At 70.6% G+C, this 110877-nt stretch carries 112 protein-coding genes, 1 tRNA gene and 1 pseudogene (2 of these 114 cut by a window edge); 69 read left to right on the plus strand and 45 right to left on the minus strand.

All coding sequences use genetic code 11. From position 1 onward, the window contains the following. From P5G59_RS15125 to P5G59_RS15155, 7 genes are all read right to left on the minus strand, one after another. Window positions 1-1174 carry the 5' portion of an AAA family ATPase gene (locus P5G59_RS15125; RefSeq protein WP_301219827.1) on the minus strand. It extends 65 nt beyond the left edge of the window, so 1174 of the gene's 1239 nt are visible here — the first part of the coding sequence; the start codon lies at window positions 1172-1174; the stop codon falls past the left edge of the window. A gap of 2 nt (window positions 1175-1176) precedes the next feature. Next, a complete protein-coding gene (locus P5G59_RS15130) occupies window positions 1177-1344 on the minus strand; it encodes a hypothetical protein (RefSeq protein WP_301219828.1) in 168 nt (55 codons plus the stop codon). After that, window positions 1341-1556 carry a hypothetical protein gene (locus P5G59_RS15135; RefSeq protein WP_301219829.1) on the minus strand — a complete coding sequence of 72 codons (216 nt, stop codon included), beginning with the start codon at window positions 1554-1556 and terminating at the stop codon, window positions 1341-1343. Before P5G59_RS15135 ends, P5G59_RS15130 begins: the two co-directional genes overlap by 4 nt. Further along, the gene (locus tag P5G59_RS15140; protein WP_301219830.1) at window positions 1547-1678 is read right to left on the minus strand and encodes a hypothetical protein; all 132 of its coding nucleotides are present in this window, start codon (window positions 1676-1678) and stop codon (window positions 1547-1549) included. Before P5G59_RS15140 ends, P5G59_RS15135 begins: the two co-directional genes overlap by 10 nt. Continuing rightward, window positions 1675-1815: a hypothetical protein gene (locus P5G59_RS15145; protein WP_301219831.1), complete on the minus strand. Its 141-nt coding sequence runs from the start codon at window positions 1813-1815 to the stop codon at window positions 1675-1677. Before P5G59_RS15145 ends, P5G59_RS15140 begins: the two co-directional genes overlap by 4 nt. Next, complete coding sequence (locus tag P5G59_RS15150; RefSeq protein ID WP_301219832.1) at window positions 1812-2591, minus strand: phage antirepressor KilAC domain-containing protein; 780 nt, start codon at window positions 2589-2591, stop codon at window positions 1812-1814. The genes P5G59_RS15145 and P5G59_RS15150 overlap by 4 nt, the downstream gene beginning before the upstream one ends. 162 nt (window positions 2592-2753) lie before the next feature. Further along, window positions 2754-2996: a hypothetical protein gene (locus P5G59_RS15155; RefSeq protein WP_301219833.1), complete on the minus strand. Its 243-nt coding sequence runs from the start codon at window positions 2994-2996 to the stop codon at window positions 2754-2756. A 164-nt stretch (window positions 2997-3160) separates the two neighbouring features. Between P5G59_RS15155 and P5G59_RS15160 the strand changes: the two genes are divergently transcribed. The 3 genes from P5G59_RS15160 to P5G59_RS15170 are packed head-to-tail and all read left to right on the plus strand — an operon-like array spanning window position 3161 to window position 5467. Then, the gene (locus P5G59_RS15160) at window positions 3161-3634 is read left to right on the plus strand and encodes a hypothetical protein (RefSeq protein WP_301219834.1); all 474 of its coding nucleotides are present in this window, start codon (window positions 3161-3163) and stop codon (window positions 3632-3634) included. Next, on the plus strand, window positions 3609-3989 hold the full coding sequence (locus P5G59_RS15165) for an ImmA/IrrE family metallo-endopeptidase (RefSeq protein WP_301219835.1): 381 nt from the start codon (window positions 3609-3611) through the stop codon (window positions 3987-3989). Before P5G59_RS15160 ends, P5G59_RS15165 begins: the two co-directional genes overlap by 26 nt. After that, a complete protein-coding gene (locus P5G59_RS15170; RefSeq protein ID WP_301219836.1) occupies window positions 3986-5467 on the plus strand; it encodes a recombinase family protein in 1482 nt (493 codons plus the stop codon). The genes P5G59_RS15165 and P5G59_RS15170 overlap by 4 nt, the downstream gene beginning before the upstream one ends. Here P5G59_RS15170 and P5G59_RS15175 read toward each other — a convergent pair. Then, complete coding sequence (locus P5G59_RS15175; RefSeq protein WP_301219837.1) at window positions 5430-5852, minus strand: Rv3235 family protein; 423 nt, start codon at window positions 5850-5852, stop codon at window positions 5430-5432. The two genes, P5G59_RS15170 and P5G59_RS15175, sit on opposite strands and share 38 nt — an antisense overlap. 160 nt (window positions 5853-6012) lie before the next feature. Here P5G59_RS15175 and P5G59_RS15180 point away from each other — a divergent pair, with 160 nt between their 5' ends. Beyond that, window positions 6013-7506, plus strand: coding sequence for a sensor histidine kinase (locus P5G59_RS15180; RefSeq protein ID WP_301219838.1), 1494 nt, complete (start codon window positions 6013-6015; stop codon window positions 7504-7506). A gap of 125 nt (window positions 7507-7631) precedes the next feature. Here P5G59_RS15180 and P5G59_RS15185 read toward each other — a convergent pair whose 3' ends face one another. After that, the gene (locus tag P5G59_RS15185; RefSeq protein ID WP_018190103.1) at window positions 7632-7880 is read right to left on the minus strand and encodes a WhiB family transcriptional regulator; all 249 of its coding nucleotides are present in this window, start codon (window positions 7878-7880) and stop codon (window positions 7632-7634) included. Window positions 7881-8105: 225 nt separating this feature from the next. Here P5G59_RS15185 and P5G59_RS15190 point away from each other — a divergent pair, with 225 nt between their 5' ends. The 7 genes from P5G59_RS15190 (at window position 8106) to P5G59_RS15220 (ending at window position 14389) form a co-directional block, all read left to right on the plus strand. After that, window positions 8106-8522, plus strand: a complete 417-nt coding sequence (locus P5G59_RS15190) for a hypothetical protein (protein WP_301219839.1) — start codon at window positions 8106-8108, stop codon at window positions 8520-8522. 35 nt (window positions 8523-8557) lie between these two features. Beyond that, entirely contained in the window at window positions 8558-9319 is a 762-nt protein-coding gene (locus tag P5G59_RS15195; protein WP_301219840.1) for a DUF1684 domain-containing protein, read from the plus strand. A 60-nt stretch (window positions 9320-9379) separates the two neighbouring features. Continuing rightward, window positions 9380-10879: an ABC transporter substrate-binding protein gene (locus P5G59_RS15200; protein WP_301219841.1), complete on the plus strand. Its 1500-nt coding sequence runs from the start codon at window positions 9380-9382 to the stop codon at window positions 10877-10879. Window positions 10880-10954: 75 nt separating this feature from the next. Then, window positions 10955-11917: an ABC transporter permease gene (locus tag P5G59_RS15205; protein WP_301219842.1), complete on the plus strand. Its 963-nt coding sequence runs from the start codon at window positions 10955-10957 to the stop codon at window positions 11915-11917. Beyond that, window positions 11914-12795 (plus strand): ABC transporter permease, encoded by an 882-nt coding sequence (locus P5G59_RS15210; RefSeq protein ID WP_301219843.1) that lies wholly within the window; start codon window positions 11914-11916, stop codon window positions 12793-12795. Before P5G59_RS15205 ends, P5G59_RS15210 begins: the two co-directional genes overlap by 4 nt. Further along, on the plus strand, window positions 12792-13628 hold the full coding sequence (locus P5G59_RS15215) for an ATP-binding cassette domain-containing protein (RefSeq protein ID WP_301219844.1): 837 nt from the start codon (window positions 12792-12794) through the stop codon (window positions 13626-13628). Before P5G59_RS15210 ends, P5G59_RS15215 begins: the two co-directional genes overlap by 4 nt. Then, window positions 13625-14389 (plus strand): ABC transporter ATP-binding protein, encoded by a 765-nt coding sequence (locus P5G59_RS15220; RefSeq protein ID WP_301219845.1) that lies wholly within the window; start codon window positions 13625-13627, stop codon window positions 14387-14389. The genes P5G59_RS15215 and P5G59_RS15220 overlap by 4 nt, the downstream gene beginning before the upstream one ends. 2 nt (window positions 14390-14391) lie before the next feature. Here P5G59_RS15220 and bcp read toward each other — a convergent pair whose 3' ends face one another. The 3 genes from bcp to aroA are packed head-to-tail and all read right to left on the minus strand — an operon-like array spanning window position 14392 to window position 17327. Then, the gene (gene bcp / locus P5G59_RS15225) at window positions 14392-14868 is read right to left on the minus strand and encodes a thioredoxin-dependent thiol peroxidase (RefSeq protein WP_301219846.1); all 477 of its coding nucleotides are present in this window, start codon (window positions 14866-14868) and stop codon (window positions 14392-14394) included. Between the two features lie 44 nt (window positions 14869-14912). Then, a complete protein-coding gene (gene rsgA / locus P5G59_RS15230) occupies window positions 14913-15965 on the minus strand; it encodes a ribosome small subunit-dependent GTPase A (RefSeq protein WP_301219847.1) in 1053 nt (350 codons plus the stop codon). Next, complete coding sequence (gene aroA, locus P5G59_RS15235; RefSeq protein WP_301220146.1) at window positions 15966-17327, minus strand: 3-phosphoshikimate 1-carboxyvinyltransferase; 1362 nt, start codon at window positions 17325-17327, stop codon at window positions 15966-15968. Window positions 17328-17487: 160 nt separating this feature from the next. Here aroA and P5G59_RS15240 point away from each other — a divergent pair, with 160 nt between their 5' ends. Beyond that, complete coding sequence (locus tag P5G59_RS15240; RefSeq protein ID WP_301219848.1) at window positions 17488-18099, plus strand: sigma-70 family RNA polymerase sigma factor; 612 nt, start codon at window positions 17488-17490, stop codon at window positions 18097-18099. Then, window positions 18096-18341 (plus strand): zf-HC2 domain-containing protein, encoded by a 246-nt coding sequence (locus P5G59_RS15245; protein WP_175336723.1) that lies wholly within the window; start codon window positions 18096-18098, stop codon window positions 18339-18341. The genes P5G59_RS15240 and P5G59_RS15245 overlap by 4 nt, the downstream gene beginning before the upstream one ends. Before the next feature lie 10 nt (window positions 18342-18351). Here P5G59_RS15245 and P5G59_RS15250 read toward each other — a convergent pair whose 3' ends face one another. After that, on the minus strand, window positions 18352-19128 hold the full coding sequence (locus tag P5G59_RS15250; RefSeq protein ID WP_301219849.1) for a VOC family protein: 777 nt from the start codon (window positions 19126-19128) through the stop codon (window positions 18352-18354). Window positions 19129-19226: 98 nt separating this feature from the next. Next, entirely contained in the window at window positions 19227-23063 is a 3837-nt protein-coding gene (locus P5G59_RS15255; protein WP_301219850.1) for a multifunctional oxoglutarate decarboxylase/oxoglutarate dehydrogenase thiamine pyrophosphate-binding subunit/dihydrolipoyllysine-residue succinyltransferase subunit, read from the minus strand. Between the two features lie 134 nt (window positions 23064-23197). On the opposite strand from P5G59_RS15255, the gene guaB1 reads away from it, so the two are divergent. Further along, window positions 23198-24637, plus strand: a complete 1440-nt coding sequence (guaB1, locus tag P5G59_RS15260; RefSeq protein ID WP_301219851.1) for a GMP reductase — start codon at window positions 23198-23200, stop codon at window positions 24635-24637. 85 nt (window positions 24638-24722) lie between these two features. Here guaB1 and P5G59_RS15265 read toward each other — a convergent pair whose 3' ends face one another. The 5 genes from P5G59_RS15265 to P5G59_RS15285 form a co-directional block, all read right to left on the minus strand. Beyond that, window positions 24723-26165, minus strand: a complete 1443-nt coding sequence (locus tag P5G59_RS15265; protein WP_301219852.1) for a DHA2 family efflux MFS transporter permease subunit — start codon at window positions 26163-26165, stop codon at window positions 24723-24725. A gap of 82 nt (window positions 26166-26247) precedes the next feature. Further along, on the minus strand, window positions 26248-26799 hold the full coding sequence (locus tag P5G59_RS15270; protein WP_301219853.1) for a TetR/AcrR family transcriptional regulator: 552 nt from the start codon (window positions 26797-26799) through the stop codon (window positions 26248-26250). Between the two features lie 56 nt (window positions 26800-26855). Next, a complete protein-coding gene (locus tag P5G59_RS15275; RefSeq protein WP_301219854.1) occupies window positions 26856-27470 on the minus strand; it encodes a hypothetical protein in 615 nt (204 codons plus the stop codon). A gap of 45 nt (window positions 27471-27515) precedes the next feature. After that, on the minus strand, window positions 27516-28553 hold the full coding sequence (locus P5G59_RS15280; protein ID WP_301219855.1) for a hemolysin family protein: 1038 nt from the start codon (window positions 28551-28553) through the stop codon (window positions 27516-27518). Then, entirely contained in the window at window positions 28546-29862 is a 1317-nt protein-coding gene (locus tag P5G59_RS15285; RefSeq protein ID WP_301220147.1) for a hemolysin family protein, read from the minus strand. Before P5G59_RS15285 ends, P5G59_RS15280 begins: the two co-directional genes overlap by 8 nt. A 237-nt stretch (window positions 29863-30099) precedes the next feature. Between P5G59_RS15285 and P5G59_RS15290 the strand changes: the two genes are divergently transcribed. Then, on the plus strand, window positions 30100-30477 hold the full coding sequence (locus P5G59_RS15290; RefSeq protein WP_301219856.1) for a VOC family protein: 378 nt from the start codon (window positions 30100-30102) through the stop codon (window positions 30475-30477). Between the two features lie 10 nt (window positions 30478-30487). Here P5G59_RS15290 and P5G59_RS15295 read toward each other — a convergent pair whose 3' ends face one another. Together P5G59_RS15295 and P5G59_RS15300 are read right to left on the minus strand one after the other, a co-directional pair. Next, window positions 30488-31567, minus strand: a complete 1080-nt coding sequence (locus P5G59_RS15295; RefSeq protein ID WP_301219857.1) for an NADH:flavin oxidoreductase/NADH oxidase — start codon at window positions 31565-31567, stop codon at window positions 30488-30490. Between the two features lie 559 nt (window positions 31568-32126). Continuing rightward, entirely contained in the window at window positions 32127-32744 is a 618-nt protein-coding gene (locus P5G59_RS15300; protein ID WP_301219858.1) for an HAD family hydrolase, read from the minus strand. Between the two features lie 64 nt (window positions 32745-32808). On the opposite strand from P5G59_RS15300, the gene P5G59_RS15305 reads away from it, so the two are divergent. From P5G59_RS15305 to P5G59_RS15330, 6 genes are all read left to right on the plus strand, one after another. Beyond that, on the plus strand, window positions 32809-33666 hold the full coding sequence (locus P5G59_RS15305; protein ID WP_301219859.1) for an ADP-dependent NAD(P)H-hydrate dehydratase: 858 nt from the start codon (window positions 32809-32811) through the stop codon (window positions 33664-33666). A gap of 55 nt (window positions 33667-33721) precedes the next feature. After that, entirely contained in the window at window positions 33722-35074 is a 1353-nt protein-coding gene (locus P5G59_RS15310; RefSeq protein ID WP_301219860.1) for a hypothetical protein, read from the plus strand. Between the two features lie 46 nt (window positions 35075-35120). After that, a complete protein-coding gene (locus P5G59_RS15315; protein WP_301219861.1) occupies window positions 35121-35429 on the plus strand; it encodes a thiamine-binding protein in 309 nt (102 codons plus the stop codon). Between the two features lies 1 nt (window position 35430). Continuing rightward, window positions 35431-35667: a hypothetical protein gene (locus P5G59_RS15320; protein ID WP_301219862.1), complete on the plus strand. Its 237-nt coding sequence runs from the start codon at window positions 35431-35433 to the stop codon at window positions 35665-35667. 9 nt (window positions 35668-35676) lie between these two features. After that, window positions 35677-36957, plus strand: a complete 1281-nt coding sequence (locus tag P5G59_RS15325) for an MFS transporter (RefSeq protein ID WP_301219863.1) — start codon at window positions 35677-35679, stop codon at window positions 36955-36957. Window positions 36958-37209: 252 nt separating this feature from the next. Next, a complete protein-coding gene (locus tag P5G59_RS15330) occupies window positions 37210-41556 on the plus strand; it encodes a DUF7507 domain-containing protein (protein ID WP_301219864.1) in 4347 nt (1448 codons plus the stop codon). A gap of 71 nt (window positions 41557-41627) precedes the next feature. Here the strand turns inward: P5G59_RS15330 and P5G59_RS15335 are convergent, their stop codons facing one another. The 6 genes from P5G59_RS15335 to P5G59_RS15360 all read right to left on the minus strand — a co-directional run bounded on the left by P5G59_RS15335 (window position 41628) and on the right by P5G59_RS15360 (window position 48209). Next, entirely contained in the window at window positions 41628-42281 is a 654-nt protein-coding gene (locus tag P5G59_RS15335) for a response regulator (protein ID WP_175336659.1), read from the minus strand. A gap of 33 nt (window positions 42282-42314) precedes the next feature. Next, on the minus strand, window positions 42315-43532 hold the full coding sequence (locus P5G59_RS15340; RefSeq protein WP_301219865.1) for a hypothetical protein: 1218 nt from the start codon (window positions 43530-43532) through the stop codon (window positions 42315-42317). After that, window positions 43529-44695 (minus strand): sensor histidine kinase, encoded by a 1167-nt coding sequence (locus P5G59_RS15345; RefSeq protein ID WP_301219866.1) that lies wholly within the window; start codon window positions 44693-44695, stop codon window positions 43529-43531. The genes P5G59_RS15340 and P5G59_RS15345 overlap by 4 nt, the downstream gene beginning before the upstream one ends. A gap of 15 nt (window positions 44696-44710) precedes the next feature. Next, on the minus strand, window positions 44711-45916 hold the full coding sequence (gene metX / locus P5G59_RS15350; RefSeq protein WP_301219867.1) for a homoserine O-acetyltransferase MetX: 1206 nt from the start codon (window positions 45914-45916) through the stop codon (window positions 44711-44713). Window positions 45917-45956: 40 nt separating this feature from the next. Beyond that, entirely contained in the window at window positions 45957-46766 is an 810-nt protein-coding gene (locus P5G59_RS15355) for a potassium channel family protein (RefSeq protein ID WP_301219868.1), read from the minus strand. Window positions 46767-46886: 120 nt separating this feature from the next. Continuing rightward, entirely contained in the window at window positions 46887-48209 is a 1323-nt protein-coding gene (locus P5G59_RS15360; protein WP_301219869.1) for a bifunctional o-acetylhomoserine/o-acetylserine sulfhydrylase, read from the minus strand. A 108-nt stretch (window positions 48210-48317) separates the two neighbouring features. On the opposite strand from P5G59_RS15360, the gene P5G59_RS15365 reads away from it, so the two are divergent. After that, window positions 48318-49097: an SDR family oxidoreductase gene (locus tag P5G59_RS15365; protein WP_301219870.1), complete on the plus strand. Its 780-nt coding sequence runs from the start codon at window positions 48318-48320 to the stop codon at window positions 49095-49097. A 4-nt stretch (window positions 49098-49101) separates the two neighbouring features. Then, window positions 49102-49803, plus strand: coding sequence for a potassium channel family protein (locus P5G59_RS15370; protein WP_301219871.1), 702 nt, complete (start codon window positions 49102-49104; stop codon window positions 49801-49803). 3 nt (window positions 49804-49806) lie between these two features. On the opposite strand, the gene P5G59_RS15375 is transcribed toward P5G59_RS15370, so the two are convergent. Both P5G59_RS15375 and P5G59_RS15380 read right to left on the minus strand, forming a co-directional pair. Next, on the minus strand, window positions 49807-50598 hold the full coding sequence (locus tag P5G59_RS15375) for an aminoglycoside adenylyltransferase domain-containing protein (protein WP_301219872.1): 792 nt from the start codon (window positions 50596-50598) through the stop codon (window positions 49807-49809). 2 nt (window positions 50599-50600) lie between these two features. Continuing rightward, window positions 50601-52079: an MFS transporter gene (locus P5G59_RS15380; protein WP_301219873.1), complete on the minus strand. Its 1479-nt coding sequence runs from the start codon at window positions 52077-52079 to the stop codon at window positions 50601-50603. A gap of 42 nt (window positions 52080-52121) precedes the next feature. Here P5G59_RS15380 and P5G59_RS15385 point away from each other — a divergent pair, with 42 nt between their 5' ends. The 5 genes from P5G59_RS15385 to P5G59_RS15405 are packed head-to-tail and all read left to right on the plus strand — an operon-like array spanning window position 52122 to window position 54764. Then, window positions 52122-52643 (plus strand): phosphoribosyltransferase, encoded by a 522-nt coding sequence (locus P5G59_RS15385; RefSeq protein WP_301219874.1) that lies wholly within the window; start codon window positions 52122-52124, stop codon window positions 52641-52643. 5 nt (window positions 52644-52648) lie between these two features. Then, window positions 52649-53341, plus strand: coding sequence for a uracil-DNA glycosylase (locus P5G59_RS15390; protein WP_301219875.1), 693 nt, complete (start codon window positions 52649-52651; stop codon window positions 53339-53341). A gap of 35 nt (window positions 53342-53376) precedes the next feature. Next, window positions 53377-53955, plus strand: a complete 579-nt coding sequence (locus P5G59_RS15395) for a GNAT family N-acetyltransferase (protein ID WP_301219876.1) — start codon at window positions 53377-53379, stop codon at window positions 53953-53955. 27 nt (window positions 53956-53982) lie between these two features. Further along, window positions 53983-54531, plus strand: a complete 549-nt coding sequence (locus P5G59_RS15400; protein WP_301219877.1) for a DUF2781 domain-containing protein — start codon at window positions 53983-53985, stop codon at window positions 54529-54531. A gap of 2 nt (window positions 54532-54533) precedes the next feature. After that, window positions 54534-54764 (plus strand): hypothetical protein, encoded by a 231-nt coding sequence (locus P5G59_RS15405; RefSeq protein ID WP_301219878.1) that lies wholly within the window; start codon window positions 54534-54536, stop codon window positions 54762-54764. A 109-nt stretch (window positions 54765-54873) separates the two neighbouring features. On the opposite strand, the pseudogene P5G59_RS15410 reads toward P5G59_RS15405, so the two are convergent. Continuing rightward, window positions 54874-55230, minus strand: a pseudogene (locus P5G59_RS15410) (DMT family transporter); the annotation flags it as partial. Window positions 55231-55463: 233 nt separating this feature from the next. Here P5G59_RS15410 and P5G59_RS15415 point away from each other — a divergent pair. Together P5G59_RS15415 and P5G59_RS20830 are read left to right on the plus strand one after the other, a co-directional pair. Further along, on the plus strand, window positions 55464-55910 hold the full coding sequence (locus tag P5G59_RS15415; RefSeq protein WP_301219879.1) for a helix-turn-helix domain-containing protein: 447 nt from the start codon (window positions 55464-55466) through the stop codon (window positions 55908-55910). A gap of 10 nt (window positions 55911-55920) precedes the next feature. After that, entirely contained in the window at window positions 55921-56796 is an 876-nt protein-coding gene (locus P5G59_RS20830; RefSeq protein WP_301220148.1) for an alpha/beta fold hydrolase, read from the plus strand. Between the two features lie 108 nt (window positions 56797-56904). On the opposite strand, the gene P5G59_RS15425 is transcribed toward P5G59_RS20830, so the two are convergent. The 3 genes from P5G59_RS15425 to P5G59_RS15435 are packed head-to-tail and all read right to left on the minus strand — an operon-like array spanning window position 56905 to window position 59011. After that, window positions 56905-57690 (minus strand): hypothetical protein, encoded by a 786-nt coding sequence (locus tag P5G59_RS15425; protein WP_301219880.1) that lies wholly within the window; start codon window positions 57688-57690, stop codon window positions 56905-56907. Beyond that, complete coding sequence (locus tag P5G59_RS15430; RefSeq protein ID WP_301219881.1) at window positions 57687-58619, minus strand: ABC transporter ATP-binding protein; 933 nt, start codon at window positions 58617-58619, stop codon at window positions 57687-57689. The genes P5G59_RS15425 and P5G59_RS15430 overlap by 4 nt, the downstream gene beginning before the upstream one ends. Further along, window positions 58616-59011, minus strand: coding sequence for a GntR family transcriptional regulator (locus P5G59_RS15435; protein ID WP_301219882.1), 396 nt, complete (start codon window positions 59009-59011; stop codon window positions 58616-58618). The genes P5G59_RS15430 and P5G59_RS15435 overlap by 4 nt, the downstream gene beginning before the upstream one ends. Window positions 59012-59163: 152 nt before the next feature. Here P5G59_RS15435 and P5G59_RS15440 point away from each other — a divergent pair, with 152 nt between their 5' ends. The 3 genes from P5G59_RS15440 to P5G59_RS15450 are packed head-to-tail and all read left to right on the plus strand — an operon-like array spanning window position 59164 to window position 63143. Continuing rightward, on the plus strand, window positions 59164-60273 hold the full coding sequence (locus P5G59_RS15440; RefSeq protein ID WP_301219883.1) for an alpha/beta hydrolase family protein: 1110 nt from the start codon (window positions 59164-59166) through the stop codon (window positions 60271-60273). 9 nt (window positions 60274-60282) lie between these two features. Beyond that, the gene (locus tag P5G59_RS15445) at window positions 60283-61713 is read left to right on the plus strand and encodes an amidase (RefSeq protein ID WP_301219884.1); all 1431 of its coding nucleotides are present in this window, start codon (window positions 60283-60285) and stop codon (window positions 61711-61713) included. A gap of 50 nt (window positions 61714-61763) precedes the next feature. Beyond that, on the plus strand, window positions 61764-63143 hold the full coding sequence (locus tag P5G59_RS15450; protein ID WP_301219885.1) for a pyridoxal phosphate-dependent decarboxylase family protein: 1380 nt from the start codon (window positions 61764-61766) through the stop codon (window positions 63141-63143). 86 nt (window positions 63144-63229) lie between these two features. Here P5G59_RS15450 and P5G59_RS15455 read toward each other — a convergent pair whose 3' ends face one another. After that, window positions 63230-65026: a gamma-glutamyltransferase family protein gene (locus P5G59_RS15455; protein ID WP_301219886.1), complete on the minus strand. Its 1797-nt coding sequence runs from the start codon at window positions 65024-65026 to the stop codon at window positions 63230-63232. Between the two features lies 1 nt (window position 65027). Continuing rightward, complete coding sequence (locus P5G59_RS15460) at window positions 65028-65402, minus strand: DUF1844 domain-containing protein (protein WP_301219887.1); 375 nt, start codon at window positions 65400-65402, stop codon at window positions 65028-65030. A 268-nt stretch (window positions 65403-65670) separates the two neighbouring features. On the opposite strand from P5G59_RS15460, the gene infC reads away from it, so the two are divergent. The 3 genes from infC to rplT are packed head-to-tail and all read left to right on the plus strand — an operon-like array spanning window position 65671 to window position 66947. After that, the gene (infC, locus tag P5G59_RS15465) at window positions 65671-66327 is read left to right on the plus strand and encodes a translation initiation factor IF-3 (protein ID WP_301220149.1); all 657 of its coding nucleotides are present in this window, start codon (window positions 65671-65673) and stop codon (window positions 66325-66327) included. Beyond that, a complete protein-coding gene (rpmI, locus tag P5G59_RS15470) occupies window positions 66327-66521 on the plus strand; it encodes a 50S ribosomal protein L35 (protein ID WP_175336637.1) in 195 nt (64 codons plus the stop codon). The genes infC and rpmI overlap by 1 nt, the downstream gene beginning before the upstream one ends. Before the next feature lie 33 nt (window positions 66522-66554). Further along, a complete protein-coding gene (gene rplT / locus P5G59_RS15475) occupies window positions 66555-66947 on the plus strand; it encodes a 50S ribosomal protein L20 (protein ID WP_301219888.1) in 393 nt (130 codons plus the stop codon). A 69-nt stretch (window positions 66948-67016) separates the two neighbouring features. On the opposite strand, the gene P5G59_RS15480 is transcribed toward rplT, so the two are convergent. Further along, the gene (locus P5G59_RS15480) at window positions 67017-67904 is read right to left on the minus strand and encodes an aldo/keto reductase (RefSeq protein ID WP_301219889.1); all 888 of its coding nucleotides are present in this window, start codon (window positions 67902-67904) and stop codon (window positions 67017-67019) included. A gap of 78 nt (window positions 67905-67982) precedes the next feature. Here P5G59_RS15480 and P5G59_RS15485 point away from each other — a divergent pair, with 78 nt between their 5' ends. Then, window positions 67983-68561 carry a TetR/AcrR family transcriptional regulator gene (locus P5G59_RS15485; RefSeq protein WP_301219890.1) on the plus strand — a complete coding sequence of 193 codons (579 nt, stop codon included), beginning with the start codon at window positions 67983-67985 and terminating at the stop codon, window positions 68559-68561. A gap of 3 nt (window positions 68562-68564) precedes the next feature. Here P5G59_RS15485 and P5G59_RS15490 read toward each other — a convergent pair whose 3' ends face one another. Further along, complete coding sequence (locus P5G59_RS15490; RefSeq protein WP_301219891.1) at window positions 68565-68918, minus strand: hypothetical protein; 354 nt, start codon at window positions 68916-68918, stop codon at window positions 68565-68567. Window positions 68919-69004: 86 nt separating this feature from the next. On the opposite strand from P5G59_RS15490, the gene P5G59_RS15495 reads away from it, so the two are divergent. The 11 genes from P5G59_RS15495 to P5G59_RS15545 all read left to right on the plus strand — a co-directional run bounded on the left by P5G59_RS15495 (window position 69005) and on the right by P5G59_RS15545 (window position 81359). After that, window positions 69005-69805: a TrmH family RNA methyltransferase gene (locus P5G59_RS15495; protein WP_301219892.1), complete on the plus strand. Its 801-nt coding sequence runs from the start codon at window positions 69005-69007 to the stop codon at window positions 69803-69805. Between the two features lie 121 nt (window positions 69806-69926). Continuing rightward, complete coding sequence (gene pheS / locus P5G59_RS15500) at window positions 69927-70967, plus strand: phenylalanine--tRNA ligase subunit alpha (protein ID WP_301219893.1); 1041 nt, start codon at window positions 69927-69929, stop codon at window positions 70965-70967. After that, entirely contained in the window at window positions 70967-73510 is a 2544-nt protein-coding gene (gene pheT / locus P5G59_RS15505) for a phenylalanine--tRNA ligase subunit beta (RefSeq protein ID WP_301219894.1), read from the plus strand. The genes pheS and pheT overlap by 1 nt, the downstream gene beginning before the upstream one ends. A gap of 310 nt (window positions 73511-73820) precedes the next feature. Further along, the gene (gene argC / locus P5G59_RS15510) at window positions 73821-74879 is read left to right on the plus strand and encodes an N-acetyl-gamma-glutamyl-phosphate reductase (RefSeq protein WP_301219895.1); all 1059 of its coding nucleotides are present in this window, start codon (window positions 73821-73823) and stop codon (window positions 74877-74879) included. Beyond that, window positions 74876-76030 carry a bifunctional glutamate N-acetyltransferase/amino-acid acetyltransferase ArgJ gene (gene argJ / locus P5G59_RS15515; RefSeq protein ID WP_301219896.1) on the plus strand — a complete coding sequence of 385 codons (1155 nt, stop codon included), beginning with the start codon at window positions 74876-74878 and terminating at the stop codon, window positions 76028-76030. The genes argC and argJ overlap by 4 nt, the downstream gene beginning before the upstream one ends. A gap of 5 nt (window positions 76031-76035) precedes the next feature. Beyond that, window positions 76036-76938: an acetylglutamate kinase gene (gene argB, locus P5G59_RS15520; protein ID WP_301219897.1), complete on the plus strand. Its 903-nt coding sequence runs from the start codon at window positions 76036-76038 to the stop codon at window positions 76936-76938. Then, a complete protein-coding gene (locus P5G59_RS15525; RefSeq protein ID WP_301219898.1) occupies window positions 76935-78176 on the plus strand; it encodes an acetylornithine transaminase in 1242 nt (413 codons plus the stop codon). The genes argB and P5G59_RS15525 overlap by 4 nt, the downstream gene beginning before the upstream one ends. A 43-nt stretch (window positions 78177-78219) precedes the next feature. Beyond that, window positions 78220-79155: an ornithine carbamoyltransferase gene (gene argF / locus P5G59_RS15530; protein ID WP_301219899.1), complete on the plus strand. Its 936-nt coding sequence runs from the start codon at window positions 78220-78222 to the stop codon at window positions 79153-79155. Continuing rightward, window positions 79152-80606 (plus strand): argininosuccinate lyase, encoded by a 1455-nt coding sequence (argH, locus tag P5G59_RS15535; protein WP_301219900.1) that lies wholly within the window; start codon window positions 79152-79154, stop codon window positions 80604-80606. Before argF ends, argH begins: the two co-directional genes overlap by 4 nt. Then, window positions 80606-80728: a hypothetical protein gene (locus P5G59_RS15540; protein ID WP_301219901.1), complete on the plus strand. Its 123-nt coding sequence runs from the start codon at window positions 80606-80608 to the stop codon at window positions 80726-80728. The genes argH and P5G59_RS15540 overlap by 1 nt, the downstream gene beginning before the upstream one ends. 1 nt (window position 80729) lies before the next feature. Next, on the plus strand, window positions 80730-81359 hold the full coding sequence (locus P5G59_RS15545; protein WP_301219902.1) for a DNA-3-methyladenine glycosylase: 630 nt from the start codon (window positions 80730-80732) through the stop codon (window positions 81357-81359). Window positions 81360-81374: 15 nt separating this feature from the next. Here P5G59_RS15545 and P5G59_RS15550 read toward each other — a convergent pair whose 3' ends face one another. Together P5G59_RS15550 and P5G59_RS15555 are read right to left on the minus strand one after the other, a co-directional pair. Continuing rightward, complete coding sequence (locus P5G59_RS15550) at window positions 81375-81977, minus strand: hypothetical protein (protein WP_301219903.1); 603 nt, start codon at window positions 81975-81977, stop codon at window positions 81375-81377. After that, window positions 81974-82603 carry a DNA-binding protein gene (locus tag P5G59_RS15555; RefSeq protein ID WP_301219904.1) on the minus strand — a complete coding sequence of 210 codons (630 nt, stop codon included), beginning with the start codon at window positions 82601-82603 and terminating at the stop codon, window positions 81974-81976. Before P5G59_RS15555 ends, P5G59_RS15550 begins: the two co-directional genes overlap by 4 nt. A gap of 132 nt (window positions 82604-82735) precedes the next feature. Here P5G59_RS15555 and tyrS point away from each other — a divergent pair, with 132 nt between their 5' ends. The 8 genes from tyrS (at window position 82736) to xerD (ending at window position 91110) form a co-directional block, all read left to right on the plus strand. After that, complete coding sequence (tyrS, locus tag P5G59_RS15560; protein WP_301219905.1) at window positions 82736-84055, plus strand: tyrosine--tRNA ligase; 1320 nt, start codon at window positions 82736-82738, stop codon at window positions 84053-84055. A gap of 22 nt (window positions 84056-84077) precedes the next feature. Beyond that, window positions 84078-84233 carry a hypothetical protein gene (locus P5G59_RS15565; RefSeq protein WP_301219906.1) on the plus strand — a complete coding sequence of 52 codons (156 nt, stop codon included), beginning with the start codon at window positions 84078-84080 and terminating at the stop codon, window positions 84231-84233. Beyond that, window positions 84220-85020 (plus strand): TlyA family RNA methyltransferase, encoded by an 801-nt coding sequence (locus P5G59_RS15570; protein ID WP_301219907.1) that lies wholly within the window; start codon window positions 84220-84222, stop codon window positions 85018-85020. Before P5G59_RS15565 ends, P5G59_RS15570 begins: the two co-directional genes overlap by 14 nt. A gap of 97 nt (window positions 85021-85117) precedes the next feature. Then, the gene (locus tag P5G59_RS15575; protein WP_301220150.1) at window positions 85118-86035 is read left to right on the plus strand and encodes an NAD kinase; all 918 of its coding nucleotides are present in this window, start codon (window positions 85118-85120) and stop codon (window positions 86033-86035) included. After that, entirely contained in the window at window positions 86028-87770 is a 1743-nt protein-coding gene (recN, locus tag P5G59_RS15580) for a DNA repair protein RecN (RefSeq protein ID WP_301219909.1), read from the plus strand. The genes P5G59_RS15575 and recN overlap by 8 nt, the downstream gene beginning before the upstream one ends. A gap of 72 nt (window positions 87771-87842) precedes the next feature. Next, window positions 87843-89582: a CTP synthase gene (pyrG, locus tag P5G59_RS15585; RefSeq protein WP_363324693.1), complete on the plus strand. Its 1740-nt coding sequence runs from the start codon at window positions 87843-87845 to the stop codon at window positions 89580-89582. Next, entirely contained in the window at window positions 89582-90208 is a 627-nt protein-coding gene (locus tag P5G59_RS15590) for an NUDIX domain-containing protein (RefSeq protein WP_301219910.1), read from the plus strand. The genes pyrG and P5G59_RS15590 overlap by 1 nt, the downstream gene beginning before the upstream one ends. Further along, entirely contained in the window at window positions 90205-91110 is a 906-nt protein-coding gene (gene xerD, locus P5G59_RS15595; RefSeq protein ID WP_301219911.1) for a site-specific tyrosine recombinase XerD, read from the plus strand. The genes P5G59_RS15590 and xerD overlap by 4 nt, the downstream gene beginning before the upstream one ends. A gap of 32 nt (window positions 91111-91142) precedes the next feature. On the opposite strand, the gene P5G59_RS15600 is transcribed toward xerD, so the two are convergent. After that, complete coding sequence (locus P5G59_RS15600) at window positions 91143-91661, minus strand: GNAT family N-acetyltransferase (protein ID WP_301220152.1); 519 nt, start codon at window positions 91659-91661, stop codon at window positions 91143-91145. Window positions 91662-91816: 155 nt separating this feature from the next. Here P5G59_RS15600 and P5G59_RS15605 point away from each other — a divergent pair, with 155 nt between their 5' ends. The 7 genes from P5G59_RS15605 to der all read left to right on the plus strand — a co-directional run bounded on the left by P5G59_RS15605 (window position 91817) and on the right by der (window position 98263). Further along, entirely contained in the window at window positions 91817-92677 is an 861-nt protein-coding gene (locus P5G59_RS15605; protein WP_301220153.1) for a ParA family protein, read from the plus strand. Then, complete coding sequence (locus P5G59_RS15610; protein ID WP_301219912.1) at window positions 92661-93503, plus strand: segregation and condensation protein A; 843 nt, start codon at window positions 92661-92663, stop codon at window positions 93501-93503. Before P5G59_RS15605 ends, P5G59_RS15610 begins: the two co-directional genes overlap by 17 nt. Continuing rightward, window positions 93493-94143, plus strand: coding sequence for an SMC-Scp complex subunit ScpB (scpB, locus tag P5G59_RS15615; protein WP_301219913.1), 651 nt, complete (start codon window positions 93493-93495; stop codon window positions 94141-94143). The genes P5G59_RS15610 and scpB overlap by 11 nt, the downstream gene beginning before the upstream one ends. Beyond that, on the plus strand, window positions 94133-94897 hold the full coding sequence (locus P5G59_RS15620; RefSeq protein WP_301219914.1) for a pseudouridine synthase: 765 nt from the start codon (window positions 94133-94135) through the stop codon (window positions 94895-94897). The genes scpB and P5G59_RS15620 overlap by 11 nt, the downstream gene beginning before the upstream one ends. Window positions 94898-95008: 111 nt before the next feature. Next, window positions 95009-96097 (plus strand): prephenate dehydrogenase, encoded by a 1089-nt coding sequence (locus tag P5G59_RS15625; protein WP_301219915.1) that lies wholly within the window; start codon window positions 95009-95011, stop codon window positions 96095-96097. Next, complete coding sequence (cmk, locus tag P5G59_RS15630) at window positions 96094-96765, plus strand: (d)CMP kinase (RefSeq protein ID WP_301219916.1); 672 nt, start codon at window positions 96094-96096, stop codon at window positions 96763-96765. Before P5G59_RS15625 ends, cmk begins: the two co-directional genes overlap by 4 nt. Next, window positions 96758-98263, plus strand: a complete 1506-nt coding sequence (der, locus tag P5G59_RS15635; RefSeq protein ID WP_301219917.1) for a ribosome biogenesis GTPase Der — start codon at window positions 96758-96760, stop codon at window positions 98261-98263. Before cmk ends, der begins: the two co-directional genes overlap by 8 nt. A gap of 5 nt (window positions 98264-98268) precedes the next feature. Here der and P5G59_RS15640 read toward each other — a convergent pair whose 3' ends face one another. Continuing rightward, window positions 98269-98982, minus strand: coding sequence for a TIGR02391 family protein (locus tag P5G59_RS15640; protein WP_301219918.1), 714 nt, complete (start codon window positions 98980-98982; stop codon window positions 98269-98271). A gap of 304 nt (window positions 98983-99286) precedes the next feature. Between P5G59_RS15640 and P5G59_RS15645 the strand changes: the two genes are divergently transcribed. The 4 genes from P5G59_RS15645 to P5G59_RS15660 all read left to right on the plus strand — a co-directional run bounded on the left by P5G59_RS15645 (window position 99287) and on the right by P5G59_RS15660 (window position 104104). Then, window positions 99287-101650 carry a glycosyltransferase family 2 protein gene (locus tag P5G59_RS15645; protein WP_301219919.1) on the plus strand — a complete coding sequence of 788 codons (2364 nt, stop codon included), beginning with the start codon at window positions 99287-99289 and terminating at the stop codon, window positions 101648-101650. Next, window positions 101650-103257 (plus strand): chitinase, encoded by a 1608-nt coding sequence (locus tag P5G59_RS15650; protein ID WP_301219920.1) that lies wholly within the window; start codon window positions 101650-101652, stop codon window positions 103255-103257. The genes P5G59_RS15645 and P5G59_RS15650 overlap by 1 nt, the downstream gene beginning before the upstream one ends. Before the next feature lie 300 nt (window positions 103258-103557). Beyond that, complete coding sequence (locus P5G59_RS15655) at window positions 103558-103959, plus strand: hypothetical protein (protein WP_301219921.1); 402 nt, start codon at window positions 103558-103560, stop codon at window positions 103957-103959. 71 nt (window positions 103960-104030) lie between these two features. Further along, a tRNA-Pro gene (locus P5G59_RS15660) sits at window positions 104031-104104 on the plus strand. 356 nt (window positions 104105-104460) lie between these two features. Here the strand turns inward: P5G59_RS15660 and P5G59_RS15665 are convergent. The 4 genes from P5G59_RS15665 to P5G59_RS15680 all read right to left on the minus strand — a co-directional run bounded on the left by P5G59_RS15665 (window position 104461) and on the right by P5G59_RS15680 (window position 109117). Next, the gene (locus P5G59_RS15665) at window positions 104461-105078 is read right to left on the minus strand and encodes a hypothetical protein (RefSeq protein ID WP_301219922.1); all 618 of its coding nucleotides are present in this window, start codon (window positions 105076-105078) and stop codon (window positions 104461-104463) included. Next, a complete protein-coding gene (locus P5G59_RS15670; protein ID WP_301219924.1) occupies window positions 105075-106715 on the minus strand; it encodes a NucA/NucB deoxyribonuclease domain-containing protein in 1641 nt (546 codons plus the stop codon). The genes P5G59_RS15665 and P5G59_RS15670 overlap by 4 nt, the downstream gene beginning before the upstream one ends. A 465-nt stretch (window positions 106716-107180) precedes the next feature. Next, complete coding sequence (locus P5G59_RS15675) at window positions 107181-108554, minus strand: MFS transporter (protein WP_301219925.1); 1374 nt, start codon at window positions 108552-108554, stop codon at window positions 107181-107183. Beyond that, window positions 108551-109117, minus strand: a complete 567-nt coding sequence (locus tag P5G59_RS15680) for a TetR/AcrR family transcriptional regulator (RefSeq protein WP_301219926.1) — start codon at window positions 109115-109117, stop codon at window positions 108551-108553. Before P5G59_RS15680 ends, P5G59_RS15675 begins: the two co-directional genes overlap by 4 nt. A 110-nt stretch (window positions 109118-109227) precedes the next feature. Here P5G59_RS15680 and P5G59_RS15685 point away from each other — a divergent pair, with 110 nt between their 5' ends. Together P5G59_RS15685 and P5G59_RS15690 are read left to right on the plus strand one after the other, a co-directional pair. Then, on the plus strand, window positions 109228-109560 hold the full coding sequence (locus tag P5G59_RS15685) for a hypothetical protein (protein ID WP_301219927.1): 333 nt from the start codon (window positions 109228-109230) through the stop codon (window positions 109558-109560). Further along, window positions 109560-110877: the 5' portion of an APC family permease gene (locus P5G59_RS15690; protein ID WP_301219928.1), read on the plus strand. The gene runs 449 nt beyond the window's last position; the window shows 1318 of its 1767 coding nt (coding positions 1-1318); it begins with the start codon at window positions 109560-109562; the stop codon falls past the right edge of the window. Before P5G59_RS15685 ends, P5G59_RS15690 begins: the two co-directional genes overlap by 1 nt.

The following is a 110877-nucleotide window of genomic DNA, read 5'->3' on the forward strand; positions in this document are numbered from 1 at the left end:
CCCACACCTGGTAGTCGTTCTCGGCCGCCAGGTCCGCGATGATCTGCATCGACTCGGAGTCGAGGAGCGAGCCCTCCATGATGCGGAGGACGCGGAGCCTCGGGTTCGCGGCCATCGCGAGCGCGACCGAGACCCGGAGCTGCTCTGCGGCCGACGCCTGGGAGAGCGGTATGCCTTTGAGCGTCACCCCGGACTCGTCGAACGACAGCCCCGACACGGGAAACTCGACGGCGGCGAGGGCGTCCGCCTTCGTGTTCTCGATCGAGGTGAGCATCAGCGTGTGCTGCGCCCGCTTCTCCTTCGCATTGGCCAGCTGGGCGGCGACGGCGTTCCGCTCGCGCTGGGCACGGATGCGGCGGTTGCGCGCTTCGAGGCCGTCCAGACGCTCAGCGAAGCCGGAGACGTCGACCCGCTCGGGCATCGCGAGCAGCGCCTTCTGAGCGTCGGCGTACTGCTCGCGCGCCGTGTCGAGGGCCTTCTGCGCCTCTCGGAGAGCCTCTTCGGCCCACTCGACGGTGTGAGCCTGCCGGTTCGCCTCGGCGATCGCCTGGTCGATGCTTGCGTTCTGCGCGCGGGCAGCATCCGCCTCGGCGAGCAGCACGCCGGCCGACTCCTCCTCGTCTGGCAGGCTCGGGTCGTGGTCCGGGTAAGAGGCAAGCTGCGCCTCCAGCTTCGCGACGTCGCGGCCGACCTCGGTGCGCTGGTCGTACACCGCCTTGCGGCGACGCTCCAGCTCCTCGGGATCGAACGGCAGCTCGACCGTCGAGACGAGCGTCGCGACCTGGTCCTTCGGCGACTGCCGCACGAAGGCCAGCGGGTCGAACGCGCGCCGGCCAAGCATCTCGTCCAAAAGCTTCTGCGGGGACGAGAACCGGGCGCCGTCGGCAGACTCCACAGTCAGGGTGCCGGCGTCGTCCTTCGTCCACCGGCGGGTGACGATGATCTCGCCGAGGTCGAGGCGCACGACTGCGGTGTCCTGACCCTCCCGGATCGGCTGCTGTGTGGCCCGGGATGCCTCGCCGCCGGCCAGCGCCGCCCAGAGTGCGTCGAGCACGCTCGTCTTGCCCTGCGCGTTGCGGCCGGCGATCGTGACGACGTTGCCGGTGGGGGAGATGTCGACCGCGACGAGGCGCTTGTAGTTTTCGGCGTGGAGGTTGGTGACTTTCAGGGACATGGCTACCTTTCGAGGTTGTGGACGTCGGTGCAGATGCACGCGACGAAGTAGGTGAGGATCGCGCCAGCAGCGCCGGTGAGGTACACGGGGACGCTGCTCAGCAGCGCGCCGACGACGACCACCAGCAGGAAGGCGATGAGGATGAGCACGAGCACGGCCTTGGCGTTCACGAGTCGTCACCGTCCTCGACGCGCATCCGGTTGAGGTGGCCCTCGGGGCACTCGAACTCGTACGTCACCGCGCTCGCCGACCAAGTGCGCTCGTCCTCGACCACCGAGGCGGTGACCTCGCCGTCGAACGAGCACGAGTCGCACGAGGCGACGATCACCGCGGGGGCGAAGTCCGGCGCCGGGATGGGCGTGCGGATGTCGGTCATCGCCATACGAGCACCCCCGCCAGCAGGAGCACCCACGACGAGACGACGGCGACCGCGAGGAGTGCGAGCACGATGAGGACTGCGCCGAGCACGGGGATCCCGGCGGGCCGGTCGTTCCGCGGCTTCACGAGCACACCTCCAAATCGAGGTCGTCCTCCTCGGACGCGATCTCGTCGAGCGCGGCGACAGCCGGGCGGGCGAGATCAGCGTTCTCCGGGTGCCGGAACGAACGGCGGGCACGGGGAGGGGTGATGAAGTCACTCACGACGCCGTCACCGCCTGCAGCGCGCCGACATGGAGTCGCTGGCGCAGCTTCTCGATGCCCTTGATCGTGACGCGGACCTGCGGAGCATCCAGCACGAGCTCCCCGGTGGCCGGGTGGTGGTGGAACTGGGGCTTCTCGGCGAGGAATCCTTTCTCGACTCGCTCCGCGAACGGGCGCCACTTGCCGTCACCGCCGCGGTAGATCCAGCGGATCTCCTCGAGCTGCGCGAACAGGCGCTGGGGCCCGGTCGGGATGCCACTGCGGTTCAGGATCTTCGCGGCGTCGCCGACGGCGTAGTCGCCCTCGGCCGAAGCGATCGCGTTCCATGCGTCCGCTCGGGGCTGCGCCTCGGCGAGCTGCGCGCGGGTCTCGTCGTGCGCTTCGACCTCTGCCAGCAGCTCGCGGAGCGCGGAAGCGAAGTCGTGCGGCAGGGCTCGCTGCGTCTCGACCGCGTAGGCGCCGGTGCGATGGATCGATGGGAGGACGTCGTGCGTGACCCACCGCTTGAAGGCGCGCGCCTGGGGAACGCGAGAGCGAAGGATGCCCGAGAAGAGGCCGGCCTCCGAGATGATGCTCACGGTCTGCTCGCCGCCAGGGGTCCGCAGATTGTGCGGAGCCTTCTCGTCGTTGTCGAGGTTGCGGGTGAGGTCGCGCGCCTCTCGGTAGCCGAGCGCACGGGCGACGTCCGAGGCGACGAACCAGGGTTCATCGTCGATGACGATCACGCGGAGATCCACCCCCTCGCGACGGAAGATGCTAATGTCGGTGCTGCTCAAGGACTTGGTTCCTTTCTCTGATTCGCCCCGGTTGCCTCCGGGGCGTTTCGGTTTGCGGCTACGCCGCCTGACGCTCTGACGCGATGCGGTCGGTCTCGATCCGGACAGCAATCCGGACGAGCACGCGCGCCGCTGCTCGCAGGCACTCCTCGCGGGTCGGCTTCATGCCGCGACCCTCTGCTCCGCCGTCTCGGGCACGACCTCGAATGCCTCGCCGAGCCCGAGTCCGAACGCCTCGCACAGCCCGGCCATGAATGACCCCGACGGCTGCGATCCCGCGTCGACACGGCGCAGCGTGCCGCGGTCGACGCCGATGAGCCGCGCCTGCGCCTCTTCGGAGGGGATCATGCGCGTCTCGCGCAGACGAGCGAGGAGTCCGGGGCGGATACGAATCACACTTGCCACTTCGCCTCCCTTGGTGTCACTTCGCAACGTGATGTAGCGAATCTACACCACAACTGGGGACAGTGGTGCAGAATCTTGCCACTTGTTGCGAAATCGCCCGCATGCTAGCCGGAGGCGGTTCAGATTCTTTACAGCAGTGTTGCAAAAGTGCTACAGTCCGATGCATGACCGATGCGCTCGTAAGCCATGTCCGACAGGCCACCGGGGGGAAAAGCATTCGCGCCATCGCCGCCGACATCGGCATGACGCACACCACCCTCGGCGCGCACCTGAAGGCGGACGTGCCCGACATCTCCACCGTGCTGCGCGTCGCACGCCACTACGGGATGCCGCTCGTGCCTGTCTTCCTCGCCGCGGGCTACATCACAGAGGACGAGGCGCGCCAGTTCTCGGGGCCGTTCCGCATCGAGGAGATCAGCGACCTCGAGCTGTCGAAGGAGATGCTGAGGCGGGTCGCGGCGGGCAGCGCGAGCGCGGTCATCACGCAGCCGCCCTCGGAGGAGCTCATCGACGATGTCCTACGTTCCGTGGAGGATGCACGAGTGCAAGGAACGAAGAGCGATTACGACGTGGCGGCCGATGCACGGGCCGACCGCACCCCGGGGGTAGATGGTGACGACGACCGGACTGGATTATGACCCGTACGAGCACGCGCGCCGGCTCGGCATCCACGTGGTCTACCGCCAACTCCGCACAGGCAACGGGCTCTGGGTGCCGGAGATCCGGACGATCTTCCTGCAGACGAGGATGCGTCTCATCCACGAGCGCTCCGTGCTCGCACACGAGCTGGGCCACGCGCTCATGGGCCACCGCGACTCCACGCCACGGCAGGAAATCCAGGCCGACCGTTGGGCGGCCCGCCACCTCATCAACCCCGACGAGCTGCGCAGCGCCGCCGCGGCGTCGCCGGACCCGGGCGTCTGGTGTCACGAGCTCAACGTCAGCGCCGACATCCTGGAGCGCTACCTTCGCGACGACAGGCGCATAGCGTGAGAGCCGTACCCGCCGCCGCGACACCGCTCCGCGCCGTGCTCTACCTGCGGCAATCCGTCTCGAAAGAGGAGTCCATCTCGCTCGAGCTGCAGGAAGCGGCCGGGCGCGAGTACTGCGCGCGAATGGGCTACCTCGTCGTCGGTGTCGAGGAAGATCCGGGCATCAGCGGCCGGACATGGAATCGGCCCGGCGTGCGCAAGGTCATCGACATGGTCGAGACGGGCGCCGCCGAGGTCATCGTGCTCTGGAAGTGGTCACGCCTCTCTCGCGCACGACTTGACTGGGCCGTCGCCGTCGACAAGGTCGAATCCGCCGGCGGCCGCATCGAGTCAGCCACCGAGTCCGTCGACACGAGCACGGCGACCGGGCGTCTGGCGCGCGGCATGCTCGCCGAGTTCGCTGCGTTCGAGTCAGAGCGCATCGGGGACGTCTGGAAGGAAACCCACGCCCGGCGGCTCGGCCGCGGCGTCCCCCACTCCGGAACGAAGCGATTCGGCTACGAGCGCGTAGCGAAGGACACCTACGAGCCCGACCCGGTGACAGGGCCCATTCTGGCGGAGGCGTATCGGCTCTACGTCGAGGAGAGCTGGGGGTGGACGAAGCTCGTCCGCTGGCTCAACGAGGCGGGCATCCCGACGATCACCGGAGCGCAATGGGATGCTGCGAAGATCCGCTCGGTCATGGACGCCGGGTTCGCCGCCGGTGTCCTCGCGATCGGATATCGCTCGGCCGAGGTACGCTACGTCCCCGGAATCCATCCGCCCCTCATCGACTCGGAACTCTGGAGCGCCTACCGGCGCCGACGGACCGAACGACACAGCTCGAATCGCGCCGCGCCTCAGGCCCGCGCGCTTCTGATCGGCATGATCAAGTGCGGCGACTGCGGGTCCGGCATGCGCTCGCACGCGCGCGGGCGACGCAACGGGCTACCGCCGACCCCTGGCTACTTCTGCAACGCGGCGCTCCGCTACAAGGACGGCCGCCGTGGCGTCGGATGCACGCAGCACGGCGCGCACGCTGCCGTCCGCGAGTGGATCGAATCGCTCGCCGACGACATCGACGCCCTCGCGGCCGCGGAGCAGCGCGTCGCCGAGCGGAAGGTCGCGCGCATCGTTGATGCCGACGCGGTTCGGCGGCGCATCGACAAAGCTCGCGGGAGCCTCGGCGCGCTGACCGTGAAGCTGGTCGAGGGAAAGATCAGCGACGTTGCCTACGAGGCGGCGGCCGTGCGCCTCCAGGAGGAGATCGACAGGCTGAGTGCAGTGTCGACGCACCACCAGCCGAACCCGATCGAAGAGGTAGACGTCCGACGACTCGCCATTCACGTCCGGGACGTTTGGGACGTCGCCACCAATGAGGAGCTGCGCGAGCTGCTCCGCACGGTGATCAGCGAGGTGCGGGTGATCCCTCCCGCCGAACGGGCCTCAGGCAAGGGCGTGACTACCTACGAGATAGTGCCCGCCTGGGAGCGCAGTTAACTACCCCCTTCGTGTATACGACGTCGGACACCCAGCGGGCGACCTGATCGAGCGAGCGTGCGCCGGCCAGGATCTCCACGACGCACCGGGCCAGGGCTGCGCACAGGATGGACGGGCTCGGGTCGACCGCATCGGCGAGGTCGGGACCGGGCCGCGGCGGCGCGACACCGTCCGGCCCGAGGGGCGGCACGGGGACGAGCGGAGCCGGCGAGAGCGAGCGGACGGTCGTTGCGTGGGCGAGGTCGAACTCGGCCTCCGGATGCCCGAGGCGGGGGAGGGCCGCCGCGTCGCGGCCACCGCCTGCTCGGGGTGTCATCGGGCGTTCGCCGCGCAGCGGGCGGTGGAGGTGGGCGGGGCGGACGGGTGCGGGGGCCAGGTGGTGCATGTTCTTTCCTAACGTGGAGCGTGTCGGTCGATCGATGTTCCTCGACCGTGTGGTAGTGCGAGTTCACAGCCAAGCAGTGCGGCCGACGGAAGGTCCAGGGCACGAACGCGTTGTGGATAACTCGCGTCATCGAGAGCCGGGTCGCGTTTAGGATGGTCAGGTGTCGACGCTCAGTGATCTCGTCCAGGCCCACGGCCGTTCCTCGGAGGCCGACGTCGAGTGGCTGCACGGGCTGGTGGGCGACTGGCAGCTGCTGGCCGATCTCGCCTTCGCCGACATCGTGCTCTGGGTGCCGACGGTCGACGACGACTTCGTCGCGGTCGCCCACGCGCGGCCGTCCTCGGCTGCGACGCTCTTCTACCGCGACTTCGTCGGCCAGCGCATCAAGCCGGAGTGGCGGCAGCAGGTGACCGACGCCTACCGGTCCAAGCAGATCATCGACACGTCCGCGCCCGACTGGTACGAGGAGACGCCGACGCGCGTGCGGGCGGTCCCGGTCATCCGGCGCCTCTCCGTCCACTCGCCCGAGACCGCCGACGAGCCGGTGGCGGTCATCACGCGGCACACGAACCTCAGCGAGGCGCGCACTCCCAGCCGCCAGGAGCTGACCTTCAACGAGTGCGCGAACGACCTCTTCAACATGATCGCGACCGGCGACTTCCCCGACCTCGGCGCTCCTGCCGCTCCGCGTCGCGGCGCCCCGCGCGCGGCCGACGGACTGATCCGCCTCGACGTCGACGGCGTCACCACCTTCGCGAGCCCCAACGCCCTGAGCGCCTTCAACCGGATGGGCTTCACCGGCGAACTGGAGGGGGAGTCGCTCGCGAACGTGACGACCGGCCTGCTCGCCGGCACCATCACGGTGGACGAGTCCCTTCCGCTGGTCGTGACCGGTCGCGCCCCCTGGCGCACCGACATCGAGGCCCGGGGCGTCACGGTGTCGCTGCGCGCCATCCCGATCCGCAACCGGGGCGAGCGCGTCGGGGCGATCGTGCTCTGCCGCGACGTCTCCGAGCAGCGCCACCAGGAGCGCGAGCTGATCACCAAGGATGCGACGATCCGCGAGATCCACCACCGGGTGAAGAACAACCTGCAGACCGTGGCGTCGCTGCTGCGCATCCAGGCCAGGCGCACGCACTCCGAGGAGGCTCGGGAGGCGCTCAGCCAGGCGATGCGGCGCGTGGCGGCCATCGCGGTCGTGCACGACACGCTCTCGACCGGTCTCGCCCAGATCGTCGACTTCGACGACGTCTTCGACCGCGTGCTGCTGCTCGTCGCCGAGGTCGCGGCGAGCCACACGACGACGGTGCACCCGAAGAAGTCGGGCACGTTCGGGCAGCTGCCGTCCGAGTACGCGACACCGCTCGCGCTCGCGCTCACCGAGTTGGTCACGAACGCCGTCGAGCACGGTCTCGCCGGCCGCGAGGGCGAGGTGGAGATCGTCGCCCGCCGCTCGGACGACTCCCTGACGGTCAAGGTCGTCGACAACGGCTCCGGCCTGCCGGAGGGGAAGGTCGGCAGCGGGCTCGGCACGCAGATCGTGCGCACCCTCATCCAGGGAGAGCTGGGCGGTGCGATCGACTGGCACACGATGATGGGACAGGGCACCGAGGTGACCATCGAGGTCCCGCTGCGCTACCTCACCAAGATCTGATCGTCCGAGGCCGCGCCGGGAACGAAGAAGCCGAGGGGCGCTCGGATGCTAGGTGTGTGAGCGCCGCCTCGGCGATGTCGTGCGCGCAGAATTCGGTCCGCGCCGACGGTGGTGCAGCGGGTGGGTCAGGAGGCCCGGCGTGCGCGGGCGGCTCGGCGCTTGAGCGCGCGACGCTCGTCCTCGGACAGGCCGCCCCAGACGCCCGAGTCCTGACCGGTCTCGAGGGCGTACTGCAGGCAGATCTCGGTGACGGTGCAGCGGGCGCAGACAGCCTTCGCCTTGTCGATCTGGTCGACCGCCGGGCCGGTGTTGCCGACCGGGAAGAACAGCTCGGGGTCTGCGGTGAGGCAGGCGGCTTTGTCGCGCCAATCCATGAAGATGTGCTCCTTGTTTACTGGGTTTCCTGACCCGAGGGGGCCATAGAATGCAGGTAAGCAGCCGGGTTGCAGGGTGCATAGATCCGTGGGGAATCAGACCTGCCCACGACCCTGTGAGCGTTAACTCGACCGCTGAATATGCTCCCATAGCGGTTATCCCGAATCAATAGTTTTGTATGGGATAACGCTGAGAACACGAGCCAGAAACGTCAGGATGCTATAGTGCCCGACCCCCAGAGCGCCCCCGCGCGCCCCGCCCTCCTCCTCGTGCTGTCCGTCATCGTCGCGCTCGAGGCGGCTCTGGCCACGGGCCTCGCGCTGTGGCTGATCTACGAGCTGCTGACGCAGCGGCCCGAGTCCTACCCGTCCGCTGTGGCGCTGACCGTCCTCGTCGTGCTGGGTGCCGCGTGGGTTGTCGCCACGGTCGTCGGCCTGCTGCGCCGCCGTAGCTGGGCGCGGGCGTCGGCTCTGACGATCCAGATCCTGCAACTGGCCGTGGCCGTCGGCTGCTTCCAGGGCCTGTTCGCGCGTCCGGACCTCGGCTGGGCGCTGCTCGTCCCGGCCGTCGTGGCCGCTGTGCTGGCCGTTTCCCGTCCGGTCGTGCGGGCGACCGCGCGCAACACGGAGCAACACGAATAGGACGGATCGGGAAGAAGTCGGAGACTCGGATGGTTATGTCCGACATCGTGACTGATCTCCCCACCCTCATCGCATCCGCATCCGCTGAGACCATCGAGCGTGCCCGGGAGGGATGGGACGCCTGGCGCTCCTCCCGTCTCGCCGGCGTCACCGCGCCGACCGGCAACCTCGCGCTGATCGAGACCCGCTGGCTGCAGCCGGGCGACGAGACGACACCGGAGCAGGCGCTCGCGGGTCACCCGGAGACGGTGACCGCGACCGAGCTGACGCGGCGCAACCTCGAGACGGGAGAGCCGGAGCGCGGCATCAGGCTGTGGGACGCCCAGTCGCCCGCCATCCGCGATTTCGAGAGCATCGACGTCTTCCCCTTCGACCCCAGCTGGGTCGTGGAGGCCACCTTCACGCCGGTCGCCGACGACCGCACCATCCCGTTCGAGCACATCCGGGACAACGGCCTCACCCGCGACCTGGTGGTCCCGGGCGACATCGCCTTCGAGCGCGACGGCATCGAGTACACGCTGAGCGCGTTCGACGACGACGGGACGCTGCTGCTCGTCTTCGGCGACCCCAGCAACGGCGCCGACGGCGAGGACGGGACGTACGCGTCCGGCCGTTTCCTGTTCGTGCAGCGCGGAGACGACGACCGTGTGGTCCTCGACTTCAACCGCGCGTTCGTCCCGCCGTGCGGTTTCTCGGACCAGTACAACTGTCCGCTGCCGCCGCGTAACAACCGCTTCCCCGTCGCGGTCACTGCGGGGGAGAAGCGCGTACGGTTCGCCGGCGGCGCCCAGCACTGAGCGGAGCGCGCGCACCCGCGCCCGCCGCATCCCATCCCCCCACAGCACTGGAGAACCACGTTGAGAAAGACTTCCCTGCTCGCCACGCTCGCGATCGGCCTGGCCTCGGCCCTGACGCTCGCCGGCTGCGCGGGTGCGTCGTCGTCGTCCTCGGGCGGCACCGACGCGTCCATCGCCATCGGCTCGCTCTATGAGCCCGTGAACCTCGACAACACGGCCGGCGGCGGCCAGGGCGTCACCGAGGCGCTCAACGGCAACGTCTACGAGGGCCTGTTCAAGCTGACCGACGACGGGAAGGTCGAGCCGCTGCTCGCGACGAAGTACACGACCAGCGAGGACGGTCTGACGTACACGTTCACGCTGCGCGACGGAGTGAAGTTCCACTCGGGCAAGGCGCTCACCAGCGCCGACGTGAAGCGCAGCATCGAGCGGGTGACCGCGCAGGACTCGCAGTCGGCGCGCAAGTCGCAGCTGGCCGTCATCAAGGGCATCGACACCCCGGACGACAAGACCGTCACGATCACTCTGTCGTCGCGGTCCATCTCGCTGCCGTACAACCTCAGCTACGTCTGGATCTACGGCCCGGGCAAGACGAACTACAAGACCGCTGAGGACGGCACCGGCCCCTACACCCTCGGCACCTGGAAGCGCGGCAGCTCGCTGAGCCTCGAGCGGTGGAACGGCTACTGGGGCGACAAGGCTAGAAGCAAGGAAGTGGAGTTCGACTACTTCACCGACGCCTCCGCCCTGTCGAACGCGCTGCAGACCAAGCAGGTCGACATCGTGACGAGCATCCAGAGCCCCGACGCGCTGAGCACGTTCAAGGGTAACAAGGACTACACCATCTCCAACGGCAAGTCGACGACCAAGGAGCTGCTGGCCTTCAACGACAAGGTCGCGCCGTTCAACAACGTCGAGGTCCGGAAGGCGGTCTACTCGGCCATCGACACGAAGAAGCTGCTGAACTCGATCTGGGGCGACTACGGCACGCTCATCGGATCGATGGTGCCGCCGAGCGACCCCTGGTACGAGGACCTCACCAAGGTGAACCCGTACGACGTGAACCTGGCGAAGAAGGAGCTGGCCGAGGCCGGCTTCGCGAACGGGTTCAGCTTCACGCTCGACACCCCGACCTACGACCCGCACCCGGCGGTGGCGGAGTTCCTGAAGAGCGAGCTGGCGAAGGTCGGCGTGACGGTGAACATCAACTCCATCTCGGCCGACGAGTGGTACACCAAGGTCTTCAAGAACCACGACTTCACCGCGACCCTGCAGGAGCACGTGAACGACCGCGACGTGGTCTGGTACGGCAACCCCGACTTCTACTGGGGCTACGACAACCCGCAGGTGACCGCGTGGGTGAACGAGGCGGAGCAGGCCAAGACGACGGCCGAGCAGACCGCGAAGCTGAAGCAGGTCAATGAGCAGATCGCGAAGGATGCGGCCAGCGCCTGGCTGTACCTGTACCCGCAGATCGTCGTGTCGGACAGCTCGGTGACCGGCTACCCGGTGAACGGCCTGAACTCGCAGTTCTTCGTCTACGACATCGTGAAGAAGTAACGCCCGGCACGAGTTGTCCACAGATGCTCGGGGAGCCGCGGACGCGGTTCCCCGAGCATCTACGCTGAGAAGACCATGGCTCTCTACCTCCTCCGTCGCACCGCGTTCCTCGTGGTGTCGCTGCTGCTGGCCATGGTCGTGCTGTTCTTCCTGCTGCGCGTCCTCCCGGGCGACCCGTCGAACGCGCTGCTGTCGGTGGGCGCGACGAAGGAGCAGATCGCGGCGGCGCAGCGCCAGGTGGGCAGCGATCAGCCGCTGCTGCAGCAGTTCGTCACCTGGTTCGGCAGCCTGCTCACGTTCGATCTGGGGCAGTCGTTCATCAGCTCTCTGCCGGTCGGCCCCGAGATCGCGGCCCGGCTGTCCGTGACCGTGCCGCTCACGCTGCTCTCCTTCGTCCTCGCCCTGGTGCTCGCGCTGCCGATCGGCTTCGTCGCGGCATGGAAGGCCGACCGGTGGTACGGCGTCGTGCTGTCCGTCTTCTCGCAGCTCGGCATCGCGGTCCCGGTGTTCTGGGTGGGCATCCTGCTGGTGGATGTGTTCGCCATCACCCTCGGCTGGTTCCCGTCCGGCGGGTTCCCTCGGGACGACTGGGCCGATCCGAACGCGGCGCTCACCTCGCTCGCACTTCCGGTCGTGACCATCGCGATCGTGATGAGCGCCTCCATCTCCCGCTACGTGCGCAGTGCGACGCTGGATGTGATCGGCAGCGAGTACCTGCGCAACGCCCGCGCGCTCGGCGCCGGTTTCGGACGCGCGATGCGGCGGCACGGACTCCGCAACGGGGCCGTTCCGGTGATCTCGGTGCTCGGCATCGAGCTCGCGACCACCTTCCTCGGCGCGGTCGTGGTCGAGAGCGTCTTCACGCTCCCGGGGCTCGGCAGCATGCTGCTCAAGGCGATCGAGCAGCACGACTACCCGAACATCCAGGGCATCCTGTTCGTCTCCACGCTGCTCGTGCTGATCGTCGGCTTCCTCGCCGACATCGCCCAGCGCATCGTCGACCCGCGGTTGCGCCGCAGCATCTCGGGGAACGTATGAGCGCCATCGTGGAGCAGGCGACGGAGTCCGCGTCGCCCGGGCCGGCCGGGCGCCCGCGGAGGCGCGTGCGCCGTTCGGTGTCCTTGGGGCTCGGGCTGACGCTGGTGGGCCTCGTCGTGATCGTGGCCGTCGTCTCCTTCGTCTGGCTGCCCTACGCGCAGGGCGACACCTCCGGCACCCGGCTGGAGCAGCCGAGCGCGGCGCACTGGCTCGGCACCGACCGCTTCGGCCGCGACCTGCTCACCCAGCTGATGATCGGCGCGCGCATCGCTCTCGCCGTCGGTCTCGGGTCGGTGCTGATCGGCGCGGTGGTGGGTGTGACGCTCGGCCTGCTCGCCGCGTTCGCCACCAAGTGGCTCGACGACACTCTGTCGGCCGTCCTCGACATCCTCATCGCCTTCCCGACGTTGCTGCTCGCCATGCTGATCGTGGCGGCGCAGGGTGCGTCGCTCGGCACGGCCATCGTGGCGATCGGGCTCGCCATGTCGGCGGTCGTCGCACGGCTCACCCGCGTGCTGGCGAAGCGGGTGCTCGCGCAGCAGTACGTGACCGCGGCGCGCACCTCCGGCACGTCGTGGCCCGGTATCATCGGCCGGCACATCCTGCCCAACATCTGGCCGACGCTCAGCGTCAACCTCGCGCTGCAGTTCGGCGTCGCGGTGCTGGCGGAGGCGAGCCTCTCGTACCTGGGGCTCGGCGCTCCGCCCCCGAACGCGTCGTGGGGGCGGCTGCTCCAGGAGGCGCAGGGCACCGTGTCCACGGCCCCCGTCGGTGCGATCGCGCCCGGGGTCGCCCTGGTGGTGCTCGTGGTCGGGGTGAACCTGGTCGCCGACGGTCTGCGGGATGTCGCGGACCCGACACGGAGGAGGTCGCGATGAGCGCCGAGGTCATCGGCGACGGCGGCGCTGTGCGCGCCGAGGCTCCGATCCTCGAGGTCGAGGGGCTGTCGGTGGCGACCCGCGACGGGTCCGCCCTGGTCCACGACGTCTCGTTCTCGCTGGCCCCGGGGGAGCGGCTGAGTCTGATCGGGGAGTCGGGGTCGGGTAAGTCCCTCACGTCGTTCGCGCTCACCGGCCTGCTGCCGGAGGGGCTGTCATCGTCGGGCAGCGTCGTGCTCGACGGCGTGCAGGTCGTCGGCGCTCGCGAACGCGACCTGGTGCCGCTGCGCGGACGGGTCGCCTCCACGGTCTTCCAGGAGCCGATGACCGCGCTCGACCCGCTGATGCGTCTCGGACGGCAGGTCGCCGAGCCGCTGCGCCTCCATCTCGGGCTGCGGGGCGACGCTCTCCGCTCGGCGGTGCTGGAGGCGCTGGCCGAGGTCGGGCTTCCGGAGCCGGAGCGCATCGCGCGCGCGTACTCGTGGGAGATCTCCGGCGGCCAGCGGCAGCGTGTGGCGATCGCCGCGGCGCTGGCGTGCCGCCCCCGGCTCCTGATCGCCGACGAGCCGACCACCGCGCTCGACGTGACGGTGCAGGCCGAGGTGCTCGCCCTGATCGAGCGGCTCGTGGCCGAGCGCGGCATGGCGCTCCTCTTCGTCAGCCACGACCTGGCCGTGGTGTCCCGGATGGCGCAGCGGGCCCTCGTGCTGCGCGACGGCCGCGTGATCGAGGAGGGGCCGGTGCAGACGCTCCTGCGCGCGCCTCAGGCGCCCTACACGGCCGAACTCGTGCGCAGCGCGCGCGAACTCGACGCCGCCCTGGAGGTGCGATGACGGCCATCCTCGAGCTGCAGGAGGCGGGCTTGCGCTACCGCCGCGCCTCCACGCCGGCCCTCGACGACGTCTCCTTCGCCGTCGAGGAGGGCCGGAGTCTCGGCATCGTCGGCGAGTCGGGCGCGGGCAAGACGACCGCCCTCTCGCTCCTGCTCGGGCTCGCCCGTCCGACCAGCGGAGCGGTCCTGTTCGACGGTCGGCCGCTCGACGCACGGGACCGGCAGGGGATGCGCGCGTTCCGCCGGAGCGTGCAGCCCGTCTTCCAGGACCCGTACTCGTCGCTCGACCCGCGGCAGAGCGTCGGCCGCATCGTGGGCGAGCCGCTGGCCTCGCTCGGGATCGCCCGGGGAGCGGACGCCAAGGGCCGGGTCGCGGCGGCGCTGGAGGCGGTGGCGCTCCCCGCGGACGCCGCAGGGCGCTACCCGCACGAGTTCTCCGGCGGTCAGCGGCAGCGCATCGCGATCGCCCGCGCGATCGTCTCCCGGCCGCGGGTGCTGCTCGCGGACGAGCCGGTGAGCGCGCTCGACGTGACGACGCGCATCCAGATCATCGAGCTCCTCGGGGAACTCGCCCGCAGCGAGGGCATGACCGTCGTCATGGTGTCGCACGACCTCAGCGTCGTCGCGTCGCTGTGCGCCGACACCGTCGTGCTGCGCGCGGGCCGGGTGGTCGAGCACGGTCCGACCGCCGACGTGCTCGGCGCACCCCGAGACCCGTACACGCGCCGCCTGCTGGCGTCGGTCCCGCGCCTCCCCGCCTGACCCTACGCGTCGATGCCGAGCTTCTTGCGCAGCGACGCGACGTGCCCGGTGGCCTTCACGTTGTAGAGCGGCAGGCGAAGCGAGCCGTCCGGGTCGACCACGAACGTCGAGCGGATGACGCCCTCGACCGTCTTGCCGTAGAGCTTCTTCTCGCCGTACGCGCCGTACGCCTTGTGCACCGCGAGGTCTTCATCCGAGAGCAACGGGAAGTTGAGGCCCTCCTGCTCCTGGAACTCCTTGTTCTTGGCGGGCTTGTCCTTGGAGATCCCGATCACCTGGTAGCCCGCCGACTTCAGCGAGTTGAGGTTGTCGCGAAAGTCGCACGCCTCCTTCGTGCAGCCCGGCGTCATCGCCGCCGGGTAGAAGTACACGATCACGTTCTCGCCGGCGAAATCGCCGAGCGAGACCGAGTCGCCGTCCTGGTCGGTCAGGCTGAACGCGGGAGCCTGCTCACCCGCCTCGAGTCGCACATCCGTCATGCGTCCATTCTCGCAGGGAACGGGCCGCTCCGGTCAGCCGCCGGTCAGCGCGCGAAGGTCGCGAGCAGGCGCTGCAGCGAGTCGAGCCTGGCGCGTCCGGCCTCGCCGAGCCGGCCCTCCTCGACCGCCTCGATGATGGCGCAGTCCGGGGCGTCCGGCAGGTGGGTGCAGCCCCGCGGGCAGTCCTCCGCGATCTGCGCCAGGTCGGTGAAGGCCTTCAGGATGCTGTCGGTGTTCACGTGGCCGAGCCCGAACGAGCGCACCCCCGGCGTGTCGATGACCCAGCCGTGGTGGCCGGCGCCGTCCTCCACCCGCAGCGAGACCGTCGACGACGACGTGTGGCGGCCGCGACCGGTCACCTCGTTGACGTGCCCGGTCGCGCGCTTCGCGCCCGGCACCAGGGCATTCACGAGCGTCGACTTGCCCACGCCGGAGTGGCCGACCACCACCGTGTCGTGGCCCACCAGGGCGGCGGTGATGTCGTGCAGCGGGATGTCGTCCTGCCGGCTGGTGAAGACCGGCAGGTCGAGCCCCGCGAAGTTCGCCAGGAACGGCTCGGGGTCGGCGAGGTCGGTCTTGGTGACGCAGAGCATCGGCTCGATCCCGGCGTCGTAGGCCGCGACGAGGTAGCGGTCGACGAGGCGCGTGCGCGGCTCCGGGTTGGCGGCGGCGACCACGATCAGCATCTGGTCGGCGTTGGCGACGATGACGCGCTCCACCTCGTCGGTGTCGTCGGCGCTGCGCCGCAGCAGGGTCGTGCGCGGCTCGATGCGGACGATGCGGGCGAGGGTGCCCTCCTCGCCTGTGGTGTCACCCACAACGGCGACGCGGTCGCCGTTGACGATCGGGTTCCTGCGCAGCTCGCTCGCCCGTGCGGCGGTCACCTGGCGCTCGTCCGGGGTGTCCTCGTCCAGCAGCACGGTGTAGCGGCCGCGGTCGACGCCGAGCACCCGCGCGATCCGGGCGTCCGCATGCTCCGGCCGGGTCTTCGTGCGCGGGCGGTTGCCCTTCGGGTTCGGGCGCGAGCGGACGGTGGACTCGTCGTACAGGTCGAGGTCGTCGTCGTCCTCGTCGTCGTCATCCGTCCACCACGACATCTAGCGGGAACCGCCCTGGAGCATCCTGCCCCACAGCTCGGTGAACTGCGGCAGCGTCTTGGCCGTGGTCGCGACGTTCTCGATCTCGACGCCCGGCACGACCAGCCCGACGATCGCGCCGGCCGTGGCCATGCGGTGGTCCTCGTAGCTGCGCCAGACCCCGCCGTGGAGCGGCTGCGGCTCGATGCGCAGGCCGTCCTCAAGCTCGGTGACGCGCCCCCCGAGGCCGTTGATCTCCGCCGCCAGCGCCGCCAGACGGTCGGTCTCGTGGTGGCGGATGTGGCCGATCCCGGTGATCTCGCTCGGGCCGTCGGCGAGGGCGGCGATCGCGACGAGAGCCGGGGCCAGCTCGCCGCCGGTGCTGAGATCGACGGTGACGCCGTCCGGGCGGTCCGGGCCGGTGACCGTCAGGCGGTCGCCGTCTCGCGTCACGGTCGCGCCGAACAGGGGGAGCAGGTCGGCGAGGTCGGCGCCGACCTGCGTGGTCGACTCCGGCCAGCCCGTGATCGTGACGCTGCCGCCGGTGACGACGGCGGCCGCCAGGAACGGGGCCGCATTGGACAGGTCGGGCTCGATGTCGACGTCGCGTGCGGCGATGGCGCCGGGGGAGACGATCCAGTGTCCGGTCTCCGGCGATTCGACGGTCATCCCGCGGGCCTCGAGGGCGGCGATCGTCATCTCGATGTGCGGCAGGCTGGGAAGGCGCTCGCCGGAGTGGGTCAGGTCGAGTCCGTTCTCGAAACGGCTGGCCGAGAGCAGGAGGGCGCTGACGAACTGGCTGGAGCTGGACGCATCCACCTCGACCGCTCCGCCTGCGACGCTTCCGGTGCCGTGCACCGTGAACGGCAGCGATCCGCGGCCGTCGTCGTTCACGTCGACGCCGAGCGAGCGGAGGGCGCCGATGATCGCGCCCATCGGCCGGCCGCGTGCCGAGTCGTCGGCGTCGAACATCGTCGGTCCGAGCGCGAGCCCGGCGATCGGCGGGACGAACCGCATGACCGTGCCGGCCTGCCCGCACTCGATCGTCGTGCTGCCGAGCAGCTCCTCCGCGGGCGTGACCACAAGGTCGGCGCCGAACTCGCCCGAGCCCGCCCGCTCCTCGATGCCGACGCCGAGCGCCCGCAGCGCCTCCACCATGTTGGCGCTGTCGCGCGAGTGCAGGGGGGAGCGCAGCAGCGAAGGGCCGTCGGCGAGAGCGGCGAGCACCAGCTCTCGCGCGGTCAGCGACTTGGAGCCGGGGAGAGACACGGTCGCGCGCACCGGACCGGATGCGACGGGCGCCGGCCACAGCGTGTTCGGCTCGTCGGCACGATTGTCGCCGTACGGGTCGAAGTCGGGAGCGGAATATTTCGAGATCAGCATTGTTGTCAAGATTATCCGTGTTCGCACGCCCAGGAAGGATCAGCTCGTGGCCGCTACCGCCGTGCTCGACGCTCCCCGCGTCCGTACACGTCGGCCTGCTGTCCGCGCCGCATCCGTCGCCGGGGGCGCAGAACGGGCGCCGGAACTAGACTGGGCGCTGATGAGCACCGAAACCGAGGACGTGGGCAGCCTCTTCGAGGAGCAGGCCCTCCCCTTCATGGATCAGCTGTACGCGGCCGCCCTGCGCATGACCAGGAACCCCTCCGACGCGCAGGACCTCGTGCAGGAGACCTTCGTGAAGGCGTACGCCGCCTTCGGGCAGTTCCAGCAGGGCACCAACCTGAAGGCGTGGCTGTACCGCATCCTCACGAACACGTTCATCAACACCTACCGCAAGAAGCAGCGCGAGCCCTATCAGGGGACGATCGACGAGCTCGAGGACTGGCAGCTGGGGGGCGCGGAGTCCATGTCCTCGTCGTCGAGCCGCTCGGCCGAGGCCGAGGCGATCGACCACCTGCCGGACAGCGCCGTCAAGGACGCGCTGCAGGCCATCCCGGAGGACTTCCGGCTGGCCGTCTACCTCGCCGATGTCGAGGGGTTCTCCTACCAGGAGATCGCCGACATCATGAAGACCCCGATCGGCACCGTGATGAGCCGCCTCCACCGCGGCCGTCGCATGCTCCGGGAGCTTCTGACCGACTACGCGCACGAGCGCGGTCTCTCCGCCGTCCAGGGGGACCGGGCTGTGCAGACCACCAGGAGTAAGAAATGACGGACTGCGGCTGCGAGAAGGCGAAGGCCGAGCTCGAGGAGTACCTGCGCAACGAGCTGTGCAGCGAGGATGCTGCGGACGTGCGCGAGCACCTGGCGAACTGCGCGGGATGCTCCGACGAGGCTCACCTGAACGTGGTGCTCACCGAGGTGGTGCAGCGGGCGTGCAAGGAGACCGCGCCCGAGACGCTGCGCACCGAGGTGCTGCTGCGCATCCGGTCGTTCCAGGCGACCGTCCACTGAGCCGCTACCGCTAGGCGGCGCTGCCCGACCCGGTCTCGTGCAGGAAGAAGAGGCCGCCGAGTGGATCGGTGACCTGCGCGAAGCGGCCGAACTCACTGTCCCACGGGTCGCGGACGACGGTTCCACCGAGGTCGGTGACGCGCTGCGATGCGGCGGCCGCGTCGGCCACCCCGAAGTAGACGACCCAGTGCGAGGGGACGCCCGGCGGCAGCATCCCGCCGGCGTCGAAGACACCGCCTGCGGGCGCCTCGGGGTCGCCGAAGGTGACGTACCGGAAGTCCGCCGTGTCGCCGAGCACGTGGGTGCCCCAGCCGAAGACCCTCGTGTAGAAGTCGACCTGCGCCGGGTAGCTGCGCGCGTAGAGCTCGTGCCAGGAGGCCGCGCCGATCTCGGCGACGAGGTCGAAGCCGCGGTGGTCGACCGGATCCCACATCCCGACCACGGCACCGCCCGGGTCTGCGATCACGGCCAGGGTGCCCTCCGAGCCGACCGGTTCGGCCGGGACGAGCACGTGGGCGCCCGCGGCGGTCGCGGCGCGCAGCGACTGCTCCGCGTCGTCGACCAGCAGGTAGGTGAGCCAGGCGTCGGCCCCCACATCGCCGAGCCGCGGGCCGAGGCCGGCGACCGCCCGGCCGTCACGCCGGAACGTGACGTACTCTCCGCTGCGGGACTCCTCCGCCGTCCAGCCGAACAGCTCGGAGTAGAAGGCGCGGGCGCGCGGGACATCGGAGGTGAGATAGTCCACCCAGCAGGGCTCGCCGAGGCGGTGACTCGTGACGACCGTCATGGCCCCAACCTACGCCGCTGCGGTGCGGGCGCACCAGCACCGACGGCGAGAGCCCCGGCCCGCGACGGCGGACCGGGGCTCTCGCGACGACGGACGACCTACAGCGTGAGCGCGCGCTGGATGAGCACCTGCTGCTCCTGCGCGTGACGCTTCGCCGAACCGGCGGCGGGCGACGCCGACGGCGGGCGGGACACGACGCCCAGCGGGCGCGGGCCGAGCTTCGAGGTCTCCAGGATCATGTACGGCCAGGCGCCCTGGTTCTCCGGCTCGTCCTGAACCCAGACGAGTTCCGCGTTCGGGTAGGAGTCGACCACGGCCTTCAGCTCGGCGCCGGGCAGCGGGTAGTACTGCTCCACCCGCACCAGCGCGATCTCCGGGTTGGGGTTCTTCTCCAGCTCGTTCAGCAGGTCGTAGTAGAGCTTGCCGGCCATGAGGAGCACGCGCTTCACGGCCGACTTGTCCTCGATCCGGGCGTCGTCGATGACCGGCTCGAAGCGGCCGTTGGTGAAGTCCTCCACGTTGCTCGACGCACCGCGTAGCCGGAGCATCGCCTTCGGGGTGAAGACGATGAGCGGGCGGCGCGGGCGGGCGTACGCCTGGCGGCGCAGCAGGTGGAAGTACGACGCGGGGGTGGACGGACGTGCGACGGTCATGTTGTTCTCGGCGCACAGCTGCAGGTACCGCTCGATGCGGGCGCTGGAGTGGTCCGGTCCCTGGCCCTCGTAGCCGTGGGGGAGGAGCAGCACCAGCGACGAGCGCTGGCCCCACTTCTGCTCGGCCGCGGAGATGAACTCGTCGATGATGATCTGGGCGCCGTCGGCGAAGTCGCCGAACTGGGCCTCCCACAGCACGAGCGCGTCCGGGCGCTCCACCGAGTAGCCGTACTCGAAGCCCATCGCGGCGTACTCGCTGAGCAGCGAGTCGTAGATCCAGAACTTCGCCTGGTTGTCGCTCAGGTTCGCGAGGGGCAGCCACTCCTGGCCGTTGACGCGGTCGTGCAGCACGGCGTGGCGCTGCACGAAGGTGCCGCGGCGCGCGTCCTGGCCGGCGAGGCGCACCGGGGTGCCCTCGACCAGCAGCGTGCCGAGCGCGAGCAGCTCGCCGAAGCCCCAGTCGATGGTGCCGTTGCGGCTCATCTCGCGGCGCTTGGTGAGCAGCTGCTGCAGCTTCGGGTGCACCGTGAAGCCCGCGGGCGGGTTGTCGAACGCGTCGCCGATCATGTGGATGACCTGCTCGCTCACGGCGGTCGTGTCCGGCTCGCCGACATTGTCGTCCTGCGGGGTCGCGTCGAGGTCGCCCGCGCCCTGCGTGGGGATCGGCGTCGAGTGGGTCTGCGCCGCGTGCGTCTCCATGAACGCGCGCTCCAGGCGGTCCTGGAAGTCGCGGTGCGCCTGCTCGTACTCCTCCTCGGTGATGTCGCCGCGGCCGACCAGTGCCTCGGTGTAGAGGCGGCGGACGGAGCGCTTCGCCTCGATGAGGCTGTACATCAGCGGCTGGGTCATCGACGGGTCGTCGCCCTCGTTGTGACCGCGGCGGCGGTAGCAGACGAGGTCGATCACGACGTCGCGCTTGAACTCCTGGCGGTACGCGAAGGCCAGCTCCGCGACGCGGACCACGGCCTCCGGGTCGTCGCCGTTCACGTGGAAGATCGGCGCCTGGATGGTCTTGGCCACGTCGGTCGAGTACACCGACGTGCGGCCCTCGCCGGGAGGCGTGGTGAAGCCGACCTGGTTGTTGATGTTGACGTGGATGGTGCCGCCGGTGCGGTACGCCCGCAGCTGCGACATCTGCATCGTCTCGACGACGACGCCCTGGCCGGCCATGGCCGCGTCGCCGTGGATGAGGATCGGCAGCGTGAGGAACGAGCCGGCCGGGCGGCGGTCCTGCTTGGCGCGCACGATGCCCTCCAGCACGCCGTCGACCGCCTCCAGGTGCGAGGGGTTCGCCGCGAGGTAGACCGGGATCTCCTCGCCGCCCGCGCCCTTGAAGGTGCCCTCGGTGCCGAGGTGGTACTTCACGTCGCCGGAGCCCTGGACCGTCTTCGGGTCCTGCGTGCCCTCGAACTCGCGGAAGATCTGCCCGTACGTCTTGCCTGCGATGTTCGTCAGCACGTTGAGGCGGCCGCGGTGGGCCATGCCGATCGCGACCTCGTCGAGACCGGACTCCGCCGCGCCCTGGATGATCGCGTCGAGCAGCGGGATGGTGGACTCGCCGCCCTCCAGGCTGAACCGCTTCTGGCCGACGTACTTGGTCTGCAGGAAGGTCTCGAACGCCTCGGCCTCGTTGAGCTTGCCGAGGATGCGCAGCTGCTCGTCGTGGGTCGGCTTCTCGTAGGGGCGCTCCAGCTTGTCCTGGAACCACTTGCGCTGGGCCGGGTCCTGGATGTGCATGTACTCGATGCCGACCGTGCGGCAGTACGAGTCGCGCAGCACGCCGAGGATGTCGCGCAGCTTCATCTTGCGCCGGTCGCCGCCGAACTGGCCGGTGACGAACTCGCGGTCGAGGTCCCAGAAGGTGAGGCCGTGGCTCTCGATCTCGAGGTCGGGGTGGGTGCGCTGCTTGTACTCGAGCGGGTCGATGTCGGCCATCAGGTGCCCGCGGACCCGGTACGAGTTGATGAGCTCCTGGACGCGGGCGGTCTTGTCGACGGCGCTGGCCAGGTCGACCGAGATGTCCGGGTTCCAGTGGATCGGCATGTACGGGATGCGCAGCTCGGCGAAGATGTCCTCGTAGAAGTTGCGCTTGCCGATCAGCATCTCGTGCACGATCTTCAGGAACTCGCCGGAGCCAGCGCCCTGGATGACGCGGTGGTCGTAGGTGCTGGTGAGCGTGATGGTCTTGCCGATGGCGAGCCCGGCGAGCGTCTTCTCGCTGGAGCCCTGGAACTCGGCCGGGTACTCGAGCGCACCGGCGCCGATGATGGCGCCCTGGCCCTTCATCAGGCGCGGGACCGAGTGCACGGTCCCGATGCCGCCCGGGTTGGTGAGGGAGATCGTGGTGCCGGCGAAGTCGCCCGCGGCCAGCTTGTTGGTGCGGGCCTTGCCGACGAGCTCCTCGTACGCGGCGAGGTACTCGCCGAAGCGCATGGTGTCGGCGCGCTTGATGCTCGGGACGAGGAGGGCGCGCGTCCCGTCGGGCTTCGGCACGTCGATCGCGATGCCGAGGTTGATGTGCGCGGGGGCCACGACGGACGGCTTGCCGTCGACTTCGTCGTAGTAGACGTTCTGGCTCGGGAACTCCTTGAGCGCCTGGATGAGCGCCCAGCCGATGAGGTGCGTGAAGGAGACCTTGCCGCCGCGGGCGCGCTTCAGGTGGTTGTTGATGACGATGCGGTTGTCGATCATCAGCTTCGCCGGGATGGTGCGGACGCTCGTCGCGGTCGGGACCGTCAGCGACGCATCCATGTTCGTGGCGAGGGTCTTGGACATGCCGCGCAGCGGGGTGACCTTGTCCTCCTCGGCGGCGTCGAGCGTCGCGTTGGGGGCGGTCACCGGCGCGTCGGCCGGGACCGGCTGGGGCTTCGGCGCGACGGAGGTCGTGCGTGCGACGGGCTGCTGGCCGATCACCGGGATGGGGGTGGTGACGGGCTTCGGCTCGTTCGGGTGCGGGGCGGGCGCGCCGCCCGCCGGCGCGGCCGGTGTCGTCGGCTCGGACGGCGTCGGGGCGGTGGGCTCCGCGGGGCTCGGGGCCGTCGGCTCCGCCGGGGTCGGCACGGTCGGCTCGGCGGGGCTCGGAGCGGGCGTCTCATCCGGCGACGGGATCGACTGGTCCTTCACCGCCGGGTGGTAGTTCTCCAGGATCGGCCACCACGACTTGTCGACCGAGTTCTTGTCCTGGACGAACTGCTCGTACAGTTCGTCCACCAGCCACTCGTTGGCTCCGAATTCTCCCGAGGACCCGTCTTCGGTCCCCACTCCGGTCAATTGGCTCGACACAGCCGATCGCCCACTCTCTCCGTTGATTTCTCATGACCGAGCGGCTTCGACCGCCCGCTTCCATCCGAGCATCAAGCCTAATCCCTCAGGCGGCCGGGTGCGGGCTCGGAGCTTCGCGGGATAGCGTTATTCCCATGCAGTTCTATGGAACATCGCCGCGCCACGACCTCACCTACTCCGACGTGTTCCTCGTGCCGTCGCGCTCCAACGTCACCAGCCGCCTCGACGTGTCCCTCGCTCCCAACGACGGCACCGGCGCGACCATCCCGATCGTGTCCGCAAACATGAACTCGGTGACCGGCAAGCGGCTGGCCGCGACCCTGGCCCGGCGCGGAGGCCTCGGCGTGCTTCCGCAGGACATGCGCCTGCAGGACCTCGACGAGGCGATCCGCTGGGTGAAGGCCCAGCCGGTCGCCTTCGACACCCCGTACGAGGCCGGCCCGGAGGAGACGGTGGCCGACGTGCTCCGCCGCATCCCGGCGGTCGAGGGGCACGGCATCGTCGTGAACGACACCGACGGGCGGTACCTCGGCTGTCTCGCCGCCATCCAGCTCGGCTCCGCCCTTCCCGACGCGCGCGTCGGCGACCTGCTGCACGGTGCGCTCACCTCCCTCGACGCGGAGGACCTCACCGACGGGCGTGCCGCGTTCCAGGTGATGGATGCAGCAGGCCTCGACTTCGCGCCCGTGCTCGACCACGGCCGGGTCGTGGGCACGCTGTCGAAGCGCAGCGCCCTCCGCTCCACCATCTACACGCCCGCGCTCGACGCGCACGGCCGCCTCCGGGTCGCCGCCGCCGTCGGCATCAACGGCGACGTCGCGGGCAAGGCCAAGGCGCTCGCCGCCGCCGGCGTCGACGTGCTGGTCATCGACACGGCGCACGGCGACCAGGACGGCATGATCCGCGCCATCCACACGGTGAAGGGCCTGAATCTCGGTCTCCCGATCGTCGCAGGCAACGTCGTGACGGAGCAGGCCGTGCGCGACCTGGTGTCCGTCGGCGCCGACATCCTGAAGGTGGGCGTCGGCCCCGGCGCGATGTGCACGACCCGCATGATGACGGCGGTCGGCCGGCCGCAGTTCTCCGCGGTGCTCGAGACGAGCGCGGCCGCGCGCGAGCTGGGCGCGCACGTCTGGGCCGACGGCGGCGTCCGCTACCCCCGGGATGTCGCGCTCGCGCTCGCCGCGGGCGGTGCGTCCGTGATGATCGGCTCCTGGTTCGCCGGGACCATCGAGGCGCCGGGCACCCTCGACAGGGACGCGAACGGCGCGCTCTACAAGGAGAGCTGGGGCATGGCCTCCACCAAGGCGGTCAAGGGACGCTTCGAGCGCCTCGACGCCTACGAGCTGGCCCGCAAGGAGCTCTTCGCCGAGGGCATCTCGAGCTCGCGCATCTACCTCGACCCGCTGCGGCCGTCGGTGGAGGACCTGCTCGACATGATCACGACCGGTGTGCGCAGCTCGTTCACCTACGCAGGCGCCCGCACTCTGGCGGAGTTCCACGAGCGCGCGCTGGTCGGCATCCAGTCGGCCGCGGGCTACGAGGAGGGCAAGGCGCTCCCCGTCAGCTGGTAGCGGTCGCGCGACTGCGCCGCCCCGGAACGTGTGCGGCGCGGCGCGCGCACGCAGTCGTTCCGGGACGGCGCAGTGGGTGGGGGCGTCAGCGGGATCGGACCAGGGCGGTCACGCCCGCGCCGATCACGGCGAGCACCGCGACGCCGAGGAAGAGCAACAGGAACCCGCCCGAGGTCGCAGCGGTCCGGTCGCTTCCGGCCGCCAGCATGGCCGCCGTCTGCGCGGAGGCGATGCCGCCGAGCACGGCGAGCCCGAGCGCCCCGCCGATCTGCTGCGCCGTGTTCACCAGCCCGCTCGCGAGCCCGGACTCCTCCTCGTCGACGCCGCGGACGGCCAGCTGCGTGGCGGTGACGAACGTGGCGCCGAGTCCCAGGCCGATCACGACGCTCGGCAGGACGAAGCCGGCGACGAACCCGGTCGAGCCGCCCAGGGCGAACCAGACCACGCCCGCGGCCAGCACCACGAGGGCGCCGGTCAGCGTCCCCCGCAGCCCAGCGCGGGAGACGATCGCCGGGACGGCTCCCGCGATGCCGACGAGGGCGATGGCGAGCGGGACCTGGCTGAGGCCGGCCGAGAGCGCACCCAGGTGCAGGACTTCCTGCAGGTAGACCGACAGGGCGAAGAACAGCGCGACCGTGGCGCCGCCCACGACGAGCATCACCAGGTCGCCGGCCAGGGCGTCGCGGTTGCGGAAGAACGAGAAGGGGACGAGCGGCGAAGCGGTGCGGCGTTCGATGACCACGAAGCCGGCGAGCAGTGCGACCGCGGCGACGGCGAGACCGAGGACGATCGGGTTGGTCCAGCCGAGGGTCCCGCCCTCGCTGAGCGCCGCGACGGCGGCGGCGAGACCGAGGGTCACCGTGGCGGCGCCCGCGGTGTCCATGCGCAGGCCGCGGGTGAGGCGGTCCCGGGTGACGAGCAGCGGGATGACGATGAGCACGATGATGCCGACCGGCACGTTCACGAAGAAGACGGCGGGCCAGCCGAAGCTCGCGGTCAGCACGCCGCCGAGCAGGACGCCGGCGGCGCTCCCCATCCCGGCGACGGCTCCCCAGAGCCCGAGCGCCTTTCCGCGTGCCGCCGCATCCGGGAAGAGCTGGGTCAGCAGCGCGAGGGAGGCGGGGGCGAGGAGGGCCGCGAACGCGCCCTGGACGGCCCGGGCAGCGAGGAGCATCGTCCCGTCGACCGACAGTCCGGCGGCGAGGGAGGCGGCCGCGAAGCCGGCGACGCCGATCAGGAAGACGCGGCGGTGACCGAAGCGGTCGGCGAGCCGGCCGCCGAGGAGGAGCAGTCCGCCGAACGGCAGCACGTAGGCGGTGACGACCCACGCCAGCGCGGAGGTGTCGAGGCCGAGGGCGGTGCCGACGCTCGGGAGGGCGATGTTGACGATCGAGGCGTCCAGCACGACGAGGAACTGGGCGAGGGCGAGCACCGCCAGCGCCCACCAGCGGTGGCGGCTGCGGGCTTGCGTGGGGATCGGTGCGGTGGTGCTCGGGGCGGCGGTGGCCGCCTGTGGCGTGGTGTTCATGGTGGTCCTTTCGTGAATCGGTGAGTGACTAATCAATCACTCTTGAGGGCAGATGTAGCGAGGGAGGGACAGGGAATGGGGTTTAGGGGTGGCGGATGCCGTCGGTGAGCGCTCGGGCCCACGCCTCCGGCACCTCGTCGAGGCCGGTGGTGACGATCAGGTGGCAGAGCTGCCCGTAGGCGATGAAGCGCTGGACGGCCGCCGGCCCCGCGCCCGACCGCACCGTGGCGAAGCGGGTGATGCGGGCGAGGCCGCGACGCAGCTCGTCGCGGATCTCCGGGATGTCGGACGCGGACTGTGCATGCACCTGCAGCATGAGCAGCGAGCGGTCGCCGATGAGCTCCGCGTACGCGTCGCCCATGGCCTCGAGCACCTCGTCCGGCGTTCCGCCGTCCGCGGTGCGCGCGCCGCGCTCCAGCGCCTGCTCGATCTGCGTGAAGCAGCGGTCGAGCGCGGCGACGAAAAGGCTCTCCTTGCGGGGGAAGAGCTTGAAGACGTACGCCGTGGAGATCTCGGCGCGCGCCGCGATGGCCGAGGTGGGGGTGCCGAGGTAACCGCGCTCGGCGAAGACCGCGATCGCGCTGTCGAGGACCACCTCGCGGCGGTCGTCGGCGGTGGAGAGCATTCGTGCCATGTGAGTGACTGTACACTCACTCTTTTGTCGCGGTCAAGGATGACTCGCGAATCGCCTCAGGGCTGCGCCAACGCGCTGCCCGTCAGCTCGTGACGCGAGTACGTGAAGACGAAGCAGTAGTACGTTCGATCGCCGGTCGCCCACTTCGCCGCGGTGTCCGGGTACCGGAGGTCGGTGAAGACGTCCTCGCCCCAGATGGCCACCCAGTGCCAGTCCAGGTGAGGGGAGCACAGGTCGGTGACCTGCGCGTCCAGAGCGTCGGTGCCGGGGAACGCGGCGCCGGCGGACTGGGGGAGCGCGCCGGTGGCCAGCAGCTGCGCGATGTGCGGCGCGGAGCAGTCGACCACCGGGAAGGCGTCCGCCCACTTCGAGTCGTATGTCTGCAGGCAGGCGCCGGGCTTCAGGCTGGTCAGCGGCTGGGCGGGCTCGGTGGCGACGTGGGTGGCGGTGGGGCGTGGAGGCAGCCCGAGTGGGGTCGGTCCCGGCTCCCAGCGCGGAGCGGCCGGCGAGCCGGGGTCGGAGGTCGCCGCGGCGGCCTCCCGCGCGTTCCCTCCGTGAGGCAGGACCGTCGCGATGCCGATCACCAGGAGCAGGACCGCGATGGCCGCGGTGACGCCGACGAGCAGCATCCATCCCCGCCTCGACAGCCCCTCGCGCTCACGTGTACCCACCGCTTCCGAACTGTAGTCCTCGGGCGGTCTTGCCCGCTGCGCCGGTCAGGAGCGCCGGGTGGCGTCCTGCACCTCGCCGACGAGCTCCTCGATGATGTCCTCCAGGAACAGCACGCCGGCAGTGGCGCCCTCGCCGTCAACCACGCGCGCCAGGTGACTGCCCGAGCGGCGCATGGTCGCCAGTGCATCCTCCAGGTCGCTTCCCGAGAACACCGTGACCAGGCGGCGGATGCGCTTGGCCGGCACCGGCAGTTCGAAGCCGGTCTCCTCCAGGTCGAGCACGTCCTTCAGGTGCAGGTACCCGGTGGGCTCGCCGTCGGCGTCCGGCACGACGTAGCGCGAGAAGCCGTGCTTGGACACGGCCTTCTCGACGTCGGCGGGCGTCGGGGACGGAGGTAGGGTGACGAGCGCGTCGAGCGCGACCGCCACATCCCGGACCTTCTTTTCGGTGAACTCGAACGCGGCGGTCAGTGCGCCGGTGCGGTCGGTGAGCACGCCCTCACGGGTCGACTGGGACACGATGGTCGCCACCTCGTCGAGTGTGAAGGTGCTCGCCGCCTCGTCCTTGGGCTCCACCCGGAACAGGCGCAGCACCGCGTTCGCGCTGGCGTTCAGCGCGACGATGATCGGCCGCACGGCACGGCCGATCCCGACCAGCGGGGGAGCGAGCAGCAGGGCCGCACGGTCCGGCATCGAGAACGAGATGTTCTTCGGCACCATCTCGCCGAACACGACGTGCAGGAACGACACGACGATCAGCGCGACGATGAAGGCGATCGTGCCGATGACCTCCTCCGACCAGCCGGTCGCGTGCAGCGGAACCTCCAGCAGGTGGTGGATGGCCGGCTCCGACACGTTCAGGATCAGCAGCGAGCACACGGTGATTCCGAGCTGCGTGGTCGCGAGCATGAGCGTCGCGTGCTCCATCGCGTAGAGCGCGGTCTTGGCGCTGCGCTTGCCGCGCTCCGCCAGCGGCTCGATCTGCGAGCGGCGGGCCGAGATGACGGCGAACTCGGCGCCGACGAAGAAGGCGTTGACGATCAGCAGAACGACAAGCCAGGCGATTCCGGCCCAGTCACTCATGGGCGGCCTCCTCGCGATCCGCCGTGACCGCGACCGGGTCAGGGGTGTAGCGGATGCGGTCGACACGGCGGCCGTCGAGGCGCTCGACCCTCAGGGTGCCGCCCTCGATCGCGACCTCGTCGCCGACCTTCGGCAGCCTCCCGAGCTCGTTCATCACGAACCCGGCCACCGTCTCGTACGGCCCCTCCTCCGGGACTGTGACACCGGCGCGCTCCTCCAGCTCGTCGGGCCGCAGGATGCCGGGGAAAGTGATCGAGTCGCGGCCGCGGATGACGCCCGCGCGGGTGCGGTCGTGCTCGTCGGCGACCTCGCCGACGATCTCCTCCACCAGGTCCTCCAGGGTCGCGATGCCGGACGTGCCGCCGTACTCGTCGACGACCACCGCCAGCTGGTAGCCGCGGGCGCGCAGCTCGCCGAGCAGAGTGTCCAGCCCCATCGTCTCCGGCACACGCAGCGGCTCGGTCATCAGAGCGGAGGCGGGGACGCGGGCGCGGCGCTGCCGCGGGACGGCGACCGCCTGTTTAACGTGCACCACCCCGAGGACATCGTCGATGTCGTCGCCGATCACCGGGAACCGGGAGTACCCGGTCTTGCGCGCCAGCTCGGCGACGGCCTGGGCGGGCTCGGTGCGCTGGACCGCCTCGATGCGCGGACGCGGCGTCATCACGTCGGACGCGGTGCGGCTCGAGAAGGCGAGGGTGCGGCTCAGCAGAGTGGCCGTGTCCTCCTCCAGCACGCCGGCGCTCGCGGAGCGGCGCACCAGCGAGGACAGCTCGTCGGCCGTGCGCGCTCCGGAGAGCTCCTCCTTCGGCTCGATCCCGAGAAGCCGGAGGAAGCCGTTGGCGGTGCCGTTCAGCAGCGCGACGAACGGGCGGAACACCGTGGTGAAGACCGTCTGGAACGGGATCACCAGTCTCGCGGTGGCAAGCGGCAGCGCCAGCGCGAAGTTCTTCGGGACCAGCTCGCCGAGGATCATCGAGAGCAGGGTGGCCACCGCGATCGCCACGATCGAGGCGATCGGTGTCACGGCGCCCTCGGGGAGGCCGGTCGCAGTGAGGGGACCGCGCAGCAGCGAACTGATCGCCGGCTCCATCGTGTAACCGGTGAGGAGCGTCGTCAGCGTGATGCCCAGCTGGGCGCTCGACAGGTGCGTCGAGGTGATCTTCAGAGCGGCGATCGTCATGGTCAGCCGCGACTCGCCCCGCTCGCGCCGTGCCTCCAGGTCGCCGCGGTCGAGGTTGACCAGGGCGAACTCGCTCGCGACGAACAGGCCGGTGCCGACCGTCAGCAGCAGGCCGACGGCGAGCATGATCCACTCATAGAGCACGGCGACCACCCCGCTCGCTCGAAGGCGGGCTCACCAGACCGAATGGGCTACTAGAGGGAGGGTCGTCCATTTGCCCGTCAGTATATCGAGGCGGGATGGGGAGGCTGCGGGAGTTCTCAGGCGGATTCCCAGCCGGGCGCCTGCTAGACCGCCGATTCCAGGTGGCCCCTCACGGCCTTCACCGGCGTAGCATCCCGCGCGGATGAAGGAGGAATCACCATGTTGGAGTCATGTGTCACATACTCCGTCCTTCCTGCCTCCGACCTGCGGCGGGCCACCGAGTGGTACCGCGACAAGCTGGAGCTCGAACCGGAGCGCACGACGGAGGGCGGAGTGCTCTACGGCACCGGGTCCGCGTCGAAGATCTACCTGTACGAGACCGCGAACGCCGGGACCGCCCAGAACACCGCGATGTGCTGGCTCGTGTCCGACATCGAGGCGACGATGTCGCACCTCAGGGAACGCGGCGTCGCGTTCGCCGACTACGACTTCCCTGGCCTCAAGACGGAGAACGGCATCGCGACCGACGAGATGGGGCGGTCGTGCTGGTTCCAGGACAGCGAGGGCAACTACCTGTGCCTCACCGAGCCCACCTGAGCCAGGCGGATCAGCGCCAGCGTGCGCGGAGGTACTGCGGCGGCCAGTAGTCGATCTCGACGCCCAGCTCGTGCGCGGCCCGCAGCGGGAAGTGCGGGTCGCGCAGGAGTTCGCGTGCCAGCATGACCGCGTCCGCGCGACCGCTCTCCACGATCTCGGCCGCCTGCTGGGGTGTGGTGATGAGGCCGACGGCGCTCACATCCACCTCGGACGCGCTGCGCACGTGCTGCGCGAACGGCACCTGGTAGCCCGGTCCGGTCGGGATGCGGATGCCCGCCTGGATGCCGCCGCTCGAGATGTCGAAGAAGTCGGCGCCCGCCTCCTCGGCCCACGCCGCCACGGTCGCGGTCTGGTCCTCGTCCCAGCCGCCCTCGGTCCAGTCGCTCGCCGAGAAGCGGACGAACAGGGGCGCCTCCGGCGCCTCCTCGCGGACGGCTGCGACCACGCGCAGCAGCAGCCGGGCGCGGTTCTCCAGCGACCCGCCGTACTCGTCGGTGCGCCGGTTGGCGATCGGCGAGAGGAACTGGTGCAGCAGGTAGCCGTGCGCCGCATGCAGCTCGAGCGCGCGGAACCCGGCCTCGAGGGAGCGGCGGGCGGCCGCCCGGAAGTCCTCGACGATGCGGTCGATGCCGGCGGAGTCGAGTTCCTGCGGAACGTCCAGCCCCTCGAACGCGATCGCCGAGGGCGCGACGGTCCGCCAGCCGCCCTCCGACGCAGGCACGGTCCCGGTGCGGCCCTCGAAGCCCCACGCAGGCCAGGTCGACGCCTTGCGGCCGGCGTGCCCCAGCTGGATGCCCGGAACGGCGCCCTGCTCCTCGATGAACGCGGTGATCGGCTTCCAGGCGTCACGCTGCTCGTCCGTCCAGATGCCCGTGTCGCGCGGGCTGATCCGCGCCTCCGGGCTGACGGCCGTCGCCTCCGTGAAGACGATGCCGCTGCCGCCGGTCGCGAACCCGCCCAGGTGCACGAGGTGCCAGGTGTTCGGGACGCCGGAGTGGTCGAGAACGGAGTACTGGCACATCGGCGAGGTCCAGATGCGGTTGCGGACGGTGACGCCGCGCAGGGTCAGCGGATCGAAGAGAGAGGGCATACCTCCATCTAAGCCCTGCGGCCTTCCAGATATGCCCAGCTCGCGACACAGTCGTCGGGCCCGGCCGGCGTCATGGTTGGCTCAGATGTCTCGTCATAGGGGATGACAGGCAATCGGTCTGTCGCTTTCTCACAGGCCCAAACCTGCTCGTACTACTCCTACTCGGTGGTCTGATCATGAGTCTCCGCGTCGTCTCCGCGACAGGAAAGGCCGCCTATTTCGTGGTCGCGGTCGCCTCGGTCATCGTTGCCGCAATCCCCGTCGGGTTTCTTTCACCGGCAATCGGGGCTGCAACGGGGACTATCGCGACCGCGGCTGCCGTCGTCGTGGCTGCGCGGTGCTTTCGCGGTGCGGACGAGCCTGTCGCCCCTCCCCGGCACTGGTGGCGGATGACTGGCACGCCGGCGGCGGGATACCTCGGCGCAGTGCTCTTCGCGGTCGGGGGACTCTGCAACATCGGCGCGCAAGGCCCTGGAGTCGCCACGGGATGTGTCAGCCTTGTGATCGCCGGCGCCTTCGCGCTGTCCGCGATCCGGTTGGGGTTCTGGCGGCGCCGCCGCTAAGCCCCGAGGCCCTCCAGATATGCCCGGAGGTCCTTCGCGGACGTGAAGACGTGGCCGGCGATGCCCAGGGCCTCGGCTCCGCGGACGTTGGCCTCCTTGTTGTCGATGAAGACCGTCTCGGCGGGCGTCACGCCGAGTTCGGCCATCACGTGCTCGAAGATCTCCGCGCTCGGCTTGATGGTGCCGAGCTCTCCGCTCACGAACACCTGCTCGAACAGGTCGCCGAGCGTACCGTGGCGGAAGTAGGAGCCGAAGTCGCGGCCGGCGTTCGAGAGCAGCGCCAGGCGTGTACCGCCGGCCTTGAGGTCGAGGAGCACCTCGAGGGTATCGTGGTCGATGCTGAGCCAGCTGCGGAAGTCGGCCAGCCAGAGGCGGTGGATGGTCGCGTCGCCCCAGCTCTCGCCGAGCTCCCGCTCGATGCCGCGCCAGTACTCCTGGATGCCGAGGGTGCCCTGGTCCAGCGCATCCCGATGCCGCCAGTAGGCCGGCCAGAACACCTCGGCGTCGCCGCCGGCGAGCTCGGTGAGGGCCGCCCTGTCCTCCTCCGTCGGGGTCACCGAGATGACCTCGCCGTAGTCGAACACGATCACCTTTCCGGGGATGCTGATCGCCATGCTCACAACCTATCGTGAGGTCGATAGGGGTTCGATGGGGCGACGACGACTTCGGAGGTGGCCGATGACCGGATGGCAGGACTGGCGCGAGCGGGATGCCGCGGCGTGGATCGCCGTGCCGACCGACGGGAGCGACAAGTACTCCCGCGGGGTGCTGGGAGTGGTGACCGGCTCCGACCGCTACCCCGGGGCGGCGGTGCTCGGCGTCGAGGGCGCCGCGCGCACGGGGGTCGGCATGATCCGCTACCTCGGGGCCGACAGGCCGGCCGACCTGGTCATGCGCAAGCGGCCGGAGATCGTGACAGCGCCGGGCCGGGTGCAGGGCTGGCTGATCGGGTCGGGGATGGATGCGGCGTCGCGTCCGGAGGACGACGCCCAGCGCCTCCGCAGCGCGCTGCGCGACGGAACGCCCCTCGTGATCGACGCCGGTGCGCTCGACCTCGTCGGGAGGGCGTCGGCGCCCGTCATCGTCACCCCGCACTTCCGGGAGCTTGCGACCGTGCTGGCCGCCGCGGCGGACGACGACTCGGACGCCGTGACCGCCGACGACATCGCCGCTGACGCGGCCGGGTGGGCGGCGCGCGCGGCGGACAGCCTCGGGGTCACCGTGCTGCTGAAGGGGCACACGACCTACGTCGCCGCACCGCACGGCCCCCGCTACGCCGTCACCGCCGGACCGGCGTGGCTCGCCACGGCGGGGAGCGGCGACGTGCTCGGCGGCGTGCTCGGGGCGCTCGTGGCGACCCACGCCCGCGAGATCGACGAGGACGGCCACGACGCGCTCGCGGCCCTAGGCGCCACCGCCGCATGGGTGCACGGCCGGGCGGGCGAGCGGGCCTCCGGCGGGGGTCCGATCGTCGCGCTCGACATCGCCGAGGCGCTCCCCGGGGTGGTCCGCGACCTCGTCCGCGCTGCCGGCTGACCGCATCCCGGCGCGTTCAGAGAGGCGACCGACGCATCCCCTAGGATGTGGCCTCATGGGGATGGAAGCGGTGCCGGCCGGCGCGAGCGCGACCGGTGCCGCGGAACCCGGCACACTGCGCAGGATCGCGTACAGCCCGCTGACACTGTGGATCGCGTTCCTCGTCGTTCACCTGATCATCAGCGGCCTCGCCCTCGACCAGGGCAAGGGTCTCGGCGACGTGTTCCTGGTCTACAAGCCGTGGGCGCAGCTGGCGGCGCAGGGCACGCAGATCGTCGGCGTCGACTCCGACTGGGTGTACCCGTTCGGCGCGATCGTCCCGGTGATGCTGCCCCTGCTGTTCGGCGCGGACGGCTACGTCTGGGCCTGGCTCAACATGGTGCTGCTGCTCAACGCCGCCGCCTTCGCGGTGCTCATCGTCGGCCGTGAGCCGCGCCGCCTGGTCGCCGCGTGGTGGTGGCTCGCGTTCCTGCTCCTCCTCGGCCCGATCGCGGTCGGGCGGCTCGACTCCGTCTCCGCGTCGCTCGCCATCGTCGGGCTGCTGTGGCTGACCCTCCACGAGCGCGCGGCGGTCGTGGTGCTGACCGCCGCCACCTGGATCAAGGTCTGGCCGGCCGCCATCCTGCTCGCCGCCGTCACCGCCCTGAAGTCGCGCTGGCACATCGTGCTCGTGGCCGCGGTGACCTCGCTGGTCATCGTCGCCGTCCCGCTGATCTTCGGCGCTGGCTGGCACATCCTGAGCTTCATCACGATGCAGACCGACCGTGGGCTGCAGATCGAGGCGCCCGTCAGCACGATCTGGATGTGGCAGGCCGCGTTCCACGTGCCGGGCGCGGAAGTCTACTACGACCGGAACCTGCTGACGTTCCAGGTCAGCGGCAGCGGCACCCACACCGCAGGCGCCCTGATGAACCCGCTGTTCGCCCTGACGGCGGTGGTCGTGCTGCTGATCGGTGTGCGGGCGCTGCGGCGCGGGACGCCCTATACGCGCATCCTGCCCGAGCTGTCGCTGGCCTTCGTCACCGCGTTCATCGCGTTCAACAAGGTCGGCTCGCCGCAGTACGTCGTCTGGCTGGCGGCTCCGGTCGTGGTGGGGCTCGCCTACCAGGGCCGGGGGTTCCGCACGCCGGCGATCCTGGTGCTCGTCACGGCGGGGCTCACCCAGGTCTTCTACCCCTTCCTCTACGACTGGCTGCTCGTGCCGGACCCGGCGATGGTGGCCGTGCTGACCCTGCGCAACCTCATGTACTTCGTGATCCTGGGGTGGACGATCTCCGCGCTCTGGCGGCGCCGGCACCGGACGGAGGCCGCGAGCGATCTCGTGCCGGCCCACGCGTGGCCGTTCCGTTCGGCTCCCGGGGCGCATCCCGAACCCGTCGGAACCGCCCCGCACGTCGACGGAAGGTGACATGATCGAGGGGCGGTGACAGCCCCGCCGATCGGAGGAGGAGCACATGCTGGTGGCGTTCTCGGTGGCACCGAGTGGAGGCGAGGGGGCCGACGCGTCCGTGCACGATGCGGTCGCTGCGGCGGTGCGGGTCGTGCGCGAGTCCGGGCTCCCGAACCGCACGGACGCGATGTTCACGACCATCGAAGGGGAGTGGGACGAGGTCTTCGACGTCGTCCGGCGCGCGACGGAGGCGGTCGGCCGGTTCGGCACCAGGGTCTCGCTGGTCCTGAAGGCCGACATCCGGCCCGGCTGGTCCGGGGAGCTCGACGGCAAGGTGCAGCGACTCGAGGCCGCGCTGGAGCAGGGGGACTGACGTGGACATCGGGGTGCTCACGAGCCTGGCCGTCTGGCTGTTCGTGACCTACTGGCCGGTGGTGCTCGTCGTCCTCGTGCTGGTCGGCGGTCCGCTGCTCGGCTGCGTCATCGTGGCCGTGGTCGGTGCGGTGCGCGCGGGCGTCTCCCGGCCGGAGGAGACAGAGGACGTGGACGTCGAGGCATTCTTCGAAGAGCAGAAGGCCGTCGCGGGAGCGGGTCGAAACGATTCGATATAGAGTGGGCGCGTGACCCCGCTCATCGACGGGCCGACGAAGCTGTCGCCGGCCCGTATTCGTCTTGCCCTGTTCGCGCTCGCCCTGGGCGGCTTCGGCATCGGTTCCACCGAGTTCGTCGCCATGGGCCTGCTGCCCAACATCGCGCACGACCTCCTCCCGCAGCTGTACGCGGTCTCCCCGTCGGACGCGAACGCCCAGGCCGGCTGGGTGATCTCGGCCTACGCGCTCGGGGTCGTTGTGGGCGCGCCGACGATCGCGGCGTTCGCCGCGCGCTGGCCGCGCAAGAAGCTGCTGCTCTGGCTGCTGGTGGCGTTCACCGTCGGAACGCTCGCGTCGGCCGTGGCGCCGACGTTCCCGCTGGTGATGCTCGCACGGTTCGTCTCGGCACTGCCGCACGGCGCCTACTTCGGGATCGCGTCGCTCGTCGCCGCCTCTCTGATGGGACCGGGGAAGCGCGGTCGCGGGGTCGCGTTCGTGCTCTCGGGGCTGACCATCGCGAACGTGATCGGTGTGCCGACCATCACCTGGATCGGGCAGCACAGCGGGTGGCGCATCGCGTACCTGGTCGTCGCCGCGATCTTCGCGCTGACCTTCGCCGCGGTGGCGTTCCTCGTGCCGTGGCAGGCCGGCGACGCGAAGGCGACCGTCCGGAACGAGCTGAAGGCGTTCACCCGGCTGCAGGTGTGGCTCGCGCTGCTGATCGGCGCCGTCGGGTTCGGCGGCTTCTTCGCGGTGTACACCTACATCGCCCCGATCGCGACGACCATCACCGGGCTGCCGGAGGGAACGGTGCCGCTGGTGCTCGTGCTCGCCGGGCTCGGCATGACGGTCGGCAACGTGCTCGGCGGGCGGGCGGCGGACCACAGCGTTCGGGCCAGCATGCTCATCTTCTTCGGCATCCTGCTGGTGGGGCTCGCGGCGCTCTGGCTGACCGCGTCGACCGTCGCCGGACTGCTGATCTCCGTCTTCGTCGTGTCGGGCGCGTGCTCGGCGCTCTCGCCCACCATCCAGACGCGGTTGATGGATGTGGCCCGCGACAGCCAGTCGATCGCCGCGGCGCTCAACCACTCGGCCCTCAACATCGCGAACGCGGCTGGCGCGTTCTTCGGTGGTCTGACGATCGCCGCGGGCCTGGGCTACCTCTCGCCGGTCGTCGTCGGCGGAGCGCTGGCGCTCGGGGGAGTCGCGATCGCGCTGATCTCGTTCGGAGTCGACCGCTCGCGGGCCCGCCGGGGCTTCGTCACCGGGTCGGTTCGCGCTCAGCGGCCGGAGGCCGTGTCGGTCGACTGACCGGTGTCCCCGGCCCTGGCGGAGGGCCGAAAAAGTATCTCAGCATATCGTCGGCGTGTCGGCCATTATGTCGACATTTATCCCGTAAAGATCCGCGTTCCCTGTGCGTCTTGATCAATGAAGCGTTCGCCAAGCGCTTCGTTCAGCACTCACGGAATCAGGGGACTCCACGATGTCATCCGACACGCAGCACAGCACCCATCGACGACCTCTCGCGACGACCGGTCGGCCCTCCGAGCGGAAGGCCGCCTGATGGCGCTCGGAACGACACGACGCGCCATCCGGTCGCGGCGGCTCCGAGGCGGCGTCCTCGCGCTCGCCTGCCTCGTTGTGGGCATCATCGTCGCTGGCTACTTCGTGCCCCAGCGGTTCTCCAACGCCGCGACGGTCGCCCAGGTCGACTGCTCCACCGACCCGGCGATCTTCAGCACGGGGTACGCAGCCGCCACCCAGTCGATCGGCGCGGACGGCTCGAGCGACGAGCGGTGGACGGCGGCCGGCGGGTACACCGGCTTCAACTACGTCAACAACCATCCCTCCCTTGCGCCTACCGCGTCGGCGAGCCCCTCCCTGCCTCCCGGGAACGCCGCCTACGGTCCCGCGTACATCGGGAAGATGAGCTCAGCGTGGCTGAACAGCCCATTCAACAACGCGCAATGGATCGCACCGAGCGTTCCCGACCCCGGCACCAACCAGAATCAGGCGAGCGGGTGGGGCGACTTCTACTTCCGGTACGACTTCGACCTCGCGCCGATCGTCGACCCGGCGTCGTTCCGGCTGTCGATGGACTGGTACGCCGACAACACCGTGCGCGGTGTGTGGGTCAACAGCACGCTCAAGACGTCGAACACGACCCTCCCGTACACGGGGAAGGGCTTCGAGGCCGGCAGCTCGCTGAGCACGACGCTCTCCGGCTTCGTGACCGGGCGGAACACCATCCTGGTACAGGTCGGAAGCGCCTCCTCGGCCATCGGGTTCCTCGCCCAGGTCAAGTCCACCTCGCTCTGCCCCACCCTGCAGGTCGGCAAGACGGTCGACGGCCGTGTCGACGCCAGCGACCAGTTCGTCGTCGAGGCGAAGGACGACGCGGGCGCCACCACTGCGAGCGTCACCACAACGGGGACGCAGCCGTCGAGTACGAGCCCCCGGGCGTTCGTCACTCCGGGGAAGACGTACACGATCACCGACTCCATGGCGGCCGGGTCGGCATCGCCGGCGTCCCTGTATCGCGGTGGTCTCGTGTGCACGGGCGCGAAGACCGGCAGCCTCCCCGTCTCCGGGGCGCATCCGACCTGGACGGTCACGATCCCCACGATCGACGACTACAGCTGCACCGTCACCAATACGTCGCACACGTACAGCCTCGCCAAGACGGCGTCCTCGACGGTCGCGCATCCCGGCGAGAAGGTCACGTACACAGTGACCGTCACCAACACGGGGAACAGTGCCTTCACCGCGCAGGATCCCGCGTCGTTCACCGACGACCTGTCGGCGCTGCTCGACGATGCGACTTACAACGGCGACGCGAGCAACGGCGCGACCGTGTCCCGCAGCACCCTGACGTGGTCGGGGCCGCTCGCCGTCGGAGGCACCGTCGTCATCACCTACTCGGTCACCGTCAAAGACCCGGTGAGCGGCGACGGCCGGATGCCGAACACGGCCGTCGGCGGCAGCAACTGCTATCTCTCGTGCAGCTCGTCCGTCGAGAGCGCCGTGCAGGCGTACTCCGTCTCGAAGAAGGCTTCGGCGGCCACGGCCGGTCTCGGCGACCGGGTGACCTACACGGTCACGGTCCAGAACACCGGCTCCGTCGACTACACCGCGGCGAACCCGGTGTCCCTGACCGATGACCTCTCCCAGGTGCTCGACGACGCGACCTACAACGATGACGCCACGAACGGCGCGCGCGTCACCGGGAACACTCTTTCGTGGTCTGGCGCGCTCGCCGCAGGCAAGAGCATCTCGATCGTGTACTCCGTGACGGTCAACAGTCCGGCGACCGGAGACCGGAGCCTGGCCAATGCGGTAGTTCCGACGAGCCCGGGCGGCGAGTGTGCCGCCGCGGACGGCTGTCGGACCGTCACGAAGGCTTCCGACCCCTCCATCGCCCTGACCAAGCAGGTCGACGCGTCGGCCGCGCACTCTCCGGCGAAGCCCGGCGACGTGCTGACGTACACCTTCTCGGGCACGAACAGCGGCAACGAGACGCTCACAGGAGTGACCGTGAAGGACCCGCTCCCCGGGCTCTCCGCGCTGACGTACACATGGCCGGGCGCCGCGGGCACGCTGGCTCCGGGCGAGGCCGTGACGGCGACCGCGCGGTACACGCTGACCCAGAGGGACATAGACGCGGGTCACGTGACCAATGCCGCGACGTCCACCGGTGTGCCGCCGTCGGGTACGACGGTGACTTCGCCGCAGGCCACGACGGACACCCCGCTGGTGAACACGCCCCAGTTGCAGCTCGAGAAGCTGGCGGACACGTCGGCCCTCAGCACCCCGGCGGCCGTGGGAGACACGATCACCTACACGTTCCGCGGGTCGAACACGGGCACGGTGACCCTCGACGGCGTCTCGATCGCCGATCGCCTGACGGGGCTCTCCGCGCTGACCTACACCTGGCCGGCGACACCCGGACAGCTGGCGCCCGGCGAGACAGTCACCGCCACGGCGACCTACCGGGTGACCCAGAAGGACATCGACGCCGGCCACATCGGGAACAGCGCCACAGCGACGGGCGCCCCGCCGACGGGAGCGTCCGTGACGACTCCACCGGCCGAGACGGACACCCTCCTCGTCGCGTCCCCGGCCCTCGTGCTCGCCAAGACGGTCGAGCCCGGCACGGCCGGCACACCGGCACGCGTCGGCGACACGGTCGCCTACCGCTTCGAGGTGACGAACACGGGCAACGTGAGCATGTCGGCGGTCTCCGTGGCCGACCCGCACCCAGGGCTCTCCCCGATCGTGTACACCTGGCCGGGAGCGCCCGGGATCCTGCTCCCGGGTGAGAAGGCCGTCGGCACGGCGACCTACGTCCTCACCCAGTCGGACCTCGACGCGGGCCATGTCGCCAACGCGGCGACGGCGGGCGGAACGCCGCCGAGCGGAGCGCCCGTGGCCTCGCCGCCCGCCGAGGCGGACCTGCCACTGTCAACCGATGCGCAGCTCGCCCTCGTGAAGTCCGTGGACCCGGCCTCGATCGCCGCACCCGCCAAGGTCGGTGACCCCGTGCCCTATCGATTCGAAGCGACGAACACCGGCACGGTCACCGTCTCGAGCGTGTCCATCGCAGACCCGCTGCCCGGCCTCTCCGGTCTCACCTACGCGTGGCCCGGCACTCCCGGACGGCTGGCGCCGGGCGAGACGGTGACGGCGACCGCCACTTATCACCTCACCCAATCGGACGTCGACTCGGGCCACGTGGTCAATACCGCCACGGCCACGGGGACGCCGACGTCGGGCCGGCCGGTCGTGTCGCCGCCGTCCGGCACCGACCTTCCCCTCGCCCCGGACGCCCGGGTGACGCTGGTCAAGTCGGTCGATGCCGCCTCGGTGAAGAACCCGGCACATGCCGGAGACGCGATCACGTATCGGTTCGAGGCCACGAACTCCGGCAACGTCACCGTCAGCGACGTCTCGGTTCGCGATCACCGGCAGGGACTCTCGGCCCTGGTCTACTCCTGGCCCGGCGCGCCGGGGGAGCTGGCACCGGGTGAGCGCGTCACTGCGACGGCGACCTACGTGCTGACTCAGGACGACGTGGACGCCGGGCATGTGGCGAACTCGGCCACGGCGACGGGGACACCGCCGTCGGGGCAGCCTGTGACGTCACCGCCGTCGGACACGGACACGAACCTGCTCGCGGATGCGCGACTGGCGCTGACCAAGGCCGTCGACCCCGACTCGATCCCCGCGTCCGCTCGCGAGGGAGAGACGATCGTCTACACGTTCGAAGCGAAGAACACCGGCAATGTCACCGTGACCTCCGTGGCGATCTCCGACCCGCTGTCCGGGCTGTCCGCCCTCACCTACACGTGGCCGGGCACGCCTGGCCGGTTGGCTCCGGGTGAGACGGTCACGGCTACGGCGACGTACACCTTGACCCAGGCGGACGTGGACGCAGGCCACCTCGCGAACACGGCGACGGCGGAAGGAACTCCGCCGTCCGGACCGCCGACCGTCTCGCCCCCGTCCGGCACGGATCTGCCCCTGCTGGCCGATCCGCAGCTCTACCTGACGAAGACCGTGGATGCGGGAGCCGTGAACGTCCCCGCACGCCTGGGCGACACCGTCACCTACCGGTTCGAGGCGACGAACCCCGGCAACGTCACCGTCACCGGAGTCGCGGTGACCGATCGCATGGCGGGCCTGTCGGCGCCGGTGTTCAGCTGGCCGGGCACGCCGGGGCAGTTGGCTCCGGGCGAGTCGGTGACGGCGACGGCGACCTACGTGCTGACCGGGGCGGACGTCTCGGCCGGCCACGTGGCGAACACCGCCACCGCGACGGGCACGCCGCCCACCGGCTCCGCGCTCGAGACGCCGCCCGCGGCAGTGGACACGCCGCTGTCGCGGGAGGTCCTCCCCGCCGTCGCGGGCTGACCACCCGCCGGCACAAGGAACGCCCCTGACCTCGCGCAGGTCAGGGGCGTTCCGCCCGGGCGTTCGCCCGGTCAGTCGTTCTGCAGCAGGATGCCGTCCTGGATGGCACGCTTCCTCAGCGCCACCTTCGTGCCGACGTCGTAGCCCGCGACGCGATACTTCTCACGGATCCGCTTGAGGTAGCTCTTCGCCGTCTCATCCGAGATCCCCAGCTGGAAGGCGACCGCCTTCACCGGCTCACCCGCGCCGTACAGCGCCATGACCCGGCGCTCCTGCGCGCTCAGCTTGGGGGCACCGCCGGCCTCACCGGCGTTCAGCGCGAGATCCAGCTCGGCCGAGATGAACGACTCGCCCTTCTGGGCGGCGCGGATCGCCTCGACGATCATCTCCGCGTCCTCGCTCTTCACCAGGTAGCCCATCGCGCCGGCCGCGAGAGCCTCGCGCACCACCGCCGGCTCCGAGTACGTGCTCATCAGCACCGTCGCGACCCCGGTCGTCTTCAACGTCGACAGCTTCAGGGAGATCGGGATGTTGTCCTTCAGATCCAGGTCGAGCAGCACGACATCCACCGGGAACTCCGGGTGCGTCAGCAACTCGGGCCAGCTGGCGACGGCGGCCACCATGCTGATGTCGTCCGCCGCGTTGCGGATCCACTCCGTCAGTGCGCCGAGCAGCATCTTGTGGTCGTCCACGATGGCGATTCGAATGGGCGGTTCCTCGCTCATGGCCTGCCTTTCTCCGTCACGGTCGCGCCGGGCTCAGCCCAGCTCACCTGAGGGGTCGCTCACTGTCGTGATCTCGATGCGCAGAGTCGTCCCGGAGAACGACTCGACATAGCGGCCCACCTTACGGATAGCTTGCCATGCCGCAGGGTCTACCCCGTTTCGCGGCACACCGCTGGTTTCGATGACGATCTGCATGGTCGCGCCCGGGTTCGCCGTGCGCGGATACGTCCCGACGGGCCGCGAGAGGTCGAGCGTGAGCGTCCGCGGCTGGCCGGAGCCCGCGCGCACCGGGTCGCTGATGAGCAGCCAGACAGCCGTGAGGAGGCCGTCGCGCTGGTCCCGCTTCAGGCCCGCGGCCAGGCCATCGGCGTCCGTCAGTGTCACCGTCGGCCCGAGTAGCGCCGACTCCGTGACCGCGTGGTACAGCCACGTCTCCTTGCGGCCCTGGATGAGGTGCAGCCGCAGCTCGGTGGCGAGGGTGGCCGCCGCATCCGCGGTGTCCTCGTCCAGGGGCAGACCCGTCCGGCCGGTGGCGACGCCGTCGAGGAGCCGCTCGGCGGCGAGGTCGAGGCGCGCGAGCTCCTCCGACGCGAGCATCCCGATCGCGTAGCCGGGGGACGCGACCGTGCTCTGCACCTGCACGAGGTCGAGTTCGAGCTGCACGAGGGTGCGGAGCGAGCGCACGATCTGCACGCCGACCAGCGGCGGCCCGACCGCGATCGCGACCGTCACCAGGCCCGGCCCCAGCAGCTGCGGGTCCGCGAGCGACCGCCAGATCTCCACGACGATCAGCACCACGCCGAGTGCAGCCGACGCCAGTACGATGTCGCGCGCCGGGCGCACCGGCGCGCAGAGCAGCAGCGCCGGCCCCACCGCCGCGGCCGCGGTGAGCGGGACCACCGCGCCGCCGATCGGCCACGTGCCCGCGATATCCAGTGCGACCGCGGCCGCCCACAGGCCGAGCGCGCTCAGGAACAGCCACAGCGGCAGCTCGTCCGGCAGCCGGAAGCGCAGCACGAGCGCTGCGACGAGCGTCACGGCGACGAGCACCCAGGCGGTCACCGTCAGGCCGAGCATCGGGTACTCCGGCACGTTGAGCGCGAACAGCACGAGCAGGAACGCGATCAGGGCGACCGTCGCGACGTTGAAGCCGAGGTCGAGCCGGGCACGGCTGAGCGCATCCCGCTCGTCGCCCGCGCTCCCGCGCCCGAGCGTCCGCCGCGGCACCGTGCGCTCATCCACCCCGGTCACTTCGGCACCTCCAGCACGACGGTCGTCCCGCTGCCGGGCGACGAGAACAGGCGGGCGTTCCCGCCGACGTCACGCAGCCGGGCCACGATCGACTCGGTGAAGCCGAGCCTGCCGGTGTCGATCGTCGCGACGTCGAAGCCCTTGCCCGCGTCCGTCACCATGGCGCGCACGTTGGTCTCGTCATCGGTGATCGTCACGTGCGCCTCGTTCACGCCGGAGTGCCTCCGCACGTTCTCCAGGCACTCGCCGAGCGCGAGCAGGAACGCATCGAGCACGTCGCTCGGCAGGAGCACCTGACCGGCGCCGTGCCAGTTGACCTCGAGCCCCATGCGACGGAAACGCTGCTTCACCGACTCCAGGGTGTTCCCGAGGGTGGACTCCTCGACCGGCTTGAGCTTGTAGTCGCCGGAGCGCGCCGGGTCGGGGGTGAAGCCGAGCCGCAGCTGCCGCAGCAGCGCCGCATCCTCTGCCGCCTGCTCCCGCAGGGCGCTGTGGCTGACGCCGACGCCCGAGTGCGCTAGCAGGGTCAGGGTGGCCAGCACTGTGTCGTGCAGCAGGCGCGCGCTCTGCCGGCGGCGCGCCTCCGTCTCGCTCGCCTGCCGCTCCACCCGGTATGCGCGGCTCATCGTCGAGATCCGCTTGAGCGTGCGGGGGACCGTGCGCGCCAGCCAGATGCCGGTCGCGGTCAGCACGATCCAGCCGGTGACGGTGAAGACGAGCGGTTCGACCAGCCGCGAACCCGTCAGCCACAGGGTCAGGCCGAGTGCTGCGATCGTCGCCGCGGCCGACACGACGAGCAGCAGCACGCGGGAGCGGGACGAGACGGCCGGCACGCTCACGCACGCGACGCCGGCGGCGCCGATCACGCCGACGGCGCTGATGGCCGACGGGCCGAGCGCGGTCCCCGGCAGCAGGTGCAGCAGGATGAGCGCGACACCCGCGACGACGATCACCCACATCCACAGCGTGAGCCGCAGCAGCGAGGCGAGCTGCCACTGCGCGTAGGCGAGGCAGACCAGGAGCACCACCGACGCCAGGTACAGCGCGATCGGGAGGGAGCCCGGCACGCTGAGGCAGATGAGGGCGGTCGCGGTCGCGGTCAGCCCGACGCTGCGGGCGGTGGAGGCGAGGAGGCGATCACGCTCCTTCTGGATGCGCGACATGCCCCTCCATCTCCGTCATTCCGTCAGGAGCCGCCTCAGCTGCGTGCTGACGGCGTCGTCCTCGATCAGGAACCCGTCGTGGCCGAAGTCCGAGCGGATCACCACTGGAACTCTACCGTCCAGCGTGTCCGGAACGTGGTAGGCGATCTGCTCCTGACCCTCGACGGGGAACAGCCGGTCGCTGTCGATGCCGACGACGAGCGTGCGGGCGGTCACGCGCGATAGGGCCGCCGCGAGCCCGCCGCGGCCGCGGCCGACGTCGTGGGAGTTCATCGCCTCCACCAGGGTGAGGTAGCTGTTCGCGTCGAACCGGCGGGTGAACTTGTTGCCGTGGAAGTCGAGGTACGACTCGACGGCGAACCGGCCGCCGCCGCCGAGCGGGCTGATGCCGCTCTGCCAGGCGCGCTGGAACCGCTCGTTGAGCTCCGACGGGCTGCGGTAGTTCAGCAGCGCCATCCGCCGGGCGAGCGCGAGCCCCCGGTGCGGTCCGTCGCCGTCCTCCGCGTCGTAGTACTGGCCGCCGCGGAACAGCGGGTCGGTGCGCACCGCCTCGATCTGCACCGAGTTGAGGGCGATCTGGTCGGCGGTCGAGTACGGGGGAGCGGCGATCACCGCGAGGCGCTCGACGCGGTCGGGGAACATGACGGCCCACTCCAGAGCCTGCATGCCGCCCATCGAGCCGCCGACGACCGCGCCCCAGCGCTCGATGCCGAGGGCATCGGCCAGCGCCGCCTGCGCGTTCACCTGGTCCCGGATGGTCGTGAACGGGAAGCGCGCACCCCACTCGGCCCCGTCCGGGGCGAGTGAGGCCGGGCCGGTCGTGCCCTGGCAGCCGCCGAGCATGTTGGGTGCGACGACGAACCAGCGGTCGGTGTCGATCGCCTTGCCCGGGCCGATGATGCCCTGCCACCAGCCGGGCGTCGGGTGGCCGCGGCCGGCGGAACCGGTCGCGTGCGAGTCGCCGGTGAGGGCGTGCAGCACGAGCAGCGCGTTGTTGCGTTCGGGCGACAGTTCGCCCCAGGTCTCGTAGGCGACCCGGACGAACGGGAGGCTCTCGCCGCTCTCGAACGCGAACGCCCCGATGCCGGCGAACTCGCGGTCGCCGGGCGGGTCGGACTCCTTCCACGCACCGCTCGCCGGAGGCTTGCCGAGCAGCGTCCTCGCCTGCGCCTCCGTGATGAAACTCGACGGCGCCGTGTCGGCCGATGTCTGCCACTCCATGAGCCCATTCTTCCCGAGCGCGGGGAACGGGACCGAAGTGTTACGACCCGTCCGTCTCGGCGAGCAGCCGGCGGAGTTCCGCGCTCGCCGCCTCCGACTGGGCGAGCAGTGCGCGGAGGCGGTCGGCGGTCGGTCCCGGCCGGGTCTCGCCGGCGTCGGGCGGCTGCTCCGTCTCGCCGCCGCGCCGCGGACCGAGGAAGAGGTTGGCGAGGTATCCGGTGAAGGTGCCGAAGATGCCGACGCCGACGATGATGATCACGGTCCCGATCAGCCGGCCGGCGTTGGTGACGGGGTACTGGTCGCCGTACCCGACGGTGGAGATCGTGACGATCGTGTACCAGAGCGCGTCGGAGGCGGAGCGGATGTTGGAGCCGTCCGCGTCCTCCTCCACGGCGAGGATCGACAGGCTGCCGAACTGCAGCACCAGGATGCCGAGCAGCAGCAGCGTCATCAGGGCGCTGTTCGCGCGGTCGTGCAGCAGCGTCCTCCCGACTGCGCGGATGCCGACCTGGCGCAGCAGCCGCACCACGCGGAGCAGCCGGAAGACGCGGAGGACCTTCAGCTGCGCGAACGGCAGGCTCGCCAGCAGGTCGGCCCAGCCGAAGCCGCGGAAGAAGTACCGTCCGGCCGACGGCGCCGTCAGCAGCCGGTACAGGAAGTCGCCGAGGAAGATCACGCTGAACAGCGCGTTCATGGCCGACAGGATCAGCTGCAGGGAGGGATCGGAGGCGAACGCGTACATGAGCACGAGGTTCGCGATCGAGAGGATCGAGAGAAGGCCGATGAAGATCTCGTAGGCGGTGTTCTTCAGTTCGGAGCGGACCTTCCTCGCCCCGCGTGGTGTGGTCATGGCCACATTGTGCTGCCGCGGTCCGCGCCGCGAGGAGACACCATCCACTGCCGACTACACGAAGAGTGCACGCAGAACCGGGGTTCTGCGTGCACTCTTCGTGTACTCGACGGTGGGGGGTTACGCGCGCGCGGCCTCCACGACCGAGCGGGCGGCGGCGAGGCCGGCGGACAGGTCGGCCTTCAGGTCGTCGATGTTCTCCAGCCCGACCGAGAGGCGCACCAGGCCGGGGGTCACGCCCGCGGTCAGCTGCTGCTCCGGGGTGAGCTGCGAGTGCGTGGTCGACGCCGGGTGGATGACGAGGCTGCGGACGTCTCCGATGTTCGCCAGGTGGCTGAACAGCGAGAGGTTGTCGACGAGGGCAGCGCCCGCGTCCACACCGCCCTTGAGCTCGAACGACAGCACCGCGCCGACGCCCTTGGGGGCGTACTTGTTGGCGGCCGCGTACCACGGGCTCGTCGGCAGACCCGAGTAGTTCACCGAGGCGACGTCGGGGTGCGCCTCGAGGAACTCGGCGATCTCCTGCGCGTTCTGCGTGTGCCGCTCGACGCGCAGCGACAGCGTCTCGATGCCCTGGATGAGCTGCCAGGCGCTCGCCGGGGCGATCGCCGAGCCGAGGTCGCGCAGCAGCTGCACGCGGGCCTTGATGATGTAGGCGAGGCCGTCGCCGACCGCGGCCGTGTAGCTCGCGCCGTGGTACGACGGGTCCGGCTCGGTGAGGCCCGGGAACTTCGCCACGTTCTTCGACCACTCGAAGCTGCCGCCGTCGACGATGATGCCGCCGATGACCGTGCCGTGGCCGCCGAGGAACTTGGTGGCCGAGTGGACGACGATGTCGGCGCCGTGCTCGAACGGGCGGATGAGGTACGGCGTCGCGATCGTGTTGTCGACGATCAGCGGAACGCCCGCCTCGTGCGCCACGTCGGCGACCAGGGCGATGTCGAGGATGTTGATCTTCGGGTTGCCGATCGTCTCCGCGAAGAACAGCTTGGTGTTCGGGCGGACGGCGCGGCGCCACTCGTCGGCGTCGTCCTGGTTCTCGACGAACGTGGTCTCGATGCCCAGCTTGGCGAGCGTGTACTTGAACAGGTTGTACGTGCCGCCGTAGATCGAGCTGGAGGAGACGATGTGGTCGCCCGCCTGCGCGATGTTGAGCACCGCGAAGGTCTCGGCCGCCTGGCCGGAGGCGACGAGGAGGGCCCCGGTGCCCCCTTCGAGCGCGGCGACGCGCTCCTCGACGACGGCCTGCGTGGGGTTCTGGATGCGCGTGTAGATGTTGCCGAACTCGGCAAGCGCGAACAGGTTCTTGGCGTGCTCCGCGTTGTTGAACACGTAGGAGGTGGTCTGGTAGATCGGGGTCGCCCGGGCGTTGGTCACCGGGTCCGGCGCGGCGCCGGAGTGGATCTGCTTCGTCTCGAACTGCCATTCGGCGGCGTCGGTCATGGCTTCTCTCTTTCGGGTAGGCATGTGGGCGGGTCGTAGGAAGGCTATTCGCGTCACCGCGCGCGGGCAACGCCTCCGAAACACGCCGTAACCCGCCACAATGGCCTCATGGCAAGACGTGTGGTCGTGACGGGAGCGAGTTCGGGCATCGGGGCGGCGACGGTGCGCGCCTTCCGGGAGCAGGGGTGGGACGTGGTCGGCGTCGCCCGGCGCGAGGACCGCCTCCGGGCGCTCGCCGAGGAGACCGGCGCCGAGGCTTTCGCCGCCGACCTCACCCGGCAGGAGGACGTGGACGCGCTCCGCGACCACCTGGCGGCGACCGGCGGCGTCCACGCGCTCGTCAACAACGCCGGCGGAGCGCACGGCCTCGACTCGGTGGAGTCCTCCACCGTCGACGACTGGGTCTGGATGTACGAGATCAACGTCATCGCCACCAAGCGCGTGCTCTCCGCGCTGCTCCCGCTGCTGCGCGAGGGCGCGCGGGAGACGGGTCACGCCGACATCGCAGTGGTCACCTCCATCGCCGGCCTCACCGCGTATGTGGGCGGCGGAGGCTACAACGCGGCCAAGTTCGCCGAGCACGCGCTGACCGAGGTGCTGCGGCTGGAGCTGAACGGCGAGCCCATCCGGGTCGTCGAGATCGCCCCGGGCATGGTGGCGACCGAGGAGTTCTCGCTGGTGCGCTTCGGCGGCGACCGGGCGCGGCGCGATGCGGTCTACGAGGACGTCCCCGAGCCGCTCTCGGCGGAGGACGTCGCCGAGACGATCGTGCACGCGCTCACCCTGCCGCGCCACGTCGATCTCGACCTGATCGTGGTCAAACCGGTGGCCCAGGCCGCGCCGTACCGGTTGCACAAGGGCGAGCTGAAGGTCAGGACCGAAGGCTGACGCCATGGGGATCGCGAACGACGCGAAGCGCGAGCGCTGGGAGCGGGCCACCGCGTGGCCGACCATGGCCGCGTCGTTCCTGTTCCTGATCGCGTACTCCTGGGACACCCTCGATCAGCGTCCGACCCCCGACCTGCACACCGTCCTCGTTCTGGTGCTGCTGGCGGTGTGGGCGTTCTTCCTGGTCGACTACGTGGTGCGGCTGACGCTCGCCGAGCACAAGGGGGACTTCCTCCGGCACTCGATCATCGACCTGCTCTCGGTGTTCGTCCCCCTGGTCCGGCCGTTCCGGCTGCTGACGGGGCTGCGCCGCATCCCGGGGCTGCGCGGGAACACGGCGTCGCACCTCCGGCGGCGTGTGGTGATCGTCGCCGGTGTCACGGTGCTGATGTTCATCTACGTGATCGCGCTCGCCGAGTTCCGGGTGGAGCGCTACGCCGACGGCTCCAACATCCGCAGCTTCGGCGACTCGCTCTGGTGGGCGTGCGTGACCATGGCGACGGTCGGCTACGGCGACTACTACCCGGTGACCGTCCCGGGCCGCCTGCTGGCGGTGGTCCTGATGATGGGCGGCATCGCCATCGTCGGCACCGCGAGCGCGACCATCGTCAGCTACCTCAACGAGCGGACCCAGCACCTGCGACGCCGTGACGACCCCCGCGACGAGGGCGGCCGGACGCACGAGGGCCGCGAGGACCGCGGCTGACGCTCACTCCTCGGCGACGCTCACGCATTTCCGCAGCAGAGCGAGCGCCTCGCGTCCGTCGCGCACGGTGAACTCCTGGCGGTCGCCCGTGCGGTCCCGCACCGCCCGCTGCAGGAGCTCCGCGTGCTCCGGCCAGCGCTCGGCGGCGTGGTCGGCCGCGGCCGTCTTGGAGAGCACCTCGCCGGTTTCGATGGTCGCGACCAGCCGGATGGGCCCGAGGGTGACCCAGCGCACGGTCTCCGGGCGCAGCGGCTCGTGCTCCGCGCGCCCGGCGAGCTCGGCCTCCAGTCCGTCGCCGATGCGCTGCCAGTAGTCCTGCAGGTTGTCGCGCGAGAACGCGACGACGCCCTGGGCCGTGCCGGGATGCCGGTCGGACACCGGGCTCCAGATCACGTCGCCGCCGTCGACGACGCCCTGGACGCCGGACTCGAGCTCGCGCCAGGTGACCCAGCTGAGCTGTGCGCCGGGCAGCGAGGAGACGAGCACGCCCTCGACGACCTGCGGCGCGGTCTGCACGATGTCCGGTCCGCGGGCGATCTCCGACTCCGTCAGGTACACCCCGTCGATGTGCGGCTCGGATGCGGCGTGCAGGCCGGCGAGGGCAGGCAGGTCGTCGACCGGGTCGCGGGTGACGACGAACACCACGTCGATGTCGCTCACCCCCGCATGCCAGTCGCCGGCGGCGGCGGAGCCGGTGACGATCGCGCGGCTCACCAGCCCCGGCGCGAGGCGTCTCTGTTCCAGCAGGAACTGCGTGACGGCGTCGGCGACGGCGGGCGGGAGCTGCTCGGACATGATCACTCCATGGCGGGTTCGGGTGGTTCGACGGGTTCGGGGTCCGCGAACGCCAGCCGCGGCACGAAGAAGAGGAGGACCGCGGCGAGGAGGGCGCCGAGTCCGCAGATGGTCCACACCAGCATGTAGCCGAACAGGCTGGCCGCGGTCGCCGTCACGGTCGCGGCGCCGGCCAGCAGCACGACGCCGAAGACGGCGGACGCGAACGACCCGCCGACCGTCTTCGTGGTGTTCGTCAAAGCGGTGGCGATGCCCGTCTGGCCGCGTGGGGCTGCGGCCGCGGCAGCTGCGGGGAGCGCCCCGACGAGCGCGCCGGAGCCGACGCCGGCGATCGCCATGTTGGTGAACACCTCCCAGGTCTGGAGGTGGAACGGCAGGAAGAGCAGGTACCCGATCGCGACGAGGAAGGACGCGCCGATGAGGGTCACCCGCGGGGTCAGCCACGACGAGACGAGCGGGAACAGCAGGGCCCCGACGATCATCGAGATGAGGTAGGCGCCGATCAGGATGCTGCGCTGCCCGGCCGTGAGCCCCAGCCCGTAGCCGTTCGCCGGGTCGGTGCCCGCGTAGGTGCTGAGCGGGGCCTGCGCGCCGAGCAGGCTGATCCCGATGAGCCCCGCGGTGAGTTGCACCGGCCACATGGTCGGCTTGCGGAGCACGCGGAGGTCGATGGCCGGGTCGCTCTGCCGCAGCTCCCAGCGCGCGAACGGCACGAACGAGAGCAGCCCGAGCACGATGAGCCCCCACACCCACCAGGTGCCCACGCCGTTGAGGCGCAGGAAGGTGAGGCCGGAGGTGATGAGCAGGAGCCCCAGCGCGAGCAGGGTGAAGCCGACGCCGTCGAGCGAGCGTCCGGGGATGGGCTCCGATTCCGGCACGCCGAAGAGGATGGCGAAGAACACGAGCGTCACGGCGACGGCGGGCACGGTCAGCGTCAGGGTCACGTTGCCGCCGAGCGCTTCGAACAGCAGGCCCGCTCCGACCGCGCCGAGGATGGCGCCGGCCTCCAGTGCCACGACGAGGAGCCCGGCCGCCCGGCGGGTGCGGGAGGCGGCCGCCCCCGTCCGCCGGCCACGGTCGAAGATGAGCGCCACCTCGAGCGGAAGCCAGACCACGTAGAACCCTTGCAGGGCGAACGCGAGCAGGTACGAGACGAAGTCGCCGGAGAAGGCGAGCGCCCAGGTGGACAGCGCCGTGAGCGCGGTCGCGATCAGCAGGATGCGCTTGTGCCCGAACATGTCGCCGAGCTTCGCGAGCACCGGCAGCACCAGCGCGGAGACCAGCAGCTGGGCCGCCTCGAACCAGTTGTAGTCGGCGTCGTGGATGCCCAGATGCTTCACGATGTCGGAGATCAGCGGGACGTAGTAGCCCTGCAGGATGCCGCTGGTCAGCTCCACGAGCGCGAGCCAGCCGATCAGCCCCGCCATCGCTCCCATGGCGACCGTGGCCCGGCGCTGGGCCGACGTCCTCTCCGATGTCATGCGCGGATGCTAACACCGGCGCACCCCCGGTACGGTAGAACAATGGCCAGCGAACTCGACGATTCCGGTGCAGACGTCCTTCAGGAGACGGAACGGGAGGTCCTCGGCTGGCTGGAGTTCGGCGAGGCGGCTCGCCATCTCGCCGGCGAGGTCGTCGAGTCGGGCTTCGAGCCCGACCTGGTCGTGGCCATCGCCCGCGGCGGCCTGCTGCTGGCCGGCGCCATCTCCTACGCGCTCGGGATCAAGGCGTGCGGAGCCCTCAACGTCGAGTTCTACACGGGCGTCGACACGCGGCTCCCCGAGCCGGTCGTGCTCCCGCCGATGCTCGACTCGTCGGCCCTGAACGCCAAGCGCGTGCTGCTCGTCGACGACGTCTCCGACTCCGGCCGCACCCTCGCGATGGTCGTCGACCTGATCGCCGCCTCCGGCGCCGATGTGCGCACGGTGTGCCTCTACTCGAAGCCGCGGACCGTGCTCGAGCCCGACTTCGTCTGGCGGCGCACCGACCGCTGGATCACCTTCCCCTGGTCGGCCCTCCCGCCGGTGACCGCCGCCACGCACTGACGCCTGTGCCGAAGACGCTCGCCGAGCTCGCCGCCGACGGCTCGATGGACGCCGGCTGGGCGGCCGCGCTCGAACCGGTCGCCGACCGCATCGCCGCGATGGGCGAGTTCCTCCGCGCCGAGGTCGCCGCGGGGCGCCCGTACCTGCCGGCCGGGGACGCTGTCCTCCGCGCCTTCCGCGCACCCCTCGCCGACGTTCGGGTGCTGATCGTCGGCCAGGACCCGTACCCGACGCCCGGGCACCCGATCGGGCTGTCGTTCGCCGTCGAGCGGCACGTCCGGCCGCTGCCGCGGAGCCTGCAGAACATCTACCGCGAGCTCCGCGACGACCTCGGGATCACGCCTCCGCCGCACGGCGACCTGAGCGACTGGGCCGGCAACGGCGTCATGCTGCTCAACCGTGTCCTCACCGTCCGGCCCGGCGAGCCGGCGTCGCACCGCGGGAAGGGCTGGGAGGCGGTCACCGAGCATGCCATCCGCTCGCTCGTCGCGCGTGGCCGCCCGTTCGTGTCCATCCTGTGGGGGAGGGACGCCGCCACCCTCAAGCCGCTGCTCGACGGCAACCCCGTCATCGAGTCGGCGCATCCGAGCCCGCTCTCCGCCTCCCGCGGCTTCTTCGGCTCGAAGCCGTTCTCCCGCGCGAATGCGCTCCTCGAACGTTCCGGCGAGAAGCCGGTCGACTGGACCCTGCATCCGTAATACGGACGCAACGCGGGCGACGTACGCTTGAGGGCGTGTTGGAAGAGGAATACCAGGAGCGCCGCGTCCTGCCCCGCCACCTGCGCAAGCAGGAGACGCCGGAGGCGCCGTTCGAGTACGCCATCCGCGACGCCCGCCCGGAGGACCTCCCGTACGTCCGCGAGATCTACAACCACTACGTCGCCAACAGCACCGTCACCTTCGACGAGGATGCGATGACGCTGCGCGAGTGGAAGAGCAAGTACGCGTACCTCACCAAGCTGAAGATGCCGTTCATCGTCGCCGAGTCGCCCAGCGGCCAGATCCTCGGCTACGCCCTGGTGCAGCCGTGGAAGCAGAAGCGCGCCTACCGCTTCACTGTCGAGAACTCGATCTACCTGGGGGCTGCATCCACCGGCAAGGGCCTGGGACCCGTTCTCATGCAGGCCCTCATCGACCGGTCGAAGGAGGCCGGGCTCAAGGAGATGATCGCCGTCATCGCCGACAAAGGCGCAGAGGCCTCGATCAAGATGCACGAGAACTTCGGCTTCACCGAGATCGGCCGGATGGGCCGGGTCGGCTACAAGTTCGACCGCTGGCTCGGCACCGTGCTGATGCAGAAGTCGCTCAAATAGCGCGGGACCGGCGCTAGGCTCGCCCCCGTGAGCACCGTGACCCCTGAGACCGGACAGGTCGCCGCCGCCGCACCCGCGCGGCCGGCGAACCTGCCGCTGCGCAAGCGTCCGTTCGACATCTTCTTCATCGTGATGTTCTCGCTGTTCATCGTGACCTGCATCATCAGCGACGCCATCCCGACGCTGGGGATCCCGCAGACGGCGACGACGACCAACATCCTCGCCCAGTGGAACTACACGTACTCGTCGCAGTACGACCCGCTCTACATGCAGGAGCCGCTGTGGTTGCGGTTCATCACCGGCACGAGCGCGTTCGTATACCTGCCGTTCTACGTGCTGCTCGTGATCAGCCTGGTGAAGGGGTTCAACTGGATCCAGCTGTTCGCCGTGATCTACGCGACCATGATCATCAGCCTGACCGCCATCCCGATCTTCGGCGTCGAGTTCTTCGGCCCGGTCGGGCAGCGCACGCCGAACCCGGTCGTGTTCCTGCTCTACAACGGGCCCTACGTGCTCGTACCCTTGCTCTTGCTGATCCGGATGCGCAGGCCGCTGCCGTTCACGAGGAGGTTCTGACGATGCCGCTGCTGGAAGACCTGACCGTCTACGAGGACGGCGACCGCTACGACGTGTACGACCACTCGTTCCCCGACGAGGATGCTGCGCTCGGCCGGGGCCGGCTGCTCGGCGAGGTGACGGTGACGCCCGAGGGCGAGTACGTCCCGGCCGGCGTCGGTGCGGTGTACCCGTTCGTCGCGCCTGCGCGCACGCTCGACGAGGCGCTGGAGGCGTTCGTCGGGTCCGCCTGAGGGCGGCCGGTCGCCGCCCTCCGACGTGAGCGATCGAACGTTCGAATCTCCTGCCCGACTGCCTAACGTCGGAGATTCGAAGCCTCCGCCGCCGAATTCCCGACGCTAGTCACGCCGGGTGCCTGGCTCCGAGCTCCAGGAGCCCGACGCCGCCGATGACGAGCACGAGCCCCGCGATCTGCACCCAGGTCAGCGACTCCTTGAAGAACACCCAGGAGATGATCGCGATCGCGGCCACGCCGACCGCCGACCAGATCGCGTAGGCGATGCCGAGCGGGACGCCGCGGCCGAGCGCGAGCGAGAGGGCGAAGAACGACGCCACGTAGCCGACGACGACGATCACGAAGGCCCACCACCTGGCGTTGTCGCCCGAGGTGAACTTCAGGAACGTGGTCGCGACGACCTCGGTCGCGATGGCGACCGCCAGGAACAGATAGCCGAGCACGGATGCCACGCTAGCGAAAGCCGGAGCATCCGCCCTCCTCCCGCTATGAGTTCACTGCACGTTCCGCTCCGAGTCGCAGGCTCGACCTAGCCTGAGGGCGACGACATCGTCGGACGGAGCGGAACCCGCGCCGGCCGAGTGAGGCCGATGGCATGAAACCGTGGCCGGGAGCGCGAGACTCCCGGCCACGTCCATGTCCGCCAGGGTTTCCATATGTACGTTTGAATGCGTTTATGTGCGTATATAGTGGTCACATGGTCGAACTGCTGAGCGTGAAAGAAGTCGCTGACGAGCTGCGCGTGCAGCCCCGCACTGTCCGCGAGTACATCCGGACCGGTGCCCTCCGGGCCACTCGGATCGGCAAGAACTATCGGATCCGGGTTCAGGATCTGGCGCTGTTCACCCGAGGGGATGCGACGCTGCCGGCTGTCGGCGAGGAACCGGGCGATGCCGCCCCGGGTGCACGGAGCCACCCTGGCTCGCAGGCCACGGTGATCCTGGACATCGCCGCGGAGGACGGCCTCGTGGTCGATCGCATCACCACCCTCGTGACGGCGGCGGGGTTCGCCGCGGGAGTCGACCTCCACCTTTCGACGATCGCCGGCTCCGCTGCGATGAAGATCATCCTCACCGGGCCCGTCGGAGGCGTTCTCGACGCCGCGGCCGCGGTGCGACGTGTGGTGGGAGTGACCCATGAGTGAAGTGGGCGCCATGTTCCGATCACCGGAGGGTGAGCAGGCGTTCCGGCGCGCGTACGACGAAGCCGTGGCGTTGCTCGTCCCCGCCGCTGAGCGGCTTCGGATCCCGACCCCGTCCGGACTCGTCCACGGCCTGGCGACAGGCCGCCCGACGGCGCGGCCGGTGGTTCTCCTTCACGGGTCGGGTGCGACCTCCGCCGGTTGGGCGGCGGAGCTCTCCGATCTCAGTCGCGACCACCGTGTCTTCGCTTTGGACCTTCCCGGGGAAGCCGCGTCCGCGCCCGGTTCCCGGCGCCCGCTGACGCCCGGGACGCATGCCGCCTGGCTGACGGAGGTGCTGGCGGCCCTGGGCATCGAACGTCCGACGATCGTCGGGGAGTCCCTGGGCGGGTGGGTGTCCCTGGACTTCGCGTCCAGGTCGCCCGATGCGGCTGGACCGGTGATGCTCGTGTCCTCCAGCGGGATCGGTCCCCGCCGCCTGGCGCCGTTGCTGATCGCCGGCCTTCTCGGGGCGGCGGGCGATCGAGGACGCGCCAAAGCGCTCAGATATCTCACTGGACCTCATCAGCCTCGCCCTGAGACTGCGGGCGAGACCGTCTCTCCTCTGACGTCGCTCGCACTGACGACGTTCGCCCACTTCTCTCCGCGGACGGACGCTCTGCCCGTGTTCGGCGACGAGGCGCTCGCGCGGGTGTCCTCGCCGATGCGGATCGTCTACGGCGCAGGCGACAGGATGCTCGACGCCCCCGCTGCGGCGAGCCGGGCACGCGCGCGGATCCGTGACGCGGATGTCGTGCTGCTCGACGGTGTCGGTCATCTGATCCCCGACCGGGCCGGGAAGGTCGGTTCCTTCGTGAGGGCCCAGGGCCGCGCGGGTGCTGAAGGATGAGCGAACCCGCGCCGGCCGAGTGAGGCCGATGGCAGGAAACCGTGGCCGGGAGCGCGAGACTCCCGGCCACGTCCATGTCCGGACCCCCTCCGGACAGCCTGTGCGGTGTCAGCTGCGCGGCGTCGCCCTGCCGAGGACCGCGTAGCCCGCCGCGGCCGCGATGACGGTCGGGAGGAGCAGCCAGGCGGTCACCCCGATCGGGCCGTTCGCGACGAACCATTCGCCGACGGCCGGCCAGTTCTGCGTGTAGGTGAGCAGGGCCACCGCGCCGACGATCAGCAGGGCGAGCACGGCGCCGGCGGCCAGGATGCCGTACATCCGCCAGCGCATGAACAAGGCTGCCGAGAACGCGCCGACCGCGAAGAAGAACAGCATCGCGGCGAACACCATGAACAGCCGGCCCGCGAAGGTCTCGTCCGCGAAGTACACCGAGGTGAACAGGTGGCCGCCGAGGCCCCAGCCGTTCGTCCACTCCTCGAGGGTCGACAGCAGAGCGAACCCGAGCGCGTACCCGGCGGCGAGCAGCAGGAAGGTCAGGCCGGAGCCGATCGCGAAGTCGCGGCGCGTCACGCTGTAGCCCAGTGCGAACGGGAAGGTGGAGGAGACGATCTGGATGGCGATCACCATCATGTAGACGAAGATGTAGAACGCTCCGCCGCTCCACTGGGTGCCGTCCATGGCGTCGGCCCGGTCCGCGGGCGCGGCGGCCGACCAGATGATCCACCAGATCAGCCAATTCACGATGCCGATGAAGAACATGATCATCGCGGGGATCCAGATCACTGTCCACTTGTTGACGAGGTTCAGCCGGACCACCCGCCAGATGCGCGCTCCGGCGCCGGGGGCGGCGGCCCGGGCGCGGCCGGGTGCGGCTGCGGGGTGTGCTGCGGTCATGCGCTCTGCTCGATTCCTGTCTCGTGGGCGTCCGGCGAGCGGACCCCGGTGGTGCGGACGATCAACTGCTGGAGGGACACCGGCGCGAGCTCCAGGCCCGCGGCGGCGGCCTCGGCCCGGTCGGCGGGACCGACCCCGGCGACGGTCACGGAGGAGAGCCCGCCGAGACCGTCGCGGTGCACGACCTCCCGGCCCCGGACGAAGGCATCGACGGCGGCGCGCGGGCCGACGACCGTGGTGGCGGAGGTGCGCAGCGTGTCGGCGTCCTCATCCATCAGGATGCGGCCCTGGTCGATGACGATCACCCGCTCGAGCAGGTTGGCCACCTCGTCGATCAGGTGCGTGGAGAGCACCACGGTGCGCGGATGCTCGGCGAAGTCCTCAAGTAGGCGGTCGTAGAACAGTTGCCGGGCGACCGCGTCGAGGCCCAGGTATGGCTCGTCGAAGAAGGTGAGCGGCGCCCGAGAGGCGAGGCCGACGATCACGCCGATGGCGGAGAGCTGACCGCGGGACAGCTTCTTGATGCGGCGGTTCGTCGGGAGCCGGAACTCGTCGACCAGCTGCTCCGCGAACTCCGCGTCCCAGTTCTCGAAGAACCAGGGTGCGCTGCGCAGAACGTGCTTCGGCTGGAAGTCCTCCGGGTAGCGCTGGCTCTCCTTGATGAAGCAGATGTTCTGCAGCACCCGCGCGTTCTCGGTCGGCTTCTCGCCGAAGACGTGGATGTCGCCCTCGGTCGCGAAGTCCTGGCCGGTGATGAGCTGCATCAGCGTGGTCTTGCCCGCGCCGTTGCGGCCGAGCAGCCCGTGGATGCGGCCGGGCTCGATGCGGAGGCTGACGTCGTCGATCGCGGCGAACGTCCCGAACCGCTTGGTCAGGCCCGTGACCTGCACCGCCGGGGCGATGGAGGCGGGGGCGGGGGCGGCGCTCATGCGCTCAGTCCTTTCGTCAGGGGTGCGGTCGGCTCGGGCGCTGCGGCCGTCGCGATCATCCGGGAGAGCTGGTCGGGGCCGATGCCGAGCTTCGCGGCCTCCGCCAGGAGGGGACGGACGTACTCGTCGCGGAACGCGTCGCGTCGTTTCGCGACGAGTCGTTCGCGCGCGCCGTCGGAGACGAACATGCCGATGCCTCGCTTCTTGTAGAGGATCCCCGCGTCCACGAGGAGGTTCACGCCTTTGCCCGCGGTGGCGGGGTTGATCCGGTAGAAGGCGGCGAACTCGTTGGTCGACGGCACCTGCGTCTCGGCGGGGTAGACCCCGTCGATGATGTCGTCCTCGATCTGTTCGGCGATCTGCACGAAGATCGGCTTGCCTTCGTCGATCATCCGAACTTCACCGGTTCATTACTCATGTAACTAACCAACCAGGCGGGGCATTGATTTGTCAAGACCCGGCGTCACGTTCGTCGCTGCCGGCTCGTCCGGAGGGTATGGGGTGGCTACTGGCTGTCGGGTGCGTCGTCGCTCTCGTCCTGCTCGTGGAGCGCGCCGCGGACCGCATCGGGATCGCGGCCGCGCGTGCCGCCGTCGCGCCCGCCCGGCGGCGCGCGACGCGCATCCACCGGAGCGACCGGACAACCGTGACCCTCGACGCCGACCGGTGGACGACCCACGCCGGTTCCTTCGGGCTGTGGTTCGGCAGCGGTGGGCACGCGGTCGTCGGCGCCGTGTGCGGGCTCGACTCGCACGCCGGCACCGTCACGCGGGAGCTCGTGGCCGTGACCGGCGAGCTGACGGGTCACGACCGCGGCCGCTGGACGGGGCACGTGCACGCCGGGCCCGCCGCCCTGTCGTGGCGCTACCGCGAGGTGGAGCTGCCGGTCGCCGGGGGAGTCGCCCCGGCCTGGGAGATCGAGCCGGCCGCACGGCGGCGCTCCACGACCTGGGCGATCCACATCCACGGGATGGGCGCGACGCGCGTCGGCGCCCTCGGGGCCGTCGCCGCGACCGACACCCTCGGGATGATGTCGCTCGTGGTCTCCTACCGCGGCGACGGCGAGGCGCCGGACGCCGAGGGGGGCCGGGTCTCCTCGCTCGGCTCGCGCGAGTGGAGCGACGTGGATGCGGCGATCCGCCACGCGCGCGACCGCGGCGCCGAGCGCGTCGTGCTGGTCGGTTGGTCGCTCGGCGGGGCGATCGCGCTGCAGTCGACCGAGCTCAGCGCGCACCGCGACCTGATCGACCGTCTGGTGCTGATCGGTCCGGTCACGGACTGGCGCACGGCGATCCGCCAGGGCGCGCGGGAACGGCGTCTGCCGCGGTGGATCGCGGGTGCGGCGCTCCGCACGCTCTCCGACGAGCGGAACGCCACCCGGGTCGGCCTCCCAGCGCCCATCGACTTCGCCCAGCTGGACTGGACGCGTCCGGACCGCCTCACGGTGCCGGCCCTCGTCATCCACTCGGCGGGCGACCGGCTCGTGCCCCTGAAATGTTCGGTGCTGTTCGCGATGGCCAACCCGTCGCTGGTGCGGCTGATCGAGCTGCAGCCCGCCGAGCACGGCTGGGAGTACAACATCGACCCGGAGGGCTTCACGGACGCGGTGGTCGAGTTCCTCTCCGCCGCGCGCGAGGACGACCGGCTGGGTTAGCCTGGCGCCATGGCCGACCTCCACGAGCTGACCGCGCTCGACCTCTGGCAGGAGCTGCAGACCGGGCGCGTGTCGCCGCGGGAGCTCGCCGCGCACTACCTCGACCGGATCGAGCGGCTCGACCCCCAGCTCGGCGCGTTCGTGACGGTCACGCGTGACCGGGCCCTGCAGCGTGCCGACGAGGTCGCGGAGAGCGTGCCGAAGACGGCTCCCCTCTGGGGGCTGCCCTCCGGCGACAAAGACCTGTGGCAGCGCGCGGGCGTCCCGACCGGGTTCGGGTCGCGCGCCATGGCCGGGTTCGTCCCCGCGGAGAGCGACGAGATCGTCCGGACCCTCGACGACGCGGGCGCCGTCAGCCTGGGCAAGACCAACGCGCCCGAGTTCGGCCTCCCCGCCTACACCGAGTCGCTCGCCGCGCCGCCCGCACGCAACCCCTGGGACACCCGGCTCGGCGCGGGAGGGTCGAGCGGCGGTGCGGCCGTGGCGGTCGCCGCCGGGCTGCTGCCGTTCGCGCCGGGATCCGACGGCGGCGGAAGCATCCGCATCCCGGCCGCCGCCTGCGGCCTCGTCGGGCTGAAGCCGTCCCGCGGGCTGGTGCCGGCCGGCAGCGGAATCGAGGCGCTCGCCGGCCTCGTCGTCGACGGACCGATCGCCCGCACCACCGCCGACGCCGCCCTGCTGCTCGACGGGATGATCGCAAAGCGCCCGGACGGGACCATCGACCACCACTACACGCTGCGCGCCCCCTACGACGACGACGGCCCCTTCCTCGGAACGGCCGTGCGCGGGGAGGGCCGGTTCCAGCTCGGCGTGATGACCACCTCCGCGTGGGACGGCGCCTACGACATCGCGATCGCGCCGGAGGCCCTCGCCGCGCTCGAGGCGGCGGTCAACGCCTTCTCGGGGATGGGGCACGGCCTCGAGGAGACCGCGCTGGAGCCCGACGACACCTATGCGCCCGCGTTCCGCACGATCTGGCAGGCCGGCGCTGCGCGCATCCCGGCCGAGGGGGAGTCCCTGGCGCTGCTCGAACCGCTCACGGCCTGGCTGGTCGAGCGGGGCCGGTCCCTCAGCGCCCGCGAGCTGAGCGAGGCGCTGTCGGCGCTGACCGCGTACGAGCGGTCGTTCCTCCGGCAGCTGTCGTCGTTCGACGCGGTGCTCACGCCCGCCATCGCGATGACCCCGCGGCCCGTCGGCTGGTACGACCAGGAGGACGGCGAGCGGAACTTCGCCCAGCAGGTGCAGTACACGCCGTTCACCTCGATGCTCAACGTGACCGGTCTGCCGGCGATCGTCCTCCCGGTCTCGCAGACCGAGGACGGGCTGCCGATGGGCGTGCAGCTGATCGGGCGGCCCGGCGGGGAACGGACGCTGCTCTCGCTGGCCGCGCAGCTGGAGCGGCGCGTGCGCTGGGCCGACCGTCGCCCTCCGGTCTGGTGATCCGGCGGACGGACTCCCACGAGACCCCGGTGGACCGCTAGCATGCCCGCGTGAGCGACCAGGATGAGTTCCGCCCGGCGCTCGACGAGGCCGTCGCGCTCGCCGGACGCTGGCTCGGCGACGTGCGCGACGGACACATCCCGCCGAGCGCCGACGTCGAGCAGGTGAAGGATGCGCTGGGCCGGGAGCTGCCCGAGCGCGGACCCGGCGCCGTCGAGGTGCTCAGACACCTCGCCGAGGCGGCGGAGCCCGGGCTCATGCGCATCCACTCGCCCCGCTTCCACGGCTGGGTGATGGGCGGTGCGCAGCCGGTGGCGCTGGCGGCCGACTGGCTGACCTCGGCGTGGGACCAGAACAACGGATTGCGCGCGGTGACCCCGGGCGTCGCCGGGGCGGAGGAGCTCGCCGCCGAGTGGCTGCTCGACCTGCTCGGGCTGCCGTCGGGCTCGGAGGTCGGCTTCGTCACCGGCGCGACGGTCGCCAACCTGGCCGGTCTGCTCGTCGCGCGCGACGAGGTGCTGCGGCGCGCGGGCTGGGATGCCGCCGTCGACGGCCTGGCGGGCGGCCCGCAGGTGCGACTCTTCGTCGGGGCGGAACGGCACGGCTCGGTCGACAGCGCGGCGTCGATGGCCGGTCTCGGTCACGGGCGCGCCATCCCGGTCGACGACCAGGGCCGGATGCGCGTGGATGCGCTCGCGGAGGCGCTCGCCGAGGGCGAGGGGCCGGCGATCGTCGTGCTGCAGGCGGGCAACATCCACTCGGGCGCGTTCGACCCGTTCTCGGAGGCGATCGAGGTCGCGCACCGGGCGGGGGCCTGGGTGCACGTGGACGGCGCCTTCGGGCTGTGGGCGGCGGCCGCGCCGGCGCTCCGCCCGCTCGTCGCGGGTGTCGCCGACGCCGACTCCTGGGCGACGGACGCGCACAAGACCCTGAACGTGCCGTACGACTGCGGGATCGTCGCCGTCGCGGATCCCGGAGCCCTGCACCGCGCCATGGCGCAGCACGCGGCCTATCTCGCCTCGTCGGACACGGTGGCCGACCCGTCCGACCGGGTGCCGGAGCTGTCGCGCCGGGCGCGTGGCGTCCCGGTGTACGCGACGCTCGCACAGCTGGGCCGGCAGGGGGTGGCGGAGCTCGTGCAGCGGCTGGCCGACTCCGCGACGGTCATCGCCGACGGCGTGCGCGGCCTTCCCGGCGGCGAGGTGCTCAACGACGTCGTCTACACGCAGGTGTGCGCGGCGTTCGGCAGCGACGACCGCACGCGTGCGGTGGGGGAGGCGCTGCTCGCCGACGGCCGTGCGCTCGCCTCCGCGTCGACCTGGCACGGCCGTGCGGTGCTGCGCTTCTCGGTCAGCAACTGGCTGACCGACGCCGCCGAGGCCTCCCGGACCGTGGACGCCGTCCGCCGGGCCGTCGCCGCCGTCGGCTGAGCCGCGACTGCGATCCGCCGGAACGTCTGCGGCCGCGCGCGCAGCCGCAGACGTGACGGGAGGCCGCAGTCGCGACTGCCGGGGCGTCAGCGACCCGCGGCGTAGCCCTGCATGCCGCGCGGGTTGGCGGCGGCCGAGAGCACGCCCGTCCCGGGGTCGCGGCCGACGGAGGAGAGGCGGCCGAGCGTCCAGTCGCCCGCCCGGACCACGCGGTGCCCGCGCGCCAGGAGCCCCGCGATGACGTCGTCGCCCAGGCGGTCCTCGACCACGGCACCGGCGGGGGTCCAGGTGCGCGGCCAGAACGACTCGGCGATGGAGGTGGTGTGCAGCGCGGGTGCGTCGATCGCCTGCTGCGGCGTGTAGCCTCCCACGATCGTGCGCAGCAGATAGAGCAGCTGCCACTGGTCCTGCTGGTCGCCGCCGGGCGAGCCGACCGCGGTGACCGGGACGCCGTCCCGCAGCACCAGCGTCGGCGTCAGCGTGGTGCGCGGCCGCCGGCCCGGGGTGAGCGTCGCCGGGCCGCCCTCCTCCAGCCAGGTCATCTGCAGGCGCGTGCCGAGGCAGAAGCCGAGCTCGGGGATGGTCGGGGACGACTGCAGCCAGCCGCCCGACGGCGTCGCCGAGACGATGTTGCCCCAGCGGTCGACCACGTCGATGTGGCACGTGTCGCCGCGCGTCTCACCGCTCCGCGACACCGTCGGCTCGCCGATGCCCTCGCTCGCGACGCCGGACGGCGGGGTGTACGAGGTCCGCAGCGGCGGCCGGAACGGCGCCACCCCCGGCACCTCGCCCGGCCGCACCTCGGCCGACGCCGTCTCGCCGATCAGCGCCCGGCGCCCGTCCGCGTAGCCGGGGGAGAGCAGCACGTCGAGCGGCACGTCGGCGTCGCCGTAGTACGCGTCGCGGTCGGCGTACGCGAGCTTCTGCGCCTCGAGCACGATGTGGGCGCCGAGCTCGGTCGACGGGTCGAGCCGGTCGTCGTCGAACCCGTCGAGGAGCGCGAGGGTCTGCAGCAGCGCGGGCCCCTGCGTCCAGGCCCCGGCCTTCGCGATGGTGCTGCCGCGGAAGTCGAGCGTCACCGCCGGCTCGTAGGCCGCACGGTACGCGGCGAAGTCGTCTTCGGCGATGACGCCGGCGTGGTCCGCGCCGTCGGAGTGCCGGTGCGGGGTGCGCACGAAGGCGGCGGACGCGGTCGCGACCGCGCCCGTGGCCCACTCGACGCGGGCCGCCTCGATCCGCTCCTCCCGGCTTCCCGCAGGGTCGCCCGCTCCGATCAGGCCGCGGAGGACCCGCGCGTAGGCCGGGTTCGCGATCAGCTCGCCGGGCTCCGGGATGCGGCCGCCCGGCATCCAGCGCGCGGCCGACGTCGGCCAGTGCTCGGCGAACAGGGGAGCGACGGTGCGGATCGTGGCGCACACGCGTTCGAGCGCCGGGTGGCCGTCCTCCGCGTAGCCGATGGCGAAGGCCAGCACGTCGGCGAGCTCCCAGGTGCCGTGGTCCTTCAGCAGCAGCAGCCAGGCGTCCACCGCACCGGGGACGGCCGCGGCGAGAGCGCCGGAGCCGGGCACGAGCTCCAGCCCCTCGGCCCGGTAGTGCTCCGGCGTCGCGCGCGCGGGCGCCGGACCCTGCCCGCTGAGCACGACCGGGCTCGGGTCGTCCGCGGTCGCGAACAGCGCGACGAGGTCGCCGCCCGGACCGTTCAGGTGCGGTTCGACCACGTGCAGCACGAACGCGCCGGCGACGGCCGCGTCGAACGCGTTCCCGCCGCGCTCCAGCACCGCCTGGGCGGTCGCGGTGGCGAGCCAGTGCGTCGATGCGGACATCCCGAAGGTGCCCTGCAGGGTGGGCCGGGTGGTGAACGCGGCAGGCGGCGTGAACGCCATGTCAGCTGACGGGGCCGGTGTACTTCTCGCCCGGACCCTTGCCGATCGGGTCGGGGATGGCCGAGGCCTCGCGGAAGGCCAGCTGCAGCGACCGCAGGCCGTCGCGCAGGCTGCGGGCGTGCTGGTCGCCGACGTGGCCGGCGCTCGCGGTCACGAGTCCCGCAAGGGCGTCGATCAGCTTGCGCGCCTCGTCCAGGTCGGTCTGATTCTCGGGGTCGTCGGCGAGGCCGGTCTTGACCGCGGCCGCGCTCATCAGGTGCACTGCGGTGGTGGTGATCACCTCGACGGCGGGGACCTCCGCGATGTCGCGGGTGGCCTCCGCGACACCGTCGGCGTCGTCTGCGGAGTCGTCGAAGGTGAAGGATGTGTCGCTCACTGCATTCCTCTGCTAGAATTCTTCAGGCTCCGGGGCTTCATGTCCCGGTACGAAAGTGGAGATTCCTCCCACCCGCGCTTGACCGCTTTACAGGTTACCGGGTCGTTGCACTCCGCCACCGCGTGCGAACGCGGGGGTAGTCAGGGTGCGGTACCAGGCCTGCGATCGAAAAATCGCAGGCCGTGCTGGTGCGTGGAACCTCCTCTTTCGCCGGAACGTCACCGACATTCCGTGGCCGAGAAGCATCGCTTGATCAGAGGAGAAAAACATCAGCGATCCCCGTACGAATGACCGTATCCGCGTCCCCGAAGTTCGACTCGTCGGCCCCAGCGGTGAGCAGGTCGGTGTCGTCAAGATCGAGGTCGCGCTGCGACTCGCGCAGGAGGCAGACCTCGACCTGGTCGAAGTCGCGCCCAACTCCAAGCCGCCGGTCGCCAAGATCATGGACTACGGCAAGTTCAAGTACGAGGCTGCGCAGAAGGCCAAGGAGGCCCGGCGCAACCAGGCGAACACGATCCTCAAAGAGGTGCGTTTCCGCCTCAAGATCGACAAGCACGACTACGAGACCAAGCGCAAGCGCGCCGAAGGCTTCCTGAAGTCCGGCGACAAGGTGAAGGCCATGATCCTCTTCCGTGGACGCGAGCAGTCGCGCCCGGAGCAGGGCGTGCGCCTGCTGCAGCGCTTCGCGGAGGACGTCGCCGAGCTCGGGACCGTGGAGTCGAACCCCACGATCGACGGGCGCAACATGGTGATGATCATCAGCCCGCTCAAGAACAAGTCCGAGGCCAAGGCCGAGGCCAATGCAGTACGTGCCGCTTCGAAGGCGCGCGCCCAGGGGCGCGACCAGGAGGCGGTTGCTGAGACAGCCGACGCTGCTCAGTCCGACGAGAGTTCGCCGGCTCAGGCGACGAACGAGGAGAAGTAATGCCCAAGCAGAAGACCCACTCCGGCGCCAAGAAGCGCTTCAAGCTCACCGGCAGCGGCAAGGTGATGAAGCAGCAGTCCGGCATGCGCCACAACCTCGAGGTCAAGTCCAGCAGCCGCAAGCGCCGTCTGAACGCCGAGCAGGTCGTGCCCGAGGTGGATGCCAAGGTCATCCGCCGGATGCTCGGCAAGTAACCCCCGACACGTACTTCAAGAAGGAATCGACTAATGGCAAGAGTGAAGAGGGCGGTCAACGCCCACAAGAAGCGTCGGGTCATCCTCGAGCGCGCCGAGGGCTACCGCGGTCAGCGGTCGCGCCTCTACCGCAAGGCCAAGGAGCAGGTCACCCACTCGCTGGTCTACTCGTACCGCGACCGCCGCCAGAAGAAGGGCGACTTCCGTCGTCTCTGGATCCAGCGGATCAACGCCGCGTCCCGTGCGAACGGCCTCACCTACAACCGCCTCATCCAGGGTCTGAACCTGGCGGGCGTCGAGGTCGACCGCCGCATCCTCGCCGACCTGGCCGTCACCGAGCCCGCGACCTTCGCGGCCCTCGTCGAGACCGCCAAGAAGGCGCTGCCGGCCGACACCTCCGCCCCGAAGGCGGACGCCGCCGCGTAAGCGACGCACCCACGTGAACGGCCCGGTCGACAGCTGTCGACCGGGCCGTTCTCTGTTCGCACGGCGTCGCTAGGCGGCGATCGCGTCCAGGCGCTCCCGCTGGTCCGCGGTGAGCGAGACGTCGCCCGCCGCCGCGTTCTCCTCCAGGTGCGGGATGCTGCCGGTGCCCGGGATGAGCAGGATGTTCGGCGCGTGGCCGAGCAGCCACGCCAATCCGACCTGGGCCGGTGTCACGCCGAGTTCCGCAGCGACCTCACGGGCGACCGGGTCGTCCGTGACGCTGGGCAGCTGCGGGAACCCGCTCCCGAGCGGGAAGTAGGGCACCCACGCGACGCCCTCGGCGAGGCACAGCGCGAGCGTGTCCTCGTGGTCGCGGGAGAGCACCGAGAAGGCGTTCTGCACGCAGGCGATCCCGGCGGGCAGGGCGCGCTGCACGGTGGCGTGGCGGACGGCGCTCAGTCCGATCGCGCCGATCACGCCCTCCTCGCGCAGGGCGATGAGCTCGGCCAGCTGGTCGTCGAGGTCGACCAGCTCGTCGTCGGGGACGGTGATGCCCGGTCCGACCTCCGGCCGGCGGAGGTTGACCACGTCGAGTCGCTCGCGGCCGAGCGAGTGCAGGTTGGCGTTCACCTGCTCGCGCAGCTGCTCCGGGCGCTGCTCGAGCGCCAGCGGAAACGAGCCTCCCTCGACGCGGACGGCGCCGACTTTGGTGACCACGGTGATCGCCTCGTCGTTTCCGAACGCGCGGCGGATCAGGTCGTTGGAGACGCTCCGGCCGTAGAAGTCGGCCGTGTCGATGTGGTCGATCCCCAGCTCGGCGGCGCGGCGCAGCAGGGCGACGGCGGGCTCGGGATCGTGCTCGAAGCGCTCGAGTGCCATCGCGCCGTAGCCGATCCGCGAGACGGTGCGGGCGCCGAGCCGGGCCGTTCCGCCGGGTCGGGTGATGGTTCCGGTCATATCCCCTCCTAGAATGAGGCTGAAGCGGAGGAGCCTCCGCTCTTGCGACCGTAGCACTTAACCGGAGGTGCCTCCACTTTGTCCGACGTCACCCGCTCTGCGCGACGTCCGCGCGCCGACGCGGCACGCAACCGCGCAGCGATCCTCGACGCCGCGCGCACCGCGTTCACCGCGGCAGGCGAGGACGCGTCGCTTGAGGCCATCGCGCGTTCGGCCGGGGTGGGCATCGGGACGCTGTACCGCAACTTCCCGACCCGGGAGGAGCTGGTCGCAGCGGTGTACGCGAGCGAACTGGACGCGGTGCTCGCCACCGTGCCCGCCCTGCTCGCCCGGCACACACCGGATGTGGCCCTCCGTGCCTTCCTGGACACCTACGCCGGGTTCATCGCGACCAAGCGCGGGATGGCGGAGTCGGTGCGCGCGGGCGCGATCCGGTCGGCCGCGGAATCGGCGGACACGCGCCGCCGCGTCAATGAGGCCGTCGGCCTCATCCTCGCCGCGGGGGCGGAGCGGGGTGTCTTCCGGGCCGGGACGGCGGCGGACGACGTCACCGCGGCGATGATCGGGGTGTTCCTGACCACCGCGAACAGCGCCGACCCCGGGCAGACCGGGCGGCTGCTCGACCTGCTGGTCCGCGGGCTCGCTGCGGGGGAGTAGCGCTCAGTCGTCGGCGCCGTGGCCGCCGGAGCCGTGGTCGTCGCCGACGTCGTGGGTGGCCGGGTCGAAGGCGCCGTGGTCGTCCCCGACGTCGTGCGTGGCGGGGTCGTCGGCGCCGTGGTCGTCGGTGCCGTGGTCGTCCCCGAGGTCGTGCGTGGCCGGCGGTGCGACCGGGACCGCGCTCGGCAGGTCGCTCGGGGTGGGGCGCGGGGTGCGGTCGTCGACGGTCGGGGTGCTGCTCTGCACGATCCGGGGGCCGTCGTCCGCGCCCTCGCCGCCGCCCGTCGCCGCGACCGCCGCCGCGGTGCCGAGCCCCAGTGCGACCGCCGCGCCGCCGGCGATCCACGCCGTCCTCATCCATGTCCTCATCGTTCGACCTCCTCTGGTCTCATGTTCATCACGAGACGCGGAGCCGTACCGTTCACCGCCCCTAAGCTGGTGCCATGCTGGACAACCCGCGCTCGCCGCGCGTCAGGGCCGTCGCCAAGCTCGCCAAGCGTCCCGCCCGCGCGGAGACGGGGCTCTTCCTCCTGGAGGGGCCGCAGGCCGTCGAGGAGGCGCTCGGCTTCCGCCCGGAGCTGCTCGTCGACCTCTTCGCCACCCCCACCGCGCTGGAGCGGTATCCCGACATCGCGCGCGCCGCGGCCGACGCCGGCATCGAGGTCGAGTTCGTCACCGAGCAGGTGCTGGACGCGATGGCCGACACCGTCACGCCGCAGGGCTTCGTCGCGGTGGCCCGGCAGTTCCCGACCTCGATCCGCGACATCCTCACCGGCTCCCCGAAGCTCGTCGCGGTGCTGGAGGAGGTGCGCGACCCCGGCAACGCGGGCACCATCATCCGTGCGGCCGACTCCGCCGGCGCCGACGCCGTCATCCTCACCGGGCGCACCGTCGACCTGTACAACCCGAAGGTGGTCCGCTCGACCACGGGATCCCTGTTCCACGTGCCGGTCGCCGTCGGCGCCGACCTGGCCGACGTCGTCGGCCGCGCCCACTCGGCCGGGCTGCAGGTGCTCGCCGCCGACATCAAGGGCGAGGACCTGCTGGCCGCCCGCCGCGACGGCGAGCTCTCCCGGCCCACGGCCTGGGTGTTCGGCAACGAGGCGCACGGCCTCGCCGACGAACTGCTCGACCTGGTCGACCGGGTCGTCACGGTCCCCATCTATGGCCGCGCGGAGTCGATGAACCTCGCCACCGCCGCCTCCGTCTGCCTCTACGAATCGGCGTTCGCGCAGCGCTCCTGACCGCACACCGCGATCGAATGGACGCAACACGCCGCATGCGGGGTCGTCGTCACGGCGTGTCGCGTCCACTCGATGTGCGGGCGGAGGGGCTGCGGGTGCGCGCCGACTAGACTTGGTGACCGTGTCAGATACCACGGAGATCACCGAATCCGCGGTCGAAGCGGCCGTCTCGGCGGCGCTCGCCGCGATCGACGCCGCGACCGACTCGGCGGCCCTCAAGACGGTGCGCCACGACCACACGGCGGAGGGCTCGCCCCTCGCACGCCTGAACGCGAGCATCCGGTCGCTCCCCGGCGACCAGAAGGCCGCGGCGGGCAAGCTCGTCGGCGGCGCCCGGGCACGCGTGAACCAGGCGTTCGCGGCCAAGGAGGCGCAGATCGCGGAGCAGGAGCAGGCGGCGCAGCTCGCCGCGGAGATGGTCGACGTCACCGCCCTTCCCTCGCGCTGGACGCCCGGCGCGCGTCACCCGCTCAGCCTGCTGCAGGAGCGCATCGCCGATGTCTTCGTCGGCATGGGCTGGGAGCTCGCCGAAGGCCCCGAGCTCGAGAGCGAGTGGTACAACTTCGACGCCCTCAACTTCGACGCCGACCACCCGGCGCGCGCGATGCAGGACACGTTCTTCGTCCAGCCCACCGACGCGCACCTGGTGCTCCGCACCCACACGTCGCCCGTCCAGCTCCGCGCACTGCTGAGCGACGAGCCGCCGATCTACCGCATCGCGCCGGGGCGCGTGTTCCGCACCGACGAGTTCGACGCGACGCATCTCCCGGTCTTCACCCAGACCGAGGGCATCGCGGTCGACAAGGGCCTGACGATGGCGCACCTGCGCGGCACGCTCGACCACTTCGTCAAGACGCTGTTCGGCGAGGAGGCGCGCGTGCGCCTCCGGCCCAACTACTTCCCGTTCACCGAGCCGAGCGCCGAGCTCGACCTCTGGCACCCGACCTTCAAGGGCGGCGCCCGCTGGATCGAGTGGGGCGGCTGCGGCATGGTCAACCCCAACGTGCTGCGGGCGGCCGGGCTCGACCCCGAGGTGTACTCGGGCTTCGCGTTCGGGATGGGCGTCGAGCGGGCCCTGATGTTCCGCAACGACGTCAAAGACATGCGCGACATGGCCGAGGGCGATGTCCGGTTCTCCCAGCAGTTCGGAATGGTGGTCTGATGCGCGTCCCCCTGAGTTGGCTCGGCGAGTTCGTCGACCTGGAGCCCGGAACGACGCCGGAGGAGGTGCACGCCGCCCTCGTGTCCGTCGGGCTCGAGGAGGAGGACATCCACACCTTCGAGCTGTCCGGCCCCATCGTCGTCGGCCAGGTGCTGGAGTTCGTCGAGGAGCCGCAGAGCAACGGCAAGACCATCCGCTGGTGCCAGGTGCGCGTCGCGCCGGAGGGACAGACCGCAGCCGACGGCGGAGCCGACGTGCGCGGCATCGTCTGCGGTGCGCGCAACTTCTTCCCCGGCGACAAGGTCGTCGTGACGCTGCCCGGCGCCGTGCTGCCAGGACCGTTCCCGATCGCGGCCCGCAAGACCTACGGTCACATCTCCGACGGGATGATCGCCTCGGCGCGCGAGCTCGGCCTCGGCGAGGACCACGACGGCATCCTGCGTCTGACCACCCTCGGGCTCGACCCGGAGGTCGGCGCCGACGCGGTGGCCCTGCTCGGGCTCGACGACGCCGCCGTGGAGGTCAACGTCACGCCCGACCGCGGCTACGCGTTCTCCATCCGCGGCATCGCCCGCGAGTACTCCCACGCGACGGGCGCCGCCTTCCGCGACCCGGCCGACGCGGTGCCGGTGAGCGCCGCCGAGCACGCCAGCGGGTTCAGCGTCACGATCGAGGACGCGGCGCCCATCCGCGGCCGGGTCGGCGCGAGCGTCTTCGTGACGCGCGTGGTCCGCGACGTCGACGGCACCCGGCCGACGCCCGCGTGGATGATCGCGCGGCTGAAGCTCGCCGGCATCCGCTCGATCTCGCTGATCGTCGACATCACCAACTACGTCATGCTCGAGCTGGGGCAGCCCATCCACGGCTACGACCTCGACAAGCTCTCCGGCGGCATCGTGGTGCGTCGCGCGGCGCCGGGGGAGACCCTGGTCACGCTCGACGACCAGACCAGGAAGCTCGACCCGGAAGACCTCGTGATCGCCGACGGCTCCGGCGCGATCGGCCTGGCCGGCGTCATGGGCGGCGCCTCCACCGAGATCGGCGCGGGCACCCGCAACGTGCTCATCGAGGCGGCCAACTTCGACCCCGTGTCGATCGCCCGCACCGCACGCCGCCACAAGCTGCCGAGCGAGGCCTCCAAGCGCTTCGAGCGCGGGGTGGACCCGCAGGTCGCGGTCGCCGCGGCGGCACGGGTCGTGCAGCTGCTCGAGCAGCTCGCGGGCGGCCGCGCCGACGACCTCGGCTCGCTGCTCGACGCCTCGGTGGCGGCGGAGCCCATCCGCCTTCCCGACGGCTACATCGCCTCGCTCATCGGCGTCGACTTCACCGACGACGAGATCCGCAGCGCGCTGGCCGAGATCGGCGGGCGGGTCACCCCGGCAGACGGCGGCCTGCTCGTCGCGCCGCCGACCTGGCGCCCCGACCTGCGCGACAAGTCGGACCTGGCGGAGGAGGTGGCCCGCATCGTGGGCTACGACCGCATCCCGTCGGTGCTGCCCGTCGCGCCTCCTGGCCGCGGCCTGACCCGCGAGCAGCGCCTGCGCCGCAGCGTCGCGCAGATCCTGGCCGACAACGGCGCGACCGAGGTGCTGTCCTTCCCGTTCGTCGCCGCGGCGCAGAACGACCTGTTCGGCACCGCCGAGGCGAGCGCGGCGGTTCCCGCGGTGCGGCTGGCGAACGCTCTGGACGCGACCGCCCCCTACCTCCGAACCTCGCTGCTCCCCGGCTTGATCGACGCGGCGAAGCGCAACCTCGCCCGCGGCCTGGTCGACCTGCGCGTGTACGAGTTGGGCACGGTGTTCCGTCCGGGCGAGGGTTCGATCGGCAGTGAGACGCTGCCGCCCGGCGCCGCACTCCCCGGCGACGACGTGCTCGCGGGCCTGAACGCCGGCATCCCCGCCCAGCCGCGGCACCTCGCGGGCCTGGTGGTCGGCGACGCCGTCGAGAAGCAGCCCGGGATGCCGGCCGCGCCGGCGGGACTCGTCGACGTGCTCGACATGGTGCGGCAGACGGCCGCGGCGGTCGGCGTGACGGTCGACGTCGTCCAGTCGTCGCACCAGGCACTGCACCCCGGGCGCACGGCGCAGCTCGTGGCGCGCGCCGCCGACAGCTCGGCGGTCCCGGTCGGCTACGCCGGCGAGCTGCTGCCCGCCCTCGCGCACGAGCTCGACCTCCCGCGCGTCGTCGCGGTGTTCGAGCTCGACCTCGACGAGCTCATCGCCGTCGCTCCCGCCGACATCATCGCCGGAGCGATCGCGGGCTTCCCGGCGGCGACGCAGGACCTCTCGCTCGTCGTCCGCGAGGACGCACCGGCCGGTGACGTGCTGCGCGCGGTCCGGGACGGCGCGGGCGAGCTGCTGGAGCACATCCGCCTCGTCGACGACTACCGCGGCCAGGGCCTTCCGGAGGGGCACAAGAGCCTCACCTTCGCCCTGCGCTTCCGCGCCCTCGACCGCACGCTCACCGCGGCGGAGGCGAGCGAGGCCAAGCTCGCCGGCGCCGCGCGGGCCGGCGACCTGTTCGGCGCCACCATCCGCGAGTAGGGCGGCGACCACCCGTGACGGCGGCGCGGCGGAACGACTGCGGTCGTTCGCCGCGCCGCAGTCGTTCCGGCGAGCCGCCGTCGCTGCGGTGGGCGGATTTGGCGGCGGCCGGCCCGGGCGCGCTAGGGTTGACGCATGCTTTCCGTCCGGCGCACCGCTTCGACGCGTTCGGCTCTCGCCGCCCGCGCCCTGCGCCGACGCCTGCGCGACCGCCGAAGCTAGGCGGCGTTCCGGGCGGTCCTGAAGCTGTGGATCGACGTGGGCGCCGCCGTCGCCGAGACTCCCGTCGTCCACTCGAAAAGGAAGAAGCATGACTCTCTCGGTCGCCGTCGCAGGCGCATCCGGATACGCGGGCGGTGAGCTGCTGCGCATCCTGGCCGCCCACCCCGACTTCGAGATCCGCACCGTCACCGCGCACTCGAACGCGGGTCACCCCCTGATCGCGCACCAGCCGCACCTGCGATCGCTCGCCCACCTGACCCTGCAGGACACCACACCGGCGAACCTGGCCGGCCACGATGTCGTCTTCCTCGCGCTGCCGCACGGCACCTCCGGCGAGATCGCCGCGCAGCTGCCGGAGGACACCGTCGTCGTCGACTGCGGCGCCGACCACCGGCTCGAGGACCCGGCCGACTGGGAGGCCTTCTACGGCGGCGAGCACTTCGGCGCCTGGGCGTACGGCGTCCCGGAGCTGCCGGTGGTCGCTACCGACGGCACAGTCGGCAAGCAGCGCGAGCGGCTGGTCGGCGCCCGTCGCATCGCCGCCCCCGGCTGCAACGCGAGCGCGGTGTCGCTGGCGCTCGCGCCGGGCATCCAGGCCGGGCTGATCGAGGATGAGGACATCGTCGCCGTTCTCGCCGTCGGTCCCTCCGGGGCGGGCAAGTCGCTCAAGACGATGTACCTCGCCAGCGAGATCCTCGGCTCCGCGAACCCGTACGCGGTCGGGGGGACGCACCGGCACATCCCGGAGATCCAGCAGAACCTCCGCAAGGCCGGAGCGGCCGCCCCGACGCTGTCGTTCACCCCGGTGCTCGTGCCGATGTCGCGCGGCATCCTGGCCACGTCGACGGCGCGGGTGAAGCCCGGCACGACGGCCGAGCAGGTGCAGCAGGCGTGGGAGGCCGCGTACGCGGGCGAGCCGTTCGTGCAGGTGCTGCCCGCGGGAACCGTGCCTCGCACCTCCGATGTCCTCGGGGCGAACACCGTGCTGATCGGCGTCGCCCTCGACGAGGCCGCCGGCAGGGTCGTCACCGTGCTCGCGATCGACAATCTGTACAAGGGGACGGCGGGCGCCGCCGTCCAGTCCGTCAACATCGCCCTCGGCCTCGACGAGACCGCGGGCCTGACCGTGAACGGAGTCGCCCCGTGAGCGTCACCGCCCCCTCCGGGTTCGCTGCGTCCGGCGTCGTCGCCGGCCTCAAGGCAAGCGGTAAGCGCGACCTCGCGCTCGTCAAGAACCTGGGACCGCTGACCGCGGCGGCCGCCGTCTTCACCACCAACCGCTGCAAGGCGAACCCGGTGCTCTGGAGCGAGCAGGTCATCCAGGACGGTATGGTCTCGGCCATCGTGCTGAACTCCGGCGGCGCGAACTGCTACACCGGGGCGCAGGGCTTCCAGACGACGCACGCGACGGCCGAGGCGGTCGCGGAGCAGCTGGAGGTCTCCGCGGGCGACGTGCTGGTCTGCTCCACCGGCCTCATCGGCGACCAGCTCCCGGTCGAAAAGCTCATCGCCGGGGTCTCGTCGGCGGCCGCGGCGCTCGCGACCGACGCCGGGCTCGGTGCGGCCGAGGCCATCATGACCACCGACACCCGGCCGAAGGAGGCCGCCCACCGCGCGCCGGAAGGCTGGACGATCGGCGGCATGGCCAAGGGCGCCGGGATGCTCGCCCCGGGTCTCGCCACGATGCTCGTCGTGCTCACGACCGACGCCGTCCTCAGCTCCGAGCAGCTGGACGCCGCCCTGCGGTCCGCCACCCGCGTCACCTTCGACCGCCTCGACTCCGACGGCTGCATGTCCACGAACGACACCGTCGCCCTGCTCGGCTCCGGCGCGAGCGGCGTCGAGCCCGACGAGGCGGCCTTCACGCTCGCACTGACCGCCGTGTGCCGCGATCTGGCCGAGCAGCTGCAGGCCGACGCCGAGGGAGCCTCCCACGACATCGCGATCGAGGTCGTGGGCGCCGCGAGCGAGGACGACGCCGTCACCGTCGGCCGCGCCGTCTCGCGCAGCAACCTCTTCAAGGCCGCCATCTTCGGCAACGACCCCAACTGGGGCCGGGTGCTGGCGGCCGTCGGCACCACCGACGCCGAGTTCGACCCGTACGGCATCGACGTCGCGATCAACGGCGTCCAGATCTGCACCGGCGGGGAGCCCGACCAGCCGCGCGACCTGGTCGACCTCACGCCGCGGAAGGTGCACATCCTGATCGACCTGCACGCGGGCGAGCAGACCGCGACCATCCTGACCAACGACCTCACGCACGATTACGTGCACGAGAACAGCGCGTACGCCAGCTGATGACGATGACCGACGACGAACAGACCGCGGACCGCGAGCAGGCCTCCGCGAAGGCAGCGACCCTCATCGAGTCGCTGCCGTGGCTGAAGACCTTCCACGACCAGATCATCGTGGTGAAGTTCGGCGGCAACGCCATGGTCAGCGAGGAGCTGCAGCGCAGCTTCGCGGAGGACATGGTCTACCTGCGCTACGCCGGGCTCCGCCCGGTCGTGGTGCACGGCGGCGGTCCGCAGATCTCGGCGATGCTCGACCGGCTCGGCATCGCGTCCGAGTTCCGCGGCGGCTACCGCGTGACGACTCCCGAGGCGATGGACGTGGTCCGGATGGTCCTCACCGGCCAGATCAACCGCGACATCGTGGGCAACATCAACAAGCACGGACCGCTCGCCGCGGGTCTTTCCGGCGAGGACGCCGGGCTGTTCCAGGGCCGCAGGCGCGCGGCCGTCGTCGACGGCGAGGAGGTCGACCTCGGCCTGGTCGGAGACGTGGTGGCCGTCGACCCGGAGGCGGTGCTCACGCAGCTCGCCGCCGGCCGCATCCCGGTCGTCTCTTCGATCGCACCGGATGTGGACGACGCGAGCCAGGCGCTCAACGTCAACGCCGACGCCGCGGCCGCCGCGCTCGCCGTCGCCCTCGGCGCCGCGAAGCTCGTCATCCTCACCGACGTAGCCGGCCTCTACAGCGACTGGCCCAACCGCGACTCGCTGCTGTCGAAGATCGGCGCCGACGAGCTGCGCGCGCTGCTGCCGTCGCTGGAGTCGGGCATGATCCCGAAGATGGCGGCGTGCCTCGACGCGGTCGACGGGGGAGTGGCGAAGGCCGCCATCATCGACGGGCGGGTGGCGCACTCCATCCTGCTCGAAGTCTTCACGCAGTCCGGAATCGGGACGGAGGTGGTGCCCGCGTGAGCGAGGCGCTGAACGGGAGCAGGACCACGACCGGCGAGGTCGCGGGCGCCTGGCTCGACGGAGGGTGGAAGGCGCCGTTCGGCGACGCCATCATGCGGACCCTGGCGACCCCGAAGCGCATGCTCGTGCGCGGCGAGGGCTGCCGGGTGTGGGACGTCGACGGGAACGAGTACCTCGATTTCCTCGCGGGCATCGCGGTCAACGCGCTCGGCCACGCGCATCCCGCACTCGTGGACGCGGTGAGCGCGCAGGTGGCGACGCTTGCCCACGTCTCCAACTATTTCTCCACTCCGTCGCAGCTCGAGCTCGCCCAGCGCCTGCGCGTAATCACCGGCGCGGGCGACCGGGGCCGCGTGCTGTTCGGCAACTCGGGCGCGGAGGCCAACGAGGCCGCCTTCAAGCTCGCCCGGCTGAACAAGGGACCGCACGGCAGGAAGACGCGCGTGCTCGCCCTGCACAACGCCTTCCACGGCCGCACCATGGGGTCGCTCGCGCTCACCGGCAAGCCGCCGATGCGCGAGGCGTTCGAGCCGCTCCCCGGCGGCGTCGAGCACATCGACTCCACGATCGAGGCGCTGGAGGCGGCCATCGACGACCGGGTCGCGGCCCTGTTCGTCGAGCCGATCAAGGGCGAGGCCGGCGTGCTCGACCTGCCGGAGGGCTTCCTGCGCCGCGCCCGCGAGCTCACCGAGAAGCACCACGCGCTGCTGATCGTCGACGAGATCCAGACCGGCGTCGGCCGCACCGGCCGGTGGTTCGCCTACCAGCACGCGGACATCCTCCCGGACGCGGTCACGGTCGCGAAGGGCATGGCAGGCGGCGTGCCGATCGGCGCGCTCGTCACCTTCGGCTGGGCCTCCGACCTGTTCACGCAGGGGCAGCACGGCTCGACCTTCGGCGGCAACCCGCTGGCGACCGCCGCGGGCAACGCCGTGCTGGCCGAGATCGAGCGCTCCGACCTGGTCGGCAACGCCGCACGCCGCGGCGAGGAGCTGAAGCAGCTCATCCGCTCGTTCGACTCCCCGCTCATCGACGATGTCCGCGGCCACGGCCTGCTGATCGGGATCGGCCTGACCGACGGCGAGGCGCACCGGCTCTCCGACGCGGCGCTCGCGAACGGGCTGATCATCAACGCCCCGAACGAGTCGAGCATCCGCCTGGCGCCTCCGCTCATCGTCGGCGACGCCGAGCTCGCGGAGTTCCGCGAACGCTTCGGCCGCGCGCTCGCCTCCCTCTGACCCTTCCGACCCACCCGAGCCGACCACAGAAAAGGCGGACTGCATGACCCGGCACTTCCTCCGCGACGACGACCTCAGCCCCGCCGAGCAGGCGGAGGTGCTGGCGCTCGCCGCCGACCTCAAGCGCGACCGCTTCTCGGCGAAGCCGCTCGCCGGCCCGCAGACCGTCGCGGTGATCTTCGACAAGACCTCGACCCGCACCCGCGTCTCGTTCGCGGTCGGGATCGCGGACCTCGGTGGCAGCCCGCTCATCATCCAGAGCGGGGAGAGCCAGCTGGGTGGCAAGGAGTCGCTCTCCGACACGGCGCGCGTGCTGGAGCGGATGGTGTCGGCGATCGTGTGGCGCACCTATGCCCAGTCGGGGCTGGAGGAGATGGCCGAGGGGACGCGCGTCCCGGTCGTGAACGCCCTGTCGGACGACTTCCACCCCTGCCAGATCCTCGCCGACCTGCTCACCGTCCGCGAGCACAAGGGGCGCACGGAGGGGCTGACCATGAGCTACTTCGGCGACGGCGCCAACAACATGGCGCACTCCTACCTGCTCGGCGGCGCGACCGCGGGCATGCACGTGCGGATCGCCGCCCCGGCGTCGTACGCGCCGTCGCCTGCCGTCGTCGCCGACGCCGAGGCGATCGCCGCGCGCACCGGCGGATCGGTGACCGTGCTGACCGACCCGGCCGAGGCCGCAGCGGGAGCCGACGTGCTCGTCACCGACACCTGGGTCTCGATGGGCAAGGAGGACGAGAAGGCCGAGCGCGTCGCCGTCTTCGGCAACTACACCGTCGACTCCCGCCTGATGGGACTCGCCGATCCGGACGCGATCTTCCTGCACTGCCTCCCCGCGTACCGCGGCTACGAGGTCAGCGCTGAGGTGCTCGACGGCCCGCAGTCGGTGATCTGGGACGAGGCGGAGAACCGCCTGCACGCGCAGAAGGCGCTGCTCGCCTGGTTGCTGGAGAAGAACGGGAGCGCCGCATGACCGACGAGACCACCGGCGTCGGCAAGACCGGCGAGGGCTCCCTCTGGGGCGGCCGGTTCGCCGGCGGCCCGTCGCCCGAGCTCGCCGCCCTGAGCAAGTCGACGCACTTCGACTGGGAGCTCGCCGCCTACGACATCGCGGGATCCCGCGCCCACGCCAAGGCCCTGGCTTCCGCGGGCTACCTCACGCCGGAGGAGCTCGACGGGATGCTGTCCGCGCTCGACCGGCTGGACGCCGACGTCGCCTCCGGCGCGTTCGTCGCGGCCGACACCGACGAGGACGTGCACGGCGCGCTCGAGCGCGGCCTGATCGAGCGGGCGGGGGCGGAGCTCGGCGGCAAGCTGCGCGCCGGCCGCAGCCGCAACGACCAGATCGCCACGCTCATCCGGCTCTACCTGCGCGACCACGCCGGCATCATCGCCGAGCAGCTGATCGCGCTCGTCGACGCCATCGCGTCGCAGGCGGGGGCGCATCCCACCGTCGTGATGCCGGGCCGCACCCACCTGCAGCACGCGCAGCCGGTGCTGCTCGCGCACCACCTGCTCGCCCACTGCTGGCCGCTGGTGCGCGACCTGCAGCGCCTGGGCGACTGGGACGCGCGGGCCGACGTCTCGCCGTACGGGTCGGGTGCGCTGGCCGGCTCGACACTCGGCCTCGATCCGCTGCTGGTGGCTCGGGAGCTCGGCTTCGCGCGCAGCTCCGAGAACTCGATCGACGGGACGGCGGCACGGGATGTCGTGGCCGAGTTCGCGTACGTCGCCGCCCAGATCGGCGTCGACCTCTCGCGTTTCGCCGAGGAGATCATCCTGTGGAACACGCGCGAGTTCGGCTTCGTCACGCTCGACGACGGCTACTCGACAGGGTCGTCGATCATGCCGCAGAAGAAGAACCCGGACATCGCCGAGCTCGCCCGCGGGAAGTCCGGCCGCCTGATCGGCAATGCCACCGGGCTGCTCGCCACGCTCAAGGGCCTCCCGCTCGCGTACAACCGCGACCTGCAGGAGGACAAGGAGCCGGTCTTCGACTCGGTGCGCACGCTCGAAGTCCTGCTTCCCGCGTTCACCGGGATGGTGGCGACGCTGCGCTTCGACACCGAGCGGATGGCGGAGCTGGCGCCGCAGGGCTTCTCGCTCGCCACGGACGTGGCCGAGTGGCTGGTGAAGCAGCACGTCCCGTTCCGCACGGCGCACGAGCTGAGCGGCAGCCTGGTGCGGTTCGCCGAGGAGAACGGGCTGGAGCTGCACGAGGTGTCCGACGAGCAGCTGGCCGCGGTGTCGCCGCTGCTGACGCCCGAGGTGCGCTCCGTGCTCTCGGTGGAGGGGTCGGTCGCGAGCCGTGACGGCGTCGGCGGGACCGCTCCCGACCGGGTCGCCGAGCAGCTCGCCGCGCTGACCGAGCATGTGCGCAAGGCGGCCCTCGCCCTGCGCGCCTCACGAAGGGACCTGGTCTGATGTCGCGGTGGGAGCCCGAGAAGAAGCGGCCGTGGATCATCACGGTCGTCGTGGTGGTCGCGGTCGCCGTGATCGTGGTCGGCCTGATCGTCGCGGTCGCCGCGGGCGGCCGGATCTTCTGACGTGACGCTGCACCGGCCGCGGCGGGAGGACTTCCTGGCGTCCTCGCTGGAGGTCGCCCCGCGGCTGCTGGGCGCCGTGCTCCGGCACGACTCGGAGGAGGGCCCGGTCGCGTTGCGGATCACCGAGGTGGAGGCGTACATCGGCGACGGCCTCGACCCGGGATCGCACGCCTTCCGCGGCCGGACCAAGCGGAATGCGGTCATGTACGGGCCACCCGGCCACGTGTACACGTACTTCACCTACGGGATGCACGTCTGCGCCAACATCGTCTGCTCGCCGGAGGGCGAAGCCTCAGCGGTGCTGCTGCGCGCGGCGGAGGTCGTCGAGGGGGAGGACCTGGCCGAGCGGCGGCGGGTCGGCGTGACCGGCCGCCGCATCCCGCACCGCGACCTGGCCAGGGGGCCCGCGCGGCTCGTGGTCGCCGCGGGGATGAGCCTCGCCGACGACGGCGCCGACGTGTTCGCGCCGCCCTTCGACCTGCTGCTCCCGGACGAGCAGGTCGACTACGTCACCGGCCCGCGCACCGGCGTCTCGGGCGCGGGCGGCGGCCTCGCGTTCCCGTGGCGATACTGGCTGCCCGGCGACCCCACCGTCTCGCCCTACAAGCGCCACCCCAAGTCCCACGACTGACCGCGGGGGAGGGGGTCAGCCGGCGACGATGCGGAAGACGCCGGCGCAGACGCAGGCCCAGACGATGCTGGTGAGGGTGCCGATGATGAAGCGCTCGCGGGCCTCCGCCTGCTCCAGTTCGGTGAAGCGGCCGACGCCCTTGATGGCGATGAGCACCGCGAGACCCTCGGGGAAGCCCGCCATGATCGTCCCGGCGGCGGCGAGTCGCTCCAGCAGGCCGATCGTGGTCCCGCCGCGCAGCACCTCGCGCGTGGTCTCGCCCTCCGGCGTGAGCGCCCGCACCAGGATGCCGTCGTGCGGACTCGGCCGGGTCGTGTCCCGCGTGGCGAGCGCCAGCACGAGCTGCGACGCCGGCCAGCCGCCGAGCACCGCGAGAGCGAGCGCCGCGATCCCGATCAGCAGCCGGAAGACGAACGGCGCGTGCTGCGCCGGGATGAGCACCACGATCACGGCCGCCGCGAGCAGCCCGGCGGCGCAGTAGACGAGGGGACGGCGCGGTGTGCGCAGAGTCGCCACGATGCAGCCCAGTGCGGCGATGAGCAGGACGAGCGCCAGCGCCCACAGCACATGCGGACCGATCGAGGCCAGCGCGGCGGGGGTCGGGGGCCAGGTCGTCATGCGTCCTCCTCGGCGTCCTGCTCCGGCGCCTGGGCGGCGTCGGCGCGTGCCAACAGCCTAGTCAGGGCGGGCAGGGCGGCCAGCTCGACACGGAGCCCCGCGGCACGGGCGCGGTCGCTCGCCGACTGCGGGGTGATGCCGAGGCGGGCGCCGGCGTCCGCCTGCGTGTGGCCGGCGACGACCAGGTCGTAGAGCTCCCATCCCGCCGCGGTGCGGCCCTCGCGGAGGGTCAGCAGCAGCGTGACGAGGGCTTCGACGTCGGCCGCCGGCTCCGGCGCGACCTCTGCTGAGGCCGCGAAGCGGACGGGGGCGCGCTTGGCCCGGGTGACCGCGGTGCGGGCCGCGACGAAGGCGTCGCCCGTGGCCTCCCGGGTGTTGCCGGGGAGCGGGCGGCGCACCCGCCCGATCCCGAGGCCGACACTCCAGGCTCCCTCGCGGGTGAGCGTGAGGACGAGGTCGAGCGCGGTGGCCGCGTCGGCGGTGAGGGCCTGCAGCTCGTCGCCCGCATTCCGGTCGGGCGGGAGGACGAGCCGGTCGGCGAAGCGCTCCTCGAGGGCGTCGAGGGTGGGGGCGACGATGTCGGCTCGTCGCCTGCTGTCGACCTGATCGGCCGTGACCACGAACATGGCGCTCCCTCCATCAGGTCTGGATACCTGATCTGCATTCTATCAGGACTGTGGACCTGATCGCCAGCACATCAGGGACCTGGACCTGACTCCCGCCCGGAGCCCGACCGCTCCCGCTGGTAGCCTGATCGGGTGTCCGAAACCGCACCCACCCGCGAGCGCACGCTCAGCGAACAGACGAACGACGCGTCCTTCGACGACATCTGGGACGAGCTGAAGTGGCGGGGGCTCGTCCACGTCTCCACCGACGAGTCCGCGCTGAAGGAGATCCTGTCGGGCGGCCCGATCACGTACTACTGCGGTTTCGACCCGACGGCGTCCAGCCTCCACCTCGGCAACCTGGTGCAGCTGCTCACGATGCGCCGCCTCCAGCTCGCCGGGCACCGCCCGCTCGGGCTCGTCGGCGGGTCCACCGGGCTCATCGGCGACCCGCGCCCCTCCGCGGAGCGCACGCTGAACACGAAGGAGACCGTCGCCGAGTGGGTGCGCTCGCTGCAGGCGCAGGTCACCCGCTTCCTCTCCGACGAGGGCGACAACGCCGTGCGCCTGGTGAACAACCTCGACTGGACCGCTCCGCTGTCGGCGATCGACTTCCTGCGCGAGATCGGCAAGCACTTCCGTGTCGGCACCATGCTGAAGAAGGACGCCGTCGCCGCGCGCCTGAACTCCGACGAGGGCATCTCGTACACCGAGTTCAGCTACCAGATCCTGCAGGGCATGGACTTCCTGGAGCTCTACCGCCAGTACGGCTGCGTGCTGCAGACCGGCGGCAGCGACCAGTGGGGCAACCTGACCAGCGGCACCGAGCTCATCCGCAAGGTGGAGGGCGCCCACGTGCACGCCATCGGGACGCCGCTGATCACGAACAGCGACGGCACCAAGTTCGGCAAGAGCGAGGGCAACGCCGTGTGGCTCGACCCGACCATGACGACGCCGTACGCGATGTACCAGTTCTGGCTCAACACCGACGACGCCGACGTGATCGACCGGCTCAAGGTCTTCACGTTCCTGTCGCGCGCCGAGATCGAGGAGTACGCGCAGAAGGTCGCCGACGAGCCGTTCAAGCGGGAGGCGCAGCGCAGGCTCGCGTTCGAGGTCACGTCCCTGGTGCACGGTGCGGCGGCGACGGAGGCGGCGATCGCGGCCTCCCAGGCGCTGTTCGGCCAGGGCGAGCTGTCCGAGCTGGATGCGACGACGCTCGAGGCCGCCCTGCGGGAGCTGCCCAACACGACCACGACCGAGCCGTCGTCGACCGTCGCCCAGGCGCTGGTCGACACCGGGCTCACGGCGAGCCTCGGCGAGGCACGCCGCGCGGTGGCCCAGGGCGGCGTCTACGTGAACAACGCGAAGGTGGAGGACGCGGAGCGGACCATCGGCTCCGACGTGCTTCCGGGCGACATGGTCGTGCTCCGGCGCGGCAAGAAGACGCTCGCGGGTGTCTTCGTCGCGTGACCCTCTGACGTACGGTTGACCCATGTCGGATGAGCAGCAGCCGGTTCCAGACGGCCTCGTCGACCGCCTGGACGTGATCGAGGAGCAGCCGCTGGCCGCGCGCGCGGAAGCGTACGCGCAGCTGCACGAGCAGCTCCACCGCACGCTGGAGGGCGACGACGAGCATGGCCGGGGCTGACCGCCGGCTGGACGTGGCCCTCGCCGAGCGCGGCCTCGCCCGGTCGCGCTCCCACGCGGCGACCCTGATCGCCGAGGGACTGGTGACGGTGGACGGCCGCCCCGAGACGCGCGCCGCCGCCAAGGTGGGCGACGCGCAGGAGGTGCGGGTCGCCGGCGCGGACCACTACGTCAGCCGCGGCGCGCACAAGCTGATCGCGGCGCTCGACGCATTCGGCATCGATCCGTCCGGCCGAGTGGCGCTCGACGCGGGAGCATCCACCGGTGGCTTCAGCCAGGTGCTCCTCGAGCGCGGGGCCGCGCGCGTGATCGCCGTCGACGTCGGGCACGGCCAGCTGTCGCCCGCGCTGCGCGGCGAGGAGCGCCTGGAGTCGTACGAGGGCGTCAACGTCCGCTCGCTCAGCCCCGACGTGCTCGCGGGTCTCACCGGCGACGACGTTCGGCCGGAGCTCGTCGTGGCCGACCTCTCATTCATCTCGCTCACCCAGGTGCTGCAGGCCCTGGTAGCCACCGCCGTGCGCGGCGCCGACTTCGTGCTGCTGATCAAGCCGCAGTTCGAGGTGGGCAGGCAGGGCATCCGGGAGGGCGTCGTCCGGGATGCGGGACTGCGCGCCGACGCCATCTCCGACGTGCTCTGGGCCGCGCACGACGCGGGTCTCGGAACGGCCGGACTGATCGCCTCCCCGATCGCCGGCGGCCACGGCAACCACGAGTACCTCGCCTGGTTCCGGGCCGGTGCGCAGGACCCTTCGGGGCTCCGCGACGAGGTGGCCCGGCTTTCGCGCTAGGTGAACGTTCTCCACAAACCCGGCCGGCGGGATCGCTTCCCAGCCGAAAACAGACAGAATGGGAGGACGGCTTTCGAGAGGAGACGACGTGACACAGATCGGTGGAGCGACGCGGTACATCCTCGTCGTCGCGCACACCGGTCGTGAAGACTCGCTCGAGGCGGGTGTCCGGGTGTCCCGGCAGCTGCTCGACGCGGGCGTCGTCCCCGTGCTCAGCGCCGACGAGCGGCGAGACCTGCTGGAGGCCGACCCGTCGCTCGACGCGGTCCTGGTGCTGGGCGACGACGTGCCGCCGAGCGAGCTGGAGCTGGTCATCGTGCTGGGCGGCGACGGCACCATCCTGCGGGCCGCCGAGCTGGTGCGCGGCTGCTCGGCCCCGCTGCTCGGCGTGAACCTCGGGCACGTCGGCTTCCTCGCCGAGAGCGAGCGCGACGACCTCGAGACCGCGGTCGCCCGCGGGCTCGCCAAGGACTACGAGGTCGAGGAGCGCATGACGCTCTCGGCGCGCGTCAAGGTCGGCCGCGAGGTCGTCTACGAGAGCTGGGCCCTCAACGAGGCCACGGTCGAGAAGGCGAGCCGCGAGCGGATGCTCGAGGTCGTCATCGAGGTCGACGGCCGTCCCATGTCGAGCTTCGGCTGCGACGGGGTCGTCATGTCGACGCCGACCGGCTCCACCGCCTACTCGTTCTCCGCAGGCGGTCCCGTGGTCTGGCCGGGCGTCGCCGCCCTGCTGCTCGTGCCGCTGAGCGCGCACGCGCTGTTCTCCCGGCCGCTGGTGGTCGACGCCGACTCGTCGCTCGCGGTCGAGCTGCTCGACCGCGCGGGCGGCGCCGGCATCCTCTGGTGCGACGGCCGCCGTCCGTTCGACCTCCCGCGCGGCGCGCGCGTCGTCGTGCGCCGGTCGCCGATCCCGGTGCGCCTCGCGCGGCTGCACCCCGGGCCGTTCACCGACCGTCTCGTGCACAAGTTCGACCTTCCCGTGACGGGATGGAGGGGGCCGGCCGGGCGTGACTGAGGTGCGTGGAGGCATCGAGGAGATCTCGATCAGAGACCTTGGCGTCATCGCAGACGCTTCGCTGCCGTTGGGGCCGGGCTTCACGGCGATCACCGGCGAGACCGGCGCGGGCAAGACCATGGTCGTGTCCGCTCTCGGCCTGCTGCTGGGCGAGCGCGCCGACACCGGCGCGGTGCGCCTGGGCAGCACCCAGGCCTGGGTCGAGGGCCGCTGGCGCGTGCCCTCTGCGGGCGATGTCGTCGAGCGCGTGCGCGACGCCGGGGGAGACGTGGATGGGATCGACGCCGACGAGTCGGAGCTCGTGCTCAGCCGCTCGGTCTCGGCGGAGGGCCGTTCCCGCGCCGTCGTCGGCGGCCGCAGCGCCCCGGTCGCGGTGCTGACCGAGCTCGGCGAGCAGCTGGTGGTGGTGCATGGGCAGTCCGACCAGATTCGGCTCCGCTCCGCGATCGCGCAGCGGGCCGCGCTCGACCGCTTCGCCGGCCCCGCGTTCGCCGCGGCGCTCGACACGTACGAGCAGGTGTTCCACCGCTGGCGCGACAACCGCGCCGAGCTCGACGAGCTGGTCGCGGATCAGGACCGCCGCGCCCGCGAGGCCGAAGACCTCCGCATCGCGATGGCCGAGATCGAGTCGATCGCGCCGCAGCCGGGCGAGGACGACGAGTTGGCCGAGCGCGCAGAGCGCCTCACCAACCTCGAAGAGCTGCGCCTCGCCGCGGCCGCCGCCCGAGAGCTGCTCAGCGCGGAGGAGTCCGAGGGGGCCGACGCGCTCGGCCTGCTCGACAATGCCCGCCGCCAGCTGGAACGCGTCGCGCCGCACGACTCCGCCCTGCAGCCGCTCGCCGACTCGGTCACCGAGGCAGGCTACCTGATCTCCGACATCGCGGCGCAGCTGTCCACCTACCTCGCCGCCCTCGACGCCGACGGCGCTCAGGAGCTCGAGGTCGTCCAGGAGCGCCGGGCCGAGCTCGCGTCGCTCGTGCGCAAGTACGGCCCCACCCTCGACGACGTCATCCGCACCCTCGAGACCGGCAGCCTCCGGCTCCTGGAGCTCGACGGCGACGCCGACCGCATCGACGAGTTGAGCCGCGAGGTCGAGGAGGACGCCGCCCTCGTGCGCGAGCTCGCCGCCGGCCTCAGCGCCGAGCGCACGACGGCGGCCGCGCGGCTGGCCGAGGCGGTCAGCGAGGAGCTTTCTGCCCTGGCGATGCCGGACGCGCGGATCGTCGTCGAGGTGACCCAGCGCGACGCCGACGACCTGACCACGTACAGCGCCACCGGCCGCGACCAGGTCGCGATCCTGCTGCAGCCGCATCCGGGCGCAGAGCCCCGCCCGCTCGGCAAGGGCGCGTCCGGCGGCGAGCTGTCGCGCGTGATGCTCGCGATCGAGGTCGTCATCGCCGGCAGCGACCCCGTGCCGACCTTCATCTTCGACGAGGTCGACGCCGGCGTCGGCGGCGCTTCCGCCACCGAGATCGGCCGACGGCTCGCCCGCCTGGCCGAGTCCGCGCAGGTGATCGTCGTGACCCACCTGGCCCAGGTCGCCGCCTTCGCCAACAACCACCTCACGGTCGTGAAGGGCAGCGACGGCGCGGTGACCGCCTCCAGCGTCCGCCGCCTCGACGGCGACGAGCGCATCGCCGAGATGGCGCGCCTGCTCTCGGGCCTGCCCGACTCCGACAGCGGCCTCGCCCACGCCCGCGAACTCGTCGAGCTGGCGGCCGCGGCGCGCCGCTGAGGTGTTCCTCCGACGCATGCGCGCGGTGCTTACCGGCAGAACGCCCCTGTTCGCGTGATAGGCTGCAAGCCCGTGGTGGATTACTCAGACGCGGGCACATCGAACGGCATTACCAAGCACATCTTCGTGACAGGTGGTGTCGTTTCTTCGTTGGGGAAGGGTCTCACGGCCGCCTCTCTCGGCAACCTCCTGACGGCCCGCGGACTGCGCGTCGTCATGCAGAAGCTCGACCCCTACCTCAACGTGGACCCGGGCACCATGAACCCGTTCCAGCACGGCGAGGTCTTCGTGACCGACGACGGCGCCGAGACCGACCTCGACATCGGACACTACGAGCGCTTCCTCGACATCAACCTCGGCCAGTCCGCGAACGTCACCACCGGTCAGATCTACTCCAACGTGATCGCCAAGGAGCGCCGCGGCGAGTACCTCGGCGACACGGTGCAGGTCATCCCGCACATCACCGACGAGATCAAGCGCCGGATGCGGCTGCAGGCTCAGCCCGGCCCCGACGGCGAGCCTGCTCCCGACGTCATCATCACCGAGATCGGCGGAACGGTCGGCGACATCGAGTCGCAGCCGTTCATCGAGTCGGCCCGTCAGGTGCGCCACGAGCTCGGCCGGAAGAACTGCTTCTTCGTGCACGTCTCGCTCGTGCCGTTCATGAACGCGTCCGGCGAGCAGAAGACCAAGCCGACGCAGCACTCCGTCGCCGCCCTCCGCTCCATCGGCATCCAGCCCGACGCGCTCGTGCTGCGCAGCGACCGGCCGGTCTCCGAAAGCAACAAGCGCAAGATCGCGCTCATGTGCGACGTCGACGAGCAGGCCGTGGTCAACGCGGTCGACGTGCCGTCGATCTACGACATCCCGACCATGCTCCACGAGCAGGGCCTCGACGCGTACATCATCGACCAGCTCGGCCTCGACAAGGCCGGCGACGTCGACTGGAACGGCTGGGCGCGGCTGCTGGAGGCGGTGCACGACCCGAAGCACGAGGTCACGATCGGCCTGGTCGGCAAGTACATCGACCTGCCCGACGCCTACCTGTCCGTCACCGAGGCGCTGCGCGCGGGCGGCTTCGCCCACCGCACCAAGGTGAAGCTGAAGTGGATCGCCTCCGACGACGCCCAGACCCCCGAGGGCGCCGCTGCCCAGCTGAGCGACGTGGATGCGATCTGCGTCCCCGGCGGGTTCGGGGTGCGCGGCATCGAGGGCAAGGTCGGCGCGCTGCGCTTCGCCCGTGAGAACGGCATCCCGGCGCTCGGCCTGTGCCTGGGCCTCCAGTGCATGGTCATCGAGTACGCCCGCCACGAGGCGGGACTGGCCGGTGCGTCGTCGTCGGAGTTCGACCCGGAGACCGAGTTCCCCGTGATCGCGACCATGGCGGAGCAGGTGGACATCATCGCCGGCGGCGACCTGGGCGGCACCATGCGCCTAGGGCTGTACCCGGCGAACCTCGCCGAGGGATCGCTGGTCTCCGAGCTGTATGGCGCCCCGGAGGCGTCGGAGCGTCACCGCCACCGCTACGAGGTGAACAACAACTACCGCGAGCAGATCGCCGACGCCGGCCTGTGGTTCTCCGGCACCTCGCCCGACGGGCACCTCGTGGAGTACGTGGAGCTGCCGCGCGACGTGCACCCGTTCTACGTCGGGACGCAGGCGCACCCGGAGCTCCGTTCGCGCCCGAACCGCGCGCACCCGCTGTTCGCGGGTCTCGTCGGTGCGGCGCTCGAGCGCCAGAAGGCCAGCCTGCTCTTCGAGGTCACCGAAGCCGACACCGAGGCCGAGGCCGAGCTGGCGGCCGAGGCCTGATGACCGCGGAGCTGAACGACCAGCCCTTCCGCCCGGAGATCGTCTCCACCGAGACGGCCTTCGAGGGGAGGATCTGGAACGTCCGCCGCGACGTCTTCCGCTACAACGGTGAGGAGATCACCCGCGAGTACGTCGACCACACCGGCGCCGTCGCCATCCTGGCGATGGACGACGACGGCCGCGTGCTGCTCATCCGGCAGTACCGCCACCCCGTCCGGCACCGCGACTGGGAGATCCCGGCCGGGCTGCTCGACCAGGACGGCGAGGACCCGCTGGCCGCGGCGAAGCGCGAGCTGGGCGAGGAGGCCGACCTCGAGGCCGACGAGTGGAACGTGCTCACCGACGTGTTCACCAGCCCCGGCGGCAACGACGAGTCGATCCGCATCTACCTCGCGCGCGGCATCCGCCCCACCGGGTCCGCGTTCGACCGTGAGGCCGAAGAGGCCGACATCGAGCTGCGCTGGACGCCGCTCGACGAGGCCGTGGACGCGGTGCTGCAGCGCCGCGTCCACAACGCCCCGCTGATCATCGCCCTGCTGACCGCGCGCACCGCGCGGGAGCGGGGATGGAGCACGCTCGGCGGGGCGAACGAGCCCTGGCCGAGCCACCCCAAGCTGAGCAGATGACCGTCGCGGCCGACGTCGACGCCTTCCTGCGGCACGTCGCCATCGAGCGCGGCCTCTCGGCGAACACGGTGGCCGCCTACCGGCGCGATCTCGCCGTCTACGGCGGTTGGCTGGAGCAGCAGGGCGTCGTGGACGTCGCCGCGGTGACGCCGGCGACGCTCTCCGCGTTCGCCGTGCACCTCGGGACGCGGCAGGAGTCGCCGCTGACCGCGTCCTCCCTCGCGCGGATGCTGTCGACCGTTCGCGGCTTCCACCGCTTCCTGCTGGAGGAGGGCCGCGTGGAGGTGGACGCGGCGCGCGACCTGCGGCCGCCGAAGCTGCCGAGCCGGCTGCCGAAGGCGATCACGGTCGAGCAGGTGTCGGCGCTGCTCGCCGCCACGGACGGCGACGAGGTCGCGGACCTGCGCGACAAGGCCCTGCTGGAGCTGATGTACGCGACCGGCGCGCGCGTCAGCGAGGCGGTCGGGCTCAACGTGGACGACGTGATCGACACCGACGTCGTGCGGCTCACCGGAAAGGGCAGCAAGCAGCGCATCGTCCCGCTCGGCTCGTACGCGCAGGCAGCCGTCTCGGCGTACCTGGTGCGGGCGCGTCCCGTGCTGTCGGCACGCGGGCGGGCAACCCCCGCGCTGTTCCTCGGGATGCGCGGCGCGCGGCTGTCGCGGCAGAACGTGTGGCTGATCATCCGCGCCGCCGCGGAGCGCGCGAAGCTCGGCGTGGAGGTCTCGCCGCACACCCTCCGGCACTCGTTCGCAACGCACCTGCTCGCCGGGGGAGCCGATGTCCGAGTGGTGCAGGAGCTGCTCGGCCACTCCTCCGTCGCCACCACGCAGATCTACACGCTCGTCACCGCCGACACCCTGCGCGACGTCTACGTCTCGGCGCACCCCCGCGCCCGCTGATCCGCTTCGCGATTCGTGACGAACGCGCGGGGTCAGGGGAGGGTGCGGTGCCGGCGGCGCGGCGCGCGGCGGCGCAGCCACACGTAGACGGAGCCGCCGTCGAAGCCGGCCCGGCGCGTCGGGGCGAAGCCCAACTTGCGGAGCACGCCGAACGACGGCGCGTTCCAGGTCGCGACCGTCGCCCAGACCACGGGGAACCCGGCGTCGAACGCGGCGTCCGCCACAGCCGCCGCCGCCTCGGTGGCGTACCCGCTGCCGACGTGCCCGCGCAGCAGCTCGTAGGCGAGTTCCGGCTGCGCGGGGGTCGCACGGCCGACGACGAGGCCGCAATAGCCGACCGGTTCGCCCGTCCCGGCGAGCTCGACCGTGTAGAGCCCGAAGCCGCGCTCGTCGAACGCGGCGCGCTGCGCGTCCAGCCGCTCGCGCTCCTCGTCGAGGCCTCCCGCCGCGCGGCCCAGCGGGTGCTCGGCCAGCAGCGCGAGGTTCCACTCCGCATCACGCCCGTCTCGCGGGCGCAGACGCAGGCGCGGGGTCTCCAGGGCGGACGGCATCGGCTGCACCCGACCACCGTACCGAACCGCCGGGCGCACGCCCCGCAAGCGGGGCACGGCGCGCATAGACTGTTCCCTTGACAGAGCCCGTGATGAGAGGGATGAGGAACACCCAGGTGACGCGCAACGACGAGGTCGAGACCCAGCTTCCTGGCATGGATGACGCATCCATCGCCGTGAAGCCCGGGCCCACCGGTCGTCCGCTGCGCGCGTTCCCCGTGCCCGCCCCGCTCGCCCAGCACGGCCCGGCGAAGATCATCGCCCTGTGCAACCAGAAGGGCGGGGTCGGCAAGACGACGACCTCCATCAACCTGGGCGCGACGCTCGCCGACTACGGCCGCCGCGTGCTGGCCATCGACTTCGACCCGCAGGGCGCGCTCTCCGCCGGCCTCGGGGCCCAGACGCACGACGCCACCACCATCTACGACCTGCTGCTGAACCGCAACGCGGACGTACAGGGAGCCATCCAGACCACCTCGGTGCCCGGCCTCGACATCATCCCGGCGAACATCGACCTGTCCGCGGCCGAGGTGCACCTGGTCAACGAGGTGGCGCGCGAGCAGATCCTCGCCGGCGTGCTGCGCAAGGTGTCGAACGACTACGACGTCATCCTGATCGATTGCCAGCCCTCGCTCGGCATCCTGACCGTGAACGCGCTCACCGCGAGCCACGGCGTGCTCATCCCGCTGGAGTGCGAGTACTTCGCGCTGCGCGGCGTCGCGCTCCTGATCGAGACGATCGACAAGGTGCGCGAGCGGCTGAACCCCGCGATCGAGCTCGACGGCATCCTCGCCACCATGTACGACTCGCGCACGCTGCACTCCCGCGAGGTGCTGGAGCGCGTCGTCGACGCCTTCGGCGACCGGGTGCTCGAGACGGTGATCTCGCGCACGGTGAAGTTCCCGGACGCGTCGGTCGCCGCCACCCCGATCACGCAGTTCGCGCCGGAGCACCAGGCGGCGGAGGCGTACCGGCAGCTGGCGCGGGAACTGGTGTTCCGTGGCGCCGTCGCCTGACACGGCCGAACCGGACGCGATCGAACCGGACGCCGCCGCGGAGCCTGCGGGCTTCCGCGTCTCGCTCGGCGACTTCGAGGGCCCCTTCGACCTGCTGCTCTCGCTGATCACCAAGCACGAGCTGGACATCACCGAGATCTCGCTCAGCCGCGTGACGGACGAGTTCATCGCCTACCTGCGGCAGCTCGACACCGACGAGAGCCTCGACGAGGCCAGTGAGTTCCTGCTCGTCGCCGCGACCCTGCTCGACCTCAAGGTGGCGGGGCTGCTGCCGCAGGGCGAGCTGGTGGATGCGGAGGACGTCGCCCTGCTGGAGGCGCGCGACCTGCTGTTCGCGCGGCTCCTGCAGTACCGCGCCTTCAAGGAGGCGTCCGCCTGGTTCGCCCAGCGCCTGGAGGCAGAGAGCGCCCGCCACGCGCGCACCGTGCGGCTGGAGGACAAGTTCCGGCAGAGCACGCCGGAGCTCGTCTGGACGCTGAGCCTCGACGACTTCGCCGCGCTCGCGACCCTGGCGATGACGCCGCGCGAGGTGCCCGTCATGGGTCTGGACCACCTGCACGCGCCGCTGATCAGCATCCGGGAGCAGGCGGCGATCGTCGTCGGGATGCTGCGGCACGGCGAGCCGATGAGCTTCCGGCAGCTGGTCGCCGGCGCCGAGCAGAAGGGCGTGGTCGTCGCCCGGTTCCTCGCCGTGCTGGAGCTGTACCGCCGGGCCGCGCTCGCCTTCGAGCAGCTGGAGCCGCTGGGGGAGCTGACGCTGCGCTGGACGGCGGAGCACTGGTCCGAGGAGAACCTGTCGAATCTGGGAGCCGACTATGACGGTTGAGGACGTGGCCGCGGACGCGGTCGAGGAGGTCGTCGTCGACGGCGACGACGTGACGGACACCACAGAGGTGCCCGCGCCTGTCGAGGACGCGCGGATCGAGCGGGCGCTGGAGGCCATCCTGATGGTCGCGGACGAGCCGATGAGCGTCGTGACGCTGGCGACGGCCGTCGGCGCGCCGGTGAAGCGCGTGCGTGCCGCGATCGAGGCCCTGGTCGCCGACTTCGACGGCGAGGACGGCGGCGTGCGCCGCGGGTTCGAGCTGCGCGAGGTCGGCGGCGGCTGGCGCGTCTACGTGCGCGAGGAGTTCGACGCCGTCGTCTCCGGGTACGTGCTGCAGCAGAACCCGACCAAGCTGTCGCAGGCGGCGCTGGAGACGCTCGCGGTAATCGCGTACAAGCAGCCGATCAGCCGCGGGGCCATCGCGTCCATCCGTGCCGTCAACGTGGACTCGGTGGTGCGGACGCTGCTCGGCCGCGGCCTCATCACCGAGCTGTTCACCGACAGCGAGACCGGCGCGATCAACTACGGCACGACCGACCTGCTGCTCACCCAGCTCGGCATCAACTCGATCGACGAGCTGCCCAAGATCTCGCCGCTGCTCAGCGACGGCGCCGACGGGTTCGACGGCGATGTCCGCTGAGTCCGGCGCGCAGGGTTCGCAGGGCGAGCGCCTGCAGAAGGTGATGGCGGCCGCCGGTGTGGCGTCGCGGCGGGTGTCGGAGGACCTCATTGTCGCCGGCCGGGTGACCGTCAACGGCACGGTCGTGACCGAGCTGGGCACGCGCGTCGACCCCGCGACGGACAAGGTCGCGGTGGACGGAACGGCGGTGCAGCTCGACACCTCCCGCCGGTACGTGATGCTCAACAAGCCGGTCGGGGTGGTGAGCTCGATGCGCGACGAGCAGGGGCGTCCCGATCTCTCGCGGTTCACGGCAGGCTATCCGGAGCGGCTGTTCAATGTGGGCCGGCTGGATGCGGAGACCTCCGGGCTGCTGATCCTCACCAACGACGGCGAGCTGGCGCACGTGCTGGCGCATCCGTCGTTCGGTGTGACCAAGACGTACATCGCGCGCGTGCGCGGGCTGGTGACGCCGCAGACGCTCTCACGGCTGACGAAGGGCGTCGAGCTGGAGGACGGCCCGATCGCCGCCGACAAGGCCAAGCTGCTGCAGTCGCACCAGCGCGAGGGGGAATCGCTGGTGGAGATCACGCTGCACTCCGGGCGCAACCGGATCGTGCGGCGGATGCTCGCCGAGGTCGGCCACCCGGTCGTCGAGCTCGTGCGCCGCCAGTTCGGCCCGCTGCACCTCGGAACACTGAAGGTCGGCCAGCTGCGCGACCTCACGAAGGCCGAGCTCGGCCAGCTGCTCACCATCTCCCGCGAGTCCCGCTGACCGCTCCGCGATTCGTCACGAATGCGGCTCTTTCGTGACGAACGGGCTCCATTCGTCACGAATGGTGCAGGGGTGGGAACGGGGGTCGGCGGCGCTGGATAGGGTGGACGGGTGACTGAGATCGCTGCCCGCCTGACCGGGCCCGTCCGCGTCGTCGGCGCGGGGCTGCTCGGCGCGTCCGTCGGACTCGGGCTGCGCGCCCGCGGTGTCGACGTGGTGCTCGCCGACGCCTCGCCTGCCCACCTCCGGCTGGCCGCGGACTATGGCGCGGGAAGGCTCGACGACGGGGGAGCGGAGCCGACGCTGATCGTCGTCGCCGTGCCGCCGGATCTCACCGGCCGGGTCATCGCCGATGAGCTGGCGGCGCATCCCGGGTCGGTGGTCACCGACGTGGCCAGCGTCAAGGTCGCGCCCCTCGCCGAGCTCGAGGAGGCCAGCGTCGACCTCTCCCGCTACGTCGGCGGACATCCGCTCGCCGGCCGTGAGCGGGGTGGCCCGTCGGCGGCGCGCGCCGACCTGTTCATCGGCCGACCCTGGGTGGTGGCCGCCCGGCCCGAGAACCCGCGCTCGGCGGTGAGCCTGGTCGAGTCGCTCATCCTCGACCTGGGCGCGACCCCCGTCGAGATGGAGGCCGCTCAGCACGACGCCGCCGTCGCGCTCGTCTCGCACGCGCCCCAGATCGTCTCCTCCCTCATGGCCAAGCGGCTGACCGACTCTCCGGATGCGGCGCTCGCCTTGGCGGGCCAGGGCGTGCGCGACGTCACGCGCATCGCCGCGAGCGAGCCGGAGCTGTGGGTGCAGATCCTCGGGGCGAACGCTCCGGCGATCGTCGAGATCCTGCGCGCCTACCGCGACGACCTCGACCGCGTGCTCGTCGCACTCGGCGACGTGGATGCCGCCGGCGCTCGGCGAACCATCGCAGAGGAGATCGCGGGCGGCAACGCCGGTGTCTCCCGGCTGCCGGGCAAGCACGGCCAGGACCGGAAATATTCGAGGTTCGTGGTGATGGTGGAGGACCGCCCCGGCGAACTGGCCCGCCTGCTGCAGGAGCTGGGCGAGCTCGGCGTGAACATGGAGGACCTGCGGCTGGAGCACTCGCCCGGCGCGCCGTTCGGCCTCGCCGACATCGCGGTGCTGCCCGAGGTGGTGCACCGCACCGTGGACGACCTGACCGAACGTGGATGGAGGATCACCGGATGACCGAGACCATCGTCGTCGCCGTCGACGGTCCCGCGGGGAGCGGCAAGTCGAGTGTGAGCAAGGCCGCGGCCCGGCGCCTCGGCTGGGCGTACCTCGACACCGGGGCCGCCTACCGCGCGCTCAGCTGGTACGTGGTCGCCCGGCAGCTCGACCCCGCCGACTCCGCCGCGGTGATCGACGCGCTGCCCGACTTCGACTACCGGATCGGCACCGACCCCGACACGTACCACGTGTTCGTCGGCGATCGGGATGTGACGGAGGCGATCCGCACGCCCGAGGTCACCGCCGTCGTCAGCGCGATCGCGCGCGTCCCGGAGGTGCGGGCGTTCCTCACCGGGCTGTTCCGCGACATCATCCGCACGACCGACCGCGACGGGATCGTGGTTGAGGGGCGCGACATCACGACGGTGGTGTGCCCGGATGCCCCGGTGCGCATCCTGCTGACCGCCGACGAAGCCGTTAGAATGGCCAGGCGTTCCGCGGAGCTGACCGGCCATTCCGCCGCCCACGTCGGTGAGGCCCTCCGCAGACGCGACGCGGCAGACTCCCGCGTCGTCGACTTCATGAACGCCGCGGACAGTGTGACCACCGTCGACTCCACCGACCTCGACTTCGACCAGACCGTCGACGCGGTCATCCAGGTCGTACAGAAAGCAGCCCATGTCTGACATCGAGAACGAGCCCACCGGCGACGACGACCTCGTCGCCCGCCTTTCGGAGATCGACGAAGATCTTGCCGTCCAGCGCGCCAACGCCCTGCGCAGCGGTCTGGACGAGTACGAGCTCGACGAGACCGACCTCGACCTGCTCGAGATCGCCGGCGAGGACGTCGAGGGCATCACCTACCTGCCCGCCCTGCCCGTGCTGGCCATCGTCGGCCGCCCGAACGTCGGCAAGTCGGCCCTCGTCAACCGGATCCTCGGCCGCCGCGAGGCCGTCGTGGAGGACACCCCCGGCGTGACGCGCGACCGCGTCTCGTACCAGGCGGAGTGGAACGGCCGCCGCTTCACCCTCGTCGACACCGGCGGCTGGGAGCCCGACGCCCGCGGCATCGACGCCTCCGTCGCGGCGCAGGCGGAGGTCGCGATCGACCTCGCCGACGCCGTCCTCTTCGTCGTGGACGCGACCGTCGGCGCCACCTCGACCGACGAGCACGTCGTCCGCCTGCTTCGCAAGACCAAGAAGCCCGTCTTCCTCGCCGCCAACAAGGTGGACGACGCCCGCCAGGAACCGTACGCGACCGAGCTGTGGTCGCTCGGACTGGGGGAGCCGCATCCCGTCTCCGCCCTGCACGGCCGCGGCGTCGCCGACCTGCTTGACGAGATCCTGAAGGTGCTGCCGGAGGAGTCGGCGGTCGCCAAGCGCGAGATCGGCGGTCCGCGCCGGGTCGCCATCATCGGCCGGCCGAACGTTGGCAAGTCGTCGCTGCTGAACAAGACCGCGGGCGAGGAGCGCGTGGTCGTCAACGAGCTCGCGGGCACCACGCGCGACCCGGTCGACGAGCAGGTCGAGCTGGGCGGCAAGGTCTGGCGGTTCGTCGACACGGCCGGCATCCGCCGCCGTGTGCACCTGCAGCAGGGCGCCGACTTCTACGCGTCGCTGCGCACCTCCACCGCCCTGGAGAAGGCGGAGGTCGCCGTGGTCGTGCTCGACGTGAGCGAGCCGATCAGCGAGCAGGACGTCCGCATCATCGACCTCGTGCTGGAGTCGGGCCGCGCGCTCGTGCTCGCCTTCAACAAGTGGGACCTGCTCGACGACGACCGCCGCCGCTACCTGGAGCGCGAGATCGAGCAGGACCTCGCGCACGTCTCGTGGGCGCCGCGCGTCAACATCTCGGCGCGCACCGGCCGCCACCTGGAGAAGCTGGTGCCCGCGCTGGAGCTGGCGCTGGAGTCGTGGGACACCCGCATCCCGACCGGCAAGTTCAACGCGTTCCTGGCCGAGCTCACGGCGGCGCACCCGCACCCGGTGCGCGGCGGGAAGCAGCCGCGCATCCTGTTCGGCACGCAGGCGTCCAGCCGTCCGCCGACATTCGTCGTGTTCACCACCGGCTTCCTCGACCCGGGCTACCGCCGGTACATCATCCGCCGCCTGCGCGAGGTGTACGGCTTCGAGGGCACGCCCATCGTGCTCAACATGCGGGTGCGGGAGAAGCGCAAGCGCTAGCGACGCTATTCTTGCTCCGCGACCTCCACGGCGCACATATCTACCCATCGGGCTATGACCGAGAAAGCAGCCAAGAGTTCCAGGGCCTCATGCTCGCGAAGGTCTAGTTGTTCCTCGTGAGCTAACGGGTTCCTTATGGCCATAAAGGCACCGCGTGCGAAGTGCATTGCGCCTTCCTGACGCGATTTCCACGTCGTGGAGTCGCGGGGACCGTCGAACCGAAGCCTGTTCTTCCCCGGAACCGGGGGAGCGGCGCTGAAGGCCTCGATACAGAGTGTCGAATCGCTGATATCGCGTCGACCTACCTTGTTTTGGATCTCCGCGTTTACTTTCTTGGCTGCTGTCTCGACGGCGTCGGAATGGTGTCCGCTTTCCCAGAGAGACCGAGCGGATTGCCACACCCATCCGTGCATTCGATCCGCGCGCAACAATGGCGAGTCCGCCTGCAGGTTTTCTTCGATCTCAGATCGGAACAAAATCTCCCCACGGATTCGCTGAATCGCGCTGGATAAGTATGAACTTGAGTCTGACCAGTGCCATCTCCAGTCCTCGAACAGCTCTTGGGCTATCGCCTCCACGGGCACCTTACGCAGCAGCAACTCCCGTTCGATGGCTCGGCGTTCGTCCGCCGCAGGCGCGCCCTTCTTCCGGGCGTCCCGCAGACGATCAACGGACTCTTGGAGTGAGTCGAGCTTCGCTAATGCCCATTCTGAGTTCACGGGTCAAAAGTAGCGTCCCGGCTGCCGGAGAGCGCCAGCATGCCTCGAACCGGATATCGCAATCCCACCAAGATTGATCCTCGACCTTGGTGGGATAACGATGCATACGCATAGACACCGATTGCGCAAGGCTGACACGCGGGCGCCCTCTGCGAATCGGGACAGGGAGGTCACCCCAAAGAGGGGGCGACCATAATGGGGGTATTTGTACCCCGATATGTCCTCACTAGTGTGGACAACCGGGAGCTACCCGACCGTGCCCACCCGAGGGCCGGGCTCCCGTGATCAAGGACGCATACCCGACATGAGTTCTACAGCCGAATACACCCTTGCCCGAAAGCGCCAGCTCGGTTCCGAGAAGCGCACTGAGCCGCTCCCGACGGTGCACCCGAAGCCGTCGGACCGCAAGATCACCTGGAGCCGCGTCGCCATCGTGCTGACCGTGCTCTTCTGGGCGATCTACGTGGTCACCACGATCATCCGCCAGTTCATCGACAGCGGCAGCCAGAACTTCCGCTTCACGATGGAGGCCATCGGCTACACGGTCGTGGTGACCTTCCTCACCTTCTCCGCCCTGATGTACCTGGTCGCCCGGCAAGGGGCGCTGCAGCGCTTCCAGAAGCACGTCCGCGTGCCGCGCGCAGAGCTCGACCGCCACTTCGCCGAGAACCAGCCCTCGATCACCGTGCTCGTGCCCTCCTACGCGGAGGAGCCGGAGGTCGTCAGGATGACGCTGCTCTCCGCCGCGCTGCAGGAGTTCCCGTCGAAGCGCGTCGTGCTGCTCCTCGACGACAACCCGAACCCGACCGACCCGGCCGTGCGCGACCGGCTGGAGGCCACCCGCGACCTGGCCCACGACATCCTCGCGATGCTGGCCGAGCCACGCTTCCGCTTCACCGACGCGCTGCTGCGCTACGAGCTCGGCGACACCGGCGTGTACGCGACCGAGGAGTCCGCCCTCGAGCTGGCCGCGCACTACCGCTGGGCCGCCGAGTGGCTATACGCCCAGGCCGACCAGCACGCGCTGGGCGACCACGTCGACGTGTTCTTCGCCGACCAGGTGCTCCGCGCCCTCGGCGACGACCTCGCGCTGACCGGGGAGGCCGTCTCCGCGGCGATCGCCGAGGGCGCGTCCCTCACCTCCAAGCGAGTCGCGCAGCTCTACCGGCGTCTCGCCTGGACGTTCGACGCCGACCTCGCCGTGTTCGAGCGCAAGAAGTGGGCGTCGCTGTCGCACGAAGCCAACAAGGCCATGAACCTGAACGCCTACATCGGCCTGATGGGCGGCACCTACCGCGTCGAGGAGACGCCGGACGGCCCCATCCTGAACCCGGTCCCGGCCGGCCAGCGCCGCGCGGGTGACGTCGAGATCCCGGACAGCGACTTCCTGCTGACGCTGGACGCCGACTCGATCCTGCTCCGCGAGTACTGCCTCCGGCTGACGTACTTCCTGCAGCAGCCCGACAACGCGCGGGTCGCGGTCACCCAGACCCCGTACTCGTCGTTCCGCGGCGCGGGCACGCGCATCGAGCGCCTCGCCGGCGCGACCACCGACATCCAGCACATCCTGCACCAGGGCAAGTCGTACTACGGCGCCACGTTCTGGGTGGGCGCGAACGCGGTCATCCGCAAGCGCGCGCTGGAGGACATCGTCGAGACCGAGTACGTCGGCGGGTTCGAGGTGCGCCGCTACATCCAGGACCGCACGGTCATCGAGGACACCGAGTCGAGCATCGACCTGGGCACCCACGGCTGGACGCTGGTGAACTACCCCGAGCGCCTCAGCTACTCGGCGACCCCGCCGGACTTCGGCTCCCTGATCGTGCAGCGGCGACGCTGGGCGAACGGCGGCCTGCTGATCCTGCCGAAGCTGTGGCGTCAGGTGAAGGAGCGCAAGCGCCGCGGCGAGAGCGTCTCCCGCATCGAGCTGCTGCTGCGGGTCAACTACATGGCCTCCATCAGCTGGGCGAGCTTCGGCCTGGTGTTCCTGCTGGCGTACCCGTACGACGGCCGGCTGCTCAGCCCCATGGTGCTGCTCGCCGCGCTGCCCTACTTCATCAGCCAGGCTGCAGACCTGCGCTACAGCGGCTACAAGGCCACCGACATCTTCCGGATCTACGGCTTCAACCTCATCCTGCTCCCGGTCAACCTGGCGGGCGTGCTGAAGTCGATCCAGCAGTCGCTGACCGGCAAGAAGATCCCGTTCGCCCGCACGCCGAAGGTGAAGAACCGCACCGCGTCGCCGCTGCTGTACGTGCTCGCCCCGCTCGCGATCGTCGCCTTCTCGCTGTTCACCCTGTGGCGCGACGTGAACGCGCAGAACTGGGGCAACGCCGCCTTCGCCGCCTTCAACGCGACGCTGGCGATCTGGGCGATCGTCGCCTACATCGGCATCGGCAACACCATCGTCGACATCTGGCTCGGGATGACGAAGCCGCTGTACGTGTCCACCTCCCGGAAGCGCACGGCCGCCGTCGTGGAGCCGGTCACCGAGTCGCTGGACTGGCGTTCCGTGCTCTACCACGGTCACGCCGGCGGCGAGGTGCCGCACCTCGCGGGCGTCGGCGCGGTGGTCGAGCCGGCCGCCGAAGCTCACGCAGCCGAGGCGCAGGCGGCGGAGCCGCAGCCCGGCGACGTGTCCGTCACCGGCGAGAAGCAGGCCGCCTGATGGCCCGCGCGAGGAAGGCCGCGGCGCAGGACGCCGTGGAGCGGGCCCAAGCGCCCGAGTCGGACGGCGGTCGCCGCCTGTCCGTGTGGCGCGTCATCGGCGCGGCGCTCGTCGCCGCGGTCGTCGTCTCCGCCGGCGCCGTCGGCTTCCAGTGGTGGAGCGCGAAGGCCGCCGTGGATGTGCGGCCCTGGTTCGCCTCCTACGTGGATGTGACGGCGACGCCGCGGTTCGCGTTCGAGAACCTCGGGAGCACCGACACCAAGGACGCCGTCCTCTCGTTCGTCGTCTCGTCGAAGCAGGACCCGTGCGAGCCCAGCTGGGGCGCCGCGTACACGCTCGACGAGGCGCGCGGCTCGCTCGACCTCGACCGCCGCATCGCCCGGCTGCAGCAGCAGGGCGGAACGGTCGCCGTGTCGTTCGGCGGCCAGCGGAACGACGAGCTCGCGGTCGGCTGCACCGACGAGTCCGCCCTGAAGAAGGCGTACGCCTCGGTGGTGGACCGCTACAAGGTCGGCACCATCGACCTCGACCTGGAGGGAAGCGGGCTGTCGGATTCCGGCGCCGCCGAGCGCCGGGCCGCCGCCATCGCCTCCCTGCAGCAGGAGCGCCGCACGACCGGCAAGAGCCTCGCCGTGTGGCTGACGCTCCCCGTCGCCCCCACCGGCATGACGTCGGACGCCACCGACGCGATCGCCGCCATGCTCAAGGCGAAGGTCGACATCGCGGGCGTCAACGTGATGACGATGGACTTCGGCGACGCCAAGAAGGCGAAGACCTCGATGGCGAAGACCGCAGAGTCCGCCGTCTCGGCCGCACAGCGCCAGCTCGGCGTGCTCTACGACCGCGCCGGCCTGCACCAGAGCGACCCCAGCCTGTGGGCGAAGCTGGGCGCCACCCCGATGATCGGCCAGAACGATGTCGAGGCCGAGGTTTTCACCCTGCAGGACGCCGCCGCGTTCAACAGCTGGGCGGTGTCCACCGGGCTCGGCCGGATGTCGATGTGGTCGGCCAACCGCGACAAGACCTGCGGCTCGAACTACGTGGACCTGTCGGTCGTCTCGGACGCCTGCAGCGGCGTGAACCAGGGCAAGAAGACGTTCGCCGCGACACTCGCCAAGGGCTTCGCCGGCCACATCGCGCTGGGGGAGGGGGCCGTCACCACGGCCGAGCCGACCACCGCCGCCGCCAAGGACGACCCGAAGACCTCGCCGTACCCGATCTGGGCCGACAAGAACTCGTACCTGAAGGGCACGAAGGTGGTCTGGCACCACAACGTGTACCAGGCGAAGTGGTGGACCAAGGGCGACGTCCCGGACAACCCCGTGCTGAACGCGTGGGAGACGCCGTGGGAGCTGGTGGGCCCGGTGCTGCCGGGTGAGACGCCCATCCCGCAGCCGACCCTGCCCGCCGGCACGTACCCGACCTGGAGCGGCACGACCCCGTACGACAAGGGCCAGCGCGTCCTGTTCGACGGTGTGCCCTTCGAGGCCAAGTGGTGGACGCAGGGCGACAGCCCCGAGGCCGCGTCCGCTGACCCCGACTCGTCGCCGTGGGCTCCGCTCACGCAGGACGAGATCGACCAGATCCTCGGCGGCTCCGGCCGCTGAACCAGAATCGGCGGCGGGACGCTGACTCCCCCCATCGCGTCCCGTCGCCGACTTGACCCGGACCCCCGCTGCGGGGTGGGACACGTCCGGGCGCCCGCGCGCGCCGTTTTTTCGGCCGGCGCTCAGCGGCGCAGTGCCGGCGGGATGGGTGTGCCTTCGGGTGGCGCGCTCGTCCCGCCGGCACGAAGTCGTCGGTGACGCGATCGTGATGTGCGCGGCGCATGCCGCTGTTTCTGCCTCGGTACGCTGAGGGCGATAAGTGCAGAACTGCACGATTCTCGGGGGAGAACAATGAGCTCTATGAAGTGGGTCGCTACCGCGGCCGCAGCGCTGACCGCCCTCGCGCTGGCCGGGTGCGCGGGAGGCGGGCCCGCGGCGTCGCCGCAGCCGACCGCGACCGTGACGTCAACGGTGACGGCGACGCCGGCCCCAGCGGCCCTGTCGCCCGACGACCCTCTGGATGCGCTGACGGCATGGACCGTGTGCTTCGCCGTCGCACAGGCGAAGGCCCCGGACGCCAAGCCGTACCCGTACGACCCGGCGCATCCGGCAGAACAGCAGCCGGACGGCACCTGGAGCGTCTTGGTCGGCTACCCGGTCGACCCGCCGACCGAGGGCTCGAAGAGCGTCATCGTCGACTGCGAACTGAAGGGCACCCGGGGCGCGCCGGAACTCGTCCACGTCACCATGAAGGACATCTGACCCGGTGTCCGCCGCCCCTCCGCCGACACGGTAGGATGGTCGAGTTGCCTCGCCGCTCGCGGTGCGGCGAACGGGCTGTGGCGCAGTTTGGTAGCGCACTTGACTGGGGGTCAAGGGGTCGCAGGTTCAAATCCTGTCAGCCCGACGTTCTGAAATGACAAGAGGCCAGGCGGCTCGCTCTGCGAGCAACCTGGCCTCTTGTCATTTCAGAACTCGCTGCGGACTATTGGGGTCCCCGCCCGCGAGGGGCCCCGGGCGCCGATCCTCGCTCTGCGAGGCTCGGCGTCTGGGGTAGCGGGTGGGGCGCAGCCCGCGACGCCCGTGGAGAAGGCGCCTGGTGCCCTTCCTTCATACCTGCCGCATCGCCTGCGATCAATGCAGGCGATCTGCACCCCTGGGAAACGAGTTCGTGTCATCTTCACACTCTTGGTGCAGGAGGTCGCATGAGAATACACGAGCACGGGACCGCATCACTGGCCCATTCGATGACGAGAGCTCGTCTTAGTAGTGGGCTAAATCTGTCAATCGCCATTCGAGCGGAAACCGTGAGATATCACGGTGCCATGCGCCGTCGCTCCCTGGGAATGTCCACCCCTTGGCGCGGGCGAGAAGCCACCAGGTTACTGGGGTACATAGCGACACCACTTGGTTTGTCACGTCTCCCGCTTGCGTGCCCGAAATGCCGTCTACGCCGCGTACGTGTGGCAGGGCTAAGCGGGTGTCACAATTGATAGCCATCCCCGCAGGGGATCCTCCCGCAAGCACTATCCAGTCGGGATTCCACTCGTAGTCTGCGAGACCCAACGGCATTGTCTTGAACATGCCCACGCTAGTCTCCAGGCTGATCTGATCGAGCGCCGGAGACCGATACGCTCCGAATTTGAGGCCGTTGTGCCAGCCCCACCACACCAACGCTTCTTCCGGCGGTGTCAGGCCGATCTCGCCCAAACCATCGACAATCTGTTGGCGGCCGATCCCCGGATTTAGCGAATCGTCGACGGGAATGCCGAGCCGCCTGGTTTCAAAAGAAAGGGCGCCCAAGAGTTCTGATAGCAGCTCTGGCGACGCCGCTTCGACCGTGAGGCCGTCACTTGCTCGATAGGTGGTGGGTAGGATCATGGCTTGCACCATACGGAGGTGGGTGCGCTTGGAACCTGGGCGTCGTTCGAGCCCGGAATCGGAACCACGACGAACCTGTGACCCGACGAGGATGTCGGCGAGCTAACGCCGCAAACGTTGTAGAAATGAAGCAGATACTGGCCCTCGCCCAGATTGTCTCTCCGGTCGATGAGTTTGAGGGATGCTTTTTCGGCTGTTCCACCCTCCTTAGTCGACACGTAAGGGTATTCATCACAATTTTGTAGCTGACCGTCGTAGCTCGTATTGCAGGGATAGGTGCCCGAGTACCACCCCGACGGAGAACGGCTTGCTGCGTCAGCCCACGTCAACTCAGCCGGGCGCGACCCCGGGTTGTTGGTGCCTGGATCCAAGGTCCCGAGGATTGCGTTGAAGTCGTGAACGGTTGCTTCGCCCAGGTCGGCACCCGGTGAAAAGATCGGCAATGTGGAGCACGAGGCAGTGATGTTCAGGGCGACGCACTGCTTCGCAACGGTGCGCGCTGCGTTGCCTTGGCTGCCCGTTCCCAGTGAGTAGTTCGGGGTGTCCCAGTGATCCCAGCCCCGCTTCATAAGCTCGACGAAGAGCCTATCTTCCGACGTAGGTGAGGTCTGACCGTCTACAGTGCGCCCCGTGCCCGGATCGCCGTAAGCGCGACCAGCTTCTGGTTCACCCGCATTGAAGGTGGGACCATACGGATAGCATTCGCTGAGCGGTACGGGATGACCTCCGTAGGTGCAGTTGTAGTCGCTGCCGCGGGAGGGATCATCGATCCATCCCGCACAGTTCGTTGAGTAGTAGAAGCAACTGGTGAAGTTCTTCTTCAGGTCGAGTTTGCAGCCGCCGTCGCCGCACTCGGGGTAGTTCTGTTTCCACGCACGATAGCTGCCTGTGGTGGATTGATCGAACACGAGAATTTGCCCGCCAGAAGCTGCGGGGCTCGAAAGATAGATCTGCGCCCTGGCCGGCACTGCTCCGGCGGGAACGGCGGGGCATGAAGGCGCTTCGAGTTCCCCCGAGCCCTCGCTACCAGCATCGGACGTGTTTGAAACGGTGGACCCGTCGGTCATTGTGATGACGCACGTGAAGGAGCGTTTGATATCCAGCCTCACTGTTCCATCAGCTGCGAGCTTCTCAGCACCGAGTTGAGAAATCCATGCGACGGGCACGACCCCGGGTTGCGTGCCAATCTCTCCCGCGTACACCATCGTGTACGAAGTGGCGCCCGGAACCAGAGGGCAGGCGGAGGCGGGATTTGGCGCCCAGTTGGGGCCGCCGCCATACCACTGGCTCGCTGAAGTCGGATCCGCGTCGGCGTCGGTTGCTACACGCGGTATTGGATTGCTCCAGGATGACGGCCCGAAGTCCGAGCTGGAGGCGCAATAGTAGGCGCTCTCGGAGTTGTAGGGGATCATGGGTCCGCTGGTCAACTCGCCGCAGACGGCGCCCACGCAGCTTTCGCTGCCCAAAGCGAAATTGGCGACTGCGGAAAGGTCAGCGTTCAATTGCTGCTTCATCTGCTGCGACAAGTTCCACGAGTGGCAATCCGTGAACGAGATTGCTGACAAGACTTGATTTGGAAGCTCGAAGCCGGCTGGCGTCGTTCCGCATAGATCCTGGTCGTGAAACACGCCGAGCATGTGCTCCGCGTTTGCCGCGAGAAAGACCGCCGCGAGTCCAGCTCCAATAGGAATCGATGCTGACCCAGCAGCGACCTCGGCGGTGCCTAGGCCAGTTGCTGGGATCAAGAGTGCGCTGCCCGCAGCGCTCTCAGCGGTTACGCCATTCGCTAGAAGAGCGCCGTACTGCGCCTCGGAGAGAAGCGTGCCGGACCCCGCAGCCGCGGCAGCTAGGACGGAACCTGGCACGACGAGTTGATACTTGTCGAGGCCTGAGCCTGTAGGCGGGTCATCTGCGGCGGCAGGTGGCGAGTAGCTCGCTAGCGTTGCTACCGCAACGACTGTAGAAGCGATTACTCCATTGAGAGCGCGGTGGAAGCGCACTTTCTACCCCCGGATCATCGTGACTCGACAAGAAGCGATATTCGTTGCCAACCGTATTTGCTGCGTCGATGGCGTCGCGCCCCCAATTTGCGTGTGGTGAAATCACACCGCCTGGGCGGCCTCCGATGCGCGCGCCCGCAGCGCCGTCCCCGCGATCACAGCGGTGCAGCAGGTGATCACCAGCACCGCCGCGACGTACCCGACACGAGCATCCGCGAGCGCCGCGAGCGCCCCCAGCACCGCGATCCCCACGGCCTGGCCCACCTGCCGGGACGTGTTGTAGATCCCCGAGGCGAGCCCTGCGGACTCGGCCCCGAGCGACACGCTCGCGGTCCTGTTCAGCGCGGTCGAGTAGATCGCGGTGCCCGCACCGACGACGAACTCCGCGGTCACGAGCACCCACCACTGCTGGACGCCGAGCGCGCCGAGCAGCATAAGGGTTCCGGCCGCGGCGGCCCCGGATCCGATGAGGATCATCCGGCGGTTTCCGCGTCGCAGCAGGGCCGGGTTGACGAGCACGCCGGCCAGGATGGTGCCGAGGGCGAACGATCCCAGCAGCAGGCCGCCCGTGAGTGCCGAGACGCCCCACGCCGTCTGTATGTACAGGGCGAGGAAGAACTGGAGCCCGTAGGCGCCGAACTGGAAGGCGAAACCGCCGACGACCGCGCCGGCGAAACCCGGGCTGCGGAACACGCCGAGCGGCATGATCGGGGCCTTCGCACGGTGCTCGACCAGGACGAAGACGGCGAGCAGCAGCACGCCGCCCAGGAGGAGGATCCAGGTGAGTGGCGCACTCGCGTCCCGGCCCGCCTCGATGAGTCCGGCGACCACGGCCACGAGTCCCGCGGTTCCGATGAGCTGGCCGGCCAGGTCGAGGCGGGGGCGGTCGCGCCGGGCGCGCGGGTGGTCCGCCCTGCCCACGAGGGCGGCCGCGGCGATCGCGATGGGCGCCGTGAGCCAGAACACGGCACGCCAGCCGGCCGTGTCGGTCAGGAGGCCGCCGAGGAACGGCCCGACGGCCATCCCGGCGCCACCGAAGACCGTCATCATGTTCACCGCGGTCGAACGGTGCCCGGGGTCGTCGAAGCTCTTGCCCACCAGGGCGAGGACCATCGGGAGGAGCAGCGCGGCGAACACGCCCTGCGCCGCGCGGCAGGCTATCAGCACCCCGATCGACGGGCTGAGCGCGCACGCGGCGGAGGCCGCGGCGAAGCCAATCGCGCCGACACGGAACAGCCTCTCTGCGCCGACCCGGTCGCCGAGGCTCCCGCCGAGGAGGAGCAGGGACGCCAGCGGGAGCGTATACGCGTCGACCACCCAGGAGATTCCTCCCGCCTGCGCGTTCAGGTCGTCCGCGATCCTCGGCAGCGCGAGGTTCAGCGCGCTGCCGTCCAGGGTGATGACGATCCAGCCCAGGTAGATCGCCCAGCCGCGCGCCGACCATGCGGTGCGGACGGGCGCCGCGATCGCGGTCACGCGCGCGCTGCTTCGAGCAGGGCCAGAACGCCCTCGACCGCGTCGTCGAAGACGGCGGCGTTCTGTGCCGCGCGCGCCAGCACGTAGCCGCCCTGCAGAGCCGCCGCGACCGCCGCCGCCGTGCGGACCGGGTCCAGGTCTGCACGGAACTCGCCGCGCTCGACCCCGTCGGTGATGACAGCGGCGAGCTGCCCGCGGATCCACGCGAACATCTCGCCCACCTCGGTCCGAAGCGCGGGGGAGTCGATCACCTCGGGCTCCTGCACCAGGCGTCCGAACTGGCAGCCCTTCATCACCGCTTCGTGGTCCCGTGTCAGGTACGCCCGCACCCGCTCGACGGCGCTGGACCCCGAGCCGAGGGAGGCCCCGACCTGGGCCTTCATCTGCTCGGAGTTGCGCTCGATCGCAGCCTGGGCGAGCGCTTCCTTGCCCTGGAAGTGGTGGTACATGCTGCCCTTGCCGGCCCCGGCCGCATCCAGGATCTCCCTCGGGCTCGTCGCTCCGTAGCCGCGTTCCCACATGAGTTCCCGTGTGGCCTCGATCAGGTCGTCTCGCGTCGTCATGGTGGCAACTGTACCTACCTCCAGGTACAAAGTCCACACGAGGCCTCGACCCTACGCCGCGGGACCTAAGCCCTAAGGCCCCCGTCCTCGCGGTACGGATACTTCCCGTAATGAGCGGTCGCCGCCGGCGGGTACCCGACCCCTGGCCCTCCGCGAAGGCGCAGAAGGAGGTGGCGCGCATGATCGGCAGCTCTCCGGAGGATCTCACCGTCGACCACGACGTCGACCCGGACGCCCCGACCCGCACCGACGACGGCTTCGCCGTCCCGTACCTGCGACCGGGGCAGTACATCTCGCTGGTGCACTGGTCGCGGTCGCGCGACGGGTGGCGGTACAGCACCATCCTGGTCCAGTACGTCTCGCGGGACGACGGGCGCTGGAACGTGCTGCTGCGCGGGAAGGCGGCCTCGCTGTCCCGCGGCGAGTGGGCGCTGTTCTGCTGATGTCCGCGCTGCGCCCACCCACCCCCGGCGACCCCACCGGGCAGGAGCCGGAAGGCAAGGGCCTCAAAGGCGGCGCGCTGGGGCTGCTGTCGAGCGTGGTCGTGGGGGTCGCGTCCACCGCGCCGGCGTACAGCCTCGCGGCGAGCCTCGGCTTCATCGTCGTCGGCGGGACGCTCGCGGCCGGCGTGAAGGCACCGGGAATCGTGCTGCTGGCGTTCGTGCCGATGTACCTCATCGCGGTCGCCTACCAGGAGCTGAACAAGGCCGAGCCGGACTGCGGCACCACGTTCACCTGGGCCACGCGCGCGTTCGGCCCGATCACCGGGTGGATGGGCGGCTGGGGGATCATCGTCGCAGACGTCATCGTGATGGCGAACCTGGCGCAGATCGCCGGGCAGTACTCGTACACGTTCGTCGGCAGCTTCGGGCTGCCGGGCGTCGCGGACCTGGCCAACAACGACGTCGCCGTCACGATCGCGGGGCTCGTGTGGATCGCGCTGATGACGTGGATCTGCTACCGCGGCATCGAGGTCTCCGCCCGGGTGCAGTACGTGCTGCTGGGGTTCGAGGTCGTCATCCTCATCCTCTTCGCCGTGTTCGCGCTGGTGAAGGTCTACACCGGCAACGCCGAGCCGTACTCGCTGATCCCGCAATGGTCGTGGTTCAACCCGTTCACGCTCGACTTCGGGCAGACGATCGCCCCGGCGCTGCTGACCGCCATCTTCATCTACTGGGGTTGGGACACGGCGGTGTCGGTCAACGAGGAGACGAAGGACCCGGGCAAGACGCCCGGGCGGGCGGCCGTGATCTCGACGCTGCTGCTGCTCGCCACCTACGCGCTGGTCACCGTGGCGACGGTCGCGTTCGCGGGCGTCGGCGACAAGGGGATCGGGCTGGCGAACCCGGCGAACTCCTCCGACGTGTTCTCTGCGATCGGGCCGACCCTGTTCGGCAGCGGACCGGTCGGGACGATCCTGATGGCACTGCTCGGCTTCTCCATCCTCACCTCGGCGTCGGCCTCGACGCAGACGACGATCCTCCCGACCGCCCGCACGGCGCTCTCGATGGCGGTCTACAAGGCCATCCCGGAGCGCTTCGCCCGCATCCACCCGCGCTTCCTCACCCCGACCTGGTCGACGATCGGGATGGGGCTGGTCTCGGCGCTCTTCTACCTGATCTTCACCGCGATCAGCGTCAGCCTGCTGAACGCCCTCATCGGCTCGATCGGCCTGATGATCGCCTTCTACTACGGGCTGACCGGGTTCGCCTGCGTCTGGTTCTACCGCAAGACCCTGTTCCGCAGCGCGCGCACGGTGA

It is taken from the genome of Leifsonia virtsii, from assembly GCF_030433675.1.
GTDB classification, from domain to species: Bacteria; Actinomycetota; Actinomycetes; order Actinomycetales; family Microbacteriaceae; genus Leifsonia; species Leifsonia virtsii.

What these genes read in the sequence shown, in the direction of transcription:
- P5G59_RS15600 (WP_301220152.1), bottom strand. Translation starts at nt 91,661, where the DNA reads ATGCCGTCCGCCCTGGAGACCCCGCGCCTGCGTCTGCGCCCGCGAGAC.
- P5G59_RS15540 (WP_301219901.1), top strand. Translation starts at nt 80,606, where the DNA reads ATGTCGCGGTGGGAGCCCGAGAAGAAGCGGCCGTGGATCATCACGGTC.
- P5G59_RS15355 (WP_301219868.1), bottom strand. Translation starts at nt 46,766, where the DNA reads ATGACCACACCACGCGGGGCGAGGAAGGTCCGCTCCGAACTGAAGAAC.
- P5G59_RS15295 (WP_301219857.1), bottom strand. Translation starts at nt 31,567, where the DNA reads ATGCCCTCTCTCTTCGATCCGCTGACCCTGCGCGGCGTCACCGTCCGC.
- argB (WP_301219897.1), top strand. Translation starts at nt 76,036, where the DNA reads ATGACCGACGACGAACAGACCGCGGACCGCGAGCAGGCCTCCGCGAAG.
- P5G59_RS15365 (WP_301219870.1), top strand. Translation starts at nt 48,318, where the DNA reads ATGGCAAGACGTGTGGTCGTGACGGGAGCGAGTTCGGGCATCGGGGCG.
- P5G59_RS15335 (WP_175336659.1), bottom strand. Translation starts at nt 42,281, where the DNA reads ATGAGCGAGGAACCGCCCATTCGAATCGCCATCGTGGACGACCACAAG.
- P5G59_RS15135 (WP_301219829.1), bottom strand. Translation starts at nt 1,556, where the DNA reads ATGGCGATGACCGACATCCGCACGCCCATCCCGGCGCCGGACTTCGCC.
- aroA (WP_301220146.1), bottom strand. Translation starts at nt 17,327, where the DNA reads ATGCTGATCTCGAAATATTCCGCTCCCGACTTCGACCCGTACGGCGAC.
- xerD (WP_301219911.1), top strand. Translation starts at nt 90,205, where the DNA reads ATGACCGTCGCGGCCGACGTCGACGCCTTCCTGCGGCACGTCGCCATC.
- P5G59_RS15555 (WP_301219904.1), bottom strand. Translation starts at nt 82,603, where the DNA reads ATGTTCGTGGTCACGGCCGATCAGGTCGACAGCAGGCGACGAGCCGAC.
- P5G59_RS15550 (WP_301219903.1), bottom strand. Translation starts at nt 81,977, where the DNA reads ATGACGACCTGGCCCCCGACCCCCGCCGCGCTGGCCTCGATCGGTCCG.
- P5G59_RS20830 (WP_301220148.1), top strand. Translation starts at nt 55,921, where the DNA reads ATGTTCCGATCACCGGAGGGTGAGCAGGCGTTCCGGCGCGCGTACGAC.
- P5G59_RS15220 (WP_301219845.1), top strand. Translation starts at nt 13,625, where the DNA reads ATGACGGCCATCCTCGAGCTGCAGGAGGCGGGCTTGCGCTACCGCCGC.
- P5G59_RS15185 (WP_018190103.1), bottom strand. Translation starts at nt 7,880, where the DNA reads ATGGATTGGCGCGACAAAGCCGCCTGCCTCACCGCAGACCCCGAGCTG.
- P5G59_RS15415 (WP_301219879.1), top strand. Translation starts at nt 55,464, where the DNA reads ATGGTCGAACTGCTGAGCGTGAAAGAAGTCGCTGACGAGCTGCGCGTG.
- P5G59_RS15375 (WP_301219872.1), bottom strand. Translation starts at nt 50,598, where the DNA reads ATGTCCGAGCAGCTCCCGCCCGCCGTCGCCGACGCCGTCACGCAGTTC.
- P5G59_RS15665 (WP_301219922.1), bottom strand. Translation starts at nt 105,078, where the DNA reads ATGATCCTACCCACCACCTATCGAGCAAGTGACGGCCTCACGGTCGAA.
- P5G59_RS15345 (WP_301219866.1), bottom strand. Translation starts at nt 44,695, where the DNA reads ATGTCGCGCATCCAGAAGGAGCGTGATCGCCTCCTCGCCTCCACCGCC.
- P5G59_RS15250 (WP_301219849.1), bottom strand. Translation starts at nt 19,128, where the DNA reads ATGACGGTCGTCACGAGTCACCGCCTCGGCGAGCCCTGCTGGGTGGAC.
- metX (WP_301219867.1), bottom strand. Translation starts at nt 45,916, where the DNA reads ATGGAGTGGCAGACATCGGCCGACACGGCGCCGTCGAGTTTCATCACG.
- P5G59_RS15385 (WP_301219874.1), top strand. Translation starts at nt 52,122, where the DNA reads ATGGCCAGCGAACTCGACGATTCCGGTGCAGACGTCCTTCAGGAGACG.
- P5G59_RS15195 (WP_301219840.1), top strand. Translation starts at nt 8,558, where the DNA reads ATGTCCGACATCGTGACTGATCTCCCCACCCTCATCGCATCCGCATCC.
- rsgA (WP_301219847.1), bottom strand. Translation starts at nt 15,965, where the DNA reads ATGTCGTGGTGGACGGATGACGACGACGAGGACGACGACGACCTCGAC.
- P5G59_RS15590 (WP_301219910.1), top strand. Translation starts at nt 89,582, where the DNA reads ATGACCGCGGAGCTGAACGACCAGCCCTTCCGCCCGGAGATCGTCTCC.
- argF (WP_301219899.1), top strand. Translation starts at nt 78,220, where the DNA reads ATGACCCGGCACTTCCTCCGCGACGACGACCTCAGCCCCGCCGAGCAG.
- P5G59_RS15680 (WP_301219926.1), bottom strand. Translation starts at nt 109,117, where the DNA reads ATGACGACGCGAGACGACCTGATCGAGGCCACACGGGAACTCATGTGG.
- argH (WP_301219900.1), top strand. Translation starts at nt 79,152, where the DNA reads ATGACCGACGAGACCACCGGCGTCGGCAAGACCGGCGAGGGCTCCCTC.
- P5G59_RS15480 (WP_301219889.1), bottom strand. Translation starts at nt 67,904, where the DNA reads ATGACCGGAACCATCACCCGACCCGGCGGAACGGCCCGGCTCGGCGCC.
- P5G59_RS15605 (WP_301220153.1), top strand. Translation starts at nt 91,817, where the DNA reads ATGGATGACGCATCCATCGCCGTGAAGCCCGGGCCCACCGGTCGTCCG.
- P5G59_RS15670 (WP_301219924.1), bottom strand. Translation starts at nt 106,715, where the DNA reads ATGCTCGGCGTGTTTCACGACCAGGATCTATGCGGAACGACGCCAGCC.
- P5G59_RS15425 (WP_301219880.1), bottom strand. Translation starts at nt 57,690, where the DNA reads ATGACCGCAGCACACCCCGCAGCCGCACCCGGCCGCGCCCGGGCCGCC.
- P5G59_RS15645 (WP_301219919.1), top strand. Translation starts at nt 99,287, where the DNA reads ATGAGTTCTACAGCCGAATACACCCTTGCCCGAAAGCGCCAGCTCGGT.
- P5G59_RS15380 (WP_301219873.1), bottom strand. Translation starts at nt 52,079, where the DNA reads ATGACATCGGAGAGGACGTCGGCCCAGCGCCGGGCCACGGTCGCCATG.
- rplT (WP_301219888.1), top strand. Translation starts at nt 66,555, where the DNA reads ATGGCAAGAGTGAAGAGGGCGGTCAACGCCCACAAGAAGCGTCGGGTC.
- P5G59_RS15265 (WP_301219852.1), bottom strand. Translation starts at nt 26,165, where the DNA reads ATGAACACCACGCCACAGGCGGCCACCGCCGCCCCGAGCACCACCGCA.
- argC (WP_301219895.1), top strand. Translation starts at nt 73,821, where the DNA reads ATGACTCTCTCGGTCGCCGTCGCAGGCGCATCCGGATACGCGGGCGGT.
- P5G59_RS15285 (WP_301220147.1), bottom strand. Translation starts at nt 29,862, where the DNA reads ATGCTCGCCGTCGGCCTGCTGCTGACGGTCGGCACCGGCCTGTTCGTC.
- P5G59_RS15210 (WP_301219843.1), top strand. Translation starts at nt 11,914, where the DNA reads ATGAGCGCCATCGTGGAGCAGGCGACGGAGTCCGCGTCGCCCGGGCCG.
- P5G59_RS15370 (WP_301219871.1), top strand. Translation starts at nt 49,102, where the DNA reads ATGGGGATCGCGAACGACGCGAAGCGCGAGCGCTGGGAGCGGGCCACC.
- P5G59_RS15360 (WP_301219869.1), bottom strand. Translation starts at nt 48,209, where the DNA reads ATGACCGACGCCGCCGAATGGCAGTTCGAGACGAAGCAGATCCACTCC.
- P5G59_RS15490 (WP_301219891.1), bottom strand. Translation starts at nt 68,918, where the DNA reads ATGAGGACGGCGTGGATCGCCGGCGGCGCGGCGGTCGCACTGGGGCTC.
- der (WP_301219917.1), top strand. Translation starts at nt 96,758, where the DNA reads ATGTCTGACATCGAGAACGAGCCCACCGGCGACGACGACCTCGTCGCC.
- P5G59_RS15430 (WP_301219881.1), bottom strand. Translation starts at nt 58,619, where the DNA reads ATGAGCGCCGCCCCCGCCCCCGCCTCCATCGCCCCGGCGGTGCAGGTC.
- P5G59_RS15445 (WP_301219884.1), top strand. Translation starts at nt 60,283, where the DNA reads ATGGCCGACCTCCACGAGCTGACCGCGCTCGACCTCTGGCAGGAGCTG.
- P5G59_RS15270 (WP_301219853.1), bottom strand. Translation starts at nt 26,799, where the DNA reads ATGGCACGAATGCTCTCCACCGCCGACGACCGCCGCGAGGTGGTCCTC.
- P5G59_RS15280 (WP_301219855.1), bottom strand. Translation starts at nt 28,553, where the DNA reads ATGAGTGACTGGGCCGGAATCGCCTGGCTTGTCGTTCTGCTGATCGTC.
- P5G59_RS15205 (WP_301219842.1), top strand. Translation starts at nt 10,955, where the DNA reads ATGGCTCTCTACCTCCTCCGTCGCACCGCGTTCCTCGTGGTGTCGCTG.
- pheT (WP_301219894.1), top strand. Translation starts at nt 70,967, where the DNA reads ATGCGCGTCCCCCTGAGTTGGCTCGGCGAGTTCGTCGACCTGGAGCCC.
- P5G59_RS15215 (WP_301219844.1), top strand. Translation starts at nt 12,792, where the DNA reads ATGAGCGCCGAGGTCATCGGCGACGGCGGCGCTGTGCGCGCCGAGGCT.
- P5G59_RS15620 (WP_301219914.1), top strand. Translation starts at nt 94,133, where the DNA reads ATGTCCGCTGAGTCCGGCGCGCAGGGTTCGCAGGGCGAGCGCCTGCAG.
- P5G59_RS15655 (WP_301219921.1), top strand. Translation starts at nt 103,558, where the DNA reads ATGAAGTGGGTCGCTACCGCGGCCGCAGCGCTGACCGCCCTCGCGCTG.
- P5G59_RS15240 (WP_301219848.1), top strand. Translation starts at nt 17,488, where the DNA reads ATGAGCACCGAAACCGAGGACGTGGGCAGCCTCTTCGAGGAGCAGGCC.
- P5G59_RS15315 (WP_301219861.1), top strand. Translation starts at nt 35,121, where the DNA reads ATGCTGGTGGCGTTCTCGGTGGCACCGAGTGGAGGCGAGGGGGCCGAC.
- P5G59_RS15305 (WP_301219859.1), top strand. Translation starts at nt 32,809, where the DNA reads ATGACCGGATGGCAGGACTGGCGCGAGCGGGATGCCGCGGCGTGGATC.
- P5G59_RS15160 (WP_301219834.1), top strand. Translation starts at nt 3,161, where the DNA reads ATGACCGATGCGCTCGTAAGCCATGTCCGACAGGCCACCGGGGGGAAA.
- P5G59_RS15495 (WP_301219892.1), top strand. Translation starts at nt 69,005, where the DNA reads ATGCTGGACAACCCGCGCTCGCCGCGCGTCAGGGCCGTCGCCAAGCTC.
- P5G59_RS15330 (WP_301219864.1), top strand. Translation starts at nt 37,210, where the DNA reads ATGGCGCTCGGAACGACACGACGCGCCATCCGGTCGCGGCGGCTCCGA.
- guaB1 (WP_301219851.1), top strand. Translation starts at nt 23,198, where the DNA reads ATGCAGTTCTATGGAACATCGCCGCGCCACGACCTCACCTACTCCGAC.
- P5G59_RS15455 (WP_301219886.1), bottom strand. Translation starts at nt 65,026, where the DNA reads ATGGCGTTCACGCCGCCTGCCGCGTTCACCACCCGGCCCACCCTGCAG.
- P5G59_RS15245 (WP_175336723.1), top strand. Translation starts at nt 18,096, where the DNA reads ATGACGGACTGCGGCTGCGAGAAGGCGAAGGCCGAGCTCGAGGAGTAC.
- P5G59_RS15650 (WP_301219920.1), top strand. Translation starts at nt 101,650, where the DNA reads ATGGCCCGCGCGAGGAAGGCCGCGGCGCAGGACGCCGTGGAGCGGGCC.
- P5G59_RS15685 (WP_301219927.1), top strand. Translation starts at nt 109,228, where the DNA reads ATGAGCGGTCGCCGCCGGCGGGTACCCGACCCCTGGCCCTCCGCGAAG.
- P5G59_RS15405 (WP_301219878.1), top strand. Translation starts at nt 54,534, where the DNA reads ATGCCGCTGCTGGAAGACCTGACCGTCTACGAGGACGGCGACCGCTAC.
- cmk (WP_301219916.1), top strand. Translation starts at nt 96,094, where the DNA reads ATGACCGAGACCATCGTCGTCGCCGTCGACGGTCCCGCGGGGAGCGGC.
- bcp (WP_301219846.1), bottom strand. Translation starts at nt 14,868, where the DNA reads ATGACGGATGTGCGACTCGAGGCGGGTGAGCAGGCTCCCGCGTTCAGC.
- scpB (WP_301219913.1), top strand. Translation starts at nt 93,493, where the DNA reads ATGACGGTTGAGGACGTGGCCGCGGACGCGGTCGAGGAGGTCGTCGTC.
- P5G59_RS15175 (WP_301219837.1), bottom strand. Translation starts at nt 5,852, where the DNA reads ATGCACCACCTGGCCCCCGCACCCGTCCGCCCCGCCCACCTCCACCGC.
- P5G59_RS15570 (WP_301219907.1), top strand. Translation starts at nt 84,220, where the DNA reads ATGGCCGGGGCTGACCGCCGGCTGGACGTGGCCCTCGCCGAGCGCGGC.
- P5G59_RS15310 (WP_301219860.1), top strand. Translation starts at nt 33,722, where the DNA reads ATGGGGATGGAAGCGGTGCCGGCCGGCGCGAGCGCGACCGGTGCCGCG.
- rpmI (WP_175336637.1), top strand. Translation starts at nt 66,327, where the DNA reads ATGCCCAAGCAGAAGACCCACTCCGGCGCCAAGAAGCGCTTCAAGCTC.
- P5G59_RS15290 (WP_301219856.1), top strand. Translation starts at nt 30,100, where the DNA reads ATGTTGGAGTCATGTGTCACATACTCCGTCCTTCCTGCCTCCGACCTG.
- P5G59_RS15435 (WP_301219882.1), bottom strand. Translation starts at nt 59,011, where the DNA reads ATGATCGACGAAGGCAAGCCGATCTTCGTGCAGATCGCCGAACAGATC.
- P5G59_RS15300 (WP_301219858.1), bottom strand. Translation starts at nt 32,744, where the DNA reads ATGGCGATCAGCATCCCCGGAAAGGTGATCGTGTTCGACTACGGCGAG.
- P5G59_RS15565 (WP_301219906.1), top strand. Translation starts at nt 84,078, where the DNA reads ATGTCGGATGAGCAGCAGCCGGTTCCAGACGGCCTCGTCGACCGCCTG.